General features: G+C 41.3%; 66 protein-coding genes and 1 pseudogene. 20 read left to right on the top strand and 47 right to left on the bottom strand.

Annotated elements, in window-relative coordinates; all coding sequences use genetic code 11:
- Nucleotides 1-569: head GIN domain-containing protein (locus tag RDN93_RS01705; protein ID WP_308743938.1), on the top strand; the 569-nt coding region annotated here is incomplete at its 5' end.
- Between the two features lie 678 nt (nucleotides 570-1,247).
- On the opposite strand, the gene RDN93_RS01700 is transcribed toward RDN93_RS01705, so the two are convergent.
- The 14 genes from RDN93_RS01700 to RDN93_RS01635 all read right to left on the bottom strand — a co-directional run bounded on the left by RDN93_RS01700 (nucleotide 1,248) and on the right by RDN93_RS01635 (nucleotide 20,180).
- Entirely contained in the window at nucleotides 1,248-1,772 is a 525-nt protein-coding gene (locus RDN93_RS01700) for an RNA polymerase sigma-70 factor (RefSeq protein WP_308743937.1), read from the bottom strand.
- Between the two features lie 226 nt (nucleotides 1,773-1,998).
- Nucleotides 1,999-3,147 (bottom strand): DUF1735 and LamG domain-containing protein, encoded by a 1,149-nt coding sequence (locus RDN93_RS01695; RefSeq protein WP_308743936.1) that lies wholly within the window; start codon nucleotides 3,145-3,147, stop codon nucleotides 1,999-2,001.
- A 42-nt stretch (nucleotides 3,148-3,189) separates the two neighbouring features.
- Nucleotides 3,190-4,344, bottom strand: a complete 1,155-nt coding sequence (locus tag RDN93_RS01690; protein WP_308743935.1) for a glycoside hydrolase family 18 — start codon at nucleotides 4,342-4,344, stop codon at nucleotides 3,190-3,192.
- A 23-nt stretch (nucleotides 4,345-4,367) separates the two neighbouring features.
- Nucleotides 4,368-5,984 carry a SusD/RagB family nutrient-binding outer membrane lipoprotein gene (locus RDN93_RS01685; protein ID WP_308743934.1) on the bottom strand — a complete coding sequence of 539 codons (1,617 nt, stop codon included), beginning with the start codon at nucleotides 5,982-5,984 and terminating at the stop codon, nucleotides 4,368-4,370.
- 7 nt (nucleotides 5,985-5,991) lie between these two features.
- The gene (locus tag RDN93_RS01680) at nucleotides 5,992-9,072 is read right to left on the bottom strand and encodes a TonB-dependent receptor (protein ID WP_308743933.1); all 3,081 of its coding nucleotides are present in this window, start codon (nucleotides 9,070-9,072) and stop codon (nucleotides 5,992-5,994) included.
- A gap of 522 nt (nucleotides 9,073-9,594) precedes the next feature.
- A complete protein-coding gene (locus RDN93_RS01675; protein ID WP_308743932.1) occupies nucleotides 9,595-10,074 on the bottom strand; it encodes a hypothetical protein in 480 nt (159 codons plus the stop codon).
- Nucleotides 10,064-10,573: an RNA polymerase sigma factor gene (locus RDN93_RS01670; RefSeq protein ID WP_005682408.1), complete on the bottom strand. Its 510-nt coding sequence runs from the start codon at nucleotides 10,571-10,573 to the stop codon at nucleotides 10,064-10,066. The genes RDN93_RS01675 and RDN93_RS01670 overlap by 11 nt, the downstream gene beginning before the upstream one ends.
- Nucleotides 10,574-10,634: 61 nt before the next feature.
- Nucleotides 10,635-11,408 carry an acetylglutamate kinase gene (argB, locus tag RDN93_RS01665; protein WP_308743931.1) on the bottom strand — a complete coding sequence of 258 codons (774 nt, stop codon included), beginning with the start codon at nucleotides 11,406-11,408 and terminating at the stop codon, nucleotides 10,635-10,637.
- A 57-nt stretch (nucleotides 11,409-11,465) separates the two neighbouring features.
- Nucleotides 11,466-13,358: a biosynthetic arginine decarboxylase gene (gene speA, locus RDN93_RS01660; protein WP_308743930.1), complete on the bottom strand. Its 1,893-nt coding sequence runs from the start codon at nucleotides 13,356-13,358 to the stop codon at nucleotides 11,466-11,468.
- A 70-nt stretch (nucleotides 13,359-13,428) separates the two neighbouring features.
- The gene (locus tag RDN93_RS01655) at nucleotides 13,429-14,499 is read right to left on the bottom strand and encodes a hypothetical protein (RefSeq protein ID WP_308743929.1); all 1,071 of its coding nucleotides are present in this window, start codon (nucleotides 14,497-14,499) and stop codon (nucleotides 13,429-13,431) included.
- 10 nt (nucleotides 14,500-14,509) lie between these two features.
- Nucleotides 14,510-16,276 (bottom strand): HSP90 family protein, encoded by a 1,767-nt coding sequence (locus tag RDN93_RS01650; protein WP_308743928.1) that lies wholly within the window; start codon nucleotides 16,274-16,276, stop codon nucleotides 14,510-14,512.
- A gap of 9 nt (nucleotides 16,277-16,285) precedes the next feature.
- Nucleotides 16,286-18,787, bottom strand: coding sequence for a hypothetical protein (locus tag RDN93_RS01645; RefSeq protein ID WP_308743927.1), 2,502 nt, complete (start codon nucleotides 18,785-18,787; stop codon nucleotides 16,286-16,288).
- 222 nt (nucleotides 18,788-19,009) lie between these two features.
- The gene (locus tag RDN93_RS01640) at nucleotides 19,010-19,537 is read right to left on the bottom strand and encodes a shikimate kinase (RefSeq protein ID WP_308743926.1); all 528 of its coding nucleotides are present in this window, start codon (nucleotides 19,535-19,537) and stop codon (nucleotides 19,010-19,012) included.
- A 40-nt stretch (nucleotides 19,538-19,577) separates the two neighbouring features.
- Nucleotides 19,578-20,180 (bottom strand): nitroreductase family protein, encoded by a 603-nt coding sequence (locus tag RDN93_RS01635; protein WP_308743925.1) that lies wholly within the window; start codon nucleotides 20,178-20,180, stop codon nucleotides 19,578-19,580.
- Between the two features lie 139 nt (nucleotides 20,181-20,319).
- On the opposite strand from RDN93_RS01635, the gene RDN93_RS01630 reads away from it, so the two are divergent.
- Together RDN93_RS01630 and RDN93_RS01625 are read left to right on the top strand one after the other, a co-directional pair.
- Complete coding sequence (locus RDN93_RS01630) at nucleotides 20,320-20,955, top strand: ribonuclease H family protein (protein ID WP_308743924.1); 636 nt, start codon at nucleotides 20,320-20,322, stop codon at nucleotides 20,953-20,955.
- 81 nt (nucleotides 20,956-21,036) lie between these two features.
- Entirely contained in the window at nucleotides 21,037-22,737 is a 1,701-nt protein-coding gene (locus RDN93_RS01625; RefSeq protein ID WP_308743923.1) for a glycosyltransferase family 39 protein, read from the top strand.
- Nucleotides 22,738-22,773: 36 nt separating this feature from the next.
- Here RDN93_RS01625 and RDN93_RS01620 read toward each other — a convergent pair whose 3' ends face one another.
- The 6 genes and pseudogenes from RDN93_RS01620 to RDN93_RS01595 form a co-directional block, all read right to left on the bottom strand.
- Nucleotides 22,774-23,724, bottom strand: a complete 951-nt coding sequence (locus RDN93_RS01620; RefSeq protein ID WP_308743922.1) for a glycosyltransferase family 2 protein — start codon at nucleotides 23,722-23,724, stop codon at nucleotides 22,774-22,776.
- Complete coding sequence (locus tag RDN93_RS01615; protein WP_308743921.1) at nucleotides 23,721-24,101, bottom strand: GtrA family protein; 381 nt, start codon at nucleotides 24,099-24,101, stop codon at nucleotides 23,721-23,723. Before RDN93_RS01615 ends, RDN93_RS01620 begins: the two co-directional genes overlap by 4 nt.
- A 9-nt stretch (nucleotides 24,102-24,110) precedes the next feature.
- Nucleotides 24,111-26,087 carry a sulfatase-like hydrolase/transferase gene (locus RDN93_RS01610; RefSeq protein WP_308743920.1) on the bottom strand — a complete coding sequence of 659 codons (1,977 nt, stop codon included), beginning with the start codon at nucleotides 26,085-26,087 and terminating at the stop codon, nucleotides 24,111-24,113.
- Between the two features lie 16 nt (nucleotides 26,088-26,103).
- Nucleotides 26,104-27,939: an ABC transporter ATP-binding protein gene (locus RDN93_RS01605; protein ID WP_308743919.1), complete on the bottom strand. Its 1,836-nt coding sequence runs from the start codon at nucleotides 27,937-27,939 to the stop codon at nucleotides 26,104-26,106.
- Between the two features lie 190 nt (nucleotides 27,940-28,129).
- A pseudogene (locus RDN93_RS01600) lies at nucleotides 28,130-28,270 on the bottom strand (ATPase); the annotation flags it as partial.
- A 60-nt stretch (nucleotides 28,271-28,330) separates the two neighbouring features.
- The gene (locus RDN93_RS01595; protein ID WP_308743918.1) at nucleotides 28,331-30,418 is read right to left on the bottom strand and encodes a BT4734/BF3469 family protein; all 2,088 of its coding nucleotides are present in this window, start codon (nucleotides 30,416-30,418) and stop codon (nucleotides 28,331-28,333) included.
- 608 nt (nucleotides 30,419-31,026) lie between these two features.
- Between RDN93_RS01595 and RDN93_RS01590 the strand changes: the two genes are divergently transcribed.
- Nucleotides 31,027-31,638, top strand: coding sequence for an HU family DNA-binding protein (locus RDN93_RS01590; RefSeq protein ID WP_308743917.1), 612 nt, complete (start codon nucleotides 31,027-31,029; stop codon nucleotides 31,636-31,638).
- A 280-nt stretch (nucleotides 31,639-31,918) separates the two neighbouring features.
- Here the strand turns inward: RDN93_RS01590 and RDN93_RS01585 are convergent, their stop codons facing one another.
- From RDN93_RS01585 to glf, 12 genes are all read right to left on the bottom strand, one after another.
- On the bottom strand, nucleotides 31,919-32,893 hold the full coding sequence (locus RDN93_RS01585) for a glycosyltransferase (RefSeq protein ID WP_308743916.1): 975 nt from the start codon (nucleotides 32,891-32,893) through the stop codon (nucleotides 31,919-31,921).
- A 15-nt stretch (nucleotides 32,894-32,908) separates the two neighbouring features.
- On the bottom strand, nucleotides 32,909-34,714 hold the full coding sequence (locus tag RDN93_RS01580) for a thiamine pyrophosphate-binding protein (protein WP_279096590.1): 1,806 nt from the start codon (nucleotides 34,712-34,714) through the stop codon (nucleotides 32,909-32,911).
- Nucleotides 34,715-34,732: 18 nt separating this feature from the next.
- Entirely contained in the window at nucleotides 34,733-35,671 is a 939-nt protein-coding gene (locus RDN93_RS01575) for a glycosyltransferase family 2 protein (protein WP_308743915.1), read from the bottom strand.
- Between the two features lie 185 nt (nucleotides 35,672-35,856).
- The gene (locus tag RDN93_RS01570; RefSeq protein WP_308743914.1) at nucleotides 35,857-36,618 is read right to left on the bottom strand and encodes a glycosyltransferase 87 family protein; all 762 of its coding nucleotides are present in this window, start codon (nucleotides 36,616-36,618) and stop codon (nucleotides 35,857-35,859) included.
- A gap of 667 nt (nucleotides 36,619-37,285) precedes the next feature.
- A complete protein-coding gene (locus RDN93_RS01565) occupies nucleotides 37,286-37,672 on the bottom strand; it encodes a GtrA family protein (RefSeq protein ID WP_308743913.1) in 387 nt (128 codons plus the stop codon).
- 11 nt (nucleotides 37,673-37,683) lie between these two features.
- Nucleotides 37,684-39,459: a hypothetical protein gene (locus RDN93_RS01560; protein ID WP_308743912.1), complete on the bottom strand. Its 1,776-nt coding sequence runs from the start codon at nucleotides 39,457-39,459 to the stop codon at nucleotides 37,684-37,686.
- A gap of 1 nt (nucleotide 39,460) precedes the next feature.
- Nucleotides 39,461-40,351, bottom strand: coding sequence for an NAD(P)-dependent oxidoreductase (locus RDN93_RS01555; RefSeq protein ID WP_279096601.1), 891 nt, complete (start codon nucleotides 40,349-40,351; stop codon nucleotides 39,461-39,463).
- Nucleotides 40,352-40,361: 10 nt separating this feature from the next.
- The gene (gene rfbG / locus RDN93_RS01550; protein WP_308743911.1) at nucleotides 40,362-41,435 is read right to left on the bottom strand and encodes a CDP-glucose 4,6-dehydratase; all 1,074 of its coding nucleotides are present in this window, start codon (nucleotides 41,433-41,435) and stop codon (nucleotides 40,362-40,364) included.
- 11 nt (nucleotides 41,436-41,446) lie between these two features.
- Nucleotides 41,447-42,226, bottom strand: a complete 780-nt coding sequence (gene rfbF, locus RDN93_RS01545) for a glucose-1-phosphate cytidylyltransferase (protein ID WP_279096604.1) — start codon at nucleotides 42,224-42,226, stop codon at nucleotides 41,447-41,449.
- A gap of 26 nt (nucleotides 42,227-42,252) precedes the next feature.
- Nucleotides 42,253-43,596, bottom strand: a complete 1,344-nt coding sequence (gene rfbH, locus RDN93_RS01540; protein ID WP_308743910.1) for a lipopolysaccharide biosynthesis protein RfbH — start codon at nucleotides 43,594-43,596, stop codon at nucleotides 42,253-42,255.
- A gap of 136 nt (nucleotides 43,597-43,732) precedes the next feature.
- Nucleotides 43,733-44,764, bottom strand: coding sequence for a galactofuranosyltransferase (locus RDN93_RS01535; RefSeq protein ID WP_279096608.1), 1,032 nt, complete (start codon nucleotides 44,762-44,764; stop codon nucleotides 43,733-43,735).
- A 1-nt stretch (nucleotide 44,765) separates the two neighbouring features.
- A complete protein-coding gene (glf, locus tag RDN93_RS01530) occupies nucleotides 44,766-45,887 on the bottom strand; it encodes a UDP-galactopyranose mutase (protein ID WP_279096611.1) in 1,122 nt (373 codons plus the stop codon).
- Nucleotides 45,888-46,000: 113 nt separating this feature from the next.
- Between glf and RDN93_RS01525 the strand changes: the two genes are divergently transcribed.
- The gene (locus RDN93_RS01525) at nucleotides 46,001-47,143 is read left to right on the top strand and encodes a glycosyltransferase family 1 protein (RefSeq protein ID WP_308743909.1); all 1,143 of its coding nucleotides are present in this window, start codon (nucleotides 46,001-46,003) and stop codon (nucleotides 47,141-47,143) included.
- On the opposite strand, the gene RDN93_RS01520 is transcribed toward RDN93_RS01525, so the two are convergent.
- Complete coding sequence (locus tag RDN93_RS01520) at nucleotides 47,133-48,125, bottom strand: polysaccharide deacetylase family protein (protein WP_279096616.1); 993 nt, start codon at nucleotides 48,123-48,125, stop codon at nucleotides 47,133-47,135. The genes RDN93_RS01525 and RDN93_RS01520 overlap by 11 nt on opposite strands.
- Before the next feature lie 105 nt (nucleotides 48,126-48,230).
- Here RDN93_RS01520 and RDN93_RS01515 point away from each other — a divergent pair, with 105 nt between their 5' ends.
- Genes RDN93_RS01515 through RDN93_RS01505 form a run of 3 tightly spaced genes read left to right on the top strand, consistent with a single transcriptional unit; the run spans nucleotide 48,231 to nucleotide 51,285 of the window.
- Nucleotides 48,231-49,208, top strand: coding sequence for an SDR family oxidoreductase (locus RDN93_RS01515; protein WP_279096618.1), 978 nt, complete (start codon nucleotides 48,231-48,233; stop codon nucleotides 49,206-49,208).
- Nucleotides 49,209-49,215: 7 nt separating this feature from the next.
- Nucleotides 49,216-50,505: a nucleotide sugar dehydrogenase gene (locus RDN93_RS01510; protein WP_279096620.1), complete on the top strand. Its 1,290-nt coding sequence runs from the start codon at nucleotides 49,216-49,218 to the stop codon at nucleotides 50,503-50,505.
- A 9-nt stretch (nucleotides 50,506-50,514) separates the two neighbouring features.
- A complete protein-coding gene (locus tag RDN93_RS01505; RefSeq protein WP_279096623.1) occupies nucleotides 50,515-51,285 on the top strand; it encodes a lipopolysaccharide kinase InaA family protein in 771 nt (256 codons plus the stop codon).
- Here RDN93_RS01505 and RDN93_RS01500 read toward each other — a convergent pair.
- From RDN93_RS01500 to RDN93_RS01485, 4 genes are read right to left on the bottom strand one after another with little or no spacing between them, the layout of a single operon-like run.
- Complete coding sequence (locus RDN93_RS01500; protein ID WP_308743908.1) at nucleotides 51,275-52,246, bottom strand: glycosyltransferase family 4 protein; 972 nt, start codon at nucleotides 52,244-52,246, stop codon at nucleotides 51,275-51,277. The genes RDN93_RS01505 and RDN93_RS01500 overlap by 11 nt on opposite strands.
- Nucleotides 52,247-52,258: 12 nt before the next feature.
- Complete coding sequence (locus RDN93_RS01495) at nucleotides 52,259-53,170, bottom strand: glycosyltransferase family 2 protein (RefSeq protein WP_279096628.1); 912 nt, start codon at nucleotides 53,168-53,170, stop codon at nucleotides 52,259-52,261.
- Between the two features lie 18 nt (nucleotides 53,171-53,188).
- Nucleotides 53,189-54,220 carry a glycosyltransferase family 9 protein gene (locus RDN93_RS01490; RefSeq protein ID WP_308743907.1) on the bottom strand — a complete coding sequence of 344 codons (1,032 nt, stop codon included), beginning with the start codon at nucleotides 54,218-54,220 and terminating at the stop codon, nucleotides 53,189-53,191.
- Between the two features lie 3 nt (nucleotides 54,221-54,223).
- On the bottom strand, nucleotides 54,224-54,829 hold the full coding sequence (locus RDN93_RS01485; protein WP_308743906.1) for a DUF4254 domain-containing protein: 606 nt from the start codon (nucleotides 54,827-54,829) through the stop codon (nucleotides 54,224-54,226).
- A gap of 117 nt (nucleotides 54,830-54,946) precedes the next feature.
- Here RDN93_RS01485 and pdxB point away from each other — a divergent pair, with 117 nt between their 5' ends.
- A complete protein-coding gene (gene pdxB / locus RDN93_RS01480) occupies nucleotides 54,947-55,993 on the top strand; it encodes a 4-phosphoerythronate dehydrogenase PdxB (RefSeq protein ID WP_308743905.1) in 1,047 nt (348 codons plus the stop codon).
- A gap of 29 nt (nucleotides 55,994-56,022) precedes the next feature.
- On the opposite strand, the gene purN is transcribed toward pdxB, so the two are convergent.
- A complete protein-coding gene (gene purN / locus RDN93_RS01475) occupies nucleotides 56,023-56,646 on the bottom strand; it encodes a phosphoribosylglycinamide formyltransferase (RefSeq protein WP_308743904.1) in 624 nt (207 codons plus the stop codon).
- Nucleotides 56,647-56,744: 98 nt separating this feature from the next.
- Between purN and RDN93_RS01470 the strand changes: the two genes are divergently transcribed.
- From RDN93_RS01470 to rnc, 3 genes are read left to right on the top strand one after another with little or no spacing between them, the layout of a single operon-like run.
- Nucleotides 56,745-56,981: an acyl carrier protein gene (locus tag RDN93_RS01470; protein ID WP_004291965.1), complete on the top strand. Its 237-nt coding sequence runs from the start codon at nucleotides 56,745-56,747 to the stop codon at nucleotides 56,979-56,981.
- 18 nt (nucleotides 56,982-56,999) lie between these two features.
- On the top strand, nucleotides 57,000-58,262 hold the full coding sequence (gene fabF, locus RDN93_RS01465) for a beta-ketoacyl-ACP synthase II (protein WP_308743901.1): 1,263 nt from the start codon (nucleotides 57,000-57,002) through the stop codon (nucleotides 58,260-58,262).
- Entirely contained in the window at nucleotides 58,228-59,145 is a 918-nt protein-coding gene (gene rnc, locus RDN93_RS01460) for a ribonuclease III (protein WP_308743900.1), read from the top strand. The genes fabF and rnc overlap by 35 nt, the downstream gene beginning before the upstream one ends.
- Before the next feature lie 13 nt (nucleotides 59,146-59,158).
- Here the strand turns inward: rnc and RDN93_RS01455 are convergent, their stop codons facing one another.
- A complete protein-coding gene (locus RDN93_RS01455) occupies nucleotides 59,159-60,169 on the bottom strand; it encodes an ATP-dependent 6-phosphofructokinase (protein WP_308743899.1) in 1,011 nt (336 codons plus the stop codon).
- A 136-nt stretch (nucleotides 60,170-60,305) separates the two neighbouring features.
- Here RDN93_RS01455 and RDN93_RS01450 point away from each other — a divergent pair, with 136 nt between their 5' ends.
- A complete protein-coding gene (locus RDN93_RS01450; protein WP_308743898.1) occupies nucleotides 60,306-61,817 on the top strand; it encodes a GH3 auxin-responsive promoter family protein in 1,512 nt (503 codons plus the stop codon).
- A gap of 139 nt (nucleotides 61,818-61,956) precedes the next feature.
- Here RDN93_RS01450 and mnmA read toward each other — a convergent pair whose 3' ends face one another.
- Nucleotides 61,957-63,090, bottom strand: a complete 1,134-nt coding sequence (gene mnmA, locus RDN93_RS01445) for a tRNA 2-thiouridine(34) synthase MnmA (protein ID WP_308743897.1) — start codon at nucleotides 63,088-63,090, stop codon at nucleotides 61,957-61,959.
- Between the two features lie 52 nt (nucleotides 63,091-63,142).
- On the opposite strand from mnmA, the gene RDN93_RS01440 reads away from it, so the two are divergent.
- From RDN93_RS01440 to cysS, 3 genes are all read left to right on the top strand, one after another.
- The gene (locus RDN93_RS01440; protein ID WP_308743896.1) at nucleotides 63,143-66,193 is read left to right on the top strand and encodes a DEAD/DEAH box helicase; all 3,051 of its coding nucleotides are present in this window, start codon (nucleotides 63,143-63,145) and stop codon (nucleotides 66,191-66,193) included.
- Between the two features lie 94 nt (nucleotides 66,194-66,287).
- Nucleotides 66,288-67,100 carry a Cof-type HAD-IIB family hydrolase gene (locus tag RDN93_RS01435; RefSeq protein ID WP_308743895.1) on the top strand — a complete coding sequence of 271 codons (813 nt, stop codon included), beginning with the start codon at nucleotides 66,288-66,290 and terminating at the stop codon, nucleotides 67,098-67,100.
- Between the two features lie 59 nt (nucleotides 67,101-67,159).
- Nucleotides 67,160-68,641, top strand: coding sequence for a cysteine--tRNA ligase (gene cysS / locus RDN93_RS01430; RefSeq protein ID WP_308743894.1), 1,482 nt, complete (start codon nucleotides 67,160-67,162; stop codon nucleotides 68,639-68,641).
- Nucleotides 68,642-68,780: 139 nt separating this feature from the next.
- On the opposite strand, the gene RDN93_RS01425 is transcribed toward cysS, so the two are convergent.
- The 5 genes from RDN93_RS01425 to RDN93_RS01405 form a co-directional block, all read right to left on the bottom strand.
- Nucleotides 68,781-71,642: a chondroitinase family polysaccharide lyase gene (locus RDN93_RS01425; protein WP_308743893.1), complete on the bottom strand. Its 2,862-nt coding sequence runs from the start codon at nucleotides 71,640-71,642 to the stop codon at nucleotides 68,781-68,783.
- Nucleotides 71,643-71,683: 41 nt separating this feature from the next.
- Nucleotides 71,684-73,234 carry a sulfatase gene (locus RDN93_RS01420; protein WP_308743892.1) on the bottom strand — a complete coding sequence of 517 codons (1,551 nt, stop codon included), beginning with the start codon at nucleotides 73,232-73,234 and terminating at the stop codon, nucleotides 71,684-71,686.
- Nucleotides 73,235-73,361: 127 nt separating this feature from the next.
- A complete protein-coding gene (locus RDN93_RS01415; protein WP_308743891.1) occupies nucleotides 73,362-74,564 on the bottom strand; it encodes a glycoside hydrolase family 88 protein in 1,203 nt (400 codons plus the stop codon).
- 335 nt (nucleotides 74,565-74,899) lie between these two features.
- The gene (locus tag RDN93_RS01410) at nucleotides 74,900-77,476 is read right to left on the bottom strand and encodes a glycoside hydrolase family 3 N-terminal domain-containing protein (protein ID WP_374047357.1); all 2,577 of its coding nucleotides are present in this window, start codon (nucleotides 77,474-77,476) and stop codon (nucleotides 74,900-74,902) included.
- Nucleotides 77,477-77,487: 11 nt separating this feature from the next.
- The gene (locus tag RDN93_RS01405) at nucleotides 77,488-77,658 is read right to left on the bottom strand and encodes a hypothetical protein (protein ID WP_308743890.1); all 171 of its coding nucleotides are present in this window, start codon (nucleotides 77,656-77,658) and stop codon (nucleotides 77,488-77,490) included.
- Nucleotides 77,659-78,099: 441 nt separating this feature from the next.
- Between RDN93_RS01405 and RDN93_RS01400 the strand changes: the two genes are divergently transcribed.
- The 3 genes from RDN93_RS01400 to RDN93_RS01390 all read left to right on the top strand — a co-directional run bounded on the left by RDN93_RS01400 (nucleotide 78,100) and on the right by RDN93_RS01390 (nucleotide 82,536).
- Nucleotides 78,100-79,632 carry a M60 family metallopeptidase gene (locus RDN93_RS01400; protein WP_308743889.1) on the top strand — a complete coding sequence of 511 codons (1,533 nt, stop codon included), beginning with the start codon at nucleotides 78,100-78,102 and terminating at the stop codon, nucleotides 79,630-79,632.
- Nucleotides 79,633-79,759: 127 nt separating this feature from the next.
- The gene (locus RDN93_RS01395) at nucleotides 79,760-81,976 is read left to right on the top strand and encodes a glycoside hydrolase family 3 C-terminal domain-containing protein (protein ID WP_308743888.1); all 2,217 of its coding nucleotides are present in this window, start codon (nucleotides 79,760-79,762) and stop codon (nucleotides 81,974-81,976) included.
- A gap of 149 nt (nucleotides 81,977-82,125) precedes the next feature.
- Nucleotides 82,126-82,536, top strand: a complete 411-nt coding sequence (locus RDN93_RS01390) for a PaaI family thioesterase (protein ID WP_175631231.1) — start codon at nucleotides 82,126-82,128, stop codon at nucleotides 82,534-82,536.
- A gap of 115 nt (nucleotides 82,537-82,651) precedes the next feature.
- Here RDN93_RS01390 and RDN93_RS01385 read toward each other — a convergent pair whose 3' ends face one another.
- Nucleotides 82,652-83,521: a DUF3108 domain-containing protein gene (locus tag RDN93_RS01385; RefSeq protein WP_308743887.1), complete on the bottom strand. Its 870-nt coding sequence runs from the start codon at nucleotides 83,519-83,521 to the stop codon at nucleotides 82,652-82,654.
- On the bottom strand, nucleotides 83,472-85,382 hold the full coding sequence (locus RDN93_RS01380) for an Ig-like domain-containing protein (RefSeq protein WP_308743886.1): 1,911 nt from the start codon (nucleotides 85,380-85,382) through the stop codon (nucleotides 83,472-83,474). The genes RDN93_RS01385 and RDN93_RS01380 overlap by 50 nt, the downstream gene beginning before the upstream one ends.
- 339 nt (nucleotides 85,383-85,721) lie before the next feature.
- On the opposite strand from RDN93_RS01380, the gene RDN93_RS01375 reads away from it, so the two are divergent.
- Nucleotides 85,722-86,369, top strand: a complete 648-nt coding sequence (locus tag RDN93_RS01375; protein ID WP_308743885.1) for a DNA-binding protein — start codon at nucleotides 85,722-85,724, stop codon at nucleotides 86,367-86,369.
- The last annotated feature ends 111 nt before the right edge of the window (nucleotides 86,370-86,480 follow it).

Raw genomic sequence — 86,480 nt, 5'->3', positions numbered from 1 at the left:
TCCATAAGCGTTTGTCTTTCAAATTAATCCATCAAATTGATAAGAATTTAAAGTATAAAAAGAACGTCACTATCCGGAAAGGTAAACTGGAAGTCAAAGTATTCTCACCGGAACTGAATAAATTAACGATTAACGGTTCAGGAGATATACACTTCGCCAATGGCATACAGACCAAAGAAGATATATCACTCAGCATCAACGGTTCGGGAGACATTAAAGGCGAAAAGTTCAAATGCCGGAGAATGACTGTATCCATCAATGGATCGGGAGATGTGAAGCTTCAACAAATAGAAAGCAAAGAATGCATTGCCAGTATTGCCGGTTCCGGCGATATCGGTCTGAGTGGTAAGACCCTCAATGCCGAATATAAGATTGCAGGGTCGGGGAATATTGGAGCCGACAAGCTGAAATCAAAAAATGTATCAGCCAGTACAGCCGGCTCCGGCAGTATCAGTTGCTACGCCACCGGAAAACTGACAGTACGCGTGGCAGGAAGCGGAGATATAGCCTATCGGGGAAATCCTCAAGAAATAGACGCTCCACGAAAAAATATACGGCAGATTAAATAATTTCAAATATCTAGTTTAAAAAAAACTTTGATGATATTTTATGCTCCAGCATGATTGTTTATGTTATTATTAAAAATATGGTTCAATAAGCAACTGGATACTGATTCACATAAGTATAACATAAACTTTTGACTCATAAATTTCACCAGTTTCACCTTCTCTCTGAAACATCGATGAATAAGGAGATAGCGGGTGAAAGCGTGGGGTAAAATAAAGTAAAATACCTTGTTGTTGCTTTCATCTATTGAAGTTATTTATATCGGTTGTCGGGCATATAGGGCCAGTGTGTCCGGTATATAGTTCCAACGTATTGGCCATATATACCCAATGTGTTGAATCTATATATGCTGTAACTCAACTATTAACAAGAAAAATCCAAGGTATTAACGCCTTACATCCAGGCTGTTAATACCTGATGGTTATCTATTAATACCTGACACCAAATTTGCTATAAGCATATTTTCATTAGCTATAATCATATCCGGATTAGCTATAATGATATCGGTTTTAGCTCAAAGGACATTTCGAAAAGACAAGGTGAAACCGATAATGTTCTGTTTTTACCAGAATTTACCACTTGCTTTCACCCGCTATCTCCTTATTGATCGGCATTTCGACAATCAGGAGAAATCGATGAACAGCAATGATCTTATAGTGGCATTTATGATACTTTATTGATTAAGAAAGACTAATCAATACCTTTCTAAGCTCTATTCGTGTTAAATATATCTGTTGTTCTACTGTACGGACAGAAATGTTCATTCTTTCAGCTATTTCGTTATGGCTTTTTCCTTGAAAACGGCTGAGTTCAAATACAGTTCTTCTTCGTTCAGGAACTTTCTTTAGTACTGTATGAATAGTTTGCAGCATTTCACGATAATAGATTTCTCCAAGGAAATTATCATCTATATAGGATGTCTCCTTGATAAACCGTTCCTGATATTCCATCTTTTTCTGTTGGTGCTTAAATATATTTAAAGCAATATTCCTAGCCATAATCAGAAGGTAGGGGTCAAGCTTTCTTTCATTATTCAACCATATACTCTGTTGTTCCCAAAGTTTTGCAAAAACTTCCTGAACCACATCTTCTGCATCAAATTCTGACTTCAATATGCCATAGGCAAACTCCTTCACTTTAGAATAGTTAACTTCAAGCAGTTGCATAAAAATATCATTATCGGCGAACTGATTATCATTTTTCATAGTAAAAAGATAGGGTGTAAAGCTTAAGAATATATTTGTTTTTAGAAGTTCCTACAAAATCTTTTTATTCCAGTGACTCCTATAGCCTATTTTATATTTAAGCATAAATCAATGGGTAAAAAAATACGGAACCCCTTTCCAGAGTCCCGTATCTTTTATTTCACACAAGACATACAGTGTATCTTATAAAATTCTTCTTTCTCGATTATAAGATGATCATACTGTTTTACTTGACACTAATAGGTGTATCCAGTTTTTTAAAGCTTCTGATGTTAGTCGCTCCGTCCATGTTATTACCGGAAGCGTCTTTGATATACGACATTCCATCTTTTTGGATCAAATCCGTTCCATTCAGCTTATAATAAGCAGCCAGACCATCCGATTCGGGATCAACAGAAAGCATATTCTGCTTGATTTGATTTTCCGTACGTGCCACCCTCCAAAGTCTTACTTCGCTCATGGTTCCGTAGAATGGACGTTCTCCCCACATGAAGTCTTTTACTTTTCCTACAAAACATCCGGGAGAGGTAGATAAGTCGAAACTTGCAGTATCCCAAGTATTTTCGGAAACTTTCTCTCCGTTGATGTAAAGCACGGCTTTTCCTGATGGCTGGTTATAAGTAAATGCTACATGATACCATTTATTCGTTGTGAAAGATTGGGAAGAATGGAATTGTTTTGCTCCGGCAATTTGCATCCAGTCATTGTGCCCGTCAGGTAAAGCTTGGTCGCCTATACGAAGGATTAAAGTACCTTCTGTACCCATAATCGTATTATTGTCGAAGAGCCGGCTCGCATTAATCAATGCTTCATAAGTGATAGATGTAAAGGGAGTACTTGCACTTACGGGGATTTGTATATAGCTGCTGGAAAAACTACCTGCAGTAGTAATCTTCACAGGTTTACTTATCACCAAATACGTAATTCCTGACCTGTCGATGATTGGCAGGGAAGCCGACTGGATACATACAGGCAATACATATGTTTTACCTTCCTCAGCATCATTTATCCCACTCATTTTAACAGCTATATTAGGGGCATAAATTTCTCCCGCACCAATGGTGACAGACTGGGTTTCCATATTTGCTTTTGAGGCGTCAAACGCTACGTAGTTTGTACCATGTTGGCTGTTATAATCCTCTACCGCACTTGCATCGGCTATTGCGTAAGTTATTTCTACGGGCGAAGAATGCTGAGAAGAAATTCTTGCCTGCAGGTTGTAAGTGAGCACATCATCATCTGATGTTTCAATACTAACCTTGCTTTCCTCAAAATAAACTTTGGCTTTTAACAAGTCCCCCTCACTTTCATTGCAATTGTAAAGCAACGTTCCAATGGCAAAACATGCTATGTATTTTAGTAAATTCTTATTCATATCGGTATAATTTCTTTATATCTTGTTATTAGATTCCGAAAATTATTTTTCTTCAGGTTTGACAGTCTTTTGGCTATCTTTCCATTCGTTAAATACCTGTTGATTAATTTGTATAGCTTGGCGCATCCATTTATAGTCAGGGTTGTTGCCATAGTCGTTGTCAAAACGATATGCACCTACACCACCTTTATATCCTTCTTGAGGCATCCATCTAGCTTGACCCAATAACTGCCCGCCGTCTGAAGCTGAAGATTCAAAGTTTTCCGTGATGATCAGCTTTTTATAGTTTTTACTTAGAGGAGTTTGATCAGGCGAACTGTGACTATAAGACTGTGTAATCCAATAGTCCACGTATTCGTCTATTTCTGCATCGAAATCACTTATATACCCGTCAATGACGAGCAATTTGTGTCCTTTCCCTTCCGGATCACTTTTGGGGCCAATGTATTTACCCATTTCTTTTACTAGAAACATTATATTGGGATATATAGTTCTGTATGTCTCTCGATCAAGATATGAATATGTCAATGTCCCATCTTTGTCATTAAAACCACCAATCGGTTCCCAATCGATATCGAAGCCATCCCAATCGTTTACAACCAAAGAATCACAAAGAGCTTTAGCAAATCTAATCAGAGCCTCTTTCATATCATCGGCTGTAGGGTCACCAGACGTGTACCCCCAAAACTCCCAGCGTATTTTCTTTTTTGCTTCTTTCAGTTGGTCGGCAGACCATCCTTCTTCTTCGGCCTGTTTCTCTACCTCTTCATAAATCCGTTCGGGAGTTCTTCCTTTTCCCAAATGAGAGAGCAAACTTACTTCCAGCAACTTGATACCTTTCACTTTCTGCACAAACTCTTTGTCCTCCTTTTGCGCTTCTGTTATTTCGTATCTTCCCGGAGCACCACTCCACATGGATACAATATCCATACTGTCGGGCACAGAACTTAAATAGCCCTTTCTTATAACTCCCGCCGGCGCCCAGTTAGAGAACCAGCCAAAAGCTACAGGACGATTGTAGTCATTTGCAGTTTCTTTGTATGCACGCAGATTAGCATAATATGCTTCGCTTTCTCCATTATTCATCGTGTTGTAACCGCCGATGTGTTCAAAATCCAATCTTTCCACATCCGTACATGATGTGAATATCATTCCCACAAGAGGAATCATATATAAGAGTCTCTTCAATACTTTCATAATATGAATATTCAATAAGTTTGTTATTTGCGAACCCACCATAAGTCCGTAGTTGCTTTATCTCCACCTGCTCCCAATTTGCTTACAGCATCTTGATAATTAGCTCTGTCTTCTTTGGACTGAGAGAAACTTCTCGGATAAACCATCCGCCGGATTCCCTTTATATCACTAATATCATTTCCATTGTTGACTTGCACCGTATTTAACTTTGGATATCCCGTTCTCCTCCATTCCGTCCAAGCTTCTTGTCCGTTAGGGAAGAGGGCAATCCATTTTTGAATCATGATTTTTTCCAACTTTTCTTCTTTAGTTCCTGTAAACTTAGGAGTAGCCTCAGTCGGTGCAGGACGTGTATATGTATTATCCGCCGGTGATGAAATCGATATTGCCACAGGTACACCTGCCGAAGCAATGTAGGTATCCACGTTTGTAGCAAGATCATTTTCCTCAAATGACATCTGGATTCCTTGCTTATACAGTGTTTCTGCATCACCAAAACCTTCTCCCGGCCATTCCAATGCCGCTTCAGCTTTCAAGAAATACATTTCTGATGCACGCATCCAATAAGTCGGTGTCCTATTGGTAAAGTTCGGCAGAGAATAGTCCTGATAAGTTCCAGCCTCTTTGGTATTTCCGGTAGGAACCGGCGCATACTTCTGACTATCAAAAGCCGTGAGCGCATACTTGCTTGTGGAAGTTGCATAATATTTGCCCAGGCGAGGATCTTTATACCCGTTCAAATATGCATACAGTGATGTACTCATGCGACAGTTGCCATAATTGGCAGCCAAATAATTGATATTATTCTCAAATGTATATCCTGCACCAACGCTGAGTTGTGCTTCGTCTTCTTTAGCAGTCATTACGCCTACACTATGTTCCAACGCAACTTTCGCCCATTGCTTGGCCTTATCCGGAGCACAATATTTTAAGCGTATGGCTAAACGTAACATCAACGAGTTAGCGTATTTCACCCATTTATTCACACTTCCCGCATATACAGGGTCGAAATCTTCAGCTATTTTACCTCCGGCTTCTGCCAGGGGAGTCAGATTAGTTATAGCCTCCTGTAAATCCGCAAATATGGCATCATACACCTCTTCTTCAGTGTCAAACGGAATCACTAAAGCGGCTTCTCCCGCATGCTTATAAGGGATGGGACCAAAACTTTCAAGAGTTTTATACCAGCATGAAATCTTCAAAATCTGCGCCAATGCAAACATTTCCGTAGCCCCAGTCTTCTCGGTATTTAGTTTTATTTTTCTCCATGGAGAAAATGCTTTGGTATAGGTACTTGTATATGTAGCCGCAATCCAATCATCTTTCAGATAAAAAGAACTGTGGTCGTTACCACCGTCCCAAGTTTTATTTTGGCTGAAGTATCCGCTCCACATATCGGCAGACAGATTGAATGCTATTTGATACTCATTATATATGTCTGTACTGTTTGCCACAGTTCCCACCGGAAAGACTTGTCTGGCTAGCCCTGTAATAGAACCTCCCACAGCAATACCGTCTCGCTTAGACATATCATCGGTCACTTCATACGGGTTGGTGTTTATTTTTTCGTAATCACAAGATGTCAGTAATGGCAATATGCCCAAAAACATCAGTAGCTTATATTGATTTATCTTTTTCATGGTTGCATTATAATTTTACTTTAATACCAAAGCCGAAGCTTCTTACACTTGGTTGCATGAAATAGTCATTACCTTGACCGTAAGTTCCCACAGATGGAGTCAATTCCGGATCGAAAGGAGCTTTACAGTAGAGCATCCATGGATTGTTGGCAGTGAACGACAGAGTAACATCTCTCAATACATTCTTGAACCATGAGTTGGGGAATATATAACTCAATGTGAGTTCTTGCAAGCGGATGTTTGTCGCACTATACACATAATAACCGGAAGTGCTGTACTCACCCGTTCCAATCATCTTATAATATGTTTCCGCATCCACACGTCCTTGCCCTGGAAGCAATACACCACTCTGATCGCGAGCCTCTCCTGATACCTTTGATACCCCAAAGCGATCGAGAAGAGCTTCTGTAGATGAAGTTACTACACCACCGAAACGCCCGTTAATAAGAAAGCTTAGTCCGAAGCCTTTATAAAAGAATGAGTTGTTCCATCCCATATTGAAATCGGGGGTAGTCTTACCCAGGAATACCGGTTCTATGTTCTCCATTCCATACGCACCATCTTCTTTAATATCTACGAATCCCTGGCTGTCTTTCTTTAAGAATCTGTCTGCGTAAATATCATGGATGCTACCACCTACTTTCAATAGTGTGCGTCCATTTTCTTTCCGTACTTCGGGAATATTGATAGGCTCCAGACTAATCTCTGTACGGTAGTTTTCTACCATTTCCTTAATCTCATTGACGTTACGTGAGAATGTCAGATTGGAAGAAATCCCGAAATCACCGAATTTGTCATTGTAGCCCAAAGAGACTTCCCAGCCACGGTTTTCTACATTTCCGGCTTGCAGATAAATTTGTTTGTAACCAGAATATTCGGGTAGGTCACCGAGGAAAGTCTGATTATAAGTATTCGATTTATAATAAGTAACTTCCGCACTCAACTTGTTCCACAGGCGGAAATTCAATCCAAACTCATAAGAACGAGTACGTTCTGCTTTAAAATCTGTAAACGGATAAATTTGATTTTCTATGAGGCCTCCTCCGGTAATAGGAGTGGTGACAGTACCCGGAGTCAACCCAGATCTGGAAATAGGTGCTCCTACTTCTGTATAGGAACCACGTACTTTCAAATAAGATATGAATTTAGGCAGCTCAACCATCTCACTAACAATAGCGGACAAACCAACTGAAGGGTAAAAGAACGATTCTTCATTGGTATTAACCAAACGGGAGTTCCAATCATTACGCCCGGTCAATGTCAGATATAACATACTCCTATATCCCAATTCCACATTGGCAAAGATGGCATTATTACGAACACGGCTATCGCCTTCCTTCTCTATCACACGTCCCTTACTAGAATCAATGTTACTGGCTGCAAACATATTAGGCACTAACAACAACGGGCCTCTGTAACCTCTTGACTTTGCCCAATAATTAGAGTAACTATACCCCAAGTTGGCAGAGAGGTTGAAGTCTTTAATCTGCTTGCTAATGTTTACCATAAAATCTGCATACTCCTGACGGTCTTTGTAGGTGTTGTATTCATACAAACCCTTTTTAGAACCTTCGGTAAATACGTCATCAGAAGATGCATATATTTGCCGATCGAAGTCGATGTATGAATCATCCATACGGTAGCGAGCTGCTACGTTTATCCAATCAAAAATCTTGTATGTCAAGCCAACATTGAACATGTAACGGCTCTTTTCACTTGGGGCTACATTTCGATAGGCTGTCCAATAAGGATTTTGTGAAGCATAAGTACTTTCACTTACCGGCCAATACTGCTCTGAAATGTTTCTACCAGGATTTTCGCGTTCAAATGTCTTGATTCCCTCCCAACTTTCACCACGAGGAAACAAATAAGCCGCCATAATTGGATTCCAGTATTGTCCCTGTGAAACCATGTTCTGGTCTTTTTGTTTCACATAAGATGCTCCTAAATCCATTTGCAATTTGTCATTGAGGAATGTAGACGTATTGCGGAAGGTAAAGTTCAAACGGTCGTACGTATTATTAGGTACAATTCCTTTAGAATTAGTTGACGAGATGGAGGCAAAAGTCTGGTTTTGCTTAGTGCCGGTAGTCAAAGTCAACGAATTGATAAGGTTTGTTCCGGTATTGAAGAAGTCATTCTTAGGATCGTATGAAGTTGGGGTGGTCATCTGGTCACCCCAGCTTTCGTATATGCCATCTTTGTTTCTGTAAGTAGTCTGAAACTCAGGAGTCATATACGCTTTACTGAACTCTGTAGAAGAAGAGAACGAAATGGATAATTTCCCTTCTTTCCCTTTTTTCGTATTAATTAAGATAACTCCGTTTGCTGCACTACTACCATACAATGCAGCTGCTGACGGGCCACTCAATACAGATATACTTTCTATATCTTCCGGATTAAAGTCAGCAATACCTTCAGTCGTAGCTCTTCCTTCACCCAGAACATCACTACCAGACCCCAGAGTCGTATTGAACAAAGGAATACCATCTACTACATACAGCGCACCGTTGTCACCTTCAATTGACTTGGCACCACGCATTATAACACGTGCAGAACCTCCAGCACCACTGGCACTTTTATTTATGGTAACACCGGCAATTTTACCGTTAAGTGAGTTAACAAAGTTAGCGTCTTTTGTACGTACCAGCTCATCTGATTTTATTTGCTGTACATTGTAACTCAGCGCTTTCTCTGCACGTTTGATACCCAATGCTGTAACAACAACTTCATTCAGCGTCTGTGTATCTTCACCCAAAACAATGTTCAGGAGTTTAGAGTTTGCCACTGTTACTGACTGACTTGCATAACCAATATACGAGAATTCAAGGATATCACCAACAGAAACTTTTAAGGAGAAGTTTCCTTCCAGGTCAGTTACGGTGCCATTAGTAGTGCCTTTCACCAGCACACTTACACCAATCAGCGGCTCTCCCTTGGTATCTTTTACAGTACCGGAAACACTGATTACATTGTCTTGTACTTGACTGACGGGATGAGAATCAAATGCATATGCACTCCCACCACTTGCAAGTAACAACAAGCTAAAAAGCAGACAGAGACCTTTGCGATTCAGATTTGTTTTCATTCAATATTAAATTTAAAATTAAAAAGTGTTTTAACGACTAAGAGATATCAATATTTACACGTGTAATTGCGAATTATGTTTCAGATAAAGAATTGCAGAATTTCAAGTCATCAAGAATAACTACATAATAATTGTTTGTTTCCATTTTGGTATGAGTTTGTGGGTTAACGGTACAAATATATATAATATATGTAAATACGCAATAGAATGTATGTTAATTATTTAGCGATATACCATTTTATATTAATCAATGAATCAATAATGCACGTTACACCATTATTATACATTTATGCTAAGTGTTGCATCACAATTGAATGATAATTCAAATTTAAGCAAGGATTGATTTGTTAAGCCCAAAACCCCGAAAAACATAAAAGGGCTACTGCATCACGCGGTAGCCCATTTATTTAGTTAGTTTTTATCTAAAAATTTGAGAGAATTGAAAACTTCACAGTTTCGCTTTCGTTGTTGTTTTAATTAAGCACACTAACTATATTATATGTTTAAAGCAAATGAAAATGTCTATTCGTTCATAACCTGCACCTTGTGATTAATCCTCGCCAGACTGTCAGCGAGAACCTGGTCGGCTTTCACATCATTCGAGATGGCGACCGACGGTGCTGTTACTTGTTTACCAATGGTATCCGTTGCCAATATACTTCCGTCATCACCGGAGAAAGAATGTTGTGCCACATTCCCCAGTGAAAGGATGATTGCAATTACGGCAGCGGCCTTAAACAGAGGGATAAAACGGCCGGTCAGTGTCAAGCGTTTTGCTTTTACGACCACAGGCTCCACCTCTGCCAGAATACGAGCGTCAAAGTCTTCGCCCAGCCCTACTTCCTGCTGAACCTGCTGATAAACAAACAAGTTCTTATAGCGGAGCAAATGAGCCGGTACGTCTTCTTTCGAGAAGAAGTTGCGCAATACCGCTTCCTCCTCGACAGAAGTTTCGCATTGCCAGTATCGCTCCAGGAGCTGTTCTATATCCTTATAATCCATATTCGTCAATTTCTAAATACCTTTGTTTTACCTTTTGCCTGGCTCTGAAGAGATTCACTTTGACTTGTTCCTCTGTCAGATTCAGCAGGGTTGCAATTTTTTTATAGCTTTCACCTTCAATGTCCCTCAGTTGCATGATAAGCCGCTGTTTTTCGGGAAGTTCGTTGACCAACCTATTGATGATGTTCATTTTTTCATCATGAATCATCCGATCGTACGGACTGTTTGCATCAGGTTCTTCCTCCATTTCGGGGGTGAGTTCCACGTTTTGAGCCTCTTTCTTCTGACTCCGGTCTATCGCAAGGTTCTTTGCCACTATCAGGCAATAGGCTTCAACCGATTCAAATTGCGACCACTCATCCCGCTTGCTCCACACTCTTATCATGGTGTCCTGAACGACATCCTCGGCTTCTGCCCTATCCAGGGTGATTCTGAGCGCCAATCGAAAGAGTTTGTCCTTCAACGGCAAAATATCGTTTCGGAAGCTGATTTCTTGCATCTCTATAATAATGACGGGCTAGGATATGAAAAGTTACAGTCGCCCACTACTTTTTTTTGAATTATTTTTTTATTCTTGTTCCACCGTTACCGTTAATCGCTGATGCTAAGGTAATTATCACTTCGGACACTCCCGCATTTATTGCATCAAAAGAGTTCTCCAGTTTAGGAATCATGCCACCTTGAATAACGCCGTCAGCTATGTATTGTTCGAATTCCGCACGGGTAATCTGAGGAATCACGCTATCATCATCATTCTCGTCACGCAACACGCCTTTCTTCTCGAAGCAATAGACCAACGTTACGTCAAACAGAGCCGATAGAGCCTTCGCCGTCTCTCCGGCAATGGTATCCGCATTGGTATTCAGCATATTGCCTTGTCCGTCATGTGTCAGCGGCGCCATCACCGGAACGACTCCTTTGTGTATCAAGTCCGACAACAAAGTAGCATCCACCTTTTCCACATCACCGACAAAACCGTAATCCACGTCTTTCACCGGACGTTTCACCGAACGGATTACATTCATATCCGCTCCGGTCAGCCCCAGCGCATTGACTCCACGAGCCTGCAGCCCGGCAACGACACTCTTATTCACCAGACCGCCATATACCATCGTCACCACTTTCAGCGTCTCCGCATCAGTAATACGGCGGCCATTTACCATTTTACTTTCTATTCCCAGTTGCGCGGCAATCTTTGTAGCCGAACGGCCGCCACCGTGAACCAGCACCTTATGGCCGTTGATAGCGGCAAAGTCGTTTAACAACTGACGAAGGGTGGCGTCCTCTTCTACGATTTTGCCACCCACCTTAATAACTGTTAGTTTTTCTCTCATTTATTAATTTCTAATAAGTTCACCGAATGAAGAATCCGGTTCCGGCGCCTTGCCGGGTTATTCTAAGTACGTATATCCGTAAAGTCCCGAACGATAGTTGGAAAGGAACTCTTTCCCTTCTTCCAGGGAAATCTTACCTTCTTTCACTGATTTCGTAACCCAAGTTTCGAGCGTACGCACCAGCTTCTTCGGATTATACTGTACATAGTCCAATACTTCCGCCACCGTTTCTCCGTCAATAATCTGTTCTATATTATATCCTTTCTCATTCACAGAAACATGCACGGCATTCGTATCACCGAACAGATTATGCATATCTCCCAGAATCTCCTGATAAGCCCCCACCAGGAAAACAGCTAAATAATAAGGCTCTGTTTTCTTCAGACTGTGCACAGGCAGGTAATGAGCCACATTGCGTGTAGAGATAAAGTTTGCAATCTTACCGTCCGAGTCGCACGTAATATCCTGCAAGGTAGCCGAGCGTTCCGGTTTTTCATCCAACCGCTGAATAGGCATAATCGGGAAAATCTGGTCAATCGCCCAAGAGTCTGGAAGAGACTGGAACAGCGAGAAATTGCAGAAATACTTGTCTGCCAACAATTTGGACAATCCACGAAATTCATCAGGCGCATGTTTCAAACCACCGGCAATCTGATTAATCTCACGCGTGATAGACCAGTACAGACGCTCGATTTGCGCACGGGTTTTCAAATCCACAATTCCGTGGCTGAACAAATCCAACGCTTCTTCCCTAATCTGCTGGGCATCGTGCCATGCTTCCAACATCTTGTTCTGATTCAGCGAATCCCATATACCATATAGTTCCTGCACCAGTTCGTGCGCGTCAGGAGCAATTTCCTCTTCGTCATCCCATTCCGGCAAAGTAGCCGTTTCGAGCACCTCAAAGATAAGCACCGAGTGATGTGCTGTCAATGCTCGTCCACTTTCCGTAATGATATTCGGATGCGGGATGCCGTTCTTATCACTCACGTCCACCAAAGTAGAGATTGAGTCGTTCACATACTCCTGGATGGAATAATTCACGCTGCCCTCACTGTTTGACGAACGGGTACCGTCGTAATCAACCCCCAATCCGCCGCCAATATCCACAAACTCCACGTTGAACCCCATCGAATGAAGCTGCACATAGAACTGTGACGCTTCACGCAAAGCCGTCTTGATACGGCGGATCTTCGTCACCTGACTACCGATATGGAAATGAATCAGCTTCAGGCACTCCTTCATTCCTTTGCTTTCAAGAAAATCGAGTGCTTCGAGAAGCTCACTGGAAGTCAGGCCGAATTTGCTGGCATCACCGCCCGATTCCTCCCACTTACCACTGCCGGAAGAAGCCAGTTTGATGCGGATACCGATATTGGGCTGCACATTGAGTTGCTTCGCCATCTTGGCAATCAGCTTCAACTCGTTCATCTTCTCCACAACGAGGAAGATACGCTTGCCCATCTTCTGCGCAAGCAAAGCCAGTTCAATATAACTTTCGTCCTTATAACCGTTGCAGACAATCAATGAGTCAGAGTCCGTATTGACAGCAATCACCGCATGAAGTTCCGGTTTGGAACCGGCCTCAAGTCCGAGATTGAACTTCTTTCCATGACTGATAATCTCTTCCACCACGGGGCGCATCTGATTGACTTTAATCGGATAGATAATAAAATTCTGGGCTTTATACCCGTATTCTTCCGCCGCCTGCTTGAAACAGGACGACATCTTTTCGATACGGTTGTCCAGAATATCCGGAAAACGCAACAGCATGGGAGATGCCACATCCCGCAGTTGTAACTCATCGACCAGTTCTTTCAAGTCGACAGCCACTCCATCCTTACGCGGTGTAACAACAACATGACCTTTGTCATTAATACTAAAGTACGAGGTTCCCCAACCTGTGATGTTGTAGAGCTCCTCAGAATCTTCAATACGCCACTTTCTCATTTTTCTGTAATTCGGTGTTTTTAGTAAATAATTGGACGGCAAAAATACAGATTAATCTACATGTTGCCAATTAATTGGACACAATTTCTTTCAATCGGTCTGTATATCCGCTATTTCCGTTACGGGCATCATATCTTTGTGCCAAATCGGCAGCCTGCTGATAGAAATAATCGCGAAGCTCGGAAACGGCATAGACCCCGTCCGCACGATAAAGAGGAAACTCTTCCGGCAAAGAGAGCCGGACTTCCTGACGGTCTGCATATTTCAAGGTTTCCACCATGTCACACGAGAAACGATATTTCTTCAGCGAATTGCTGCGCAAGCTCCAGTCCGTGCAACGTTCTACATACTCCCAACCCCTTTCCGGCTTCGTCATCATGTTATAAGCGACAAACAGCCCCATGTATGACAATAAGTACTCATCCTTTTCTCTTCCCGCCAGCGCCTCTTCGGCACGTGCACACATATCGGCGGCAATCTCCGGCTTGCCGGCTTTCAGCGCATAATAAGAAAGTTTCAGATAAGCACGAAGGTTGGCCTCATAACAGGTCACCTGCTTGTTAATCAACGGCTGCGCCCGGCTGTAAGCCTCATCAAACTGTCCCGTCTCCAGAAAATAATCCAGCATAAAGTTCAGTTCACAGGCTTCACACGACTGGCCGTCAATCTTCTCAGCCAGCATCTTGTCGATATACTCTTTCGCCTTGTCATACTGCCGCATCCATACACACTCTACCGACCAGCGGTGGTAATAACTCCGCAGAGAATACCCGTTCCGGAGAATACGCTCTTTATAATCCTCGCCTACCGCTTCCACCTGTTCCATCGGAATGTCCGGCACATCGAACGTGCAGGCCCATATCCACTTATACTTCCACAGCAAATCATCCTCTTTGATGATGTCCTTATGATTTTCATAATCATCCAGGATTTTAGAGAATACGGTAATCTCTTCCGTATCCGCCGAAAGCAGATTCAGTTCATAAATAAGGTCGAGCCGCATCTCCGTAGCCCATTCCACATCTTCATTCTCGTCCGCAATGCGAATCGCCTCTTTCAGCAGATTCGCTTTCTCACGAGGACGCAGGCTGTCGTTCTGAGTCTGCAACAGCAGTTTTTGTATCTCAAGCGTGTATCTCATATTCTTTCAATTAATTCAGGAAGTTAATAAAATCATTCATTTTCGATGTCATCAGTTCGCTGAGCGAATGATTGAAGAGTTCCATTTCCTCGCTGTTCACCGGATATTTCCCTTGCAGGAGCGACTGCACATACAATATATGCACCACATGCTGGAACATTTTATTGTCTCCTTGTATTTGCAGTAAAGTCCGCACCATCTCATTATCGGCATTGAACGTCAACGTAGGCGGAACCTGCTTTGCGGCATTCACCGACCCCAGCACGGCAGCCAACGGATTATTGGCACTCTTCGTTGTATTCTCCTTCTCCTCAGCCACAAATATCACCGGAATATCCACTGGTGTAAAATGTTTCAGACGGCAAACACAGCCAAAACGCTTCAACAGCTCATTCGCTTTTGCTTCAAAAGCCTGGAACTCCATCCTGCACTCCACTTCTCCAAACTGTTCCAGCAGCCGTGAAGGAGATATTTCATCCAACGTCAGTTCCGGATTCAGACGGACATACTTTCTCAACAACGCCTCATCAAACGTATAGGCGGCATTCACAACCAGCCACCCTTGCGCTCCGGCGATACGCCGTACTTGCCGGAAATCTTCCAGATTCCGGGTAAAGCATATCACATTGCCCGCCGAACGGATACTTCCGAAACTACGTATTCCCTTATTCGTCTCAAAAGGAAGATAATCCATAAACAAGCGGAGCAATTCATTGTCTTCCGAAGCAATCGCCTTGATATGGAAATGATGAACATCCATAATCTTATTGAACATGGTACGGTTATTCTGCACCAGTCCCCGCAAGTAATCCTTGATAGCTGCTCCAATCTCCTTCCGGGCATCCTTCAGCAAATCATTGCTCACCAAAGACTCCCGCGAAGCGGTAGACAACAGCCCGTCCGCATTCACCAGACAACGGATAAAGAATGCCCACGGTGGCAGCAGATTGCAGTCGTCCTCGCTCAGCAGCATACGTTTCAGATATACCTTATGCGAATTGCGCACGGAAAACTGCGTACGGAAAGGCAAGACATAAAGCACTCCTTCCACGCGCCCGCTTTCAGTACGTATCCTGAAAGCATCGAGGGCGGACGACTGGAAAGCCTTCACCCCATAATCGAGCAACTCCTTACGGGGCGATTTCGGATCGAGCCAGACAGGCGAAGGCGTATTCACCAGCTCCTCTTCACCTTGATAATGCAGGTAAATGGGATAAGGCAACACCTCGCCATAATTGACCAGTATCTTTTTAAACATCTCGTACTCAAAAAGATGCATCCAGTCACTTTTGGGATGCAACACCACCTGCGAACCGATTGACTGCTCCTCGTCAGACAAAGCCAGCTCGTACGTGCCGTCCACCTTTCCACACCAGCGGACAGCCTGCCCGCCCATTGCAGAGCGGCTTTCCACCCTAATCTCATTGGTAACCACAAAACAGGACAACAGTCCGATACCGAACCTGCCTATAAAGTCATCCGCATCGGGCGTATCCCGTTTCGAACTTTCTCCGATAATAGTAAGGAAGCGGTGCACCTCCTCTTCTTTCAGCCCGATTCCATTGTCCCGGAATATCACCGTTTTATCATCATTCAGGAAGACATCAATACGGCCAGCATAATTCTCGTCAATATTGCGCAGTGCCGTGATGGCATCCACACAATTCTGCAATAACTCCCGGACAAAAGTATTCGGATTACTATAAATATGTTCCGACAACAGGGCAATCATCCCCTTCAGGTTGACCTGGAACAAATTATTTTCTTCTTTCTCCATGTTCCTTTCTTATTTTCTCCTTCTTCCGGTGATTTTAAGAGCTTTCTCATTGCCGTTCTCGGCAGCCTTCTCGAACCACTCCATAGCAATCTCGTCATTTTCCTCTACACCATTTCCCATCAGATAGGCGTTTCCAAGTTCGAACTGTGCTTTATCGTTATTCTTTTCGGCAGCTTTCATCAACCATTGTACAGCCGTTTCCGGATCGGGCGTGCAACCTTCGCCGTACATCAGCATCTTGCCGAGATAATAAGTCGCGCCGACATTCTCGTTACCCGCCGCATCCGCAAACCAGCGATAGGCCTCGGCGTAATTCTCCTTCACGCCTACTCCATTATAATAACAAAGTCCGGTGCGATACATACTTGCCACATTCCCGCTATCCGCAGCTAGTGTGTAATATTTGAAGGCTTCCGTCTCATTATCTTCCACTCCGATACCCATCTCATAACAGATACCCAGCCCTTCGCTGTACCATTTATACTCATCGGCAGCTTTTTTGAAATACGAGTAAGCCTTTTCCGACTCATTCAGCCTGTCATAATCATACAGGTAATACTCACCCATACGTATCATAGCCATAGGAACTTGATTGGCAACCGCCTTTTCATACCACTCTACGGCCTTCTTGTTATCTTCCAGGCAGGAGCCGTAACCGAAGAAGTTGTAATCCCCCATTTTAAACTGGGCGTAACCATAATTCTGCTCCGCCGCCTGCGTCATATATTCCACAGCCTTTTGCGGGTTCTCTTCCACTCCGTTACCATTCTCATAAGCCAGCCCCAACTCAGTCAGACAGCGGGCTTCATTCTTTTCCACCCCTTTGGAGAACCATTCAAGCGCCTTGTCGAAGTCCTCTTCCGTACCGAGCCCATGCTTATAGCAACGTCCCAACGCAAAAATCGCATCCGTATCACCTGCTTCGGCAGCTTTTATATACCATCCGAAAGCCTCTTCCGGCCGCGCTTCACCTAGAACACCTTTTTCCAGATAAAGCCCTACACGGAACATAGCATAAGGATAACCCTCACCGGCAGCCTTGCTGCACAGTTCAAAAGCTTTTTCATAACTCTCCTCCACTCCGTCACCATTCTCATATAAGAACGACAACTCTACCAAAGCAAAACAGGAGCCCAACTCAGCCGCTTTCTCATAATATTCCCTTGATTTCACGGCATCCGTCACACCACCATACCCGTTTGCCAGATAAAGAGCCGCACGGCAGTATCCGTCAGCATTTTCCATCGAAGCCGCTTTCTCATAATACTCCATTGCTTTGACATAATCCGGTTCTTCGGACAAGAAGCCGCGTTCATACATCCATCCCAAACGATAGGCTGCATTTCCCGAACCCAGCCCAACAGCCTTCTCCAGCAACTCTTTCGCACGGCTCATGTCCTCTTCCACCAAATCACCGTTGAAGTACACGTTTGCCAGTCCCTCGATACCCGGCACATAATCATCTGCCACACATGCCTCAAGACACGCCAGCCCCCGTTTCACATTCTTATAGTCATCATTGTACAAGTAAATCAGTGCCAACTCATACGCACTATACAACTCGCAATAGAGCACTCCCTTTTCCAACCATTCAATCGCTTTGGGCATATCCAGCCACTCTTCTTCCTGATAATTATATCCCAGGAAGCCAGCAGCAGACCACACACCGGCACGCCAGGCCTTTTCCCAAAGTTCAAAGGCCAGTTCTTTCGGTTTGCCCAGTTCCGGATAACGGAAATAAAGCGTACCCAGATTTTTAAGAGTATATAAATTCGGAACTATCTCCAATGATTTCTCATAACAAGCAGCTTCTTCCGCCACATTCCCCTCTTCCCTGTCGAGTGCATCTCCCAGCGCAGCATAGGTATGGGCACGCAAACGATGTCCTTCGGGCAGCTCGTCCAACAATTCCTGACGTATCTGCAACGCTTTCTCTTTATTGCCTGTAAATTCCTCGGCAAAAGCACGATAATGTTTTCCCCACAACAGAGCTTCGGGAGAAGAAAGAGCCGCAAAACGACGTTCACCTTCTTCCTTATCCTGTTCGCAATAAAATCCCATAAATTTCCAATAAGCAACGGTCGCTTCCGCTTCCGCCCACCCCATATCGGCAGCTTTTTCGTAGAATGGGAACAAATAACTCATATCACGTTTTCCGCAGCGGGCTTCGGAATACTGGGCACCTTTCTGTGCCCACCCCGCACCGCTGAATACAGCCACACGGTCGCATACCTGCATCACCTTCTCCCACCAGAATTCATATTCTTCTTCGTTGAGATCGACCTCGACATTACAGTCGAACGCACTGAATATCAGTTCAAAGAAATCTTCCGTCAGTTTCTCGTCTTCCCGGGTATCCAAAGCATATTCGCACACAGCCAATGCCTCCCACCAGTTTTCAGCATTCAATAATGAAGTCGTCGTGTATTGCGGGAACCATGCCGCAGCAGGTTTTCCTGAAGTCTTAATTTTAGCAGATAATCTCTCAAAATTCTCTTTTAATGTTTCCATGATGTAGGTTTTTTACCTTGTTTTTATATTATAAATCTCGTAACGAGCGCCAAGGTACAAATATTGACCGAATGAACAAAAAAGAGAATCAAAAAAGATAAAGTCTGATACACGATTCAGGCACGGATTACACAGATTACACTGTCGCTCTACAATACATATATTTAGAGGAACCGTGAAATCCGCGTAATCCGTGCCTGTAATTATGCAAAAATTCTATTTTTATAATCCGAGAAGTTGTTGCAAACGCTGAACGGAAGCGGCAATCTGCCAACGGTCTTCCAATTCGTCGGCATTGAAGACATACTGTGCCTGAGTATAGAAAGGAGCGCGTTTCTCCAACGCCTGCACAATGAACGCTTTCAGTTCGTCATCCTCTTTTCCCTGAAGAATGGGACGTTGCTGTTTGGCTACACGCAAGCGCCTGAACAACACATCGGGATGCACATCAAGGAAAACCGTCTTCCCCACCCGGTTCATAAATTCCATGTTATCAAAAAAACAAGGCGCTCCACCTCCCGTAGAAATTACCACATTCTCAAACTCGGCTACTTCATGGAGCATGCTCCTTTCCAGTTCCCTGAATCCTGTTTCGCCCCGTTCGGTGAATAATTCTCCAACAGTTCTGTGAAAACGCTCTTCGATATACCAGTCCAAATCAATGAACGGTACATTCATCTTACGGGCAAAAGCCTTGCCCAACGTCGTTTTTCCGGCACCCATATAGCCGGTAAGGAAGATACGAACCATAAATGACTAATTTTGCTCACAAAATTAGTCATTTAATTCATTATTTGAAAACTTTCACCCGTTCTTCCAACGGCTGGAATTCTTTTTCCCCCGGTTGGGCGGTAGGAAGCCCGAACGGCATTTCCGCAATTAAATGCCAGTGTTCCGGCAAATTCCATGCGCGGCGCACTTCTTCGTCAATCAACGGATTATAATGTTGCAGCGACGCTCCGAAACCTACATCTTCGAGCATTACCCATATAGCGAGTTGATGCATTGCCGAAGTCTGCAATGACCATCCCGGAAAGTTTTCCTGATAAGACGGGAAAGCCTCCTGAAGTCCTTTGACCGCTTTCTGGTCTTCAAAGAACAAAACGGTTCCATACCCGCAGGCAAATGAATTATCTATTTTCTCTTCTGTCTTTACGAAAGCCTCGGCCGGCACAATCTTCTTCAACGCATCCTTTACAATCTGCCACAATTTCTTGTGAGATTCTCCCAACAGCAAGACTACGCGTGTAGTCTGTGAATTGAATGCCGACGGCACGTGGCGCACTGTCATATTGATGATACACTCTATCTCCTGATCCGGTATAGGCGACTGATTAGTAATTGAATAGTAAGTCCGACGTTGTTTTAAAGCCTCGCTAAAAGATTTTTCCATGATAGCTCCTTTCTTTAGTTCATATTCTTAAACTCTCTTTTTTTTATAACAAGTAGCGCCTCTAACTTGTTCAGTTAGAGAATATATTTGTACCTTCGCACCGTCAATTCATTGACCCTATTTAATTCATCGTCAAAAAATGGCTAAACAGAAATTCTACGTAGTATGGGAAGGCGTCACGCCCGGAATTTACACCTCCTGGACGGATTGCCAGCTTCAAATCAAAGGATACGAAGCCGCCAAATACAAATCATTCGATACTCGCGAAGAAGCCGAGCGGGCACTCACCATGTCTCCCTACGCCTATATCGGCAAAAACGCGAAAGCTAAACCAAGCGGAACAAAAGCTTCTCCGGACACATTGCCTGCTTGCGTGATTGACAACAGCCTGGCAGTCGACGCTGCTTGCAGCGGCAATCCCGGCCCCATGGAATATCGTGGGGTACACATTGCCAGCCGGCAGCAAATCTTCCACTTCGGACCGATGAAAGGGACGAACAATATCGGTGAGTTCCTGGCCATCGTGCACGGACTGGCGCTATTGAAACAAAAAGGATTCGATATGCCTATTTATAGCGACAGCGTCAATGCCATCAGTTGGGTACGCCAGAAAAAATGCAAGACCAAACTTCCCCGTACCGAAGAAACCGAAGAATTGTTCCTGCTGATAGAACGGGCGGAAAAGTGGCTGAGGGAGAATACCTACACCACACGTATCTTGAAATGGGAAACGAAAGAATGGGGGGAGATTCCGGCGGATTTTGGCAGAAAATAAGAAAATCAGACCAAATTCACTCAAATATCTTCCTATCTTTGAACGCTGAAAGTTTTTACATCTAACACATATTATAAATATATGAGAAATAAACAATTTATTCTTCTGACTATTATTTGTGTCATCACCCTTCTTCCCTTTTTAGGGCTAACCGATTTCCATACAAAAGGAGAACCACGCGAAGCCATCGTTTCGTATTCAATGCTCGAAAGCGGCAATTGGATTCTGCCGGTCAATAATGGTGGAGATATTGCTTATAAACCACCATTCTTTCATTGGTGTATCGCTGCCATTTCTTCTATTACGGGCGAAGTGACCGAATATACAGCCCGTATGCCGTCAGCTCTAGCCCTGATAGCGATGGTATTAGGAGGATTCTTATTCTATGCCAAGCGTAGAGGAACCGGTATCGCCCTGCTCATGGGATTAATTACCCTCAGCAATTTCGAAGTGCACCGTGCTGGGATGAACTGCCGCGTAGACATGATGCTAACCGCCTTTATAGTCCTTGCTTTATACCAACTTTACCGATGGTGTGAGAAGGAGCGAAGAGGCTTTCCCTGGATAGCCACTTTATTGATGGGCTGCGCCACACTTACCAAAGGACCGGTGGGAATTCTTCTCCCCTGCCTGGTGACCGGTGTTTACCTGCTTCTGCGCGGTACCAACTTCTTCAAAGCCTTCTTTTCCATGGCATTGATTGCCATTACCTCTTGCATCCTGCCCGCTATCTGGTACGTTGCCGCTTACCAACAGGGAGGAGACAACTTCATCGCGCTAGTTATGGAAGAAAACTTCGGACGTTTCATGGGAAAAATGAGTTATGAATCTCACGAGAACCCGGCCTACTACAACATCATCACCGTTGTGTCCGGCTACGCACCTTATACATTGTTAGTTTTACTTTCCCTCTTTACGCTGACTTATACCAAAGTGACCGGCAAGCCCCGTGAATGGTGGAATAAACTCACGACCTACATCCGAGAGATGGACAACACACGCCTTTTTTCTTTATTAAGCATTGTACTTATCTTTGTTTTCTATTGTATCCCCAAGAGCAAACGCAGCGTCTACTTATTACCTATTTACCCGTTCATTGCCTATTTCCTGGCAGAATACATCATGTATCTGGCAGGCAGGCACTCCAAAGCAATCAAAGTATATGGCGGCTTTTTGTCTGTCGCAGGTATTCTTCTCCTAGCTACATTCATTGCCATCCAACTGGGATTAGTACCTGATACAATCTTCCACGGCAGACATGCTGCTGAAAACATCGCTTTCTTAAATGCCCTGAAAAATATATCGCTCAATGCCGGTCATATCCTTGTGATATGTTTACCTTTGCTCGGAGCCATCTACTTTTTCCATACAATCAAGCAGAAAGCACCTGATATGAAATTAGTATATGCCACGCTTTTTGTAACGTTCTCGCTCTTTATGTCTTTAGATGGCGCTTATCAGCCTGCCATACTGAATACCAAGTCGGACAAGGGAATGGCTACAGAAATTCAGGAAATTGCTTCCGGCAGTAAGATATACTCCTATATAGCCGTAGATATGCTACGTTTCTATACTGTTAACTTCTATCACAAAGACCAGATAGGTTTGTTTGAAAAGGACATGCCGTCAGAAGGATATTTATTAGTAGGAAAGCATGATTTCGAGGGCTTCAAACCCAGATATGAGTCGCGATACTCCTTTGAAGAAGTATATCAAAGTCCGAAAAGAGGATGTGACATTCGCGATATAATCTATCTATATCACTTTAAAGAGAAAAAATAGAATCAAAAAAGAAGAATATCGGAAAGAAGTAAACCCTTACAGGTTTACTTCTTTTTCTATCAGATAACGCGGACGGCGTTTTACTTCCTTATATATTTTACCGATATACTCACCGATAATACCGACAGCAGTCAGAATAGCTCCACCGATAAACCACACGGAGATAAGCAACGAAGTCCATCCCCTAATAACATCCCCACCGATAAACTCTACCAAAGCGTAAATGATGGCAAAGAAAGAAACCAGCATAAAGATAAGCCCCGAAGTTGTAATCAACCGCAACGGTTTGACAGAGAAAGAAGTGATACCATCCAACGCAAAATTCAGCATCTTCGTGAATGGATATTTGGATTCACCGGCAAAGCGCTCTTTACGGTCATAATAAACAGATGCAGTGGCATACCCCAAAAGACAGACCATTCCGCGAAGGAAAAGGTTACGTTCCGGAAAAGAAACCAATGCTTTCAAAGACCGTTTGCTCATCAGGCGAAAATCCGCATGATTATAGACAATCTCTCCTCCCATTGTACTCATCAGCTTATAAAACAGTTGCGCTGTATGTTTCTTAAAAAATGTATCCGTCTTACGTTCTCGTCTGACGCCGAATACCACATCAACACCTTGTGAAAAATAATCCACCATTTCTACAATAGCATTCACATCATCCTGCAAATCGGCATCAATAGATACAGCGGCATCATAATCACTGCCTGCCACCAGCTCCAATCCGGCCCAAAGAGCCTGTTGATGACCGACATTGTGTGCCAATTTCAAACCAGCCACGCATATATTCGATTCAGACAATTGCTCTATCAATGGCCAGGTCAAATCCTTGCTTCCGTCATCGACATATAATATCTTTCCTTCAGCTATCTTCCCTTCCTCCTCCATTCGGGTAAGGACACCAGATAATTGCCGAGTCGTCTCTTTCAACACTTCTTCCTCGTTATAACAAGGAACCACAATTATAAGTCTCACACCATTCATAGCTTTTTATGTTTAAATACAAACCGTACTAACAGGAAATTCACAGGAATCACTATCGCAAATACCGGAATAGGAGCCCATGTCTTAGAAATACCCAAATATAAGAAAATATTCAGTAAAATCATGTGCAACAGGAAATTTATCAGATGTGCTCCTCCCATTCCTGCCAGTTTCTTCCACGAAGGAGACGTTCCGAAAGTAAAATACGAAGTCAGATAAAAGTTCACGATAAAACTAATTATATATCCAACTGCATAAGCTACATTCACATTGGCGACCGACTTCAAGCAATAATAAATCCCGTAATGCAGCACTGTGGCTATCACACCAACCACACCAAAGCGCACAAATTCTCTAACTACCGATTTTGTTACCATAGAATACATTTATTTAACAGCAGCCCTGTCAATGGTCTTGTGTTCTTTCACCATCTGTTCCGTACACTGCAACATCGAGAAACAATAATTCTTCAGTAGTCCGAAGCCTTCGTCATCGGCAGCAACATGCAATTTTTCATTTTCCAGTTTATACTTAAATTCCTGTTGATTGTCTGGAGAGTAAATAAACAAATGAGTCAGATCTCTTGCTCCAATAAGGTTATCTGCCGTGAAAAACATACACGGACGTTCTTCTTCGAGAAGATTCACACCAAAGTTGTTCTGCAAATAGCTCATATTAAGCATTCCCAATAAAGTAGGAGCTACATCTATTTGCCCTCCGAATCCATTGTGTACAGTCGGCGGAATATCTTTTCCGTAAATCATCAGCGGAATATGGTTATAAGATTGGGGCATCTCACATTCCGGTGTACCCACCATCTTACCGTGGTCACCCAGGAATACAAAGATCGTGTTATCAAACCACGGTTGTTTCTCCGCAGCATCCATAAACTGCCGGATAGACCAGTCGGCATATTCTACAATCTGCTCTTCCAGCTTTTCGCTATGAGGATGGAAGTAAGGGGGAATGACGTAGGGCGGATGGTTGCTGATAGACAGCAATACGGTGAAAAAAGGCTCGCCCGTATCTGCTTTTTCATTTAATATCGGAAGTGCATACTGATACATGAAATCATCCTGCACGCCAAAACTGTTCACCACTTTTTCCGAAGGATAATTTTCCTGCGCATAGATTTCATCAAATCCGTTGGTACGAAGAAACGCATTCATGTTGTCATATTGAGACTCATGCGTCATAAAGAACAAGTTACAGTACCCATTATCTTTCAGCACAGTGGGCAGTCCCGAATAGACAGGAATCACCGAACCTTTCATCGCATTCCGTTTCATTATTGCAGGAAAGGAGAAAAGCGTAGAATAAATGCCGTGATTCGTATGAATGCCCGATGAATAGAAACGTTCAAAGCTCAATGACTGTCGGTATAAACTATCCAGATATGGGGTCAACTTCTTATCAGAACCGAAACTACCCATCAGATTGGCAGACATAGATTCCATAAATATCAAAACCACGTTTTTCCGGTTGGGCACTCCTTCACGCTCCACCTTCCGGGCAATCGGAGAAATATCCGCCACACCTTTTCTTTGCAGGTAGTTTTGTACTTGTTTCAAAGCTTCCTGTTCCGACATCAGATGCAGCGTCCGGTTCTCTTTCCGGTTATCATCCAACGTACTTGTGAGCAAGTTAAAGACTGGATTCACCCCCAATTGATTCAGGAACGGGTCATCACAGTAATACGCCTGACTTACCTTAATCGGATTATACCCTGTGCGACCCCGGATACCAAACAAACATAACCCTACACAAACAGTTCCTAGGGGAAGTATTGCCAATCGGCTTTTCCACGAAATCCGAGATATCGTTGTCTCGCTTCGGCGATAAAAATATGAGGCTAAGAAAAACACTCCCCAACCGAATAATACGATAGATAATATGCCCAGAAAGATTGGAAAATAGTAGGAAGATTCACCAAACACCATGCCGGCAGTTGTTCCACCATATCCAAACCAGTTATAAATTGAAGAATTGATAGTCTTAAAGAAATATTCAAAATAGGGAATATTAGCCGCAGCTATGATAAAAGAAAGTGAATAAAACAAAATGAAATAGACAGCTACCGACCGGAACAGCCACTTGGCCGTATAATTGAACAAAGCCGTTATCCATACTGCCACCAAAGGCAGCAATAGGATATAACATGCTATCACATTATCAAACCATAATCCACGCACAAAGGCGACCGACTTTAAAGCAAGGTCGCCTTCAATATCTGCCGGGAACTGATAATCAATGGAACAAAATAGTGTAAGTCGAAAAACAAAGAAAAAAAGCAAAGCTACTACATGTATTGACAGTAAATACAAAAGGTAGTATCCAAAACGTTTTATGGAGAATCTTTTCATCTGGTTTCAAACTCCATTACAACTGCTGCATATCATGCAGGCGTTTATAGTAACCGTTCAGTTCTATAAGCTCTTCATGCTTGCCACGTTCAACAATCTCTCCTTCATACAACACGCAAATTTCATCTGCATTCTTGATAGTAGAAAGACGATGGGCAATAGCAATCGTCGTACGCGTCTTCATCAAGCGTTCCAGCGCCTCCTGCACCAGACGTTCTGACTCCGTATCCAAAGCCGAAGTAGCCTCATCAAGAATCAGAATCGGCGGATTCTTCAAAATAGCACGGGCGATACTGATACGTTGGCGCTGACCACCGGACAACTTTCCGCCACGGTCACCGATATTCATATTATATCCTTCCGGTTTCTCCATAATGAAATCGTGCGCATTGGCAATTTTCGCGGCTTCCACAACCTGCTCCATCGTTGCATTTTCCACACCAAAAGCAATGTTATTGAAGAACGTATCATTAAACAGGATAGCTTCTTGATTTACATTACCAATCAAACTGCGTAAATCGGCAATACGTACATCGCGGATACTTGTCCCGTCGATAGTAATATCCCCTTCCTGCACATCATGATAACGTGGCAATAAATCCACTAAAGTAGACTTACCTGACCCCGACTGTCCAACCAATGCGACAGTCTGTCCTCTAGGAACCGTCAGATTTACATGTTTTAGAATCTCCCGCTTCCCATCATAACTGAAACTAATATCTTTAAACTCTATTTTATCATTCAGTCCTTTCAGCGGTTTCGGATTCGGGATTTCCTTAATCTTATTTTCAGCTTTTAGAATCTTGTCCACACGCTCCATTGAAGCCAATCCCTTCGGGATACTATATCCAGCCTTGGAGAAATCTTTCAATGGATTGATTATACTATACAAAATAACCATATAAAAAATAAAAGTCGAAGCATCAATAGAAGAACTATCACCCAAAATTAATGCACCTCCAAACCATAGCACAATCACAATCAACAATGTTCCTAAAAACTCACTCATTGGATGTGCCAAAGATTGCCGTATGGCAACTTTGTTGGTCGCATCACGTAATTCATTGCTGCATTTCACAAAACGTGCAATCATCTTACTCTCAGCTATAAATGCTTTTATAATGCGTAAGCCTCCTAAAGTTTCCTCTAACTGAGACATCGTATCACTCCATCTCTCCTGCGCTTCAAGTGAATCTCTTTTCAAACGTTTACCAACTTTTCCCATCAGCCATCCCATACCCGGTAATACAAGTATAGTAAACAAAGTCAACTGCCAGCTAGTCACCAATAAGGTGGTAAAATAAAAAAGAATTAATATCGGATTCTTCAACAACATATCCAAAGAACTGGTAACAGAATTCTCCACCTCACTCACATCACCACTCATACGGGCTATAATATCTCCTTTTCGTTCTTCTGAAAAAAAGCCTAATGGCAAATGCATAACTTTTGTATATACTTTTATACGAATATCACGCACCACTCCTGTACGTAAGGGAATCATTATAGCCGAAGAAGCAAAATAACACGAAGTTTTCATCAATGTCATAAATGCAAGGAATAATCCCAAAAACAACAAAGCCATTGACGCTCCATAGGACTGTATGATCTGCGAAACATAATAATAGAAGTTATTTACCACAACATCCTTTACATCTGCACTTCCCCATTCCATAAAAGCATAAACGTTTTCACCCGTTCCTGTCTTGAATAAAATATTCAATATTGGAATTAATAAAGTAAATGAAAAGATATTGAATACGGCAGACAATATATTGAGGACTACGGCCCATCCTATATACTTTTTGTAAGGCGACACAAAACGTCGCATCAGTTGTAGGAATTCTTTCATTATTTATGATAAAATGAGTTAAGATCGCAAAGATACAATAAAACTGATTAACTGACAGCAGTTTCACCTAATTATTAACGCGATTTATCGGGAAGCACCTTCGAGAAAGTGACAGACATATAGCCATTGAAACCCTAGACACCAGTATTTCACACAATAACTTTCTTTCAACCAAATACCTAAAAAGCGTGCGCCGGGTAGAGACAAGAGCCAGACTATTCCCGTTCATCACTTCACGCACCAAACGTTCACTCTCCTGGTGACGATCACAAAAATAATCAGCAGATACACGTCCGCTTGTTATAAAGGGATTTCTTATCATTGTCTTCATACCTCTTCGTTTTATTACGCAAAGATAATTATTATAAAATAATAAAGTCTATATGTGCTGCTAATCTTTTTGAGTAACAGCCACCACATGATAATAAACCCCGTGCGTCTTCCTATACGACTTCACTCCCAGTCTTCGCATAATCCGTCCGAAATAATTAACCTGTCCGGGAGAAAATTTCATTTTACTCGCCTTTTGTATCCGTTGCAATATATCCGCAGCAAGCATCCATTCCCCTTCCTCGTCATCTTCCGCAATCCGATAATACACCAGGAATAACTGCTCTATAGCCGGCGACTGTTCAAACTCCTGATTAGCTTCCATCATAATAGCTTCTTCCTTCTCGTCGAACCAATACCGTTCATTATGATATAGCGCCGCCATTGCCTGTGCATAAAGCTGTTCATAGTCGACAGGACGGACAACATCAATCACGCCCGTCACCTCAACACCTAGATAACGACGACTACCGGAAGTATCCGTCAGCAAATCCTTATGATTACTTGTTCCGATAAAAGAAGCATATCGGCGAAGTTCCTCCACTGCCGAAGCATTCGGACGACGCGTATTTACGACAGGCTTTTGCAGAATATGTTTCAGAAAAGGCTGCTGAGTAATACCAATCTGATCAAACTCATCCATATTAATCAGCAAGAAGCGGTTCAGGTACAACTCCGCATCCCGTTTTCGGCTAAAATCAATACTATCCGTATAGTACGCCTGCAAACACGGCGGAAGAATCAAACGGCAAAACGTAGACTTCCTGTAAGCCTGCGGGCCTACCAATATAGGTGAAGTGCTGTTCGCATGATTTTTTCCCAACCCACGCCAATGAGCCACCATGCTAAGAAACCAACGACGAAACAATTGCGCCCAATGAGGATTGCTACAAGGAACCCGTTTAGCCAAATCACCGATATGATCCTTTCCATCCCAGTGAGGAAGTCCATAAAGAAACTCCTCAACAGGCTGATAGATTGGCACACGATCCGAGTTCAGATAACGCACCACATCTTTGTCCCACAGTTTAAGTCCTTCGTATTGCGCATTCATCGTAATGCTTGCCATCAACCGCCTGTCTACCGGACGAAAATAAAAATCAAAGCTGTTCCGCTGCCGACACTCCACCTGTGAAGTCAACTGATTGAAGCGGAACTCATAGCGCCGTTTCATAAACTCGTCCATCTGCATTACAAATAGCTGTTCCGGCAGCAAACTGCTCTTATCGGCAAATCCTTCGCAAGTGCGATACACATTCTTCACCGTCTCCCGAATCAACAAATCATCATTCGGCAAACGATAATGAGCGCGGGACCACCTCACTGTATCCTCTTCAGGAATACCGGCACGAAAACAATGCCCAGCCAAGCAAACCAATAAAGAATGTATATCATTTCCCGGAGAATAGCTCACCTGCTCATCCAGCGCACGGGCAAAAGCCGCCTCAAAAAGCACAGAAAGCGCATGATGCTTATCATATCCCGGCGCAAGCCGTTGCATGGGCGAAGCTTCCGCCTGTACCTGTTCACGATAAGTCGTTTCTCCCGGCATAGCCATCGGCTGTTTCATATAGATAGGCATCGACTCGGGATTGAAATATAAATCCGGATCAAAAGTCAAACGGCAATATTGTTCCAGCGAAGGTTCTTTCAGCTCAATGTCGAAAGGAAGCTGAGGTTGATAGAACTTCACGGCAAGCCGATAAGCATGTGCATGAAAAAGCTCCGCCTGTTCGCGGTCAGCAGGCAAAAGGTCATTGGGATAGGTGAAGCGCACCCATATCTTTACCGACTTTCCGGACGAACCGGTAAAAGCAAGGTAAGTCTGAGGCAACTCCTTCACGCGTTCTTTCACTTCATCTGCTTCCATAAGCCCAGACAGATTATTCACCTGAATCATCACAACCCCATTGTACTCATCCATCGTCATTATTCCATTCTTGCGGACAAAGGCGGCTGCAGGAAGTAGCTTCGGCACTTTCTGTACATAGTCATTTTTATCACCTGGAAGTATATAAGGCAGGACTTCTCTCATTCCCGAGACGAGTTGCGCTTTGGTTTCCACTTTCATTAGCTCTACGAGCTGTTCGATTTTTAACGTCCGCAGAGTGTTCACTTTGCCGTCGTCTCTGATTTGTGTTATTCTCATTACTTATTTAGTTTGTCCTGCATGTTTTTGTGTAGGGCGATTATTACCACGCACAAAAGTACTGTAAATATTCCACACAAACAAATTTTAAAAGCACTTGTTCCACCTTTCGCTACTAGAAAAGATTTTTCAATTTCATTTCTCATATTCTCATCGTTTTCGGATAAAGCATAGGTAATCAAACAGATACACTATGAGAAATACATTTTCCAGTAGGCATTTCTCATACTTTATCCTATATTCCGACTCATAATCCGCCTATTTCTCATTGTATTTCAGGGTATTTCTCATAGTCGGCACAACCCTATCCCTCTTATGCCAGCCAACCTTATTTTGTATAAAGTCAAGCTATTATTTACGTGTAAACAACTAAACATTTACTTGTTTTTCACCTAATATTGTCGTATCTTTGAAAGGATATCCCAACCGTTCCACTACAGTAGACAGACCTGTTCACTACAGTAAAAAGTTCTGTCTACTAGAGTGCAACAGCCTATCCACTGGAGTAGAACGATAAAGATGCCGGTAAGAAAATAAAATAATGAAGGCAAGATGTAACAACAACCTAAGTAACATAACATATAAACCATTATTAAATTAGAACAGAAATGGCAATACAATTCGAGTTTTATAAGAATCCCCAACCTGCAAAAGAAGGGGAAGAACCAAGTTACCACCCCCGGGTGGTTAATTTCCAGCATGTCACCACCCAAAGACTGGCAAGAGAAATCCATATGGCAACCACTTTCGGAAAAGCAGAAGTAGAAGCTATGTTAATGGAGCTAAGTAGATGCATGAGCAATCATCTTCGCGAAGGTGAAAGAGTACACCTGGATGGAATCGGCTATTTTCAAATCACGTTGCAAGCCACCGAACCCATACACTCACTTACCACTCGTGCGGACAAAGTGAAACTTAAATCCATCAACTTCCAGGCTGACAGAGATTTGAAAAGTTCGTGCATGGCCACACATCTACGACGTTCAAAATATAAACCGCACTCCGCATCTCTTTCAGAAGAAGAAATTGATCGGGAACTCACTGAATATTTTGCAACGAATCCCGTATTAACCCGTACTAATATGCAGTCAATTTGTTGCTTCACTCAAAGTATGGCCAGCCGACAAATACGCAGATTGAAAGCAGAAGGCAAGTTGCAAAATATCGGGAAACCTACGCAACCTATTTATATACCAGGACCGGGATATTATGAGAAATGAATCCAATAAGTATGAGAAATGAGCAAAATTAGCGTCATTTTGCGGAAAAACTATGAGAAATGCTTGTTTCTGAAAGTATTTCTCATAGTCTATTTCTCTTATTATCTGATGTTTATATTAAAATCATGAGAATATGATAAATGAAATACAATTATATCCCGAGAGGGTGTTGAATACCGTTTGTAAATTACAACATTTTTCAATGCAAGTAGTACGATACATAAATTCAGAGAGAAGTCGGCAAAAGAATGCCCTTACCCAACCTTCTCTCTTAAAATAGTTACCGTCTTTTAAACACACTTCTACGAAACGATTTTAAAGTTGGCAATAAACCACTTCTTTGTAATACTTCCAAAAAACGCCCCTTTATCTTCAAATATTTATAATAAGGAACATTTCCGAAATATTCATTCAAAACGTTTCTTGCAGTTGACATATCAAAAGAAACTTCTTTCTCCAAATAAAGATATTGAATAATTCGGCTACCTACAAAATGCGACAGAACACGATATTTATCATATTCAATAGTTTTTTCTGAGATAAGCCCCCTCTCCATATATATTTTATAAATACCGTAATAGTTCACAACATGAGGAATAAAGAAAGCATAGGACATCTTTTTATTAGGCACAACCAAAGTTTCATAACAATGATAGTTCACAACGAGTGACTTTCGCAATGAGACCTCATGTAAGGTCCAATCCATTTGCGCCAATTGAGTCTTCCATAATTCATCATCATACCGAAGCTCCTCAAAGTTCTTCTTCCAAACACCAAAATTCGTAATCCAAGTAATTTTATTATTAATTATACGCACAAACGAATCCACATTTTCGATTTGGACTTCTTTTGATCTGCGATAAGGCTTCCGGAGATTCGAATAAAAAAACAAATTAACATCTTCACTTTCACATTTGCGTATGTAATCCTTCATTATTCCTAATCCGCCTACCTTGAATAATATATAATCATTCAATAACTTCAGATAGCGACCTCTTCCTCTAGAAAGAGCTAAATAAAAATTCCGGTCTTGAACATTTTCCGAGTTACGATAATATTTAATATTAGGATACTCAGAAGCCATTCTTCGTATTTGTGCTTCTGTATCATCAGTAGAACAATTATCAGAAATTACAATCTCCACTTCCTCATTAAAATCCGGATCATGTACGACTCGTTCCAACATCACAGTCAAAGTTCCCACCCTGTTATAAGTAGGAATACAAAGAGAAAGTAGTATCGTATTATTACTCATAAGTAGCCTGCCTAATTAAATATGACAATATATACATTTCTCCTGAAGTTCATCAGACATAAAAGGAGCCATTTTCTCTAAAGGAGCAGAAGACATTTTTCCATTCTTATCCATAAAAGAAGCAGACTTCGGATAAAGGGTCTGAAGCGGGTGCATCTTTATCTCACAAATATATGCTCCTTCATACTGAAGAACAGCAGCTATTGAACTTTTTAAAGAATTTCCTTCCTGATTTAACCTGACAAAAGGAATACCATAAGCATTAGCTATCTTTTCCATATCAGGACAGACCACTCCACTACCAGGATCACTTCCTATATAATGCCCTTGAAAGAAAGACTGCTGAGTTGTCTTGATAGCCAAATACCCTTGATTCTCCAATATAAATACTTTCAGTGGAATACGATAAGTCAACAACGTCTGGAGCTCTTGAATATTCATTTGAACACTTCCATCTCCCGTTACAAGAATTGTACGACCTTTGCCATTAGCAATTGCCGCACCAATAGCAGCAGGCAAGTCATACCCCATAGCCGCACAACCTTGGTTTGCAAATACACGTACTCCTCTATTTACTTTCATAGCTTGATAGGTCGAAGTATAGGCCGTACCATTTCCAGTCACCACTACATCCCCCTCACGCAACTGTTTAAACAATTCATCAGCAAAAACATATGAACTTATATATTCCGGTATAGAAGGATTATCATCAAACAAAGTCGGCAATTCTTTTTCAATCGCACGTCCCCAACTTCTCCAATGTTCAAAAGACGGAAGGCATGTCCCAGCCAATTTAGTCTGAAAGAGATCCAGAAAATCTCGTAAATCTGCATGAATTGGCAAATCAATAGAAAGAGTAGGTTTCTTCAGTTCATTTTCGTCAATATCGACCATCACTTTGTAAGCTTTGGGAGCCAATAAGTCATATGCATAACTTATCTGCCTGATGCTCAAACGAGTTCCCAACACAATCAACAAATCCGAGTTCTGTACCATTATATTACCGATACGATCTCCGCATATTCCAGGTTTTCCAAAACACAAAGGATGGTCATGCCAAATAATATCCGATCCACTAATAGCAGTCACGACAGGCACATTCAGTTTTTCTACGATCGACAAAAACTGATCTACCCTTCCGGCCAGACGCACTCCATTACCAACATAAACAACCGGACTTTTCGCTGCCTGAATCTTTTGAAGAAGCAATTCTACACATTCTTCTTTTAACAGAGGAGCTTCTTTTTCTATCTCTTCCGATGAGAATTCACGCAATTTTTCTTCGTCAATAACAGCTCCCTGAATATCTAATGGCACATCCAACCATACCGGACCTGGGCGGCCATTCAAAGCTAAAAAAACAGCCTTATCAAGATAGTACTTTATATCCAAAGGGTCAGTCACCATCACTGCCATTTTAGTGATAGGTTTCACGATATCAACTATATCAACCTCCTGATCACCCAATTGCCGAAGATTTAATTCAGGACACGCACAAATTGTAGTACTTTGCTTCACTTGCCCCGATATATATAATGCCGGGATTGAATCACACCACTGTCCTAAAACCCCTGTTAAGGCATTCGTTCCACCAGGTCCCGTAGTTACATTAGTAACACAAAGTTTCCCACTTGAACGATAATAGCCTTCCGCTGCAATTGCCGCTGCCTGTTCATGGTGGTTACAAACATACTTAATATGTTTATTACGTCCAATTGCATCATTAAGATGCATCGCACCTCCACCTGTCACTAAAAATACTTGTTCTACACCATACTGAGCATACAAGTACTCAAAAATAAAGTCGCTTACTTTTACCACAGCCTATTTTTTTAGTTATTAAAAGTTTACTCTTTCGCGTTCTATCACTAAAGGACGTTTTCTTACTTGTGTATAAATAGCACCGATATATTCTCCAATAATGCCTATAAACAACAACTGCACAGAAGAAAAAAAGAAAAGTCCGATTACCAGTGGAGCCATCCCCACACTAAAGCTATCCCAATAAACCAATTTATATACCAAATAGACTAACCCTACCAATAAACTAATTAAAGCTACAATAAATCCAATAAAACTAGCCATGCGGAGAGGAAGTTTTGAGTGATTCACAAACCCCAGCATTGCCATATCATAAAGAGTATAAAAGTTATTCTTGGTTTTACCCCTTTGACGAACCGGCTGAGTATATGTAACAGTACAATAATCAGCTCCTAATTCTGCGACCATTCCTCTAAAATAAGGATATGGATCCTCAATACTCCGAAGAGTATTTAAAAAAGACTGAGCATATAAACCAAAACCTGTAAAGTTACTAATATGTTCCGTAGAAGAAGACTTTGCCATTAGCTGATAATACATCTTCCTCAGCGCAAACATAAGCGGGTTTTCTTTACTTTTACTTTTTACTCCTAATACAATTTGGTGTCCTTCTTCCCACCTTTTAATAAAATCAGAAATTAACGAAGGAGGATCTTGCAAATCCGCAACCATCAATATCGCAGCATCACCAGTTGCCTGTAGCAACCCATAATAAGGAGAACGTATATGTCCAAAATTCTTAATATTCAATATTAACTTAACATTCTTATCACTCTTCGCCAATTCACGCAAAATGTCAATAGTGCCATCTTTAGAAGCATTATCTATAAAAATATGTTCATAGGTATAATCAGTCAAAGCATCAAACTGCTGTTTGACTTGATTATAGAGTTCACGTACATTCCCTTCCTCGTTATAGCAAGGAGTTACAATACTTATTTTTTTCTTTACCTCCATAAGGTTGATATGTTAAAAATTAGGTTAGGTTATATTCAATTATTAAGTCAAACACAACTTGAATCTAAATTGTAAGAAACAAAAGTAGAGAGAATTAACGAATTATCCAAAATGTTTCATGTAAACCTAACCTCAACCAACAGAAAAAGTCTCATATAACATTATCTCAAAGAATAAACAACCAGTCAAACAAGTATTTTCGTATTAACTTTCTTCTCAAACAATAACTCCCGAGTTGCCATTACAAGCAAAACAAGCCAAAGTAATATAGCACCTACATTATTGATTACATGAGTAGCAACATTTATCGAGCTTGGCATTTGTATCGGAAAGAATATAATAATAAACAGAAAAGAAACTAGAAATAGCGTTCTAGGTGCATTTTTTTTCAACTCTACAACAAATTGCAATCCTATAAAAATTGGAAATAAATAAATTACATTATATGCAAAAGCCTGTTGTGGAAACAAACAACAAAACATTGATAGCAAAGCTATTTTAATAAAAGAAGAGTTAACCTTAACACTCAAAAGAAGCGTGTATCCCCCTAAAAAATAGGTCATGTATTTTCCAATAGAATAAAACAGAAGTTTATGTTCCAACGGTAATTTCTCATCAATCTGTAGCAACAGAGGAATTATGCCATAACGATAAACAGAAGAATCTTGTCCATAAGCAGCAGTTTGTGCTACAACATTATTGTATAATTGCCTAATATTATCAAATCCTCCTTCAAAAAAACAAAAGGGCAGCAAAGCCAACAAGCAACAAATAGAAATATAATAAAATAATAATTTATATGATTTTGTACATAAATAATACAGACCAAAAACAACAGAGAACACTTTCAATACTGAAGCAATAGCCAAACAAACAGCCGCAATCCATCGACAGTTTTTAGTATCCTTAAACAAAAGAAAATAGTTAACGCACGCAGCTGAAAGCAATATCTGATTCCCTCGTTCTAATACGTATAAATTAGCTGCAGAAAAAAAACAATAAATAGAACCTGTGTTACATTACATCCATTTTTTTACATAGCAAATAAAGAGAATGAAAAAAACATAAAGAGAAAACAACATGAAAAGAAATCCACTAACTAATGCTGTCCCATTCGCCCAACAATCTGATAAAGTTATCCCAGAATAATTAATCATTCTAGTAAACGGATATAAAATCAAATAAGCAAATGGCAAATAATTCTTATTCAAAGTCCCATTAAGTTCATTAAAATAGGGATCCTTATCTGCAATATAAATTAATGTATTGAAAAAATCAGCAAAGAAGTCTCCAACTCGCAAAAAGAAAACATTCATTTGTGTTGTTGGATCTACAAATAATAGGATAATCCACATGCATGCTATTAAAGACATGCAATATATAAAATTCTGGTTATTGTTTATTTGTTTCATTTTTAATCAGGAAGTACTAGATCCATTTTTCAATATTTAACAAATTATTATAAATCAAAACAGAAGCTCCCTTCCCTCATATTCTATATAATTAACTACAAGCACAAACAATTAACCATCATTTACATATGATAATTAAAACATCAAAAAGGCTGTTGTATAGAATAGATTCTATATTGTTTCAGTCCTGCCGCAATTCTTTTTAATTGAAAACAAATCGTTTTTGCAGAACAAATGATGCAATCGCAACAATAGGAGTAACAATTATACCTGCAATATACTCATTTAAATCGGACAATTCAAGTAACAAATGTATTAGCCCTATATTTATAAAATAAACAATAACATAAGCTGCTACAAATTTAAAAATCAATCGATTCTTTGTGTTTCTGAAAACAAAAGTTCCGATTGTTTTAAAGTTAAATAACACCCCCAATATAGTACTCAATAAGACAGCAACACGATAAGGTATCCCCCAATAAACAAAAAGACAATATACTCCCACACCAAAAGCTGTATTCAATAGACCAATTAATACAAACCGAATAAATGTAACATCAATAGCATGTGAAAATATCTTCATACTCATTAGTTCACTAATTAAACATCAGGTAATAATATATCAAAATAGCGATTCGTCCAAACTGTTTTATAATGATTCATATCTAAAAAATTATTCATAGCTTTTATTTGATCCGGACGAGATAAAACGTTTTCAGGAAGATGATTAACATCCATAAAATAAGGATCATAGTCCCCCCATAAATTTGTAGCTCTAAAATTCTGTCGCAATACAACAGGAAGTGGAGTTTTTTTTGACATAGCAAATTGCAACTGTCGTTCTAATTCGGCTCCCGAAAGACACCATAGCCAAGCATTCGAAATATACGAGCGTGTATCTGTCATATAATTTAGTCCCGGCATAAAATTATAAACTAAAAGAAAATCGCCAGGCTTCACATATTTTTCTAAAACAGGCAACAAGTCATTCATTAAATTTGCACGATAGGAGCCTGTATAGATAAAACGACAATACTGATTATCAATAGAATGCACTTTTTCCAATCGACTATCCGGATCATAATAAGCCAAATTATCATTTTTATAAATACCACAAGCTATATAGCTCACGAATATAATGCACAAATAACAGCGTACATAACGCTTATACATAGAATATTTTCCTAGCTTCTCATTCCAAATAACCTCATCTTCAAATAAACGACACAAATAAGCTGTCCCTAATGGCAGAGCTAACCAAGCTGATGTCCACATTGTATTAATACCTTGATCACTCCCCAAAGGCATACAGACAATCATAAAAAGAGAAGCTAAAGCCACATATCTCATACGAAGTTCTTCACTCCGGTTATAATTTATTAGAATTAATATAGTGCCAACATAAGATATAAAGTGAGTAAAATACATATCATTATGCCGAAGAGCCTTATTAAAGCATAGACCTAAAAAAATCCAAACAAGCACAAACAAAAGATTCAATACCCATGAGGAATATTTATTTATCAGTTTACTCTGCAACCAAGTATAAACTTCACCCAATAACACAACAATCCCCCCCACAGATATTATTCCCCAATAATTCTTTGCATATCTTACAATTAACCTCCCAAACTGGTGAGAATTAGTCTCATCGGTTGCACTGCTAGCTACCCCTGTCATGGCCTCCATAAAAAAAGCCCAATATCCCCAATAGTACATAGCCGCAATTATTACTGCTACCCCCACAATCGTCCCCCAAGCAGCCGTCCACATTTGACTATTAAAAAAACGCATACTACCGTTCTTCCAATATTGGCAAACCGGAATTAATAATATAATGGGTAAAATAGCTAGATTAGGTATTCGAACAAAGATATTAACACCTAACATAAATCCACCAATAAAGAACCAAACAAGCCTACCAGTTTCAAGTCCCCGCCAAAAAACAATAACAACCCAAAGTACAATAAAAGCAGTCAATGAGTTATAGCCATAAGGTTTAGGATCACCGACAACTATTAACATTTGAGCTATCAAACCAACTAATAACCAACCTGAATTTATACTTTTTTTCAAAAACACATAAGAAAGACAGAATGTTCCTGTCACTATTATTATTCCTAAAATCCGTGTTCCTAAGAAGCCTCCTGCTGGAAACAATAGATTCCATGCTCCACCAATTGCACCAGTAACCCAATATGGCATCTGCGCTACCACACATTCAGGATTCTTAAATATTTGTTGATAAAAATACATTCCCCAACCTTCGTCAGACAAGTCAAAACCCTGTACTGCACACGCAAGTTGATACAATACAACTACAACTAAAGCATATGCAAATTTATGTTTTCGGATATGATGCAAAATAATTTCCATTTTATTTATCAATCAACAAAAGGTTTCTATCTAATTGCTCTTTATTATCTGAATACCATATATATAAATCACGAATAGCCAATGCCAAAGGAGTTAAGTTAAGGTCAAGTTCACTCTTCAAACGAGAGTTATCCCCACTATATTCTAACCCCATCCCTTCTTGAGATACAACAATCGGATGTAAAGGCTTTCCCGCTACCTCACGTACAATTACCGCTAAGTCATATAATGAGATTGAAGAATCTGGAGTAATATTATAAGCTTTATATTTAGGTTCATTCTGCACAAACCAATCTAATATAGGCATAAAATCATTTACATATAAATAATCAAACTTGCGGTTCTGTTTAATCGAAATTGGCAGATTAAATAAGACTTTACAAATAGCATTTGAAATAAAACGGATAGCATAGTCTTCATATTTACCAAAAATACCAAACACACGTAAATCATAAATATTAGAGCAATGAGCAATAACTTTCTCACATACATACTTACAATATCCATGTTCATCTACAGGTATATGTTCCATCCATGAATCCTCTTTCATTTTAGGCTGATAATTACGATTATCGTATATCGCTCCAGAACCTATTACTAGTATTTTTTCAAAACACTCCTTATATTTCTCCAAATTAAAAAACATACGGGTGTTAATATAAAATATATTTGAGAAATCCTTTGCATTTCTATGACTTGGTTTCACCGCCGCATGTATGACAACATCTACCGTATGTTTATGCAAATAATCAGCAACACTCTTTTCATCCGCTACATTTAACTCCGAACTTGAAGGAGATAATACATTGTATTTATCAACCAAAAAGCTCTCATGTATATTACGCCCGATGAAACCACTACCACCTGTTAAAAGTATCGTTTTACTTCCCATCAATTATATTTCATTCATTTATATATTTATTGATTTGTTCCACACACAAATCATAGACAGCCTCATCGTTATACCTTTTATACCACTCTACTGTCATTTGAATAGTTTGTTCCAAATCAAGTCTAGGTTGCCATCCTAATCTAAAATAAACCTTTGAAATATCAAGCATTAACAATTTAGCTTCATGCAAGCTATTTGGATCAGAACAATCACAAAGTTCACCCTTACCATAATATTTTATGACACGTTCTGCAATTCCCCACACATTTTCAACAGACTCCAGTTTCGGACCAAAATTCCATCCTTCACAATATTCAGTAGGAGCTTCCCACATTTTCTTCGCCAATAGCATATAGCCTCCTAATGGTTCTAAAACATGCTGCCATGGACGAATAGATTTAGGACTTCTAATATCAATAGTCTTATCAGCTTCCAAAGCTCTTATACAATCAGGAATTATCCGGTCTTTCGCCCAATCCCCACCTCCAATAACATTCCCAGCACGAACACTTGCGATTGCTTTACCATGCATATTGTAATCAGCAGGATTAAAAAAAGAGCGTCTCCATGAAGATATCGCAATTTCGGCACAACCTTTTGAAGAAGAATAAGGATCATATCCCCCCATAGGTTCATTTTCCCGGTATCCCCATAACTGCTCTGCATTTTCATAACATTTATCAGTAGTTATCATAACTCCTACTTTCACACTCTCCGTAGCACGAATCGCTTCTAAAACATGAAGTGTTCCCATCACATTGGTTTCATATGTTTCGACAGGCATCTCATAAGAAAGCCTAACAAGAGGCTGGGCAGCCAAATGAAAGACGATATCAGGCTGATAGGTTTTAAAGATTTCTTTGAGCAATTCTCCATTGCGTATATCACCACGCAAATCGGTTATCATAGTACCAATTCCTGAAAGCACATAATTATCCTTTTCAGAAGTTGGCTCTAATGCTAGTCCAATAACCTCAGCACCCAACTCATGTAACCATATAGAAAGCCAAGATCCTTTAAAACCTGTATGCCCTGTCACCAGAACTCTCTTTCCACGGTAAAAATTATGAAAAGTATCGACCATTTCTATCTATTTTATTTCCAAACCTTCCAAGGAGCTTTATTTTGCTCCCACATCTCATTCAATTCCGAGTTATCCCTCAAGGTATCCATCGGCTTCCAAAATCCTCGGTGTTTATAAGCATGCATTTGTCCAGCTTTAGCAATCTCCTCCAAAGGTTTTCCCTCAAAAGAAGTAGAATCACCACCTTTTATAAAACTTAGTACCTCCGGTTCACAAACAAAATAACCTGCATTTATCCAATTGCGGTCACCATCCGGTTTTTCCATAAAAGACTTCACCTTATTGGTACCCAAATCGATTTCTAATGCTCCAAACTTCCCGCCCGGCTTATAAGCAGTCACAGAAAGCAAACAACCAGATTTCTCATGTTCGGCTATAGTATCTGCAATATTTAAGTCTGTCACACCGTCACCATAAGTCAACAAAAATGGTTCATCTTCCAAATACTTTTCGACTCGTTTTATTCTGCCACCCGTCATTGTATTCAATCCGGTATCTACCATCGTAACACGCCAGTTTTCAGAATGATTATCTAAAATCTCGACACGATTATTAGATAAATCTACTGTCATATCGCAATTATGCCGAAAATAGTTAGCAAAATATTCCTTTATGACATATTGTTTATAACCACAGCAGATAATAAAATCATTAATTCCGTAATAACTATAAGTCTTCATTATATGCCACAAAATAGGTTTCCCTCCTATTTCCACCATTGGCTTTGGAATTAAATTTGTAGCTTCACTCAATCTTGAGCCAAAGCCACCGGCTAAAATGACAGCTTTCATAATCTAATTTATTTTGTGTTATAATATTAATGTGAATCCACAAACTGTTTAATCGTATCCACCATAAATTGTAACATTTCAGGTTTCATTCCCGGATAAACTCCAATCCAGAAAGTATTATTCATTACGAAGTCGGTATTTACCAGCTCACCAACAACACGATAACCTTCACCGGATTTCCTCATTTCATTAAAAGCCGGATGTTTCAACAGGTTACCTGCAAAAAGATTACGAGTCTGTATTTTATTCTTTTCCAAATATTCAGATAATTCATTGCGAGTAAAACCGGCATCTTCTTTCACAGAAATAAGAAAACCGAACCAGCTCGGATTGGAATTCTTCTCGGCTTCAGGTAAAATCAACCCTCTTGTACCGGCCAGCTTTTCTTTCAGGAAATTAAAGTTCTTTCTGCGGGCTGATACTATTTGATCCAATTTCTCCAGTTGCGCGCAACCTATAGCAGCCTGCATATCTGTTACTTTCAGATTATACCCAAAATGAGAGTAAACATATTTATGATCATATCCAAGAGGCAATTCGCCATATTGTTTACTAAAACGAGATTTGCAAGTATTATCTACTCCACCTATGCACCAACAATCACGTCCCCAATCACGAAATGAGTTTATCAACCTATGCAACAATGGATCGTTCGTATAAACTGCTCCTCCTTCTCCCATTGTCATATGATGAGGAGGATAAAAACTGGAGGTTCCAATATGCCCGAATGTCCCGGTTTTACGGGTTTCACCTTTTAAAGTATATTCAGTCCCCAAAGCGTCACAATTATCTTCTACCAGCCACAGATTGTGAGTATCACAGAACTCTTTCACAGCCTCTAAATTAAACGCATTCCCCAAAGAGTGGGCAATCATTACCGCTTTTGTCTTGTCTGAATATGCCGCTTCGAGTTGAGTTATATCTATGTTATATTCCGGAACAGTTATGTCTACAAAAACAGGGATAGCACCATATTGAATACAAGGAGTAACTGTAGTAGGGAATCCACAGGCCACAGTTATAACTTCATCCCCCCTTTTTATACAACGTTCCCCAAGCTCGGGAGAGGTTAAAGCCATAAATGCCAACAGATTAGCTGATGATCCAGAATTGGTCAACGAACAATATTTAACCCCCAGCCAATCAGCCAGTCTTTTTTCAAAACGGTGGGCCCACGGACCGGCAGTCAACCAAAAATCCAAAGAAGAATCGACCAAATTTACCAATTCTTCTTCGCCAAAATAACGACCGCCATAATTCACAAATGTTTTACCCGGAACAAATTCTTTAGACTGCCCAAAAGTCTCAGCATAATACTCTTTCACAAGCGAAAGTATTTGTTCCTTCAAATTATTTTCTTTCTGTTCCATAATCACTTTTTTCCTTATTCCTCGTTTCTAAATTCACAAATAGAACCATCAAGACTTATATTAAATGCGCAAAGATACGAATTACTGCGCCATCTTTACATCTTTTATGCAAAAAAGAGGTTCAACCTCTCCTTTTTTAGCTTTTTAATGCAGTTATGGCCTTGAGAACCGCACTAGAAAAATATTCTCCATCTTGAAGTTTCTGACTGATTTCTGCGACATTTTTTTGCATTTCAGCATATTGCTGTAGCGTTAAATCAGACAGAACCGCATCCAAATCCTCCAATGAATCAACACATATTCCAATTTTATGTTCACGAACAAAAGACGCTAAAGCAGCCTTGTTCCAAATAATAACAGGCAACCCGCAACGGATGTATAAAGATGTTTTATGAGGATTATTATATTGAAGATATTCTCCCCAGTCGCCTGCACATGTCGAGATAGAAGAGCCGTCCCATACCAGGCCCCAATCCCCCTGTGCAGTAGAAATCAGATCGTCGGACTTAACAAATCCCATATAAGTAAAATGTTCTTTTCCCTTCGCTTTATCCAATTCGAAGCCCGCCCCATAAAGATTGAATCGGAATGACGGACCGGCATATGTACCGATTTCATACAGAAAAGCATTTTTACGCGGATGTAGCCCCCCCGCATAAAGAATCCTAAAAGGTTTTCGCACATCTGAAGGTACATTGGCAACAGAAGTTGAAAGATAATCAAAAATTTCAAGAGTCCCCAATTTCGCCTTACAACCTTGTTCCTCAAGCCATTGTTTCATTCTATCATTATGAGCTATGATATAGTCCGAATGATTCAAACGTTGAATCTCACGTACAACAGTAAGTTTATGTCTACGGAAACTTCCCAAATCATGGATGACCGTTACAACTTTTGCCCCTCTTAAATGAGCCATATTACAAACAAATTCATAATATTTCTTCAGTGGATACTGCAATACCAGAACATCTCCCTTATGCAGACAGAAAGGAGATTTCAAGACTCCCAAAAGAGTCACGACAAACGCCAGTATCTTATTTGAATAAACAGTCTGTTTCAAACCGATATTCTTAAATGACATATCAGACATTATCTGTTCAATATCAGTCTTTGCTTTATTCCCTGCGCTAGAAAGTCCTCTGTAATTTCGTGACAAATAACAATTCATATTACTTTTTTCTTAAATCTATTTCTTTTTTCGCCAAACTTAATGCAGCTTCCACTGTATCGTCCATATCCAAATAGGCATACTTCCCTAAACGCCCTCCAAACAAAACACTACTATCTCGAACAGCCAACTCTTGATATTTACAATACAACTTCATGTTTTTTTCATCATTCACAGGATAGTAAGGTTCTTTTCCAACTCCAAACGAATCCGGGAATTCATACGTAACCACCGTTGTAGGCTGCGTACCAAATTCAAAGTGCTTATGTTCAATCACCCTGGTATAAGGGACCTCACGCTCACAATAATTAATGACTGCATTTCCCTGAAAATTACTGATATTCAAACTATGATTCTCAAAACGTAAACTACGATACTCCAAATTTCCAAAACAGCAATCAAAATATTCATCTATACAACCGGTAAACAAAGTCCTATCCGCAATAGAACCCAATTCTGCCTTAGATTTAAAATAGTCAGTATTCAAACGTACATCAACCCCTTCCAACAAAGCAGCAATAAGCACATTATATCCGCCAATAGGAATGCCCTGATAAGCATCATTAAAATAATTATTATCATATATAAAACGGAAAGGTATCCTGTTAATGATAAAAGCCGGAAGTTCTTTAGCTGAACGTCCCCACTGTTTCTCCGTATACCCCTTTATCAGGCAGGAATAGATATCTTCTCCGCACAGCTTTAACGCCTGCTCTTCCAAATTTCGGGGTTTTTTTATAAAATCAAAAGCTTTACGTTGTTCTGCGATTTTTGCTTGTGCCTCTGCAGGAGTCTTTACTCCCCACAACTGAGAAAAAGTATTCATATTAAAAGGCAAATTATACAATTTGCCCTTAAAACAGGCTAATGGTGAATTTGTGTATCGGTTGAACTTCACAAAACGATTCACAAAATCCCAAACATTCTGATTATCTGTATGAAAAATATGAGCACCATATTTGTGAACACGTATACTGTCTATATCTTCACAGTAAACATTTCCTCCTTTATGAGAGCGCTTATCTATCACCAAACAAGAACATCCCGCCTGACGCATCTGATAAGCAAACACTGCTCCGTATAAGCCAGCACCTACAATTAAATAGTCATATTTCCGTCTCATAAATAGCCTCAACTTATAATAATTTGACAAAGATATGCAAAATCCCCTTAGAAACAGAAGGTATCTTATTATTTTTATTACATTTGCCATATCATTAAAAAAGGTTTCAACATATGAGAATAGGTTTTGACGGTAAACGAGCAGTACAAAATAAAACAGGGCTAGGAAACTATAGTCGCTTCATCATAGATATATTGAGCCGGTTTCACAAAGAAAATCAATACATCATCTACGCCCCAAAGCCAAAAGAGAACAAAGTCCTAGACCGTATCCTTTCAAGAGAAAACATACAGGTAACTTATCCTACATCCTATTTTTGGAAAAAAATCCGTTCATTATGGAGAATTTGGGGAATAAACAAACAGATAAAGGAAGAACAACTGTCACTCTTTCATGGACTCAGCAATGAACTGCCATTATCTATAAAAAAAAGTAAAACCAAAAGCATAGTAACCATACATGACTTAATATTCATACGCTACCCACAATTTTACAAATGGATTGACAGACACATATATACTTACAAATTTAAAAAAGCATGTCAAAACAGCGACCGCATCATTGCTATCAGTGAAATGACCAAACGCGACATCATTGCTTTTTTTGGAATAGACGCACATAAAATCGATGTTGTCTACCAAAGTTGCCATCCTATTTTTGAACAACCAGCAAGTAGTACACAGAAAAAAGAAATTCAGCAAAAATATCAGCTTCCAAACAAGTACATCTTAAACGTAGGCAGTATAGAAAGCCGTAAAAATCTACTTTTAATTGTGAAAGCACTGCAATATATCCCCGAGGACATATCGTTAGTCGCCATTGGAAAAAAAACGACATACACTAATGAGGTTGAAGAGTATATTAATAAACACCAGCTTAACCACAGAGTGCATATATTACACAATATCCCTTTTCAGGAACTCCCGGTTTTCTATCAATTGGCAAAGCTATTTGTATACCCTTCCTTTTTTGAAGGTTTTGGCATTCCAATCATAGAAGCCATACACTCCAACATCCCTGTTATTGCCGCTACTGGCTCATGCCTAGAAGAGGCTGGTGGTCCGGATTCTATTTACATCAACCCGAATAACGAAAAAGAACTTGCTATAAATATCAACAAAATACTCACCTCACCCGACCTGGCCAGCAAGATGACAACAAAAGGGAAAGAATATATCAAACGCTTTTCCGATGAAACAATAGCCCAAGATATTATGCAAGTATATCAGAAAGCATTATCTGCCACTAAGGCTTAAGGGCTAGCTTCACTTTAAAATCCGGCAAATCAAAACGCGCAGCACAACGAGGTAAAAGGAAAGGGTCGCTATTTCTCTGCAAACGCTCGTTCATTGTAGTAAAAGCAAGTTTGTACCCGGCTTCCTTTACTGCTACACGGGCAGACTCACTGATGTCACCTTGCTTCAAATTCCCATTCGGAAAAGCCAGATAAGCGCATTCACTTCCTATTCTTTGCTGGAGAATATGCCTGCTCTCAAAAATTTGCCGACGAGTCTCCCTTTCCTGTTGGAACGAATTACATATAAAATGATCCAAGCAATGAGAACCTATGATACAGTCATAATCCCGTTTAAGTTTCACAAGTTCATCCCAATTCATCGGAGCGTCAGAAGAATATTTTTCATAAAGTTCATCCAAAACATTGCTTGAAAGATTAGCTTCCAACTGCGAGCAAATCAAATTAACCTTTGCCACATCCGAATGTTTTAAAGCCCTATTTATCCTTTTCATAATTGCCATCCGTTCAGTATCGGTTGGCAAATCACAGTCGATATCAAGACAATCAACCTGAATGTGAGTTAACTGAGCACCTAATAATACAACTCTGTTTATGAAAGTCGGAAAACGCTTTCTCTTTTCCAAATGCTCCACCGACACAAATACAGTAAAAGGCAAAGACAAAGAAGAAAGAATCGGAGCAGCAACAGTCAGGTTATTTCGATACCCATCATCAAAAGTAATAACTACCTCTTGACCGTTAAATCCCGCAGATACAAACCTTTCATAATATTCATCCATCGAAATTACATCATAATGCTTTCGCAAATATTGCATTTCCGCCTCAAAAACATCCGGCAGCAGATGTAATGTTTGAACCGATGAATCTATAATTGTATCAACTCCATGATAAAACAATACTCTTGGAGTCTTGTTAAATGTCCGCCATAATCCAAGCACTCCAGAGCCAATCATTAAGTTTTTTAAAAAGGCATGCCGCATAAATACTTTTTTTAGAAGAGACAAAGCTATATAAAGTTTTCAAAAGAAGCAATTAATAGTCAAGAAAAGTATTATCTTTGCCCAGACTTACAATATTCAAAAGTAATGGAAAAAGATTCAACCATTTTAGTAACAGGAGGAGCAGGATTCATTGGTTCCAATCTGTGTGATCATCTCCTGAATCAGGGGCATCGTGTTGTATGTTTAGATAACTTCATAACAGGAAAACCAGAGAACATACAGCACCAGTTCAACAATCCTAATTTTAAATTGATAGTAGGCGATATACGTAATCTTGAAGACTGCAGAAAGGCGACAGAAGGAGTAGATTATGTATTGCATGAGGCTGCATTAGGCTCTGTTCCCCGTTCAATAAAAGATCCGATTACCACAAACGAAGTCAATATAGGTGGATTTTTAAATATGTTGGTTGCCGCCAGAGATGCAAAAGTCAAGCGCTTTGTTTACGCCGCCAGTTCTTCTACTTATGGAGATTCACAGTCATTGCCTAAAGTAGAAGAAGTAATAGGCAAACCTTTATCTCCTTATGCTATAACTAAATATGTCAATGAGCTATATGCCGATATTTTTTCCAAAACTTATGGAATAGAATGCATCGGACTTCGCTACTTCAATGTGTTTGGACGACGCCAGGACCCCAATGGGGCATACGCTGCTGTTATTCCTCTTTTCGTAAGGAAGCTTATACAATATGAATCTCCCGTCATCAATGGTAACGGAGAATACTCCAGAGACTTTACCTATATCGATAATGTCATCCAAATGAATGTATTAGCATTATCAACCAAGAACCCTAATGCTCTTAACACTGTATATAACACTGCATTTGGAGAGCGTACAACCCTTAATCAACTGACTGGCTATCTAAAAGATTTTCTAAGTGTTTATGACCCGAAAATTGCTTCTGTTGAGATAAAACATGGGCCAAACAGATTGGGGGACATTCCACATTCCCTTGCCTGCATTGATAAAGCTAAAATGTTATTGAACTATTCACCCAAATTCAGCATGAAAGAGGGATTAAAAGAAGCAATCGACTGGTATTGGACAAATCTTAAGTAAAAGCAGTATGGGAAATATAAAAATAGGTATTATCGGATTAGGGTATGTAGGTTTACCATTAGCACGCTTGTTCGCTACAAAATATCCAGTAATAGGCTTTGATGCTAAAAAGACCAGAGTAGAAGAATTGATGACCGGACATGACTCCACTTTAGAAGTGGATGATGAGACATTACGTTCTGTCTTAAGAAAAAATACACCCGACAAAGAAGAAACCGGTTTATATTGCTCTTACAGCCTGGAAGACCTGAGAAGTTGTAATTATTATATAATATGCGTACCAACCCCGGTCGACAAACATCACAATCCGGATTTAACCCCGCTATACAAAGCCAGTGAAACTGTAGCCAAAGTTATCAACAAAGGAGACACTGTCATTTATGAATCAACAGTATATCCAGGAGTTACCGAAGAAGAATGTATTCCTGTTATCGAAAGAATATCCGGTCTGAAATTCAATATCGATTTCTTTGCCGGTTATTCTCCTGAGCGCATTAACCCAGGAGACAAGCAGCACACTGTCGAGAAAATCAAAAAAGTGACTTCCGGTTCAACACCTGAAATCGGGAAAAAAATAGACCATCTTTATAGTTCTGTAATTACGGCAGGTACACATCTAGCTTCCTGTATAAAGGTTGCAGAAGCCGCCAAAGTCATCGAGAATTCTCAAAGAGACATCAATATAGCATTCGTCAACGAACTATCCAAGATCTTTAACTTGATGGGAATAGACACACAAGAGGTACTGGATGCCGCTGCCACAAAATGGAACTTTCTACCCTTTAAACCCGGGTTAGTCGGTGGGCATTGCATTGGAGTAGACCCTTATTATTTAGCCCAAAAGGCCCAAGACTACGGCTATCATCCCGAGGTCATACTCGCCGGAAGAAGAATAAATGACAGTATGGGTGAATATATTGCCAACCAGGTCGTAAAATGCTTAATCAAGAAAGGAAACTATGTGAAAGGCTCACACATATTAGTTTTAGGGTTTACATTTAAAGAGAACTGCCCAGATGTACGCAATACAAAAGTCTTTGATATTATAAAAGCATTAAAAGACTACAATACCAATATCACAATCTATGACTATTGGGCTAAACCTGAAGAAGTAAAAAGAGAATATAACTTAGAAATAGCCAATGAGCTTCCCAAAGATAAGTTTGATGCAATAGTCCTTGCAGTAGCTCACAATGAATTTCTGAAACTTGACATCAAAAATATGATAAAACAGGATGGGATTATTTATGATGTAAAAGGCCTACTTAAAAGCAATATGGTTGACGGACGTTTATAATCTTTTTTTATGATTGACTATCAGATTAATCCCCAATATGCACATTTAAAAGAATGTATTCTATCTCTACCCGAACGTTTCGAGAAAGAAGGAGAAGTTATATATTCAGGAAGAAATACACTAAAAGTAATTAAATGCGGAGAAGTACCCATGTGCGTCAAAGCATTTAAACTACCACACTTCATCAATAAAATAGCTTATGCTTATTTTCGGAAATCGAAAGCCGAACGTTCTTTCATTTATGCAACCCGCTTCAACAAGTTAGGCATTAATACTCCTGAACCAATAGCCTTTATATTATATAAAGACAAACTTGGACTAACAAAAAGTTACTATATCTGCCGCCAACTGGATTACGACTTTACATTCAGAGGTATAAGTAATTTACCTCGGCAGGAACAGGAAACCGCTCTTCAAGAGTTCGTCAGATTTACCTATGCCTTTCACCAGAAAGGGGTTTATTTCATTGATCATTCGGCAGGAAACACTTTGATAAAGAAGAATACAAATGGGACCTTTAGCTTTTATTTGGTAGATTTAAACCGTACTAAATTTACTAATGTAACCACAAAGGAAGGATTGAGAAATCTTTCCAAATTAGAGGCCTCCCACAATATGCTCACCATAATGGGAAGAGAATATGCCCTTTTAACTCACTGCAATACAGAAACAACAACAAAGAAACTAATTCAGTTAACAGACAGACACAATAAAATAACCGAAAGAAAAAGCTTCATTCGGAACACTCGAAGAAAAATCAAGCGCCTCTTTACTTCATAAGGTACTTTTCTATACTTCGGGCCAATACATACCAATCAAAGTTCTCTACATTTTTACGTGCAGCTTTCCCCAATTGCTCTCTCAACCTTTCATTCTCTATTAAAGTTTTTAACCGACGGCGTATCATAAAAGCATATCTCCATGTATGAAGACCGGTAACGCCGTCTATCAGCAAATCACGTGTGCCTGCTGTTGTCGCAATAACAGGAAGAGCGCACGCCATTGCCTCTGCCACAGTATTTGACCATCCGGCATGCCCCTCCGCAGCCACAAAAACGTCTGCCCGATTAAACAGTTCCGAATTTTTATCAAAAGGATGATTCTGAACAAATTCAAAAGGAACAGAAGTAGAAAAGTTATCTATCAGTTTCTGAGCTTTCTCACTTATAGCCGTATCAAACAAAAGTAATTTTATATCATATCCTTTTTTATATAACTTCTCGCATGCTTTAACAACATACTTTGTACCTTTAACCCTCTCCGCCAAGCGTCCATAAGCCATAACACAAAAAGGACGCCCCTCAACAGAATAGTCTGTTTTTTCCTGATAATTTGAAACATTTACCCCACCCAACGCCTTGAAGGCTTCAATACCATATTTCTTCTTATCATATAAGTAGATATTAGTAGAGCACGCAAAAACCTCAATATCTGAATATTTTAAAGCATTCCGAAGTTTTTCCGTCATCCTGACGTGATAAAAAATCTTCCTTTTGGTATTAGCAGTAGTCAACTGTTCCAGAAATTTTACCTCCGTTGTAAACAATGCATCAATATCATCTTTCTGCAGAGCTGCAAAGTTCTTTGTTTCTCCTTTAAAATCATACCAAGACGGAGATTTTCCTTCTACTGTATAAACAGTGAAAGTATGGCCCAACTCTATAAAAATATTCCCTAATTCCAAAAAGCGCTTCACTCCACCATAAAGTTTCGTATGAGGCAAAATTACTCCTAAATGCATAATTATCCTAATTTATTTTTCCCATATTTTTTTTGAATGCGGACTTTTCTTAAATAAGCATAAGACTCTTTTTAACCGGCTACGAACTATATCTTTATTTAAAGTCAGACTATCTATCTTTTCTATGGCATTTTCATCAAAACGTTCACCTCGCTTAAGAATATTCCGCATAAAAGAAGCCGAAGTAATTCCCCATTTTAACAAGAACTGCATGCTACCATCATTCTTTCTAACCCGACCTGTTGAACGGGCTTCAAAATGATACACCCGACTTGCAGATACTCCCTTAAACAAACGCACACCCGCCATCCAAAGTTTCGCAGAGAAATCCGGATCACTATACATTCCCGGTGAAAACTCAACACTATACCCACCGACCAAATCCCAAATATCCCGATGCACAACATTAGGCGGCCAAGTAGCTCCCAGCCAGTCTAAATGAGGCAGTAACTGAAACTTACTCAATAGCTCTTCTTCATTAAATGTCTCCACACTTTCTCCAAAATTAGCAGGCGCTATCACACTTTTACAAAAAAAAGGACGAGGCTGAATTAAAGTAGATGAAAAGAAAAATTTATTATCCGGCAAGACCTGAATTTCGTTCCACAAAGCAGCATCCCAGCCCGGACATACATACATATCATCATTCATATACAAAATATAATTGGTCTTTACCAAAGGACGTAGTCCATTTAATGCCCAACAAACCCCGATATTATTCTCACTATAAGTATGTTCATATTCATTCTGCCGTATCCACGCAAGCGTACCATCCCTACCTTCATTTACATGAATTAGAATCTGATGTTTATATACCGAATTTTTATTTATACTCTCAATACATAATTTGAGATAATCTAAATTATTCCATGTGGGAATGAGAATCGAAAATTTACATTCATCTTCTAACAAATCCTTCTGCATTTTAATTCTTTTTTATTATCAACCAATTATCCCTTCAATCTTCGCAATCACCTGTTCAGGCTTTATCTCCCTCAAGCAAGCATAATCTCCTCGCCAGCAAGGTTTCTGTCCATACACCGAACAGGGACGACATAACAAATCGAGTTGCACAGTATTGACCGGCAATTGCTTCCAACCCATAAATCCAGCATAAGGATGAGTTGCCCCCCAAACGGAAACCACAGGAATATTAACCAAAGATGCCAAATGCATATTGGCAGAATCCATCGAAAGCATCACATCCAAATGACTCATCAGATTCAATTCCGTACGCATATTCAGCTTACCTATCATGGAAACGACAGTAGGATATTTGGCAATCCAAGAATCAAAGACTTCCTGCTCTTTTTTTCCACCGCCAAACAAAAACACCTTCACCCCTGGATTAGCGGCAAAATGGGCAACGACCCGTTCTTGCAATTCCAACGGATAAATTTTACCGATATGTTTAGCAAAAGGAGCGATACCAATCCATTTCTGATTTTCTTTCGGGCCGGTAACAGGTTCTATTTCCGCAAAATTTCCTTTCCCCTCTCCATAAATAGAAGAGAAGTTCAACAAAACCGAGAGACCGAGTTTTTCCAGTACATCAGCATAGCGACGGAAAGAACTTTTCTGATTCTCCATCACTTTATGACGACGGCGAACCAGTTTCTTTTTACCGGCTCTCCCTTTGCAAATGGAAGCTACCGGTATATTGGCAAGGCGGAACCGCAGACACAAATATTTTGACCGGAGCACATGATGAAAGTCAGCTACGTAATCGAAACGTATCTTTTTCAGTTCCGAATAAAGGCCATTCAATCCCCACAACCCTTTATGCTTGCCTGTCAAATCAGCTCCGATAAAATTCACATTCTCAGGCAAACCTTGAAAAAGCGGCTGCCACACAGCACGGCTCAACACTGTGATTTCATGCTGCGGATATTGCACAGCAAGCGAATGTATCACAGGTATCGTCATAGCTACATCGCCAAGGGCTGAAAATCGGATAATGAGAATACGCGCCATTTGTTATTTTTTTGCATAAAGCACCGGATTCAAAGCCGGGTCGTTATACATTTTCATCTGTTTATATACTTTCATGTACTTTCTTCCGGATTCGATGTCGGTCAGCAATTGCTCGATAGCGGAAGACAGGTCTTTCTGCTGCTCCAACAGGATATTCAGTTTGGCCTGACACTGCGTACGGTGTTCCTCGGTAGTATCCATACGTTCCACTTCCTGCTGCATGTGGTAAATTTTCAACGCAAGAATAGAAAGGCGGTCGATTGCCCATGCAGGACTCTCCGTATTGATAGTTGCATCAGAAAGTGGTTTGACGGTTTTATATTTATCCAAAAAATAGCTGTCTATCAGTTCAACCAAGTCTGTACGATCCTGATTGGACTTATCAATTCTTCTCTTCAAAGCCAGTGCTTCCACAGGATCAATCTGAGGGTCACGGATAATATCTTCGAAATGCCATTGAACGGCATCGATCCAATTCTTCAGGTATAAATAATACTCTATCGACTTCAACTCGTAAGGATTGTTCATCTGAGCATCCACACTATCCGTTACATGGTAATCATTAGTCGATTTCCAAAAAATCTCGTTGCAAAGGTTACTAAATGTCATAATCTTAACTAGCTTATAGATATATAATAGGGCAAATCTATGTAATATTTTTCAGACAAGCAACCGTTTCTTACTTTTTTATTTGCTACCTTTGTGGATATTAAAGATGAATTGTATATGAAAATTATTATAGATAACAAGATTCCTTATATAAAAGAAGCGGTTCAGGGAATAGCCGATGAGGTAATTTATGCGCCGGGAAAGGATTTCACACCAGAACTAGTACGGAACGCAGATGCGCTGATTGTCCGCACCCGCACGCATTGCAACCGGGAATTACTAGAGGGTAGCCGGGTAAAGTTTATAGCCACAGCAACCATAGGTTTCGACCATATCGATACGGACTATTGCAAGCGGGCAGACATAAAATGGACGAATGCACCGGGATGTAATTCGGCTTCTGTTGCTCAATATATACAATCATCGCTTCTTGTATGGAAGTCTATCAGGAATAAAAAGTTAGATGAGTTGACTATAGGAATCATAGGGGTAGGCAATGTAGGAAGCAAGGTGGCAAAAATCGCACAAGACTTTGGTATGCGCGTTTTGCAGAACGACTTACCACGGGAAGAGAAAGAAGGAAGCGAATCTTTCACCTCTTTAAATAAGATTGCGGAAGAATGTGACATCATTACCTTTCACGTACCTTTATATAAGGAAGGGGAATATAAAACATTCCATTTGGCAGACGAAAACTTTTTTCGTTCACTAAAACGAAAACCTCTCATCATTAATACGTCCCGTGGAGAAGTTATTGAGACAGAGTCCCTTCTGAACGCTCTGCACAGTCAGGTTATTTCGGATGCCATTATCGATGTCTGGGAACACGAACCGGAAATTAATCGCGAACTGCTGGAGAAAGTCATTATCGGCACCCCACACATTGCCGGCTACTCCGCTGACGGGAAAGCAAATGCAACACGTATGTCACTAGACGCCATATGCAAATTCTTCCAAATAGATGGAGATTATGAAATCAATGCACCAACACCAGCTAGCCCTGTCATCTACGCAAAAAGCCACGAAGATGCCATCCTTCAAATATATAATCCCGTCGAAGACAGCAAGCGATTGAAAGCCCACCCGGAACTGTTTGAGACTTTGCGTGGAGATTATCCGTTAAGAAGAGAGGAAAAAGCATATACTATTAAGTATAAGGAATAAGCAGCACCTTATTCCCTCTTACCTTATCTTTATTTCTCATTCAACAGTTTTTCTATGACCAAAGGAAAGTGCTCATACTCCAAAGCATGTATTTTCTTTGCCACATCATCAGGAGAATCTGTCGGAAATATGGGACAGACAGCCTGAAAGATTGTGTCCCCTTTATCATAATGCTCATTAATATAATGTATAGTGATGCCGCTTTCTTTTTCACCGGCGGCTACCACTGCCTGATGAACACGATCGCCATACATTCCTTTTCCACCATATTTAGGCAGAAGAGCCGGATGTATATTTATAATTTTATCGGGATAAGCATACAAAAGCAAATCCGGTACACGAATCAGAAAGCCTGCCAGCACGATTAAATCAATGCGGAACTCTTGCAATACAGCCAGAATTTCGTCTCCGGCTATCCAATCTTCCTTTGGAAACACGTTACAGGGCACTCCCAGGCGATGCGCACGTTCTAAAACATAGGCATCACTCTTATTAGAAAGTACCAACGAAACCTGAACGGAATCGTTTTTTTGGAAATACCGGATAATATTCTCGGCATTTGAACCGGAACCGGAAGCGAAAATTGCGATGTTTTTCTTCATAACTCTCAAATTCGATGCACAAAACAGTGAAAAATGTGCAAAACATTGCATTTATTTAGTCAAATATTTGCGCAAAACGATAAATATTCATTCCTTTGCACCGCAAATTTAAAGAAATAAAACTAATTATTAATTAAAAACTTAAAGTTATGTCTGAAATTGCATCAAGAGTGAAAGCGATTATCGTCGATAAATTAGGCGTAGAAGAATCAGAAGTTACTAACGAAGCTAGCTTCACTAACGACCTGGGAGCTGATTCTCTTGACACTGTAGAACTTATCATGGAATTCGAAAAAGAATTCGGTATCTCTATTCCTGATGACCAAGCAGAAAAGATTGGTACTGTAGGTGATGCTGTATCTTATATCGAAGAACACGCTAAGTAATTATCCGATTTCATCAATATGGAATTAAAAAGAGTGGTAGTAACAGGCCTTGGCGCCATTACTCCCGTTGGCAACAGCGTTCCCGAATTTTGGGAAAACATTGTGAACGGGGTTAGTGGAGCAGGACCTATTACTCATTTTGATGCGTCGCTTTTCAAGACCCAATTCGCATGCGAAGTGAAGAACTTCGATGCAACAAAATACATCGACCGCAAAGAAGCAAGAAAAATGGATTTGTACACTCAGTACGCCATCGCTGTTGCCAAAGAAGCGGTAGCAGACTCCGGTCTTGACACAGAGAAAGAAGACTTGAACAAAATCGGTGTTATTTTCGGCGCCGGTATTGGTGGTATACATACATTTGAAGAAGAGGTAGGCAACTACTACACTCGTCAGGAAATGGGTCCGAAGTTTAATCCGTTCTTCATTCCAAAGATGATTTCGGATATCGCTGCCGGACAGATTTCTATCATGTATGGTTTCCACGGTCCTAATTATGCGACTTGTTCAGCATGTGCTACTTCTACCAATGCTATTGCAGATGCTTTCAACCTGATTCGTCTGGGCAAAGCAAATGTGATTATATCCGGTGGTTCGGAAGCAGCTATTTTCCCTGCAGGTGTGGGTGGATTCAACGCTATGCATGCTCTGTCAACCCGCAACGACGAGGCTTCCAAAGCTTCACGTCCGTTCAGCGCAAGCCGTGACGGTTTCGTAATGGGTGAAGGCGGCGGCTGTCTGATTCTGGAAGAGTTGGAACATGCTAAGGCACGTGGTGCAAAAATCTACGCAGAAGTTGCCGGTGTAGGTATGTCTGCTGATGCACATCACTTGACTGCTTCTCATCCGGAAGGTCTGGGAGCTAAACTGGTGATGAGAAATGCACTGGAAGATGCAGAAATGGATCCGAAAGAAGTAGATTACATCAATGTACACGGTACATCTACTCCGGTAGGTGATATTTCAGAAGCAAAAGCGATTAAGGAAGTATTCGGTGACCATGCGTTCGAATTGAATATCAGTTCAACAAAATCAATGACAGGCCATTTGCTGGGTGCTGCCGGTGCGGTAGAATCTATTGCAAGTATCCTTGCCATCAAGAACGGTATTGTTCCTCCGACTATCAACCACGAAGAAGGTGACAACGACGAGAATATCGACTATAACCTTAATTTCACGTTCAACAAAGCACAGAAACGCGAAGTTAATGTTGCCTTGTCCAACACATTTGGATTCGGCGGTCACAATGCGTGCGTTATCTTCAAGAAATACGCTGAGTAATATCGTGTTACGTAACCAAATAGATAAGATAAGGCTCCTGTTCCGCAAGGACAGAGAGTCTTATCTTTGTTTTTACCGGATACTCGGGTTCTACCCGCGTAATATCCGGCTTTACGAGCAGGCCCTTCTGCACAAATCAACTTCTGTCCGCTCGGAAAAAGGACGTCCTTTGAATAATGAGCGACTGGAATTTCTCGGTGACGCCATCCTTGACGCCATCGTGGGAGATATTGTCTACAAGCGTTTTGAAGGAAAACGGGAAGGTTTTCTGACAAATACCCGTTCCAAGATTGTACAACGGGAGACTCTGAACAAGTTGGCTGTCGAGATTGGTTTGGATAAACTCATAAAGTATTCTACCCGCTCTTCTTCTCACAACAGTTATATGTACGGAAATGCTTTTGAAGCATTTATCGGAGCCATTTATCTGGATCAGGGGTATGAACGTTGCAAACAGTTTATGGAGCAACGAATCATCAACCGTTACATCGACCTGGATAAAATATCCCGTAAGGAGGTTAACTTCAAATCCAAGTTAATCGAATGGAGCCAGAAAAGTAAGATGGAAGTTTCTTTTGAGTTAATAGAACAATTCCTTGATAAAGACAGCAATCCAGTATTCCAGACAGAAATACGCATTGAAGGGCTTCCTGCCGGGACAGGTACCGGATATTCAAAAAAAGAGTCTCAGCAGAATGCCGCCCAGATGGCTATCAAGAAAGTGAAAGACCCGGTATTCATTACGACCATTAACGAGTCAAAAACATCACAATCGGCAATGACAGATGAATCTGAAGCCGAAACGGATACAGACTCCGAGACGGAACTTGAAAACATATCAAAAGAGAGCCTGCCTGCCGACAGCGAAACAGCTATGGCATAATCATTTACGGAATCTAACCAAAGCAAATCCCCATACGGCGCCCCTGAATCACAAGATCGTGATCTTCAGTAACTAGTTTTAATTTCCCCGCGACTTCCTCGAGAGGGATAGACGAAATATTGTCTCCGTTCAAAGCGACCATACGTCCAAATTCCCCATTAGCAATCAGTTCCGTTGCATGACCGCCCATACGGGTCGACAGATTCCGGTCGAAAGGAGTAGGCGAACCGCCGCGCTGGATATACCCCAATACAGTTTCACGAGTCTCAATTCCGGTTTCATATTCAATCTCCTGTGCAATATATTCTGCAGCACGTTTACGGCCGTCTGTCTGAATCCCTTCGGCTACTACTACAATAGAATAAGGCTTCCCCTTTTTCAGTCTTTCCAGAATTGTATTGCCAATATTCTTTATGCTATAAGGGATTTCAGGGACAAGGATAACGTCTCCCCCACCCGCCATACCGGAATACAAAGCTATCCACCCGGCTTTATGCCCCATCACTTCAATCACCATCACCCTTTTATGGGAACTGGCAGTAGAATGCAGACGGTCGATGGCATCCGTAGCGATGCTTACAGCCGAATCGAATCCGAAAGAGATATCCGTCCCCCAAATGTCATTATCAATGGTTTTCGGGACTGATACTATATTCACGCCCATCGCGGCAAACTTGGCAGCAGTCTTCTGCGTTCCGTTTCCCCCGATGCAGACTACACAATCCAGCCCCATCTCCTTAATATTCTGAAGAATCAGTGCCGGTTTGTCAACATCCGAGATAACTCCCCCTTTTTTAAAGGGCTTTTCACGAGAAGTGCCCAACATCGTCCCGCCAAGATTCAGCAAACCAGACAATGATTTATCCGTAAAAGACTCGACGTCTTTCGTCAGCAACCCCTGAAAGCCGCTGTGAATACCAATCACTTCCATCCCATAATAATTGATGGCTGTCTTACACACGCCACGAATGGTGGCATTAATACCGGGGCAGTCCCCGCCTGAGGTTAAGATTCCGATTCTCATTGTCGCATTTTTTAGTCAAAAACTCGGGGATTCTAGTAAACTCGTCAATTTTAACGATTATTTCCGTCGTAAAGATAGAAAAAAAAGATAAATAAGTTACTTTTGCACGACTAAACATTATTATGTTAAAGCAGAAATGAATATTACAAAAATTATTAGTAAGACTTTTGACTCCCGTTTAAAACAAATAGATCTATATGCTACTCAGGCAAGTGAGATTCAACATCGTGTATTGAATCGCTTGGTGCAGCAGGCTGCACGGACTGAATGGGGGAAAAAGTACGACTACTCCTCTATCCGCAGCTATGAAGATTTCAGAAAACGCCTTCCCATTCAGACTTATGAAGAAATTAAGCCCTATGTGGAACGTTTGCGGGCAGGAGAACAAAACCTGCTTTGGCCGTCGGAAATACGCTGGTTCGCCAAATCATCCGGTACGACTAATGATAAAAGTAAGTTTCTTCCCGTCAGCAAGGAAGCCTTGGAGGATATTCATTACAGAGGTGGCAAAGATGCCGCGGCTCTTTATTTCCGTATCAATCCGGACAGCCACTTTTTTTCCGGCAAGGGATTGATTCTGGGCGGCAGCCACAGTCCGAACCTTAATTCCAGTCATAGCCTGGTTGGAGATTTATCAGCTATTCTAATCCAAAATGTAAACCCGCTTATTAATTTCGTCCGCGTGCCAAGCAAGAAGATTGCTTTGATGAGCGAATGGGAAACGAAAATAGAAGCAATTGCCAACAGTACCATTCCGGTAAATGTAACCAGTTTGTCCGGCGTACCGTCCTGGATGCTAGTGCTTATCAAACGAGTTCTTGAGAAAACCGGAAAACGGACATTAGAGGAAGTATGGCCCAATCTGGAAGTGTTCTTCCACGGCGGAGTAGCCTTCACACCTTATCGCGAGCAGTACAAGCAGGTGATTCATTCACCGAAGATGCACTATGTAGAGACTTACAATGCTTCCGAAGGATATTTCGGCACACAGAATGACCTTTCCGACCCTTCTATGTTATTGATGATTGACTACGGAATCTTCTATGAATTTGTTCCGTTGGAGGAAGTTGGAAAAGAGAATCCGCGGGCATATTGCCTTGAAGAGGTAGAGTTGGACAAGAATTACGCAATGGTGATTTCTACTTCCTGCGGATTATGGAGATATATGATCGGAGATACAGTGAAGTTTACAAGCAAGAACCCTTATAAGTTCGTTATCACAGGACGGACGAAACATTTCATTAATGCTTTCGGCGAAGAACTGATTGTAGATAACGCTGAAAAAGGCCTGGCAAAAGCTTGCGCTGAGACCGGAGCACAGGTGAGTGAATATTCCGCCGCACCGGTATTCATGGATGAGCACGCAAAATGCCGTCACCAATGGCTGATAGAATTTGCCAAAATGCCGGATTCCGTAGATAAATTCGCCGCAATACTTGATGCCACATTGAAAGAAGTAAATTCGGACTATGAAGCGAAACGCTGGAAAGACATTGCATTGCAGCCATTGGAAGTCATCGTGGCGCGCCCGGAATTGTTTCATGACTGGCTGGCACAGAAAGGCAAATTAGGCGGACAGCACAAAGTACCCAGACTAAGCAATACACGCGAATATATTGAAGCAATGCTCGCATTGAACAACAAGTAAAACCATCCGAATAAATTTATTCACATACTTGAAACTATTTGTTTCACTGCTTGAAACACTCTGTTTCACACCGAGAAACAAACAGTTTCACCCCATGGAACAAATCACGGAACTATATGCTCTGATTCTTCGTTGATGATTATTCCATAATAATTCCACCACCCAACAACAAACCATCTTTATAAAACGCAGCAGCTTGTCCAGGAGCAATAGCCGTCAAGGGTTCGTGAAGTTGTACATACAGAAGATTATCAGATGTAACCGTCACTGTACAATGGTTTTCCTGTTTCCGATAGCGGATTTTCACAATAACATCGGTATGCCCCAACAGACGTTCCCGACTAACTATATTCCAATCTTTAAGAAACATCTTCGTTTTCTCTAAAGCCTGCAGGGACGCGAGCACCACTTCATTCTTCTCAGGACGGATTTCCTTCACAAAAACGGGGCGATTCAAATGAATCCCCAAACCACGCCGCTGTCCGACAGTATAAAAAGGATAACCTTCGTGCCAAGCAATAAAAGCTCCCTTTTCATCGACGAATCTTCCACGTCTGACCATTTCTGACCATGGCTGACCATTTCCGACTAACATCTGACCATTCCTGACCAACGTCTGACCATTCCTGACTAATGTCTGACCATTCCTGACCAACCAGTTTTTCAGAAAGCTCCGATAATCCATCGGACAAAAGCAAACGCCTAAACTATCCTTTTTCACCGCAACTTTCTGAAATCCCCGTTCAGAAGCAAAAGCACGTGCTTCCACTTTGGTTATATCTCCCATCGGAAGTAACATTCTCTGAAGGATATCCTGTTTAAGTCCCCATAAGAAAAAAGTCTGATCTTTATCCGCGTCGGCAGCATAAGTTATGTAGTAGGTACCATCCACCTTTACTTTCCGAACATAATGCCCCGTTGCAATATAAAAAATGCCCATTTCATCGGCAATTTTCGAAAGAAGCGGCCATTTCAGACAGTTGTTGCACAACGTGCAGGGCACAGGAGTATGTCCCACCATATATTCACGCACAAAATACTCGATAATCTGTTCACGGAATACCTCACGGGCATCATACGTAATATGACGGATTCCCAAACGCTCCGCCAGAGCGCGGGCGTCCTCCAAATACTCGGTCGAGTCATTCAGTTCATAAAAACGAAAAGTAACTCCGATCACCTCATATCCGGCATCCAGCAACCGCATAGCAGCCACGGAGCTGTCCGTGCCACCACTCATTCCTAACAATACTCGTTTGTTTTCTTCCATCATGCTGCAAAATTAAGGATTTTCCCGTATCTTTGTTGGTTAAAGTGCAGAGAGAATGAAAGAGAAAGCAACTACCGGACAAGTTATCATCGTTTTAGCCGAACATCCTACGTTTGGTACACTGCTGATTCCTTACAGTGCAGAGAAATCTGACGACGGTACATGGCAACTCATAGAGCAAGCCTTCCATGCTTCCCCCGAAGCAATCTGCCGTATGAGCGAAGCGGAACGGCAAGCTATCGACATCGCTTCCCATTACACGGAAAAATATCTGATGGGAATCTATTCGCGTGAGAAAGCAGTATCCCGCTTTCTACGCAAGCTATCCGAAGATCCGGAACGGGTCAAGAACAATATCCGCCCATTCATCGAGAAAAAGTTGCAAGAGATGCTGACATTGATACGTTACCATAACCTGCCTCTTTATCAGAAACAAGCCGGCAGCAAACTGCTATATGCCCATCATGCCTATCATATCCATCCTCACGATGTGGAAATTCATTTTACGTTTCTTGCTGATGAAATTAACTTCCGTTACCAATTGCAATGCTATTATGACGGACAACCGCTTTCTTTAAGCGAGCAGAAACCTGTTATCGTGCTGACTTCCTCTCCGGCAATCCTTTTATTGGGAATGGAGCTATACTTCTTCCCACATATTGAGAGTACACGCATCCTGCCTTTTACCAAGAAAAAGAAGATTAGTGTCCCCGCCTCCCAGATCGAGAAATATATCGACAACATTGTCATTCCGATAGCACGCTATCATGAAATTATGACTCAAGGATTGAACATCGTTGAAGAAATACATACGTGCGAGGCTCTCCTGTCACTTGAAGCTACCATTTATGACGAGCAGATGTTGCGGCTCGGCTTCCGTTACGGCGACCAGTTGTTCACTCCTGATACAGTGACCGAAATGAAGAAAATCATTTACCGGAAAGACTCCGGTGAAATCTTCTTTTTCCAGCGGGATATCATTGCTGAAGAAGAAAAGCTCCGGTTGTTAACCGATTCGGGATTGCAACGAATCAGTGACGTCCACTTCAAGCTATCCCCCGATGCCCCCGAAAAGACCATCACCGAATGGATAGGCAAATATCGGAGAATGCTCCAACAGTCTTTCCTGCTGACCGGAAATATGGGGAATATTCCTTACTGTCTGGACGAGATTCATATTGAACAAAGTTGTGATAACGAACCGGACTGGTTCGAACTGCATATCACCGTAGTCATCGGTAATCTGCGTATCCCCTTCTCACGCTTCCGCAAGCATATCCTCGAAGAGAAGAGAGAGTTTCTGCTGCCGGACGGACGTATGATTCTCTTACCGGAAGAATGGTTCAGCAAATACGGAAACCTATTGGAACTGGGCACTCAAACAGAGACCGGAATTCGCCTGAAACCGACTTTTGTCGGTGCCGTACAATCTGCCTTGGAAGAAAACAGTCCTAAATACCTGACTTTCAAAAAAGAGATACGCAATATTGCCGTTCCTCAAGGGCTGAAAGCGCAACTACGCCCCTATCAGCAGAAAGGATTCTCATGGATGGTACAGTTGAACAAGCTAGGATTCGGCGGATGCCTGGCAGACGATATGGGACTTGGAAAGACACTCCAGACGCTGACACTCCTACAGTATATATACAAGCCTGCCGTTCCCGAAGCAGCCGACCATTCAGAAACGGTTCCGGCAGCACTTTCCACTTCCGACGACCATCTTGCCCAAAAGCAGACAGCAGACGCCGAGGGACAATTCTCCTTATTCTCATTCTCTTCGGAAGATGAATTACTGCCGGACGCCCGGGAAATCAGGGAGAAAAATATACCCAGAGAAGAAGACCGCAGACAGAAATATGGAAGAAACTCCCGCAAACCCGCCACGCTGATTGTTGTCCCCACTTCCCTACTCCACAACTGGCGGAGAGAGGCCAAACGTTTCACCACTCTTTCGGTAGCCGAATATAATAGCGGTACGACGTTTCCCAAAGGACATCCGGAAAAGTTCTTCAAACGTTTCCATCTGATATTCACGACTTACGGAATGATGAGGAACAATATAGATACGCTCCGCTCCTACACATTCGAATACATCGTACTTGATGAGAGCCAGAATATCAAGAATAATGATTCACTTACATTCCGTTCGGTTATCCAACTGCAAAGCAAACACCGGATCGCACTTACCGGTACGCCTATCGAGAACTCACTCAAAGATTTGTGGGCACAGTTCCGTTTCCTGCAACCGGACTTATTGGGAGAAGAAAGTGCTTTCCACAAACAGTTTATCATTCCGATCCGACAAGGGAATATCCGCATGGAGAAAAGGCTGCAACAGTTAATCGCCCCGTTTATCCTTCGAAGAAGCAAAAGCGAAGTGGCCCCGGAACTTCCTCCGCTCACCGAAGAAACAATCTATTGCGATATGTCCGAAAAGCAGGAAGGATGGTATGAACAAGAGAAAAACAGCCTGCGCAATATATTACTCCAACAACCAGAGAGCAGAGACAGATTCCATACATTCAGCATCTTGAACGGTATCCTGCGTCTCCGCCAACTGGCTTGCCATCCGCAACTTATCTTTCCGGAATTTAACGGAGTATCCGGAAAAACGGAACAAATCATCGAGACCTTCGACACACTGCGAAGCGAAGGACACAAAGTGCTCATTTTCTCATCGTTTGTCAAGCATCTGGAGATACTGGCCGAGATATTCCGACAAAAAGGTTGGAAATACGCCTTACTGACCGGCTCTACCAACAACCGTCCTTCAGAAATAGCCCATTTCACCGAACAAAATGACGTTCAGGCATTTCTTATTTCCTTGAAAGCCGGCGGAGTAGGTCTTAACCTGACACAAGCCGATTATGTATTTATCATCGACCCGTGGTGGAACCCTGCCGCCGAAGCACAAGCCATCGCCCGGGCACACCGCATCGGGCAGGACAAACAAGTCATTGCTTATCGCTTTATTACACAGAACAGCATTGAGGAAAAAATCCTCCAGCTACAGGAAGATAAGCGGAGACTGGCGGAAACATTCATCACCGACAGTGACGCACTGCCTGCATTAAGTAATGAACAGTGGGCGGATTTGTTGAAATAAAAATCAGGCAGAAAGTATAAAAGTCACATCTTTACCTACACACATCTTGCAGCAATACATTTTTCTCCTATCTTTGCACACAAAATGACACTACATGAAATACAAACTTATCGTGCTCGACCTTGACGGCACACTCACCAATTCCAAGAAAGAAATTACTCCCCGCAACAAGGAGACGCTGATACGTGTACAAGAACAAGGTGTCCGGCTGGTACTCGCTTCCGGACGGCCTACTTATGGCATTGTACCGCTTGCCAATGAACTGCGTATGAATGAGTTCGGCGGGTTCATCCTGTCCTATAACGGAGGGGAAATCATCAACTGGGAAACACAAGAAATGATTTACGAAAATGTATTGCCGAATGATGTCATTCCGGTACTTTATGAATGTGCCCGCACCCACCATCTCAGCATACTAACTTACGACGGAGCAGAAATCGTTACCGAGAACTCCCAAGACCCATATGTGCAGAAAGAGGCTTTCCTTAATAAAATGGCAATCAGGGAAACAAACGATTTCCTGACAGACATCACGCTTCCGGTAGCCAAATGCCTGATTGTGGGAGATGCCGACAAGCTCATTCCCCTGGAAGCCGAACTTTGTCTCCGGTTGCAAGGACGCATTAATGTATTCCGTTCAGAGCCTTATTTTCTCGAATTAGTCCCGCAGGGAATCGACAAAGCTCTGTCTCTTGGCGTTTTATTAAAAGAGACAGGAATAGAACGCGAAGAAGTCATAGCAATAGGCGACGGTTACAACGACCTGTCCATGATAAAGTTTGCAGGACTAGGCATTGCCATGGGCAATGCACAGGAACCGGTGAAAAAAGCGGCGGATTATATCACTTCAAGCAATGAGGAAGACGGTGTGGCCGAAGCTATTGACAAGTTTCTCTATCAACAATAGGGCGCATATTCAGATTTTATACTAACTTTGCAGTTCCAATAGAACAAATATAAAATGTTATGGAACATCAACTTACCATTTACAACACGTTAGATAGAAAGAAAGAGTTATTCGTACCGCTCCACACACCTCATGTAGGTATGTATGTGTGCGGGCCGACTGTTTACGGTGATGCACATTTGGGACACGCCCGTCCAGCCATAACCTTTGACGTACTCTTCCGCTATCTCACTCATCTAGGATATAAAGTACGTTATGTACGCAATATTACCGACGTTGGCCATTTAGAACATGATGCTGACGAAGGAGAAGATAAAATTGCCAAGAAAGCCCGCCTGGAAGAACTGGAGCCGATGGAAGTCGTTCAGTATTACCTGAACCGCTACCATAAAGCAATGGAAGCGCTCAATGTGCTTTCTCCGAGCATCGAGCCGCACGCATCGGGCCATATCATCGAACAAATCCAACTGGTACAGAAGATTCTGGATGCCGGATACGCTTACGAAAGCGAAGGCTCCGTCTACTTCGATGTAGCCAAATATAATAAAGACCATCACTACGGTAAACTGTCCGGACGCAATCTGGACGATGTGCTGAATACCACCCGCGACCTTGACGGACAAAGCGAAAAGCGTAATCCTGCCGACTTCGCTCTTTGGAAAAAGGCACAACCGGAACATATCATGCGCTGGCCGTCTCCGTGGAGCGACGGTTTCCCCGGATGGCACGCCGAATGTACCGCTATGGGACGCAAGTATCTGGGCGAACACTTCGACATCCACGGTGGAGGAATGGACTTGATTTTCCCGCACCACGAATGTGAAATCGCACAATCGGTAGCCTCACAAGGTGACGACATGGTTCACTACTGGATGCACAACAACATGATAACCATCAACGGTACAAAGATGGGGAAATCACTCGGCAACTTCATTACGCTGGACGAATTCTTCAACGGTACTCATAAGTTATTGGCACAAGCCTACACGCCGATGACCATCCGTTTCTTCATCCTGCAAGCTCATTACCGCAGCACGGTTGACTTCAGCAATGAAGCATTGCAAGCATCGGAAAAGGGGCTGCAACGTCTGATGGAAGCCATTGACGCATTGGAAAAGATAACTCCTGCGACAGCAACTTCAGAAGGTATTAATGTAAAAGAGCTGCGTACCAAATGTTATGAAGCAATGAACGATGACCTGAATACCCCTATCGTCATCGCACAGCTTTTCGAAGGCGCACGTATCATTAACAATATCATCGCCGGAAATGCTACGATTTCTGCCGAAGCCCTGAAAGAATTGAAAGAAACGTTTCATCTGTTCAGTTTCGACATCATGGGGCTGAAAGAGGAAAAAGGGTCTTCCGACGGACGTGAAGCTGCTTACGGCAAGGTGGTAGATATGCTGCTGGAACAGCGTATGAAAGCAAAAGCCAATAAAGACTGGGCTACTTCCGATGAAATCCGCAATACATTGACTGCACTCGGGTTTGAGGTTAAAGATACGAAAAACGGTTTCGAATGGAGACTGAATAAATAAGACGAGTAATAGTGCACTTTACAGTGCAGACTAAAAAATAAAGAAGACCGGCTCATCACGAACCGGTCTTCTCTTTTTTCATAGAAACATACAGTAAACTAATACCCTTTAAAAATAGTTTCTCTTTTATATTCACTAATCACTTCTTATTCAGGAGCATTTCAACAGGTTGTCCATGTTGGCAGGTCACCATTAATACGGCATTCTCTCCCTGTTGCTCCAACTGAACATTTTCCATCGGAGCCGTCAATGTCCAGTGTCCCTTCAGGCGTATTTCCTTACAGATAGGACGGCTCGGTTCTTTCGTCGTATAAGCCTTCTCTTTGATATTCAAATTAGGGTCACAGACACTCAAACGGACACCTTTATCCGATTCCTTCATATACATAACCATCGTTTCCGCAGGAATAGCGGCAATCAGTTTGTCATCATCGGGTTGGTAAGTTTCAAAAGCAGCGTATGCCGTAATACCCGTTTTTTTATCATAAACCACATGAGCTGTCCGGTCGCGTTGCAAGACCTCATACACGGGAGTTTTACGCACTTCTTCCAAATCAGAAGCAGACGGTTGTATCAGCACCATATACTCATATGTTCCATTCTTCGGAGCTTTACCATGTTCTATCCAAGCCGAGGAGAATTTTCCTTTGGTCACCGCACGGGTCTTTTCATGGCGTGACTCCTGTTCCGCCACCTGCGAACGAACCGTTCCGTCCACGACATGATAATAATTATCATAACCATCATGCAACCAATAGTTATCCTCTCCTACTTTAGAATCCACTCCATTGTATTTTGTCTGGAAAAGAGTCGTTTCCGTAGGATAATCCGCATTACTGTTTGTTATACCCGTTCCCAAGCAAATCATCCGGTTATCAAAACAAAATACAGATTTACGGGCTACAAAATCAGGAGTGAAGTTCTCTAAATTACGCTCCATTAACTTCATGGCAAACATGCCATTCGTGCCATTCAAGGAACTGCTACCGGAGAAGTTCTCCTTGGAATGAGCCATGGTAGTACCTTTCAGCGGACTATCCAGCAACTCGAAAGGCAGATGAATAGTCGTTGTACCCGGTAAACGGTTCCAATCCCATCCTTCCTGCACAAAACCGCTTCCGGCACGTGATACGGGATTTCCCTTACCCATAATCTGCACCGAACCATAGCTTTGATAACGTCCGTAACGGTTATCTTTTGTATAGATTTCAGCCCCCCACACATCGGTCGTATATCCTTTCAGCGTCACCATCCAATCCGCACGGCGGAAAATACCAGCCGAACCATAATTATAAACAAAGAATCCTTGCGGAGCCTGCGCAGGCTTGATACCTTCTTTTTTAAAGAAACGCGCATTCGGAGTATCTTCGTTACGCACGAGACGCAAATAATCAGCAGCCAGTCCACGGTCAAATGTATTTCCCTGACCGGACAAGTCGCCGGACAAAGCAATGTTGGCAAACGCTTCTATATCGTCACTTCCCATTTTTCCACCAAAAGGATGACGACCGCTGATGCCGATGCCCCACTCATAAAGATTGCAATAATTGCGCATAGCAATAAAGGCCGACTTCATATGTTGACGGGCATCTTCTGTCAGTTCAAACCCCGTTCCATTAGTGAAAGCGATAAATTGTCCTACTGTAGCCAGTACTCCGGTAGTATATCCCGGATAGAAACCGCCGTGATGGAAAGTAGTGCCGTCCACTTTTATACCGCCAATCGTTCCGGGCGTATAACGCAAGGAAGAAGACAGCCAACGGGACAAACCGCTCAAAGCCTGCTCCTGTTCTCTTGCATCAGGAAACATCATAGCGGAGACGAACTTCGCCATCAATAACGTATGCCATGAATCCAGCAACTCATCACGTGAGGGAGAGCATGGCTGGCGAGTTTCTTGCAAAGCCGCCCAAAAACGCAACGTAGACAGATAAGCATCCCGATGAGGATGTTTATAAATCGCATCACGTATCAGCCAGGCAGTGGTATATATCTTACGAATCTGATAGCCATAATGATGATTCGTTCCCATACCACTACCAAATGCAAATCCCTGGTCAATGGCATAGTCGAACACAGTGAAGTAATTCTTCTTCGACGTCTCATTCTGATTGTAATACATATCATAGGCAAAGCCGGAAAGCATGGTTTCAATATCATTCCATGACATCTCCCCCTTTTTTCTATTCAACTCGTCAGGAGCAACGATAGGTGCCCCAATAAACCCCGTACCAGCGGCGGACGGAGTAATACCGGCTTTCTCAAATGTCTTATAGGCAGCGTTAATCTGTCCTTGTGGTGCTTTTTTCACCTCTAAAAAGTCAGTCAGACGTTGTTCGATGGTCTTCAGCTCTTTCTTTTGCTGACTGGTCAACTTGGATGCCAACGGGATATCATATGATTGCTGTTCCCATTTCCATACGAGACACCAGTGCCAGAGGTCACGATTGGACAAACCGTTATTGGCCGGCAACTGTTGGTCGGGAGTAGTACGAAGATTCATCTTCTTCTCGGGAAATGTCAGACGGTCAAGAAAAATACGCCCTTTTCGTTGTGGAGCAACCAACCGATAAGCAACGATATTCTTATCTTTCTTCTCTCCTTCCATATACTCGAAAGAAATCCAGCACGCACGCCAACCGGCTGCCTGCAAATGATAAGAGAACCAATAAGAGACTTCGCCCGCCTTATTCAGAAACTCGAAACGGATAGAATCCTGCTGTGGTTTCTCATTATAAATCCACAAAGTAATGCCAAACAACTTCTCTTTCTTCGCATTGAGCGATAAAGGGGAAACTTGAACATTCAAAGCAGAACCGGGCTGAAAGTCCCATTCCAAACTGCTTTCTCCTTCCTTATAAAAGAGAGAAGATGTCTTCACTTCTCCTTTTCCGGAAACTGTGAACGCTTCGGGCACTTCCTCCTCAAAGCCAATGAATTGAGCAAAAGCAGAGGAAATGCTTCCAAGCAATAATAGTATGATAAAACAAGCATTTTTCATTCAATCGCATATTAATTTTCATTTAACTATGTAGGTTCCAATTAATACGAAATCCTGTCCGACAGAATCTTTTCCGTATACCAAGGATCGTTAATTTCCTTCAGCATGGCTCCCATTTCACGATAGAGTTGCTCCACTACTTCCTTATTTTCTTCCAAAGGGAGATTGTGCAACTGATAAGGATCGTTCAAGTCATCAAACAGAAGACTTTTCTTTAACTGTTTCGTATTACGGTCAATATATAAAGCCAATGTATATTGTGCCGTCTTGATACCTCTCGAAGAAGGGAAATAAGTCTGTACCAAACCGTTTTCGTCCTTTTCACCGTCCAAGTTCTGAATATACAATGCACCCGTCGGACGTACAATTTCCGCCTTTTCATCGAAGAAGAGAGGGGCAAAGTTACGACCTTGCACTTCTGCAGGAATAGAATCACCCAATCCGCACAAGCCCAACACAGTAGGCATAATATCCGGTGATGAAAGCAACAAGTCGTCTACTCTCGGTTGAATCTTACCCGGGAAACGCACAATAAACGGAATATTCATTGATTCGGAGTAAGGCGAGTTCTTCGGGTCGTCGGTGCGTTGGCTACACATCGTTTCACCATGGTCGGAAGCGAAGATGACAACCGTATTCTTATCCAGTCCCAGTTCTTTCAGCGTTTCCAGAATCTGCCCAAAAGCACGGTCAACCCCCGTTACGGAAGCAAAATAATAGCGGGCAGATTCCGCCTTTTCCATCTTCAGGTCTACATTCGGACGAACCAGCAGGCTATCCAAAGGCTTATTCTTGTAAAGGTTGAAATCCTGTTCTTCACAATCATCCAAAGAACGATACGGACTATGAGGCGGGTTCATTCCTACCATGATAAAGAAAGGTTTCTTCGTATCGCGCACGTTACCTTCATTTTTCAAATATGAAACCACCTTACCCGACTCGTGCAAAGGAGACCATTCTTTCGGGTCATGTCTCTTACCGTCCGTATCCCAATAGTGGGGATTCTTATGCTCATCAAACGTACCGTAAGAATACCAGTAGTTAAATCCGTGACGACGTTCTTTCGGAGTATAGGCATCCCATGCCGGACGTTTGGATTCTACATATTGTCCCGGATGTTCGGGGTCATTCGGAGTCGGGAAGTCGGCATGAAGTTTTCCGAAATAAGCACAGTCATAACCAGCTTTACTGAATACATCACCGATACATTCGGCATCTTCACGCAAAGAGCTGATGGGACGTGTAGAATTACAGTTCAAGGGCACGCCGCTCCGGTTGGGATACATACCGGTCAACAACATTCCACGATGAGGACTACTCAGCGGGCAGTTGCTCTGCGCAGAAGACAATACCATGGATTCGCGGGCAAATGCATCCAGATTAGGAGTATGAACAGGGTCGCCCTGAAAGTTTACTTTATCCCGGAATCCGTCCTGATTCCAGAATCCCATCGCCTGGTTACGGTATTGGTCGGGAAATACATAGATAATATTCGGATGTTCAGCTTGTACTGTTACTTGTTTCGGGGCTTTGCAACCCTGTGCTGCAAACAAAGTCAGCCCACCTACCAAAAGGTTTACAGGTTTATTCATGATAATGACAGTTAACGATAAACAGTTTATAGTAAGGATGATAAACAAATGAACGGTGAACGATGGACAAGCTATATACAGAAGCCTATGTTCATCATTTACCGTTCACTGTACATATCAATGAGATTTATTTCTTTTCAAGGTCTCTTTTGCGCATCAATGCTTCCAGGAAGTAATAGTCGGCATAGTTCAGAGGAACATCAATTTCCTGATCGTGAGGAATACTGCCAACTGAGTGCATCAAAATAAAGTTGCCATTAGTACCTACCTCTGCACGATAAGCAGGTGAGCCCAGGCTTGTCATAATCTTATCAGCAGTTTCCTTATATTGGTTGCCCGGCAGATAGCCGTCCAGTTCGTAAAGAGCAGAAGCTGTACAAGCAGCAGCGGAAGCGTCACGAGGTTCATTCGGAATGTTCGGTGCATCGTAGTCCCAGTAAGGTACGAGATCTTCCGGCAAGTTCTTGTTGTTAAAGATGAAATTATACACTTTCTGTGCCTGATCGAGATATTTCTTGTCTTTCGTATAGCGGTAGCAGGTAGTATATCCGTAAAGAGCCCATGCTTGTCCGCGAGCCCAAGACGACTCGTCAGCATATCCCTGTGCAGTTTGTCTCTTGCGCACTTCACCGGTTTCGGGATCATAGTCTACGACATGATAACAACTGTTGTCCGGACGGAAATGATGTGCCATGGTCGTATCGGCATGTTTCACGGCAATGTTATAAAAAGTAGAATCACCGGAGAAAGCAGTTGCTTCAAACAGCAGTTCGAGATTCATCATATTATCAATAATCACCGGACATTTCCATCCGCGTGTTCCCTGCCATCCTCTATCGGCATCCCATGACTGGATAACACCGGCATTCGGACGGAAACGCGTAGACAATGATTTGGCAGCTTCCACCACTACATCCTTATATTCATTCTTACCTGCCAGACGGTATCCGTTCAGATAACTGCAACCAATCATGAATCCTACGTCATGATGCCATTTCAGATATTTTACAGAGTCGAGAGCTTCCGTATATTTTTCGGCCAGTGGCAACCATTTCTGATCTCCGGTCAGGTTATAAGTCAGCCACATAGTGCCGGGATAGAAGCCGGAACACCAGTCATCAATAGGTATATAAGAAATACTACCATCTTTGTTGATGGTTCTCGGATTCAGAATTTTACCGGATTTCTCGATAATATCCGTTTGAATCGTGTTTTGCGCCACTGCGTTGTCGATGTTGTCCTGGATAAAGTCTACTTCAACCTTTTTTTGTCCACCGCAACTCGTAAAGATCAAAAGGGAAAGTCCTAACGCGCTAAGAATTGTTTTCATAATACAGGGATTATTTGTTAGTGATTAATTTTCTTGATGGCAAAAATAGTGCATTCAAAAAGAATAGACCGACCTAAATAATCCAATTAAGGGACAATTTTGGTACATTTCTCCCCAAAAGGGCATATTTGTACAGATATTCCCAGGAAAGCGTCTTAATTGCTTGCAGCCTGTGCCATATATCATATTCAGTCCTCAAAAACTACCTTTATCCCATTTAGTAGGAAGTTTCGAGTACTGTAATCCTTTGTTTTCCCCGTACATTTCATATACAATGATCAGCATGAGTAAAAGTATTACCCCTTACTTATGTTTAAGTTGAAAAAGACAGCTTTTTATTGATTCAACATTCTTACATTAATAACTTGTCTTCCTTCAATAGGAATGTACTCAGTATTGAATTTGCTCATGCTCACAGTTAAGGTATCGGTGGACATAGCGCTGATAGAATATTCACCTTTCGAGTTTGTAACGGTTTCTTTACTCCCTGCCTTAATAGTCACATAGGGCAACAAATTTGCCTGCACATCACGTATGGTCCCTTTTACCATTACTGGGGTGGCTACGACGTTTTTTGCTGATGACAGATTCTTTTCCTTGTCTTTTAAGGTAGGGATATACTTCTCAGAAGCACGCTCTACTGTTATCACTTTCTTAATACGGATATCATCTGACGCACGACCAATCTGAAGTTCAAAGACTCCCGGTTCAACTATTTTCTCCATATTCTTGTTATATAGAGCCAGTTCTTTTACAGGGATACTTATTTTTGCTTGCACCGTTTCTCCTTTTTTAATAAGAACCTTTTCGAATCCTTTCAGTTCCTGTACAGGCATTACAACGCTCGAAACCCGATCACGTACATATACTTGTGGTACCTCCAGACCATCACGATTACCCGCATTACGAATAGTAACAGTAACTTCAATCACTTCGTCTTTTCCATAATCAACCTTTGAGGTGATAGCAGACAGATACTCAAAATCTGTATAACTTAATCCGTGTCCGAACGCCCAAAGCGCTTGCGGTGAAGAGAATACATAATCTTTACCGGGTTTATTCTTACATCCAGGTCTATGGTAAAAGCCTTTATCTGTAGGCAGATAGTTATAGTAGCAAGGTAAATGACCTACGCTCTGCGGAAAGGAATAATTCAGTTTACCTGATGGGGTAATTTTGCCAAAAAGCATGTCTGCAAGGGCAAGTCCACCCTGTTCACCGGGATACCACTGTACTACGATCCCCGGTATATTTTCCTTCACCCAAGGCATGGCAAAGGGTTTTCCTGATAACAAGACCACAATTACTGGTTTGCCTGTGGCATGAACTGACTTTATCAAATCCTCTTGTACACCTGGCAAGGTCAGGTCACTCAAATCAAAGCCTTCTCCACAAGTAGCATTACTATAGTCACGTGCGAGAGAAGCACTTGCTGAGCCTACTACGACAATACAAACATCGCTCTTTTGTGCAGCTTCTACCGCTTCTTTAAAACCCGAACGGTCATCTGTTACCAAATCACACCCCTTAGCATAATTTAAAGTCAATCGATTTCCGCATTTTTCTTTCAGAGCTTCAAACAATGTTATTCCGTCCTTATTGTCACGGCTCCAGGTATAATCTCCGAACTGTACTTGGTCGGCATTAGGACCTATCACGGCTATGGATTTCAGTTTGTTCATCTGCAAAGGCAGTATATTATCATTTTGTAGAAGAACAATTGATTCTTCAGCAATCTTACGGGCCAATGCCACATGAGCAGGAGCATGTACTACTTTATCGTAATTTTCTTCTACAGGTAACGAGTATTCAAACAATCCCATATTAAACTTAGCCGTCAGAATACGAGTCACAGCCCGATCAATATACTTTATATCCAACATTCCGTTTTCCACCAATTGTCGCAACTCGGCATAACTATTATCTGATGCTTCAGCATCCAGACCCGCAGTCAAAGCCTGTATAGCAGCCTCAGCACTATTCTGAGCGGTCTTATGAAAATAATTCAACATACCTATCGCTCCCCAATCCGAATATACATATCCTTGGAAACCCCACTGGCCGCGCAAAAGATCTGTCATCAGATAGTGGGAAGAAGAATTAGGTTCATTGTTCCAAGAGTTATAAGAAGACATCACTGCCCAAGGTTGAGCTTCCTCTACTACAGTTTCAAAAGTTTTTAAATAGATAGAAAGCAACTCTCGTTGTCCACACGACACAGAAGCTAGATTCAAACCTCCTTGAGGAGTGCCATGAGCACCAAAATGTTTAATCATAGGGGATACTTGATTATCAAGATAGCCTTTCACTTGCGATACGCCCATACGTGATACCAGGAAAGGATCTTCACCAAAACATTCTTCCACTCGCCCCCAACGCAAGTCACGACAAACATCAATGACGGGAGATAAAGATTGTGTAATGCCCTGCGCATTCAACTCTTTGGCAATGGCAGATGTCATTTCATAAGCCAATACAGGATTAAAAGTACTTCCCAATGCAATGGCTTGCGGAAAAATAGTAGAACCATCGTGCACAGAACCATGCAAAGATTCAGTTAGAGTGAACACAGGAATTCCTAGTCGGGTTTTTTCACGCATATACTTTTGCACCTCATTCATCAGGATAAAGCATTCCTTTCCAGGTAAAGTAATACCTTCTATGAACCCATAATTCTGTCCGTCAATCATTTTCTCCAGTTTGGTCTTATTTAACTTTCCATTCTCTATGATTGAGTAAGCATGAATATGGCGCATTTGAGCAATTTTCTCCTCTAATGTCATACGGTCCAACAAATCCTGTACTCTTACTCCTATCGGCTGTGAGGCGTCTTTATATTTAGGAATGGCTTGCGCATAAGATAATACAGAAGTAACTGACATCAATACCGTTAATGCAAATCTAAATTTCATATATAATACTTTTATATTTTTACTTTCTTCCTTTTACTGTTTGCTTTACTTTGCTGCTCAACTGCTACTGCTTCTTTTTCTATATTGGGCTTTACAACTTCAGCATGAATAGATATTGTGTAAAGAAGAAAAGAAAAAGGCAGAATAGCTTTTGTTAGTTGAAAAGTGATACTGTTTTTCATTGTCATTTTTTATATTAATATATAAGTTAGCTTCAATGAACATTTAGATCTTTTGATAGGGCAAACATAATGCTTTTTTTTATGTAGAAGGGGAGAAATTGTATCTTTGTGGGGAGGAGATTGTCTTGTTTACTTGATTTTAACATTTATAGGTAAAGAGGAGGGAGGTTATAAAAGAAAGGCTTCTGATAATGTAAACCGAAGTTGGAAATGTTAAACAGAGAGGAAGAGTAGCATTATACATTATTGCCCCCTTAAATGGATGATATATCCCATGCAATGATGATATATTGCTTAATTTTGCACTGTTGATATTAAAGAGTAATTTTCTGTTCACCTTTCTTAATGATAAAATGCTAAAGTCGTTGTTGAAACTAGTTGTAAAGAATGATATGATTAGGGAGGTTGCTTTTAAAAATGAGAATCTTAAAATAAAAAAATATGAGAACATTACGAGTTTGGACTGTTACTGTTTTATGTAGCATAAGTAGTTTGCTTTATGCGCAGATTAGCTCTTATTCCACACAACAGATAGCCAAGGACTTGGAACACTTCACTGACTGGACAGGGTCTTCGCTTCCCGAAGGTTTCAAAAGTAAACAATTGAAGGTCTTCAGCACACCGTTGATGAAAGAATTGGCGAGTAAACTGCTTGACGGTACTTACCAGTCACGATACTTGCTACAATCCTACAAACCAGTTCCCTCCAATAAAGTATTGGAACAAAAGATGAAACTCTACAGTGGTTACAGCCGCTATGAAAATATCACCGGTGTTTATCTGGAGCAGGGTGAGAATGTGGTATTGGTAGGTGATCTACATGGGCGCAATGTTGGATTGCTTATTCCCGACTGGATGCGTCAGCCCACTCCCGGTTATGCACCGACTAAGGACCCCGAAGGTTGGGGATTGAAGAAGCAGGAGATTCCTTTGCACGAGGGTGTCAACGTCATCTACGTGGAGAAGGCTGGTAATGTCTATTTAGATTACTTTGTTGATGATCCAGAGACGGCTCCCGAAATTACCGTTCATTTCGTTACGGGTAAAGAAAATGGCTATTTTGATGCCACTGTGCAGGGCGAGGATGACTGGAATCGTCTGTTGGATAATGCAGTCAGCCCTATTATGGATGTGAAGTCCAAATATATGCAGATTGCCTATCCTGTGGTTCAACTGAAGAAATTGGCTTATGGCAAGGGTAAGGAACTATCAGAGAATTATGATAAAGTAATGCAGGCACAATACGACTTCTCAGGTGCTACAAAGTACAATCGTATTCCTAAGAAGCGTATCTTAGCACGTGTTAACTTTAACTATTTTATGTTCCGTGATGGTGACGGCGTAGCTTTCGAGGGTACCGACGGCACTATGAAATCGGCCATAGGTCCAGAGGTAGTTACGAACTGGGGTATTCACCATGAAATAGGCCATGTGATGCAGATGTCTCCTTGGCTCACTTGGGGCGGCATGACGGAGGTGAGTAATAACCTTTTCTCCATGTATGGCACGATGAGTTTGGGTGATTCCAGCCGTTTGAGTAAGCGTCATATTTACGAAGCTGCTTTCAGTAAGGTGCTCAATGCACCCGAGAAACAGTTTATAATGAGTGTGAAAGATCCTTTTCACAAGTTGATCCCTTTTTGGCAGATTCAAATCTATGCCAACAAGATAGATTATAAAGATTTCTATGCTGACTTAATGGAGCATTTACGCAATCATCCGCACAAAGGTACGGGTAATACGTCCATTCATAATATGTATGAGTATGTCAAGCTTTGTTGTGACTTCCTGAAAACAGACCTTACCGATTTCTTTGACGCATGGGGGTTCTTCGAGACCGGAAAGTTTCACGTAGGCGACTATGGCAACTATGATTTTGAGATTACGCCAAAGATGATTGAGGAAACGAAGGACTACATCGCTTCCAGAAACTATCCGAAACCAAGTATAGATGTAACGAAACTGACGGACTAGCTCTCTGGTTTCATTAACAAAATACTCTTCAGAAGTTCTAATTTATTCTTTAAGTTGATTGAAGACAGGAGTTGAAGAACGTTTTTACTTACCTTTATATTTAAACCAATTTTATAAATTATAAAAAATGAAAAGCCAATATTTTACTAGATTGTTATTGTTTGGAATGATAATGATGACGACTTCGTCACAAGCTCAGATTATTCCTTCCTATCTAAACACGGATTTGTCCATTGACGAACGTGTTAATGATTTGATATCTCGTATGACTTTAGAAGAAAAAGTATCTCAAATGACGCATACTTCTAAAGGAATAAAGCGTTTGGGAATTCCTGATTATAATTGGTGGAATGAGTGTTTGCATGGCGTAGCGCGATCCACTGAAAAAGTAACTGTTTTTCCACAACCTATCGGACTGGCAGCTTCATTTAATCCTGAAGAACTATTCAAATCAGCCGAAATGATTTCTGACGAAGGAAGAGCAATATATAATATTTCTGTAAAAAAGGGAAACACGCTTAAAAGGTATACCGGATTAACGTTTTGGACTCCTAATGTGAATATATTCCGTGATCCTCGTTGGGGACGTGGACATGAAACATACGGTGAGGATCCATATCTTACATCTGAAATGGGAATATCAATGGTTAAAGGATTACAGGGAAATGATCCTAATTATTTAAAGGTATCTGCATGTGCCAAACATTTTGCAGTTCATAGTGGACCGGAGCCATTAAGGCATAAATTTGAAGCGACTGCCAGTGACCATGATTTACGCGATACCTATTTACCTGCTTTTTATAGATTAATAAAAGAGGCAAATGTTTCAGGAGTTATGTGTGCCTATAACAGCTTCAACGGTCAGCCTTGCTGTGGAAGCAACCTGCTATTGAGAAAAATTCTACTTCATGATTGGAAATTTGAGGGATATATAACTTCAGATTGTTGGGCTATTACGGATTTTCTATATGGACACAAAACGCATAAAGATTCTATTTCAGCTTCATCAGATGCTGTATTACATGGAACAGACCTGGAATGCGGGGATACTTATCGTTCATTACCGGCAGCTGTTAATGCAGGACTGATCACTGAAGAGCAAATTGATATCTCTTTAAGAAATCTTTTGAAAATACGTTTCCGTTTAGGCATGTTTGATCCTCCAAGTAAGGTGCCTTATTCAAACATATCTTATGATGTACTTGAATCTCACTCGCATCAAGAACAAGCACTTAAGATGGCTCGCCAATCAATGGTTTTGTTGAAAAATGACAAGAAGACACTTCCATTGTCGTCTAAAACAAAAAAAATAGCCCTCATAGGTCCTAATGCTAATAACCAAATAACGCAACTTGGTAACTATAATGGTATTCCTAGTAAGAATGTAACTCTTTTGGACGCTTTACGTGCAGAAAAAGGGATTGAGATTGTATATGATTCGATATCTGACTTTATTAAATTGAATGAGGGCATAGATTTGGAACGATTTGCAGATAAATATAAGGATGTTGATTTAATTATTTATGCTGGTGGTATATCTCCAATGTTAGAAGGTGAAGAGGGAGATGCAGGAGGACTTGAAGGATTTGTGGGAGGTGATAGAACTACCATCAATTTGCCATCTATCCAAACTGAGGTAATGAAAAAACTGAATCTATTGAGTAAACCAATGATATTTATCTGTATGTCTGGTGGTGCTATGGCTTTCAATTGGGAAGCAGAAAATTTACCAGTTATTATTCAGGCATGGTATGGAGGACAAGCCACTGGTACTGCTTTAGCGGATATTCTATTTGGACGTTATAATCCATCCGGAAAATTGCCTGTTACTTTTTATCATTCTGATACGGATATACCTTCTATAGAAGATTACTCTATGGCGAACAGAACATATCGTTATTTTGATAAAGATGTGTTATATCCTTTTGGATATGGGCTAAGTTATACTTCTTTTAAATATAATAAATTACTATGTCCTGTAGAAGCACAGATTGGTGATACCTTAAGTGTTAAAGTTGAAGTAAGTAATACAGGTAGATGTGCAGGTGAAGAGGTTATACAACTCTATTTATCCCATAAAGCAATTGCACAAGAGGCTCCACTTTGCCAATTAGTCCGTTTTAAAAAGGTAAATCTTAACCCTGGGGAGCATAAAATCGTAGAATTCAAACTTTCTACAAGAGATTTATCGTATGTAGATGAAACTGGGGGTGTTGGTACTGTACCAGGAATGATAAACATTTATGCTGGAAATGTTTGCCCAAGTGCACCCCAAAGATTTACTTCTAAAGTTTTATCTAAAACAATAGAATTAAAAGGAACCCCCAAATACTTTTTATATTGATAGAATTCTACGTTCATATCGGTATTAAAATAACGCAAGGCTTGTCTGATTATTTTATAATATCACATTATTAGACCGTATAGCAAAAAACAACTATATTTGCCGCACATTTATTTAGAATAATAAGAATTTTCAAACATACAAATACGATGACCCCACAAGAGTTTTTTAAGAATGACGTATTCGCCGAAAACGCAGGTATAGTTCTGCTGGAAGTAAGAAAAGGGTACAGCAAAGCCAAGTTGGAAATAAAGCCCGAACATCTGAACGCAGGAGCACGAACACAGGGCGGAGCCATCTTTACGTTGGCCGACCTTGCACTTGCTGCGGCTGCCAATTCACATGGCACACTTGCTTTCTCACTTTCATCCACCATCACCTTCGTACGTGCCAGCGGACCGGGCGATACTCTTTATGCCGAAGCACGCGAGCGTTATATCGGACGAAGCACAGGTTGCTATCAGGTAGATATTACCAATCAAAATGGGGATTTGATTGCAACTTTCGAATCCAGCGTATTCAGAAAAGATCAGAAAGTTCCTTTTGAGGTAGAAGAATAAAAGAGAAGTTAAAGCAGATTGTAAAGCTATCCATTTAGGTATGAATTTCGCGGATTACACATTTTTTATTTAATTGAAACTGTGTAATCCGCAAAATCCGTACCTAATTCTCTACTTATTTAACAATAGAAGTCATCGGATGCCGATTTCCCCGAACATCATTCAGGAACGCCTTTGCCGAACCAAAGTTCAGGAACAAATCCAGACGAACCGGAAGATGGTTCAAGTCATCCGTCACAAAGAAAGTAATGACTTCTTTTTCTTTCCCTTTCTTATCGTATTCGACTAACGAGAAAATCAGGCAACGATAAGTAACCCCATTCTCGGCTTTTACATTTTCCTTTCCACGATAGATAAGCGTCTGCTCTTCCACCTTACGTCCCGTAGCCATTGGGAACTTGATTTTGTCTCCCACCTTATAATCTGCAGGGTCGTAAGAACGTGCCTGAGCCAAAATACTCAACATATCATATATACAACGACTGTCACTTGCTTCCGATTCATCAAACGCTCCATCCCGGTACGTACGTTTCTGGTTGACAAAGCAAAGACCGTCCTTATACGAGAACCAAGCCTCATCCACAGTATATCGTTTCCCTTCCTCGGCTCCTTTACGGAAATAACGCGGCTCCAGTTTCTCGCCAATCACGCAAGTCAGCGTATCACGCATCTTGAAAAAGAAATCCGCCCGTTTACTGCCCAAAGCGAGCAGGTTCATCCGGAAAGCAGGTTCCGAGTGGTAAGTAGTCGCATTGGTCGTCAGGCTGGCAAGTCCGGCTTTCACCCAGACAAACTTCCAGTTGAAGTACAAATCGTACATCACGTGTTCGCCGGTTTGAAACGCCTCGTTCTTCGCCTCACATTGGGCATTGGCGGGAAGGGCGAAAATTCCCATCAGTAATACCACGGCTCCGATAATCAAGCAACGACGAAAGCTAACGGCGCCTGTTCTGATTATTTCTATCTTTTTTCTTCTTGTCTTCATCTGGTTTTTGTTTTTTAAGCTCATCCGGTTTCTGTTTATCTACAGGGGTCGCATGAATATCCCATGGTTGTGTCACATCCCACAACGCTTTATACTCTAATATTGTCGGATAATAGAAAACTGCCTCCGGTTGCAAACCTTTCGCAAAGTCTCCCGTGTCCCATTCTCCGTTTCCATTCGTATCGTTAATCAGTCTGGCTGCATATTTCCCTGGATTCAGGAAGTAGAAATCAACCATTCCATCCTTCTCCACTCTCCGCTTACGGACTACCTTGTCTTGCGCATCAAGCAGTTCGACGAATGCCAGAGAATCAGCTCCTGTCACGTTGAAATGAAGCGTGAAATATTCATCTTCACTACGTACCTTGAATCCCTGTTTTATCTTATCGGTAAACAAGCCATATATACCGTGGAAAGCTGTAGAATCTACTTCAAACTCATATTCAAAAGTCGGCTCCCAATCATAATACAGATTAAACTTCTTCTGATTCAGAGAATCCCGTCCAAACTCGAATGGTATATCCTGCCAAAGCGTATCCACTTTCTGCCGCAGATGAATGGCCGCACTGTCAAAGCTGGCGATAGGTTCTTCAAAGTTAAGAGAGATATATCCATATACATCCATTGATGAAGGCGCGCTGACATTCACCGGCAGGAATTTCGTCGGTTCCGGTTCGTCCTCTTCGTCTTTCTTTTTCTTCTTTTTCTTCTTCTCCTTTTCCGGATCGTCTTTCTTATACTTCTGTTTCGAAACCAGGTTCAAAGTATCCGTGCGGGGCACTAGCTGATTCAAGGTATCCGTATAAAGATAAGTCAGGCTCATGGCAAGCGTATCCTGTTTGAAGAGCAAGGAATCCTTTACCCAATAATGAATCGTATCGTTCCGCTGATTCTTCTCGATGATAAAAGCATCCTTTTCGTCGAAGTTTAATCCTTTCAGTACAGGCAAAGTGTCTGCTTTACCTGCAAAATAGAAAGTAAATTTATGCGGAACAAGTCTTTCGGATTTGATAAGGTATTGCGAATAATTCAGTTCCTTGAAGGCCCGGAGAATCACATCGTCCGGCAGATAATGCATATATTTCTTCTCTACAATCGTATCATAAGTCAGCGAGTCCACCCAAGCTGTATCCATACGGGTACGTTCTTCCATGCGGGGGATAATCAGCGAATCATGAAAAGCAATCACCTCGCTCTTCTGATTGAAAGTAAAATTCTGATCGGCATCCATCAATCCGTAAATACGGTACTTGCCGGGAGCTATGCCGCGAATAGAAAATCGTCCACGACTGTCCGTGCGTGCCACGCGATCGAAAGGTAACTTGTTGAAAGCCGAATCGTTCAGGTTAGAATGCAGTCCGACAAGAATGCCTTTGATAGGTTCCAAATTAGAGGCATCAAGTACTGTTCCCGACACTTCCATCGTATCGATCTGTGCACCGGTAGAAAAGGTAAATGCAAAGTTACCCAACGGGTTACCCTCATTATTATCGACAATAGCATCCGAAAAGTCAATGGTGTAGGTAGTGTTCGGTTTCAAAGAATCAAGCAGGTTCACCTGTATCCGCTTTCCGGAAGCCTTGATTTCGGGTTGCTGTATCTGAGGTGGAGAAACAACCACTTTCTCAGTCGCTTTCTCCAACTTTATAAATTCGTCAAATTGCAAAGAGACTTTCGTCCTTTCATTATTTAATGCACCGGCAGCAGGGGTACTGCCAATGAAACGGGGTGGAGTCTCATCATAAGGTCCCCCGTCCGGTCGCCCGATACTGGCGCAGGAGTATAACATAGCTACCAGCGTTACTACCGGAAGCGCCTTGCGGACTATTTGTTTTATCTTTTGATTCTCAAACTGTAACATGCTGCAAAAATAAGCGTTCTTATCCAATAAACACCACACTTTCTAGCTAATTTATTAAAAAACGAAAGAGTAGCTTAGGGTAATAAACAATCTCAATGAAGTTTTTATTTCTTTTTCCTGCTAATATAATTAGTTTTCTTGCCCAAAGTAATTACCTTTGTTGTCTCTTCTTTTTTCGTTCCACTATGGTGTTCCGCAAAGAGCACTATAGTTTTCCTTACAGAACATTGTAGTGGGACGAAAGAGAAACTATAGTGGAACGAAATAAAAATAACAAGCAAAGTATATCCGACCAGGCAAATGGATATATCCATGTACTAACACAAAATAAATACGAATATGAGCATACATTACGACCTTTACAAGACACCAGATATCCAACAGACAGGCGAAGAGCAACCGCTTCATCCCCGTGTGGTTTTCAAGGGTACTGTCGATCAGGAAGAATTTCTGGATCGGGTACACAAGTTTACAGGAATAAGCCGCAGTTTGTTGGCAGGTGCCATGCAGTCTTTCCAAAACGAACTGAGAGATTTACTTGCCAACGGCTGGATTGTAGAACTGGGAGACATCGGGTATTTCTCCGTATCCTTACAGGGACCGCCTGTCATGGACAAAAAAGACGTACACGCGCAATCCATCAAACTGAAGAATGTCAACTTTCGGGCAGGCAAACAATTCAAGAAAGAGGTAGGCTGGCAAATAAGGCCGGAACGTGGAGAGTCAACTACCCGCCCCCACGGGGAAGGACGCAGTGAAGAAGAATGCTTGACAATAATCAATGAGCATCTCAAAAAATATCCCTGTATAACCCGAACCGACTACAGCCGGTTGACGGGACACAACAAGAAACGTGCACTTAGTGAACTAAATGCTTTTATTGAACGTGGTGTGCTGATTCGTTATGGAGCAGGCAAGCAGGTAGTGTATGCGAAAAAGATAGAAGAAAAGTACGATACATATTGTTCATCAAATATAAAGCAGTAACTTTGCGCCCGAATTAAAATTGTATAGAGTTTATATATGAAATATTTGTCTTACATAATGGCTTTATGGGTGCTATTGTTGTCAACAGCTCCCTGTTTTTTGAAAGACGAA

The organism is uncultured Bacteroides sp. (genome assembly GCF_902491285.1).
In the GTDB taxonomy this organism is placed as follows: domain Bacteria; phylum Bacteroidota; class Bacteroidia; order Bacteroidales; family Bacteroidaceae; genus Bacteroides.
This window is presented reverse-complemented; position numbering and strand designations above follow the sequence as displayed.

Bases quoted from the DNA above. Each gene is read 5' to 3' on its own strand.
- RDN93_RS01700 (WP_308743937.1), bottom strand. From the start codon at position 1,772: ATGAAAAATGATAATCAGTTCGCCGATAATGATATTTTTATGCAACTG.
- RDN93_RS01695 (WP_308743936.1), bottom strand. From the start codon at position 3,147: ATGAATAAGAATTTACTAAAATACATAGCATGTTTTGCCATTGGAACG.
- RDN93_RS01690 (WP_308743935.1), bottom strand. From the start codon at position 4,344: ATGAAAGTATTGAAGAGACTCTTATATATGATTCCTCTTGTGGGAATG.
- RDN93_RS01685 (WP_308743934.1), bottom strand. From the start codon at position 5,984: ATGAAAAAGATAAATCAATATAAGCTACTGATGTTTTTGGGCATATTG.
- RDN93_RS01680 (WP_308743933.1), bottom strand. From the start codon at position 9,072: ATGAAAACAAATCTGAATCGCAAAGGTCTCTGTCTGCTTTTTAGCTTG.
- RDN93_RS01675 (WP_308743932.1), bottom strand. From the start codon at position 10,074: ATGGATTATAAGGATATAGAACAGCTCCTGGAGCGATACTGGCAATGC.
- RDN93_RS01670 (WP_005682408.1), bottom strand. From the start codon at position 10,573: ATGCAAGAAATCAGCTTCCGAAACGATATTTTGCCGTTGAAGGACAAA.
- argB (WP_308743931.1), bottom strand. From the start codon at position 11,408: ATGAGAGAAAAACTAACAGTTATTAAGGTGGGTGGCAAAATCGTAGAA.
- speA (WP_308743930.1), bottom strand. From the start codon at position 13,358: ATGAGAAAGTGGCGTATTGAAGATTCTGAGGAGCTCTACAACATCACA.
- RDN93_RS01655 (WP_308743929.1), bottom strand. From the start codon at position 14,499: ATGAGATACACGCTTGAGATACAAAAACTGCTGTTGCAGACTCAGAAC.
- RDN93_RS01650 (WP_308743928.1), bottom strand. From the start codon at position 16,276: ATGGAGAAAGAAGAAAATAATTTGTTCCAGGTCAACCTGAAGGGGATG.
- RDN93_RS01645 (WP_308743927.1), bottom strand. From the start codon at position 18,787: ATGGAAACATTAAAAGAGAATTTTGAGAGATTATCTGCTAAAATTAAG.
- RDN93_RS01640 (WP_308743926.1), bottom strand. From the start codon at position 19,537: ATGGTTCGTATCTTCCTTACCGGCTATATGGGTGCCGGAAAAACGACG.
- RDN93_RS01635 (WP_308743925.1), bottom strand. From the start codon at position 20,180: ATGGAAAAATCTTTTAGCGAGGCTTTAAAACAACGTCGGACTTACTAT.
- RDN93_RS01630 (WP_308743924.1), top strand. From the start codon at position 20,320: ATGGCTAAACAGAAATTCTACGTAGTATGGGAAGGCGTCACGCCCGGA.
- RDN93_RS01625 (WP_308743923.1), top strand. From the start codon at position 21,037: ATGAGAAATAAACAATTTATTCTTCTGACTATTATTTGTGTCATCACC.
- RDN93_RS01620 (WP_308743922.1), bottom strand. From the start codon at position 23,724: ATGAATGGTGTGAGACTTATAATTGTGGTTCCTTGTTATAACGAGGAA.
- RDN93_RS01615 (WP_308743921.1), bottom strand. From the start codon at position 24,101: ATGGTAACAAAATCGGTAGTTAGAGAATTTGTGCGCTTTGGTGTGGTT.
- RDN93_RS01610 (WP_308743920.1), bottom strand. From the start codon at position 26,087: ATGAAAAGATTCTCCATAAAACGTTTTGGATACTACCTTTTGTATTTA.
- RDN93_RS01605 (WP_308743919.1), bottom strand. From the start codon at position 27,939: ATGAAAGAATTCCTACAACTGATGCGACGTTTTGTGTCGCCTTACAAA.
- RDN93_RS01595 (WP_308743918.1), bottom strand. From the start codon at position 30,418: ATGAGAATAACACAAATCAGAGACGACGGCAAAGTGAACACTCTGCGG.
- RDN93_RS01590 (WP_308743917.1), top strand. From the start codon at position 31,027: ATGGCAATACAATTCGAGTTTTATAAGAATCCCCAACCTGCAAAAGAA.
- RDN93_RS01585 (WP_308743916.1), bottom strand. From the start codon at position 32,893: ATGAGTAATAATACGATACTACTTTCTCTTTGTATTCCTACTTATAAC.
- RDN93_RS01575 (WP_308743915.1), bottom strand. From the start codon at position 35,671: ATGGAGGTAAAGAAAAAAATAAGTATTGTAACTCCTTGCTATAACGAG.
- RDN93_RS01565 (WP_308743913.1), bottom strand. From the start codon at position 37,672: ATGAGTATGAAGATATTTTCACATGCTATTGATGTTACATTTATTCGG.
- RDN93_RS01560 (WP_308743912.1), bottom strand. From the start codon at position 39,459: ATGGAAATTATTTTGCATCATATCCGAAAACATAAATTTGCATATGCT.
- RDN93_RS01555 (WP_279096601.1), bottom strand. From the start codon at position 40,351: ATGGGAAGTAAAACGATACTTTTAACAGGTGGTAGTGGTTTCATCGGG.
- rfbG (WP_308743911.1), bottom strand. From the start codon at position 41,435: ATGGTCGATACTTTTCATAATTTTTACCGTGGAAAGAGAGTTCTGGTG.
- rfbF (WP_279096604.1), bottom strand. From the start codon at position 42,226: ATGAAAGCTGTCATTTTAGCCGGTGGCTTTGGCTCAAGATTGAGTGAA.
- rfbH (WP_308743910.1), bottom strand. From the start codon at position 43,596: ATGGAACAGAAAGAAAATAATTTGAAGGAACAAATACTTTCGCTTGTG.
- RDN93_RS01535 (WP_279096608.1), bottom strand. From the start codon at position 44,764: ATGAATTGTTATTTGTCACGAAATTACAGAGGACTTTCTAGCGCAGGG.
- glf (WP_279096611.1), bottom strand. From the start codon at position 45,887: ATGAGACGGAAATATGACTATTTAATTGTAGGTGCTGGCTTATACGGA.
- RDN93_RS01525 (WP_308743909.1), top strand. From the start codon at position 46,001: ATGAGAATAGGTTTTGACGGTAAACGAGCAGTACAAAATAAAACAGGG.
- RDN93_RS01520 (WP_279096616.1), bottom strand. From the start codon at position 48,125: ATGCGGCATGCCTTTTTAAAAAACTTAATGATTGGCTCTGGAGTGCTT.
- RDN93_RS01515 (WP_279096618.1), top strand. From the start codon at position 48,231: ATGGAAAAAGATTCAACCATTTTAGTAACAGGAGGAGCAGGATTCATT.
- RDN93_RS01510 (WP_279096620.1), top strand. From the start codon at position 49,216: ATGGGAAATATAAAAATAGGTATTATCGGATTAGGGTATGTAGGTTTA.
- RDN93_RS01505 (WP_279096623.1), top strand. From the start codon at position 50,515: ATGATTGACTATCAGATTAATCCCCAATATGCACATTTAAAAGAATGT.
- RDN93_RS01500 (WP_308743908.1), bottom strand. From the start codon at position 52,246: ATGCATTTAGGAGTAATTTTGCCTCATACGAAACTTTATGGTGGAGTG.
- RDN93_RS01495 (WP_279096628.1), bottom strand. From the start codon at position 53,170: ATGCAGAAGGATTTGTTAGAAGATGAATGTAAATTTTCGATTCTCATT.
- RDN93_RS01490 (WP_308743907.1), bottom strand. From the start codon at position 54,220: ATGGCGCGTATTCTCATTATCCGATTTTCAGCCCTTGGCGATGTAGCT.
- RDN93_RS01485 (WP_308743906.1), bottom strand. From the start codon at position 54,829: ATGACATTTAGTAACCTTTGCAACGAGATTTTTTGGAAATCGACTAAT.
- pdxB (WP_308743905.1), top strand. From the start codon at position 54,947: ATGAAAATTATTATAGATAACAAGATTCCTTATATAAAAGAAGCGGTT.
- purN (WP_308743904.1), bottom strand. From the start codon at position 56,646: ATGCAATGTTTTGCACATTTTTCACTGTTTTGTGCATCGAATTTGAGA.
- RDN93_RS01470 (WP_004291965.1), top strand. From the start codon at position 56,745: ATGTCTGAAATTGCATCAAGAGTGAAAGCGATTATCGTCGATAAATTA.
- fabF (WP_308743901.1), top strand. From the start codon at position 57,000: ATGGAATTAAAAAGAGTGGTAGTAACAGGCCTTGGCGCCATTACTCCC.
- rnc (WP_308743900.1), top strand. From the start codon at position 58,228: ATGCGTGCGTTATCTTCAAGAAATACGCTGAGTAATATCGTGTTACGT.
- RDN93_RS01455 (WP_308743899.1), bottom strand. From the start codon at position 60,169: ATGAGAATCGGAATCTTAACCTCAGGCGGGGACTGCCCCGGTATTAAT.
- RDN93_RS01450 (WP_308743898.1), top strand. From the start codon at position 60,306: ATGAATATTACAAAAATTATTAGTAAGACTTTTGACTCCCGTTTAAAA.
- mnmA (WP_308743897.1), bottom strand. From the start codon at position 63,090: ATGATGGAAGAAAACAAACGAGTATTGTTAGGAATGAGTGGTGGCACG.
- RDN93_RS01440 (WP_308743896.1), top strand. From the start codon at position 63,143: ATGAAAGAGAAAGCAACTACCGGACAAGTTATCATCGTTTTAGCCGAA.
- RDN93_RS01435 (WP_308743895.1), top strand. From the start codon at position 66,288: ATGAAATACAAACTTATCGTGCTCGACCTTGACGGCACACTCACCAAT.
- cysS (WP_308743894.1), top strand. From the start codon at position 67,160: ATGGAACATCAACTTACCATTTACAACACGTTAGATAGAAAGAAAGAG.
- RDN93_RS01425 (WP_308743893.1), bottom strand. From the start codon at position 71,642: ATGAAAAATGCTTGTTTTATCATACTATTATTGCTTGGAAGCATTTCC.
- RDN93_RS01420 (WP_308743892.1), bottom strand. From the start codon at position 73,234: ATGAATAAACCTGTAAACCTTTTGGTAGGTGGGCTGACTTTGTTTGCA.
- RDN93_RS01415 (WP_308743891.1), bottom strand. From the start codon at position 74,564: ATGAAAACAATTCTTAGCGCGTTAGGACTTTCCCTTTTGATCTTTACG.
- RDN93_RS01410 (WP_374047357.1), bottom strand. From the start codon at position 77,476: ATGAAATTTAGATTTGCATTAACGGTATTGATGTCAGTTACTTCTGTA.
- RDN93_RS01405 (WP_308743890.1), bottom strand. From the start codon at position 77,658: ATGAAAAACAGTATCACTTTTCAACTAACAAAAGCTATTCTGCCTTTT.
- RDN93_RS01400 (WP_308743889.1), top strand. From the start codon at position 78,100: ATGAGAACATTACGAGTTTGGACTGTTACTGTTTTATGTAGCATAAGT.
- RDN93_RS01395 (WP_308743888.1), top strand. From the start codon at position 79,760: ATGAAAAGCCAATATTTTACTAGATTGTTATTGTTTGGAATGATAATG.
- RDN93_RS01390 (WP_175631231.1), top strand. From the start codon at position 82,126: ATGACCCCACAAGAGTTTTTTAAGAATGACGTATTCGCCGAAAACGCA.
- RDN93_RS01385 (WP_308743887.1), bottom strand. From the start codon at position 83,521: ATGAAGACAAGAAGAAAAAAGATAGAAATAATCAGAACAGGCGCCGTT.
- RDN93_RS01380 (WP_308743886.1), bottom strand. From the start codon at position 85,382: ATGTTACAGTTTGAGAATCAAAAGATAAAACAAATAGTCCGCAAGGCG.
- RDN93_RS01375 (WP_308743885.1), top strand. From the start codon at position 85,722: ATGAGCATACATTACGACCTTTACAAGACACCAGATATCCAACAGACA.